Annotated in this window: 103 protein-coding genes, 1 pseudogene and 1 riboswitch (2 of these 105 only partly in view); of the genes and pseudogenes, 70 read left to right on the plus strand and 34 right to left on the minus strand. The window is 70.8% G+C overall.

Features of this window, described 5'->3' with window-relative positions; genetic code table 11:
* From ACIOEW_RS08470 to ACIOEW_RS08490, 5 genes are all read left to right on the plus strand, one after another.
* Positions 1-204 carry the end of a hypothetical protein gene (locus tag ACIOEW_RS08470; protein ID WP_362541873.1) on the plus strand. It extends 318 nt beyond the left edge of the window, so only the last 204 of its 522 coding nucleotides appear in the window; the start codon falls outside the window, past its left edge; its stop codon occupies positions 202-204.
* Positions 201-911: a hypothetical protein gene (locus ACIOEW_RS08475; protein WP_401962542.1), complete on the plus strand. Its 711-nt coding sequence runs from the start codon at positions 201-203 to the stop codon at positions 909-911. Before ACIOEW_RS08470 ends, ACIOEW_RS08475 begins: the two co-directional genes overlap by 4 nt.
* Before the next feature lie 122 nt (positions 912-1,033).
* Positions 1,034-1,531: a nuclear transport factor 2 family protein gene (locus ACIOEW_RS08480; protein WP_362542195.1), complete on the plus strand. Its 498-nt coding sequence runs from the start codon at positions 1,034-1,036 to the stop codon at positions 1,529-1,531.
* A gap of 60 nt (positions 1,532-1,591) precedes the next feature.
* Complete coding sequence (locus ACIOEW_RS08485) at positions 1,592-2,311, plus strand: hypothetical protein (protein WP_401962543.1); 720 nt, start codon at positions 1,592-1,594, stop codon at positions 2,309-2,311.
* Between the two features lie 22 nt (positions 2,312-2,333).
* Complete coding sequence (locus tag ACIOEW_RS08490; RefSeq protein WP_401962546.1) at positions 2,334-3,608, plus strand: lytic transglycosylase domain-containing protein; 1,275 nt, start codon at positions 2,334-2,336, stop codon at positions 3,606-3,608.
* 14 nt (positions 3,609-3,622) lie between these two features.
* Here the strand turns inward: ACIOEW_RS08490 and ACIOEW_RS08495 are convergent, their stop codons facing one another.
* The gene (locus tag ACIOEW_RS08495) at positions 3,623-4,687 is read right to left on the minus strand and encodes an ATP-dependent DNA ligase (RefSeq protein ID WP_401962548.1); all 1,065 of its coding nucleotides are present in this window, start codon (positions 4,685-4,687) and stop codon (positions 3,623-3,625) included.
* Positions 4,688-4,784: 97 nt separating this feature from the next.
* Here ACIOEW_RS08495 and ligD point away from each other — a divergent pair, with 97 nt between their 5' ends.
* Entirely contained in the window at positions 4,785-5,804 is a 1,020-nt protein-coding gene (gene ligD / locus ACIOEW_RS08500; protein WP_401962980.1) for a non-homologous end-joining DNA ligase, read from the plus strand.
* Positions 5,801-6,892, plus strand: coding sequence for an ABC transporter permease (locus ACIOEW_RS08505; RefSeq protein WP_401962551.1), 1,092 nt, complete (start codon positions 5,801-5,803; stop codon positions 6,890-6,892). Before ligD ends, ACIOEW_RS08505 begins: the two co-directional genes overlap by 4 nt.
* A gap of 15 nt (positions 6,893-6,907) precedes the next feature.
* On the opposite strand, the gene ACIOEW_RS08510 is transcribed toward ACIOEW_RS08505, so the two are convergent.
* Both ACIOEW_RS08510 and ACIOEW_RS08515 read right to left on the minus strand, forming a co-directional pair.
* A complete protein-coding gene (locus ACIOEW_RS08510; RefSeq protein WP_401962553.1) occupies positions 6,908-9,067 on the minus strand; it encodes an OmpL47-type beta-barrel domain-containing protein in 2,160 nt (719 codons plus the stop codon).
* A gap of 74 nt (positions 9,068-9,141) precedes the next feature.
* Positions 9,142-11,634 (minus strand): ThuA domain-containing protein, encoded by a 2,493-nt coding sequence (locus ACIOEW_RS08515; RefSeq protein ID WP_401962554.1) that lies wholly within the window; start codon positions 11,632-11,634, stop codon positions 9,142-9,144.
* 262 nt (positions 11,635-11,896) lie between these two features.
* Between ACIOEW_RS08515 and ACIOEW_RS08520 the strand changes: the two genes are divergently transcribed.
* Positions 11,897-12,910 (plus strand): multicopper oxidase domain-containing protein, encoded by a 1,014-nt coding sequence (locus ACIOEW_RS08520; RefSeq protein ID WP_401962556.1) that lies wholly within the window; start codon positions 11,897-11,899, stop codon positions 12,908-12,910.
* Here ACIOEW_RS08520 and ACIOEW_RS08525 read toward each other — a convergent pair.
* On the minus strand, positions 12,907-15,102 hold the full coding sequence (locus tag ACIOEW_RS08525) for a DEAD/DEAH box helicase (RefSeq protein ID WP_401962558.1): 2,196 nt from the start codon (positions 15,100-15,102) through the stop codon (positions 12,907-12,909). The genes ACIOEW_RS08520 and ACIOEW_RS08525 overlap by 4 nt on opposite strands.
* Positions 15,103-15,207: 105 nt before the next feature.
* Positions 15,208-15,990, minus strand: coding sequence for an IclR family transcriptional regulator (locus ACIOEW_RS08530; protein ID WP_401962560.1), 783 nt, complete (start codon positions 15,988-15,990; stop codon positions 15,208-15,210).
* Positions 15,991-16,183: 193 nt separating this feature from the next.
* Between ACIOEW_RS08530 and ACIOEW_RS08535 the strand changes: the two genes are divergently transcribed.
* The 9 genes from ACIOEW_RS08535 to ACIOEW_RS08575 all read left to right on the plus strand — a co-directional run bounded on the left by ACIOEW_RS08535 (position 16,184) and on the right by ACIOEW_RS08575 (position 23,393).
* Positions 16,184-16,294, plus strand: coding sequence for a putative leader peptide (locus ACIOEW_RS08535; protein WP_311309001.1), 111 nt, complete (start codon positions 16,184-16,186; stop codon positions 16,292-16,294).
* A gap of 141 nt (positions 16,295-16,435) precedes the next feature.
* On the plus strand, positions 16,436-17,461 hold the full coding sequence (locus ACIOEW_RS08540) for an ABC transporter substrate-binding protein (protein ID WP_401962564.1): 1,026 nt from the start codon (positions 16,436-16,438) through the stop codon (positions 17,459-17,461).
* Positions 17,461-18,483, plus strand: coding sequence for an NrtA/SsuA/CpmA family ABC transporter substrate-binding protein (locus tag ACIOEW_RS08545; protein WP_401962567.1), 1,023 nt, complete (start codon positions 17,461-17,463; stop codon positions 18,481-18,483). The genes ACIOEW_RS08540 and ACIOEW_RS08545 overlap by 1 nt, the downstream gene beginning before the upstream one ends.
* Entirely contained in the window at positions 18,480-19,364 is an 885-nt protein-coding gene (locus ACIOEW_RS08550; protein ID WP_401962570.1) for an ABC transporter permease, read from the plus strand. Before ACIOEW_RS08545 ends, ACIOEW_RS08550 begins: the two co-directional genes overlap by 4 nt.
* Entirely contained in the window at positions 19,361-20,116 is a 756-nt protein-coding gene (locus ACIOEW_RS08555; RefSeq protein ID WP_401962573.1) for an ABC transporter ATP-binding protein, read from the plus strand. Before ACIOEW_RS08550 ends, ACIOEW_RS08555 begins: the two co-directional genes overlap by 4 nt.
* Positions 20,117-21,004: an ABC transporter substrate-binding protein gene (locus tag ACIOEW_RS08560; protein WP_362541832.1), complete on the plus strand. Its 888-nt coding sequence runs from the start codon at positions 20,117-20,119 to the stop codon at positions 21,002-21,004.
* A gap of 4 nt (positions 21,005-21,008) precedes the next feature.
* A complete protein-coding gene (locus ACIOEW_RS08565) occupies positions 21,009-22,082 on the plus strand; it encodes an LLM class flavin-dependent oxidoreductase (RefSeq protein ID WP_401962576.1) in 1,074 nt (357 codons plus the stop codon).
* Positions 22,083-22,242: 160 nt separating this feature from the next.
* Positions 22,243-23,043: a VOC family protein gene (locus ACIOEW_RS08570; RefSeq protein ID WP_401962579.1), complete on the plus strand. Its 801-nt coding sequence runs from the start codon at positions 22,243-22,245 to the stop codon at positions 23,041-23,043.
* Between the two features lie 95 nt (positions 23,044-23,138).
* Complete coding sequence (locus ACIOEW_RS08575) at positions 23,139-23,393, plus strand: WhiB family transcriptional regulator (protein ID WP_362541825.1); 255 nt, start codon at positions 23,139-23,141, stop codon at positions 23,391-23,393.
* 183 nt (positions 23,394-23,576) lie between these two features.
* Here ACIOEW_RS08575 and ACIOEW_RS08580 read toward each other — a convergent pair whose 3' ends face one another.
* A complete protein-coding gene (locus ACIOEW_RS08580; RefSeq protein ID WP_401962583.1) occupies positions 23,577-24,494 on the minus strand; it encodes a chitosanase in 918 nt (305 codons plus the stop codon).
* A 63-nt stretch (positions 24,495-24,557) separates the two neighbouring features.
* Here ACIOEW_RS08580 and ACIOEW_RS08585 point away from each other — a divergent pair, with 63 nt between their 5' ends.
* Positions 24,558-27,914, plus strand: a complete 3,357-nt coding sequence (locus ACIOEW_RS08585; RefSeq protein WP_401962586.1) for a hypothetical protein — start codon at positions 24,558-24,560, stop codon at positions 27,912-27,914.
* 105 nt (positions 27,915-28,019) lie between these two features.
* Here the strand turns inward: ACIOEW_RS08585 and ACIOEW_RS08590 are convergent, their stop codons facing one another.
* From ACIOEW_RS08590 to ACIOEW_RS08600, 3 genes are all read right to left on the minus strand, one after another.
* Entirely contained in the window at positions 28,020-28,997 is a 978-nt protein-coding gene (locus ACIOEW_RS08590; RefSeq protein ID WP_362541816.1) for an acyl-ACP desaturase, read from the minus strand.
* A gap of 279 nt (positions 28,998-29,276) precedes the next feature.
* Complete coding sequence (locus ACIOEW_RS08595; protein ID WP_362541813.1) at positions 29,277-29,468, minus strand: hypothetical protein; 192 nt, start codon at positions 29,466-29,468, stop codon at positions 29,277-29,279.
* Positions 29,469-29,479: 11 nt separating this feature from the next.
* The gene (locus ACIOEW_RS08600) at positions 29,480-30,331 is read right to left on the minus strand and encodes a Scr1 family TA system antitoxin-like transcriptional regulator (protein ID WP_362541810.1); all 852 of its coding nucleotides are present in this window, start codon (positions 30,329-30,331) and stop codon (positions 29,480-29,482) included.
* A 167-nt stretch (positions 30,332-30,498) separates the two neighbouring features.
* Between ACIOEW_RS08600 and ACIOEW_RS08605 the strand changes: the two genes are divergently transcribed.
* Positions 30,499-30,960 (plus strand): ATP-binding protein, encoded by a 462-nt coding sequence (locus tag ACIOEW_RS08605; RefSeq protein WP_362541807.1) that lies wholly within the window; start codon positions 30,499-30,501, stop codon positions 30,958-30,960.
* Positions 30,961-30,998: 38 nt separating this feature from the next.
* Here ACIOEW_RS08605 and ACIOEW_RS08610 read toward each other — a convergent pair whose 3' ends face one another.
* Both ACIOEW_RS08610 and ACIOEW_RS08615 read right to left on the minus strand, forming a co-directional pair.
* On the minus strand, positions 30,999-32,630 hold the full coding sequence (locus ACIOEW_RS08610) for an ABC-F family ATP-binding cassette domain-containing protein (RefSeq protein WP_401962591.1): 1,632 nt from the start codon (positions 32,628-32,630) through the stop codon (positions 30,999-31,001).
* Between the two features lie 378 nt (positions 32,631-33,008).
* Complete coding sequence (locus ACIOEW_RS08615; protein ID WP_362541801.1) at positions 33,009-33,425, minus strand: SsgA family sporulation/cell division regulator; 417 nt, start codon at positions 33,423-33,425, stop codon at positions 33,009-33,011.
* 186 nt (positions 33,426-33,611) lie between these two features.
* Between ACIOEW_RS08615 and ACIOEW_RS08620 the strand changes: the two genes are divergently transcribed.
* From ACIOEW_RS08620 to mmpA, 3 genes are all read left to right on the plus strand, one after another.
* Positions 33,612-34,703, plus strand: a complete 1,092-nt coding sequence (locus ACIOEW_RS08620; protein WP_362541798.1) for an oxidoreductase — start codon at positions 33,612-33,614, stop codon at positions 34,701-34,703.
* Positions 34,704-34,729: 26 nt separating this feature from the next.
* Positions 34,730-35,407 (plus strand): endonuclease V, encoded by a 678-nt coding sequence (locus tag ACIOEW_RS08625; protein WP_362541795.1) that lies wholly within the window; start codon positions 34,730-34,732, stop codon positions 35,405-35,407.
* A gap of 81 nt (positions 35,408-35,488) precedes the next feature.
* Positions 35,489-35,632: a morphogenic membrane protein MmpA gene (gene mmpA, locus ACIOEW_RS08630; RefSeq protein ID WP_362541792.1), complete on the plus strand. Its 144-nt coding sequence runs from the start codon at positions 35,489-35,491 to the stop codon at positions 35,630-35,632.
* A gap of 21 nt (positions 35,633-35,653) precedes the next feature.
* Here the strand turns inward: mmpA and ACIOEW_RS08635 are convergent, their stop codons facing one another.
* Positions 35,654-36,844 (minus strand): saccharopine dehydrogenase NADP-binding domain-containing protein, encoded by a 1,191-nt coding sequence (locus ACIOEW_RS08635; RefSeq protein WP_362541789.1) that lies wholly within the window; start codon positions 36,842-36,844, stop codon positions 35,654-35,656.
* A 205-nt stretch (positions 36,845-37,049) separates the two neighbouring features.
* Between ACIOEW_RS08635 and ACIOEW_RS08640 the strand changes: the two genes are divergently transcribed.
* The 4 genes from ACIOEW_RS08640 to ACIOEW_RS08655 all read left to right on the plus strand — a co-directional run bounded on the left by ACIOEW_RS08640 (position 37,050) and on the right by ACIOEW_RS08655 (position 42,885).
* Positions 37,050-38,210 carry a CaiB/BaiF CoA transferase family protein gene (locus ACIOEW_RS08640; RefSeq protein WP_401962597.1) on the plus strand — a complete coding sequence of 387 codons (1,161 nt, stop codon included), beginning with the start codon at positions 37,050-37,052 and terminating at the stop codon, positions 38,208-38,210.
* Positions 38,210-39,352: an acyl-CoA dehydrogenase family protein gene (locus ACIOEW_RS08645; RefSeq protein WP_362541783.1), complete on the plus strand. Its 1,143-nt coding sequence runs from the start codon at positions 38,210-38,212 to the stop codon at positions 39,350-39,352. Before ACIOEW_RS08640 ends, ACIOEW_RS08645 begins: the two co-directional genes overlap by 1 nt.
* Before the next feature lie 115 nt (positions 39,353-39,467).
* The gene (locus ACIOEW_RS08650; protein WP_362541780.1) at positions 39,468-40,682 is read left to right on the plus strand and encodes an acetyl-CoA C-acetyltransferase; all 1,215 of its coding nucleotides are present in this window, start codon (positions 39,468-39,470) and stop codon (positions 40,680-40,682) included.
* A gap of 31 nt (positions 40,683-40,713) precedes the next feature.
* Complete coding sequence (locus tag ACIOEW_RS08655; protein ID WP_401962601.1) at positions 40,714-42,885, plus strand: 3-hydroxyacyl-CoA dehydrogenase NAD-binding domain-containing protein; 2,172 nt, start codon at positions 40,714-40,716, stop codon at positions 42,883-42,885.
* 56 nt (positions 42,886-42,941) lie between these two features.
* On the opposite strand, the gene ACIOEW_RS08660 is transcribed toward ACIOEW_RS08655, so the two are convergent.
* A complete protein-coding gene (locus tag ACIOEW_RS08660; protein ID WP_401962604.1) occupies positions 42,942-43,673 on the minus strand; it encodes a MerR family transcriptional regulator in 732 nt (243 codons plus the stop codon).
* 129 nt (positions 43,674-43,802) lie between these two features.
* On the opposite strand from ACIOEW_RS08660, the gene ACIOEW_RS08665 reads away from it, so the two are divergent.
* The 4 genes from ACIOEW_RS08665 (at position 43,803) to ACIOEW_RS08680 (ending at position 49,144) form a co-directional block, all read left to right on the plus strand.
* Positions 43,803-44,282 (plus strand): macro domain-containing protein, encoded by a 480-nt coding sequence (locus ACIOEW_RS08665; RefSeq protein WP_401962607.1) that lies wholly within the window; start codon positions 43,803-43,805, stop codon positions 44,280-44,282.
* A gap of 145 nt (positions 44,283-44,427) precedes the next feature.
* Positions 44,428-45,525, plus strand: coding sequence for a hypothetical protein (locus ACIOEW_RS08670; RefSeq protein WP_401962610.1), 1,098 nt, complete (start codon positions 44,428-44,430; stop codon positions 45,523-45,525).
* A gap of 133 nt (positions 45,526-45,658) precedes the next feature.
* Positions 45,659-48,364 carry a M4 family metallopeptidase gene (locus ACIOEW_RS08675; RefSeq protein ID WP_401962613.1) on the plus strand — a complete coding sequence of 902 codons (2,706 nt, stop codon included), beginning with the start codon at positions 45,659-45,661 and terminating at the stop codon, positions 48,362-48,364.
* Positions 48,365-48,511: 147 nt separating this feature from the next.
* Positions 48,512-49,144, plus strand: coding sequence for a TetR/AcrR family transcriptional regulator (locus tag ACIOEW_RS08680; protein WP_401962616.1), 633 nt, complete (start codon positions 48,512-48,514; stop codon positions 49,142-49,144).
* Here ACIOEW_RS08680 and ACIOEW_RS08685 read toward each other — a convergent pair.
* Entirely contained in the window at positions 49,062-50,036 is a 975-nt protein-coding gene (locus ACIOEW_RS08685; protein ID WP_401962618.1) for an oxygenase MpaB family protein, read from the minus strand. The two genes, ACIOEW_RS08680 and ACIOEW_RS08685, sit on opposite strands and share 83 nt — an antisense overlap.
* Before the next feature lie 340 nt (positions 50,037-50,376).
* Here ACIOEW_RS08685 and ACIOEW_RS08690 point away from each other — a divergent pair, with 340 nt between their 5' ends.
* Entirely contained in the window at positions 50,377-51,258 is an 882-nt protein-coding gene (locus ACIOEW_RS08690) for an oxygenase MpaB family protein (RefSeq protein ID WP_401962621.1), read from the plus strand.
* A 125-nt stretch (positions 51,259-51,383) separates the two neighbouring features.
* On the opposite strand, the gene ACIOEW_RS08695 is transcribed toward ACIOEW_RS08690, so the two are convergent.
* Positions 51,384-52,427: a LacI family DNA-binding transcriptional regulator gene (locus tag ACIOEW_RS08695; protein ID WP_401962624.1), complete on the minus strand. Its 1,044-nt coding sequence runs from the start codon at positions 52,425-52,427 to the stop codon at positions 51,384-51,386.
* A gap of 382 nt (positions 52,428-52,809) precedes the next feature.
* Here ACIOEW_RS08695 and ACIOEW_RS08700 point away from each other — a divergent pair, with 382 nt between their 5' ends.
* Both ACIOEW_RS08700 and ACIOEW_RS08705 read left to right on the plus strand, forming a co-directional pair.
* Entirely contained in the window at positions 52,810-54,165 is a 1,356-nt protein-coding gene (locus tag ACIOEW_RS08700) for a M14 family metallocarboxypeptidase (protein ID WP_401962626.1), read from the plus strand.
* 74 nt (positions 54,166-54,239) lie between these two features.
* A complete protein-coding gene (locus ACIOEW_RS08705) occupies positions 54,240-55,985 on the plus strand; it encodes a BCCT family transporter (RefSeq protein WP_362541749.1) in 1,746 nt (581 codons plus the stop codon).
* Positions 55,986-56,077: 92 nt separating this feature from the next.
* Here the strand turns inward: ACIOEW_RS08705 and ACIOEW_RS08710 are convergent.
* A pseudogene (locus ACIOEW_RS08710) lies at positions 56,078-56,264 on the minus strand (amino acid oxidase); the annotation flags it as partial.
* Between the two features lie 135 nt (positions 56,265-56,399).
* On the opposite strand from ACIOEW_RS08710, the gene ACIOEW_RS08715 reads away from it, so the two are divergent.
* Positions 56,400-58,037 carry an ABC-F family ATP-binding cassette domain-containing protein gene (locus ACIOEW_RS08715; protein ID WP_401962630.1) on the plus strand — a complete coding sequence of 546 codons (1,638 nt, stop codon included), beginning with the start codon at positions 56,400-56,402 and terminating at the stop codon, positions 58,035-58,037.
* Positions 58,038-58,312: 275 nt separating this feature from the next.
* On the opposite strand, the gene ACIOEW_RS08720 is transcribed toward ACIOEW_RS08715, so the two are convergent.
* Both ACIOEW_RS08720 and ACIOEW_RS08725 read right to left on the minus strand, forming a co-directional pair.
* A complete protein-coding gene (locus tag ACIOEW_RS08720; protein ID WP_401962633.1) occupies positions 58,313-60,778 on the minus strand; it encodes a Tex family protein in 2,466 nt (821 codons plus the stop codon).
* A 154-nt stretch (positions 60,779-60,932) separates the two neighbouring features.
* Positions 60,933-61,790: a hypothetical protein gene (locus ACIOEW_RS08725; RefSeq protein ID WP_401962636.1), complete on the minus strand. Its 858-nt coding sequence runs from the start codon at positions 61,788-61,790 to the stop codon at positions 60,933-60,935.
* A gap of 134 nt (positions 61,791-61,924) precedes the next feature.
* Here ACIOEW_RS08725 and ACIOEW_RS08730 point away from each other — a divergent pair, with 134 nt between their 5' ends.
* Both ACIOEW_RS08730 and ACIOEW_RS08735 read left to right on the plus strand, forming a co-directional pair.
* Complete coding sequence (locus ACIOEW_RS08730) at positions 61,925-62,917, plus strand: GlxA family transcriptional regulator (protein ID WP_401962639.1); 993 nt, start codon at positions 61,925-61,927, stop codon at positions 62,915-62,917.
* Positions 62,918-62,938: 21 nt separating this feature from the next.
* On the plus strand, positions 62,939-63,574 hold the full coding sequence (locus ACIOEW_RS08735; protein ID WP_362541734.1) for a DJ-1/PfpI family protein: 636 nt from the start codon (positions 62,939-62,941) through the stop codon (positions 63,572-63,574).
* Here the strand turns inward: ACIOEW_RS08735 and ACIOEW_RS08740 are convergent.
* A complete protein-coding gene (locus ACIOEW_RS08740; protein ID WP_401962642.1) occupies positions 63,561-64,343 on the minus strand; it encodes an enoyl-CoA hydratase/isomerase family protein in 783 nt (260 codons plus the stop codon). The two genes, ACIOEW_RS08735 and ACIOEW_RS08740, sit on opposite strands and share 14 nt — an antisense overlap.
* 80 nt (positions 64,344-64,423) lie before the next feature.
* Between ACIOEW_RS08740 and ACIOEW_RS08745 the strand changes: the two genes are divergently transcribed.
* Both ACIOEW_RS08745 and ACIOEW_RS08750 read left to right on the plus strand, forming a co-directional pair.
* Entirely contained in the window at positions 64,424-65,047 is a 624-nt protein-coding gene (locus ACIOEW_RS08745) for an HdeD family acid-resistance protein (RefSeq protein ID WP_401962644.1), read from the plus strand.
* Positions 65,048-65,181: 134 nt separating this feature from the next.
* Positions 65,182-65,637 (plus strand): ATP-binding protein, encoded by a 456-nt coding sequence (locus ACIOEW_RS08750; RefSeq protein ID WP_362541725.1) that lies wholly within the window; start codon positions 65,182-65,184, stop codon positions 65,635-65,637.
* A gap of 24 nt (positions 65,638-65,661) precedes the next feature.
* On the opposite strand, the gene idi is transcribed toward ACIOEW_RS08750, so the two are convergent.
* The 4 genes from idi to galE all read right to left on the minus strand — a co-directional run bounded on the left by idi (position 65,662) and on the right by galE (position 69,313).
* Positions 65,662-66,255, minus strand: a complete 594-nt coding sequence (gene idi, locus ACIOEW_RS08755) for an isopentenyl-diphosphate Delta-isomerase (protein ID WP_401962646.1) — start codon at positions 66,253-66,255, stop codon at positions 65,662-65,664.
* Between the two features lie 148 nt (positions 66,256-66,403).
* Entirely contained in the window at positions 66,404-66,991 is a 588-nt protein-coding gene (locus ACIOEW_RS08760) for a GNAT family N-acetyltransferase (RefSeq protein WP_401962648.1), read from the minus strand.
* Positions 66,992-67,220: 229 nt separating this feature from the next.
* Positions 67,221-68,162 carry a cation diffusion facilitator family transporter gene (locus tag ACIOEW_RS08765; protein WP_401962650.1) on the minus strand — a complete coding sequence of 314 codons (942 nt, stop codon included), beginning with the start codon at positions 68,160-68,162 and terminating at the stop codon, positions 67,221-67,223.
* A 167-nt stretch (positions 68,163-68,329) separates the two neighbouring features.
* Positions 68,330-69,313, minus strand: a complete 984-nt coding sequence (gene galE, locus ACIOEW_RS08770) for a UDP-glucose 4-epimerase GalE (protein ID WP_401962652.1) — start codon at positions 69,311-69,313, stop codon at positions 68,330-68,332.
* A gap of 348 nt (positions 69,314-69,661) precedes the next feature.
* Here galE and ACIOEW_RS08775 point away from each other — a divergent pair, with 348 nt between their 5' ends.
* From ACIOEW_RS08775 to ACIOEW_RS08860, 18 genes are all read left to right on the plus strand, one after another.
* Positions 69,662-71,464, plus strand: coding sequence for a DUF5941 domain-containing protein (locus tag ACIOEW_RS08775; RefSeq protein WP_401962654.1), 1,803 nt, complete (start codon positions 69,662-69,664; stop codon positions 71,462-71,464).
* Positions 71,461-72,198 (plus strand): sugar phosphate nucleotidyltransferase, encoded by a 738-nt coding sequence (locus ACIOEW_RS08780; RefSeq protein WP_401962656.1) that lies wholly within the window; start codon positions 71,461-71,463, stop codon positions 72,196-72,198. Before ACIOEW_RS08775 ends, ACIOEW_RS08780 begins: the two co-directional genes overlap by 4 nt.
* Positions 72,186-73,247 (plus strand): iron-containing alcohol dehydrogenase family protein, encoded by a 1,062-nt coding sequence (locus ACIOEW_RS08785; protein WP_362541708.1) that lies wholly within the window; start codon positions 72,186-72,188, stop codon positions 73,245-73,247. The genes ACIOEW_RS08780 and ACIOEW_RS08785 overlap by 13 nt, the downstream gene beginning before the upstream one ends.
* Entirely contained in the window at positions 73,225-74,004 is a 780-nt protein-coding gene (locus tag ACIOEW_RS08790; protein WP_326740249.1) for a CDP-alcohol phosphatidyltransferase family protein, read from the plus strand. Before ACIOEW_RS08785 ends, ACIOEW_RS08790 begins: the two co-directional genes overlap by 23 nt.
* Positions 74,005-74,012: 8 nt before the next feature.
* Entirely contained in the window at positions 74,013-74,885 is an 873-nt protein-coding gene (locus ACIOEW_RS08795) for a glycosyltransferase family 2 protein (RefSeq protein WP_362542189.1), read from the plus strand.
* Positions 74,886-74,991: 106 nt separating this feature from the next.
* Positions 74,992-75,921 (plus strand): ABC transporter permease, encoded by a 930-nt coding sequence (locus tag ACIOEW_RS08800; protein ID WP_362541706.1) that lies wholly within the window; start codon positions 74,992-74,994, stop codon positions 75,919-75,921.
* Complete coding sequence (locus tag ACIOEW_RS08805) at positions 75,914-76,699, plus strand: ABC transporter ATP-binding protein (protein WP_401962660.1); 786 nt, start codon at positions 75,914-75,916, stop codon at positions 76,697-76,699. Before ACIOEW_RS08800 ends, ACIOEW_RS08805 begins: the two co-directional genes overlap by 8 nt.
* A gap of 445 nt (positions 76,700-77,144) precedes the next feature.
* Entirely contained in the window at positions 77,145-78,065 is a 921-nt protein-coding gene (gene hpnC / locus ACIOEW_RS08810; RefSeq protein WP_401962662.1) for a squalene synthase HpnC, read from the plus strand.
* A 29-nt stretch (positions 78,066-78,094) separates the two neighbouring features.
* A complete protein-coding gene (gene hpnD, locus ACIOEW_RS08815) occupies positions 78,095-79,015 on the plus strand; it encodes a presqualene diphosphate synthase HpnD (RefSeq protein WP_362541700.1) in 921 nt (306 codons plus the stop codon).
* A 119-nt stretch (positions 79,016-79,134) separates the two neighbouring features.
* The gene (hpnE, locus tag ACIOEW_RS08820; RefSeq protein ID WP_401962665.1) at positions 79,135-80,523 is read left to right on the plus strand and encodes a hydroxysqualene dehydroxylase HpnE; all 1,389 of its coding nucleotides are present in this window, start codon (positions 79,135-79,137) and stop codon (positions 80,521-80,523) included.
* The gene (locus tag ACIOEW_RS08825) at positions 80,520-81,623 is read left to right on the plus strand and encodes a polyprenyl synthetase family protein (protein WP_401962668.1); all 1,104 of its coding nucleotides are present in this window, start codon (positions 80,520-80,522) and stop codon (positions 81,621-81,623) included. Before hpnE ends, ACIOEW_RS08825 begins: the two co-directional genes overlap by 4 nt.
* Positions 81,624-81,730: 107 nt before the next feature.
* Positions 81,731-83,734 carry a squalene--hopene cyclase gene (gene shc, locus ACIOEW_RS08830; protein WP_401962671.1) on the plus strand — a complete coding sequence of 668 codons (2,004 nt, stop codon included), beginning with the start codon at positions 81,731-81,733 and terminating at the stop codon, positions 83,732-83,734.
* Positions 83,734-84,393 carry a 1-hydroxy-2-methyl-2-butenyl 4-diphosphate reductase gene (locus tag ACIOEW_RS08835; RefSeq protein ID WP_401962674.1) on the plus strand — a complete coding sequence of 220 codons (660 nt, stop codon included), beginning with the start codon at positions 83,734-83,736 and terminating at the stop codon, positions 84,391-84,393. Before shc ends, ACIOEW_RS08835 begins: the two co-directional genes overlap by 1 nt.
* 5 nt (positions 84,394-84,398) lie before the next feature.
* On the plus strand, positions 84,399-85,418 hold the full coding sequence (gene hpnH / locus ACIOEW_RS08840) for an adenosyl-hopene transferase HpnH (protein ID WP_362541685.1): 1,020 nt from the start codon (positions 84,399-84,401) through the stop codon (positions 85,416-85,418).
* 208 nt (positions 85,419-85,626) lie between these two features.
* Positions 85,627-87,615: a 1-deoxy-D-xylulose-5-phosphate synthase gene (dxs, locus tag ACIOEW_RS08845; RefSeq protein WP_401962678.1), complete on the plus strand. Its 1,989-nt coding sequence runs from the start codon at positions 85,627-85,629 to the stop codon at positions 87,613-87,615.
* Complete coding sequence (locus ACIOEW_RS08850; protein WP_362541679.1) at positions 87,612-89,009, plus strand: aspartate aminotransferase family protein; 1,398 nt, start codon at positions 87,612-87,614, stop codon at positions 89,007-89,009. Before dxs ends, ACIOEW_RS08850 begins: the two co-directional genes overlap by 4 nt.
* 97 nt (positions 89,010-89,106) lie before the next feature.
* Positions 89,107-89,715: an XRE family transcriptional regulator gene (locus ACIOEW_RS08855; protein WP_362541676.1), complete on the plus strand. Its 609-nt coding sequence runs from the start codon at positions 89,107-89,109 to the stop codon at positions 89,713-89,715.
* 47 nt (positions 89,716-89,762) lie between these two features.
* The gene (locus tag ACIOEW_RS08860; RefSeq protein WP_350994250.1) at positions 89,763-89,939 is read left to right on the plus strand and encodes a DUF6126 family protein; all 177 of its coding nucleotides are present in this window, start codon (positions 89,763-89,765) and stop codon (positions 89,937-89,939) included.
* Between the two features lie 109 nt (positions 89,940-90,048).
* Here ACIOEW_RS08860 and ACIOEW_RS08865 read toward each other — a convergent pair whose 3' ends face one another.
* Positions 90,049-90,861 (minus strand): tyrosine-protein phosphatase, encoded by an 813-nt coding sequence (locus ACIOEW_RS08865; RefSeq protein WP_362541672.1) that lies wholly within the window; start codon positions 90,859-90,861, stop codon positions 90,049-90,051.
* Positions 90,862-91,337: 476 nt separating this feature from the next.
* Positions 91,338-91,490, plus strand: a riboswitch (cyclic di-AMP (ydaO/yuaA leader).
* Between the two features lie 5 nt (positions 91,491-91,495).
* On the opposite strand from ACIOEW_RS08865, the gene ACIOEW_RS08870 reads away from it, so the two are divergent.
* Both ACIOEW_RS08870 and ACIOEW_RS08875 read left to right on the plus strand, forming a co-directional pair.
* Entirely contained in the window at positions 91,496-92,443 is a 948-nt protein-coding gene (locus ACIOEW_RS08870; RefSeq protein WP_362541669.1) for a LysM peptidoglycan-binding domain-containing M23 family metallopeptidase, read from the plus strand.
* A 182-nt stretch (positions 92,444-92,625) separates the two neighbouring features.
* The gene (locus ACIOEW_RS08875) at positions 92,626-93,471 is read left to right on the plus strand and encodes an SGNH/GDSL hydrolase family protein (RefSeq protein ID WP_362541666.1); all 846 of its coding nucleotides are present in this window, start codon (positions 92,626-92,628) and stop codon (positions 93,469-93,471) included.
* 13 nt (positions 93,472-93,484) lie between these two features.
* Here ACIOEW_RS08875 and ACIOEW_RS08880 read toward each other — a convergent pair whose 3' ends face one another.
* The 6 genes from ACIOEW_RS08880 to ACIOEW_RS08905 are packed head-to-tail and all read right to left on the minus strand — an operon-like array spanning position 93,485 to position 99,661.
* Entirely contained in the window at positions 93,485-94,381 is an 897-nt protein-coding gene (locus ACIOEW_RS08880; protein ID WP_401962682.1) for an STM4011 family radical SAM protein, read from the minus strand.
* A 7-nt stretch (positions 94,382-94,388) separates the two neighbouring features.
* A complete protein-coding gene (locus ACIOEW_RS08885; protein ID WP_401962684.1) occupies positions 94,389-95,753 on the minus strand; it encodes an STM4012 family radical SAM protein in 1,365 nt (454 codons plus the stop codon).
* Positions 95,750-96,565 (minus strand): STM4013/SEN3800 family hydrolase, encoded by an 816-nt coding sequence (locus ACIOEW_RS08890; protein ID WP_362542187.1) that lies wholly within the window; start codon positions 96,563-96,565, stop codon positions 95,750-95,752. The genes ACIOEW_RS08885 and ACIOEW_RS08890 overlap by 4 nt, the downstream gene beginning before the upstream one ends.
* Positions 96,566-96,602: 37 nt before the next feature.
* Positions 96,603-97,745 (minus strand): STM4014 family protein, encoded by a 1,143-nt coding sequence (locus ACIOEW_RS08895; protein ID WP_401962687.1) that lies wholly within the window; start codon positions 97,743-97,745, stop codon positions 96,603-96,605.
* The gene (locus tag ACIOEW_RS08900; protein WP_401962689.1) at positions 97,726-98,700 is read right to left on the minus strand and encodes an STM4015 family protein; all 975 of its coding nucleotides are present in this window, start codon (positions 98,698-98,700) and stop codon (positions 97,726-97,728) included. The genes ACIOEW_RS08895 and ACIOEW_RS08900 overlap by 20 nt, the downstream gene beginning before the upstream one ends.
* 7 nt (positions 98,701-98,707) lie before the next feature.
* On the minus strand, positions 98,708-99,661 hold the full coding sequence (locus ACIOEW_RS08905) for an STM4015 family protein (protein WP_401962692.1): 954 nt from the start codon (positions 99,659-99,661) through the stop codon (positions 98,708-98,710).
* A gap of 175 nt (positions 99,662-99,836) precedes the next feature.
* Between ACIOEW_RS08905 and ACIOEW_RS08910 the strand changes: the two genes are divergently transcribed.
* Together ACIOEW_RS08910 and ACIOEW_RS08915 are read left to right on the plus strand one after the other, a co-directional pair.
* Positions 99,837-100,163, plus strand: coding sequence for a hypothetical protein (locus ACIOEW_RS08910; RefSeq protein ID WP_136330525.1), 327 nt, complete (start codon positions 99,837-99,839; stop codon positions 100,161-100,163).
* Between the two features lie 115 nt (positions 100,164-100,278).
* Positions 100,279-101,280 carry a DUF6745 domain-containing protein gene (locus ACIOEW_RS08915; RefSeq protein ID WP_401962696.1) on the plus strand — a complete coding sequence of 334 codons (1,002 nt, stop codon included), beginning with the start codon at positions 100,279-100,281 and terminating at the stop codon, positions 101,278-101,280.
* A 160-nt stretch (positions 101,281-101,440) separates the two neighbouring features.
* Here ACIOEW_RS08915 and ACIOEW_RS08920 read toward each other — a convergent pair whose 3' ends face one another.
* From ACIOEW_RS08920 to ACIOEW_RS08930, 3 genes are all read right to left on the minus strand, one after another.
* Complete coding sequence (locus ACIOEW_RS08920; protein WP_362542185.1) at positions 101,441-102,031, minus strand: TetR/AcrR family transcriptional regulator; 591 nt, start codon at positions 102,029-102,031, stop codon at positions 101,441-101,443.
* 333 nt (positions 102,032-102,364) lie between these two features.
* Positions 102,365-103,573: a Glu/Leu/Phe/Val dehydrogenase dimerization domain-containing protein gene (locus ACIOEW_RS08925; protein WP_401962699.1), complete on the minus strand. Its 1,209-nt coding sequence runs from the start codon at positions 103,571-103,573 to the stop codon at positions 102,365-102,367.
* Positions 103,574-103,735: 162 nt separating this feature from the next.
* Positions 103,736-104,326 carry a carboxymuconolactone decarboxylase family protein gene (locus tag ACIOEW_RS08930; RefSeq protein ID WP_401962702.1) on the minus strand — a complete coding sequence of 197 codons (591 nt, stop codon included), beginning with the start codon at positions 104,324-104,326 and terminating at the stop codon, positions 103,736-103,738.
* Positions 104,327-104,541: 215 nt separating this feature from the next.
* On the opposite strand from ACIOEW_RS08930, the gene ACIOEW_RS08935 reads away from it, so the two are divergent.
* The 10 genes from ACIOEW_RS08935 to ACIOEW_RS08980 all read left to right on the plus strand — a co-directional run bounded on the left by ACIOEW_RS08935 (position 104,542) and on the right by ACIOEW_RS08980 (position 114,173).
* Positions 104,542-104,982 carry a PPOX class F420-dependent oxidoreductase gene (locus ACIOEW_RS08935; protein ID WP_401962705.1) on the plus strand — a complete coding sequence of 147 codons (441 nt, stop codon included), beginning with the start codon at positions 104,542-104,544 and terminating at the stop codon, positions 104,980-104,982.
* Positions 104,983-105,081: 99 nt separating this feature from the next.
* A complete protein-coding gene (locus tag ACIOEW_RS08940) occupies positions 105,082-106,347 on the plus strand; it encodes an MBL fold metallo-hydrolase (RefSeq protein WP_401962708.1) in 1,266 nt (421 codons plus the stop codon).
* A gap of 363 nt (positions 106,348-106,710) precedes the next feature.
* On the plus strand, positions 106,711-107,736 hold the full coding sequence (locus ACIOEW_RS08945) for an ArsR/SmtB family transcription factor (protein WP_401962711.1): 1,026 nt from the start codon (positions 106,711-106,713) through the stop codon (positions 107,734-107,736).
* A 226-nt stretch (positions 107,737-107,962) separates the two neighbouring features.
* Entirely contained in the window at positions 107,963-108,676 is a 714-nt protein-coding gene (locus ACIOEW_RS08950) for a C39 family peptidase (RefSeq protein WP_362541631.1), read from the plus strand.
* On the plus strand, positions 108,673-109,668 hold the full coding sequence (locus tag ACIOEW_RS08955) for an alpha/beta hydrolase (RefSeq protein ID WP_401962714.1): 996 nt from the start codon (positions 108,673-108,675) through the stop codon (positions 109,666-109,668). The genes ACIOEW_RS08950 and ACIOEW_RS08955 overlap by 4 nt, the downstream gene beginning before the upstream one ends.
* Before the next feature lie 377 nt (positions 109,669-110,045).
* Entirely contained in the window at positions 110,046-111,992 is a 1,947-nt protein-coding gene (locus tag ACIOEW_RS08960; RefSeq protein ID WP_401962717.1) for an ATP-binding protein, read from the plus strand.
* 7 nt (positions 111,993-111,999) lie between these two features.
* A complete protein-coding gene (locus ACIOEW_RS08965; protein ID WP_350994283.1) occupies positions 112,000-112,434 on the plus strand; it encodes a roadblock/LC7 domain-containing protein in 435 nt (144 codons plus the stop codon).
* Positions 112,435-112,436: 2 nt separating this feature from the next.
* Positions 112,437-112,808, plus strand: coding sequence for a DUF742 domain-containing protein (locus tag ACIOEW_RS08970; protein WP_148017001.1), 372 nt, complete (start codon positions 112,437-112,439; stop codon positions 112,806-112,808).
* A 208-nt stretch (positions 112,809-113,016) separates the two neighbouring features.
* Positions 113,017-113,586, plus strand: coding sequence for an ATP/GTP-binding protein (locus tag ACIOEW_RS08975; RefSeq protein ID WP_362542183.1), 570 nt, complete (start codon positions 113,017-113,019; stop codon positions 113,584-113,586).
* Positions 113,583-114,173 (plus strand): GAF domain-containing protein, encoded by a 591-nt coding sequence (locus ACIOEW_RS08980; protein WP_401962721.1) that lies wholly within the window; start codon positions 113,583-113,585, stop codon positions 114,171-114,173. Before ACIOEW_RS08975 ends, ACIOEW_RS08980 begins: the two co-directional genes overlap by 4 nt.
* Positions 114,174-114,194: 21 nt before the next feature.
* Here ACIOEW_RS08980 and ACIOEW_RS08985 read toward each other — a convergent pair whose 3' ends face one another.
* Positions 114,195-114,299, minus strand: partial view of a DUF2264 domain-containing protein gene (locus ACIOEW_RS08985; protein ID WP_401962724.1) — the end only. The gene runs 1,833 nt beyond the window's last position; 105 of the gene's 1,938 nt are visible here — the last part of the coding sequence; the start codon falls outside the window, past its right edge; the stop codon is at positions 114,195-114,197.

A 114,299-nucleotide genomic window follows, 5' to 3' on the forward strand; every position in this document is an offset into this window, starting at 1 on the left:
GGAACGGTCACCGACGCGGCGCTCACCGCCCTCGACCAACGGACCGGCACCGCCGAGATGATCGCGACCGTGGACGTCGAGGTCACCCCGCGCACCGGCAAGGGCGGCACGGAGCGCAAGCGCTTCGAGGCCACCCTCGCCCGGACCGCGGGCGGCTGGAAGGTCAAGGCGCTCACGGCGATCGCGGTGGGGAGCGGCACATGAAGCGACAGGGAGGGGCGGCGGTCGTGACCACCGGCACGGATGTGGAAGAGGTCGGGGATCTCGACGCCACGGCAGCACAGGCGTCGGGGGACGAGCCTGCGGACGGCATTCCGGCGGGCGTCGCGCCCGCAGACGGTGAGCCGGCGGACGGTATTCCGGCAGATGGTGACCCGGGTCCCGGCGGGGACGAGCCGGATCCCGGTGCGGGCCGTCGGGTGCTGCGCGTCGTTGCCGGGGTGCTGATCGTCGCGTTGCTCGTCGCCGGCGGCGGACTCTTCGCCGCGGGGCGTCAGTTGCGCGACACCCCTGCCACCTCGAACAGGGCGCTGACCGACAGCGAGGCCACCACCCGCGTCGCGGGAGACGTCACCAACGCGCTCGGCAAGGTGTTCTCCTACAGCCCCGAGGCCACCGCCGTCACCAAGGAGTCCGCGAAGCAGCTCCTCGCCGGCAAGGCACTTCAGCAGTACGCGGCACTGTTCGGCCAGGTGGAGAAGCAGGCCGCCGACCAGAAGCTCACCCTCACCACCCATGTCGTTCGTGCCGGAGTGACCCGGCTGACCCACGACAGCGCCCATCTGCTCGTCTTCCTGGACCAGGTCTACGAACGCAAGGGCAAGGACGCCAGCAGAGCGGCCGCGCAGCTCTCCGTCACCGCCCAACTGCGGGACGACCGCTGGACGATCGTCGAGATCACCTCCCGGTAGCGGACCGGTACGGGCGCGGGCACGGAGCAGCGCACCACAGCACGGAACCACACAGCACGGAACAGACCGGCCGGCAGGGAGAGGCAGCGATGGCACGGGTACGGATGACGAGGAATCCGCTGGTGGCGGCAGCGATCGTGCTGTCGGTCGCGGCGGCAGGTGCCGCGGGCTGGGGCGGAGTGTCCTGGTACCAGGCGGCACACGACAACTCGGCGGCGTACGCCCAGGCCCGCGACGATGTGCTGGCCGCCGGTGAGCAGGCCGTCCAGAACATGAACACGCTCGATCACGAGCAGCTCGCCAAGGGGCTCGACACCTGGGAGGACTCCACCACGGGGGACCTGCATCAGCAACTCGTCGACGGACGCGACGGGTTCGTGAAGCAGATCCAAGGGGCGAAGACCGTCAGTACGGCCAAGGTGCTGTCCGGTGCGGTCACCGAGCTCGACGACCGGGCCGGGAAGGCGGGAGTGATGGTGGCGCTGCGGGTGACCGTGACCGCACCCAAGGGCAAGCCCGCGGTGAAGGAGAGCCGGATGCTGGGGCAGCTCACCCGCACGCCCGAGGGGTGGAAGCTCAGCGCCCTCGGTCAGGCGCCCGTCGGGAACACCGCCGGCTGAGAGGCCGCCCGACAGCCCCTGCCACCACCGACTCCACCCCGCACCGAGAGGACCCCGGACATGTCGACGACCCGTCACCTCGTCAACCGGCAGCGCCGCCTGGCCACCGTCGCCGCCGAACGCACCGCCGCGCCCGCCCCCGTACGCAAGCCCGCGGAGCCCGAGACCGTCGCGGACGAATCCGGCGCGGACGAATCCGTCGTCGACGAGGCGAAAGCACAGGAGGAGCCGGCGGCGAAGGAACCACGGCCCGGCCGGCCACCCCGTCTCCGGATCCGGCTGCCCGCCGTGCTGTGCGCCGCGACCGTCCTCCTCGGGGCCTTCGCCGCCTGGGCGTTCACCTCGGCCGCAAGCCTGGACGACGACCCGAGCCGGCAGAACACCGCGCTCACCGACATCAGCCGCACGAGCGAGGTGAAGGGGCAGATCACCGAGGCCGTCGGCGCGGTGTTCTCGTACAACTACGCCTCGCCCGCCAAGGCCGACGCCGCGGTGAAGAAGTTCCTGACGGGCAAGGCGGTCCAGCAGCACGAGGACATGCTCGCCGAGGTACGGGCGCAGGCACCCAAGCAGAAGCTCGTCCTCACCACGACCGTCACCGAGAGCGGAGTGGAGATGCTCGACGGCGACCGGGCCCGGCTGATCATCTTCGCCGATCAGAGCAACACCCGTACGGGCAAGGCGGAGGAGACCACATACGCGGCGGCCATGTTCGCCGTGGACGCTGTTCGCCGGGGCGGAGCCTGGCGGATATCCGCCATCGACACGTTCACCCGGTGACCCGGGGGAGAGGAGAGCACGCATGAGGTTCAACGGCACCATGCGCCGCGGCATCGGCGGCACGGCAGCAGCCGTCGCCGCGATGGCAGCGCTCACCGCGTCCCAGGCACCGGGACTCGTCGCGCACGAAGAGACGCGGAAACAGAAGACGGAGGCGGAGGAGGTCAATTGGTCGCAGGTACCCAACGACGACTCCTACCACACCGAACTCCCGCCCCTGAAGAGCCCCGAGCCCCCGAAGCCCGGCGTCAAGCGGAGCAGGGCAGCCGTCCAGTCGTGGGCTGAGGCGGGAATCCCGTCCACGGTGCTCGCCGCCTACCGCAGGGCGGAGAGCGCGCTGGGGCGCAGTGACCCGGGCTGCCGGCTGCCGTGGCAGTTACTGGCCGCGATCGGCAAGGTCGAGTCCGGACACGCGGGCGGCGGCCGGGTCGACGCCCACGGCACGACGCTCTCCCCGATCCTGGGGCCGGTGCTCAACGGTGCCGGGTTCGCGAACATCCCCGACACGGACGGCGGCGGATACGACGGGGACAAGACCTACGACCGGGCCGTCGGCCCCATGCAGTTCATCCCCTCGACCTGGGCGCACTGGGCGAGGGACGGCAACGGCGACGGCCGCAGCGACCCGAGCAACATCTACGACGCGTCCCTGGCCGCCGGGGCCTATCTCTGCGCCGGCACACGCGATCTGACGGTGCGCGCCGACCTCGACCGGGCGATCCTGAGCTACAACCACTCGGACACCTATCTGCGGACCGTGCTGTCCTGGCTGGCGTTCTACCGCAACGGCATCCATGTGGTGCCCGACGGCAAGGGCACGGTGCCCAGGAGCCCCGGTGCCGGCAGCCCGAACGAGCCCAAGCACCCCGTGGGCGGGCCGGGCACGGGCGGCAACGACGGCGGCGGCATCGAGGTCGGCCCGCAGCCCAGCCACTCCGCGAGTCCGACGGCTCCGGGAACCGAGGGCCCGGGCACGAGCCCCTCGCCGGGCGACACGGATTCCCCCGACCCCGGCGGCTCCACGGATCCGGGCACCACCCCCGACCCCACCGACACCGGCTCCACCAGCCCGGACCCGACGACGACTCCTGACCCCGGCACCACCCCCGACCCGACCACCACGCCGCCCGGTCCCGGGGAGCCGGGCTGCCCGACGGGCACCGCCTCGCCGGACCCGACCGACTCCGCCTCGCCGGACCCGACGGAAACCACGGGTACCGGGGAGACGCCTTCGCCCGGCCCGACGGACACCGGGGAGCCCTGCGCCACTGATCCGGCGCCGCCGGCCACCGGCTGATTCCGGCGGTTCGTTCAGCTGCCGTCCGACAGCACCTCGGCCAGGTCGTACCGCACCACCTCTTCCAGCTGCGCGTAAGTGCAGCCGGAAGGGGCGCGGTCCGGCCGCCACCTGCGGAACTGGGTCGTGTGCCGGAATCTGTCCCCCTCCATGTGGTCGTACGCCACCTCGCAGACCCGCTCCGGTCGCACCGGCACCCAGGACATGTCCTTCTTCCCCGACCAGCGGCTCGGTGCGCCGGGCATCCGGGCACCCTCGTGGGCCTCGGCGTCCGCCCAGGCCCCCCAGGGATGGCCGGCGACATCGGTCACCAGGGGTTCGAGCTCGGTGACCAGCTCGGCGCGGCGCTTCATCGGGAAGGCGGCGCAGACGCCGACGTGCTGAAGGGCGGCCCGCTCGTCGTACAGACCGAGCAGCAGTGATCCGACGACCGGACCGCTCTTGTGGAAGCGGTAGCCCGCCACCACGCAGTCGGCGGTGCGTTCGTGCTTGATCTTGTACATCGCGCGGGTGTCCGGCCGGTACGGCAGATCGAGCGGTTTGGCGACGACCCCGTCGAGGCCCGCACCCTCGTACCGTTCGAACCACTCCTGGGCCACGGCCGGATCCGTGGTCGAAGGAGCGATATGGACAGGGGCCGCGGCATCGGCGAGCGCGGCCTCCAGTACCGTGCGCCGGTCAGACTGCCGTGTGTCCAGGAGCGAGTCGTCGCCCAGCGCGAGGAGGTCGAACGCGACCAGACTCGCCGGAGTCTGCTCGGCCAGGAGCCGCACCCGGGAGTCGGCGGGGTGGATGCGCTCACTGAGCCGGTCGAAGTCCAGCCGCCCGTCGTACGCGATCACGATCTCGCCGTCGACGACACAGCGCGGCGGCAGATTCTCCCGGACCGCGGTGACCAGCTCGGGGAAGTAGCGGGTGAGAGGCTTGCCGGTGCGGCTGCCGATCACCACCTCGTCGCCGTCCCGGTGCACGATCGCCCGGAAGCCGTCCCACTTCGCCTCGTACTGCATCCCGGGCGGGATCCGTTTCACGGACTTCGCGAGCATCGGCTTCACGGGCGGCATCACCGGCAGGTCCATGCCCCGATTGTGGACCGCAAGGCGTCCGGAGTCCTCCGATATGCGGCATATGTGCGCCCCGCCTACCGTGGCCGACATGGCAGCAGCGGGCAAAGCGGTGGAGCTGGAAGCGGCGGGACGGGCCGTCCGGCTGTCCAATCCGGACAAGATCTACTTCCCGGAGAAGGGCTACACCAAGAGGGACGTGGCCGAGTACTTCCTGGCCGTGGGCCCCGGGATCATCCGTGCCCTGCGCAACCGGCCCACCACCCTCCAGCGGTTCGTGGACGGCGTCGAGGGTGAGTTCTTCTACCAGAAGCGGGCACCGAAGAACCTCCCCGAATGGATCCCCACCGCCGAGATCGCCTTCCCGAGCGGGCGTTCCGCCAGCGAGATCTGCCCCACCGAGGTGGCCGCCGTCATCTGGGCGGCCAACCTCGGGACCCTCACCTTTCACCCGTGGCCCGTCCGCGGCGGGGACACCGATCACCCCGACGAGCTGCGCATCGACCTGGACCCGCAGCCCGGAACCGACTACGCCGACGCGGTCCGGGCCGCCCTCGAACTGCGCTCCGTCCTGGAAGAGCACGGGCTGCGCGGCTGGCCCAAGACCTCCGGCGGCCGCGGCATCCACGTCTTCGTCCCCATCGAGGCGCGCTGGACGTTCACCGAGGTCCGGCGGGCGGCCATCGCGGTGGGGCGCGAGCTGGAGAGCCGGATGCCCGACCGGGTGACCACGGCCTGGTGGAAGGAGGAGCGCGGCGAGCGCATCTTCGTCGACTACAACCAGACCGCCCGCGACCGGACGATCGCCTCCGCCTACTCCGTACGCCCCCGCCCGCACGCCCCGGTGTCGGCGCCGCTGCGCTGGGAGGAGATCGAGGACGCCGAACCCCGCGACTTCGACATCCGGACGATGCCGGTGCGGTACGCGGAACAGGGTGATGTGCACGCGGACATGGACCAGGAGGCCTTCCGGCTCGACGCACTGCTGGAGCTTGCCGACCGGCACGAGAGCGACGGCGGCCCCGGTGACATGCCCTACCCGCCGGAGTACCCGAAGATGCCGGGCGAACCGAAGCGGGTGCAGCCCAGCCGTGCGCGTCACGACGAGGACGGCGACGGGGACGACGCATGAGCACATCAGGTCAGGAGCCCGAGGCGCACCCCGACGCACACCACGGGGCGCACAGCAGGCCGCTGACCAGGGGCGAGAAGTGGGCGGCGTACAAGGAGTCGCCCTACTTCCCGGCGACGGTCCTGGTGCTCATCCTCGCGGCCGCCGCCGGGCTCTTCGCCGGCTCCTACACGTACGCCATGGCCAATCCGACCCCCCACCGGATTCCGACCGCCGTGGTCAGCCAGCCGGACACGGCCCGCGGTAAGGAGTTCGTCGCCGCGATGGACAAGGCACTCGACGCCTCCCTCGTCATCCATGTCTACAAGACCCCGGCCGCGGCGCGTGAGGCGCTGGAGGAGCAGGAGGTCTTCACGATCGTGCGGTCCGGCAGCCGCGGGGTGGAGATCGACGTGGCCAGTGCCTCCGGCGCAGCTGTCGCCCAACTGCTCGCGGAATCCGCGGTGAAGGTGGGGGACACGCTCCGCCTCCCGGTCGCCGTCGCGGACGTCAAACCGCTCCAGAGGGGCGATCCCCGCGGGCTGGCGCTCTTCTACATCTCGCTCGCCGCCGTGATCATCGGCTTCGTCGGCTCCATCCAGCTGAGCGTGCACGCCAAGGGCCTGATCCCGCTGGAACGGATCGCGTTCACGGTTCTCTACTCGCTGCTGGGAGCCTTCTCCATCGCCGCGGTGGTGGACTGGCTGCTGGGCGCCGTCGATCTGCCCTTCGCCGAGTCCTGGCTGATCCTGGCGCTGACCATGTTCACCTCGGGCATGGTCTTCACCATGTTCAACACCATGATGGGGCGCTGGGCCATGATCCCGACCTGGGGCCTGATGGTGATTCTTGGAAACCCCTCCTCCGGCGGAGCCGTGTCCTGGCCGCTGCTGCCCTCGGTGCTCGGGCACATCGGACGCTGGCTGCCACCGGGCGCCTCCGTCAACGCACAGCACACCGCCGTGTATTACCAGGGCCATCAGAAGCTCTTTCCGTTCCTGGTGCTCGCGGTCTGGTGCCTGGTCTCCATCACGGTCTTCTGGGTGTGGCGCCACCGGCATCCGGGAGGCCGCGACCACATGCCCGAGCATGCGGCCGCTGCCACCTGATCCCGAACGGTTTCGCTACAGCTCCTTGATCCGGATGTCCCGGTAGGAGATCACGTCCGAGGTGCTGTGGACCTGGAGCCCGATGTAGCCGGAGGCGTACCGCCGGCCGTCGGTGCCCGGGTCGTCACCCCGCGGCGGCTCGAAGACCTGACCGCCGGTGTTGTCGAACTCGTTGAGCAGGACACCGTTGCGGTAGATCGAGTAGTGCTGGTCCACCACCCGGATCTCGTAGTCGTTCCAGGTGCCCTTGGGGGTGACCCCGGCACCGGCGAGACCCACCCGGTCGAACCCGTAGACGGAGCCCGTCTTGTACATGTCGCCGTCCGGCCGGTCGTTGACCTGGATCTCATGGCCGTACTTGATGGCGACCCACTCCGGATTCGGCTCCTCCGGATTGTCGTGGACGTTGGGGAAGCGTACGAACACCCCGCCGTTGGCGTTGCCCGTGCCGGGGGCGTCGTCCCGCCACTGGAGCTTCAGCGAGAAGTCCCCGTACTGGCGGCCCGGGAACCACAGCATGCCCATGCCGTCCACTGTGGTGGAGCTGGTGATCGCGCTGTCCGCCTCGTTGAGCGCGAACTGCCCGCCACCCACCTGCTGCCACTTGGCGAGCGAGGCGGCCGTGCCGTCGAAGAGCTTGCTGTAGCCCTCGTCCTGGCCCGGCTTGCCGATTCCCGACTGCTTGGCCGCCTTGTAGATCTTCTTGTGCTCTCGGGCGTCGATCACCCCGGCGGTCAGCAGCTTGTCGAGGACCTTGTCGACGTGCTTGAGGAACAGAGCGTGCGACGACCAGTCCTTCTCGTCCTCGATCAGCTCGTTGATCGTGCAGCGGTTACCAGTGATGCGGTTGGGGACCCCGGTGTCGACGGTGCCCACGATGACGGTGAGGCGTTCGTCGAACTCCGGGCAGTTCGGCGCCGGAACACCGCCGCTCTGCGCGACGGTGAACGACACCTGCGACGCTGCGGAGGTGTTGCCCGCCTTGTCCGTGGCCCGGTGGGCGACCGTGTGGTAGCCGATCCGGTCGACGATGACGGTGGCCGTGTAGGCGAGGTACGGGCCGCCGTCCAGGGAGTACTCGACCTTGTCCACCCCGCTGTCGGCGTCGGTCGCGGTGACCGTCACCTTGGCGCTGGTGAGGTAGGCGCCGTCCGAGTTCTTGTCGCCCTCGACCTTCGCGGACGTCTCGGGCGCCGTCGTGTCCTGCGTCGGAGGCTCGACGACGGTGAAGTCCACCGCCTTCTCCGCGGCCGCGTTGCCGGCCTTGTCGGTGGCGCGGTAGCGAACGTGCTGCGCCCCCACCTCGTGCACCATGACGGGACCGGCGTACGTCTGCCAGGCGCCGTCCGCCCCGAGGGCGTACTCGATGGTGTTGACGCCCGAACCGGTGTCGGACGCGGTGACGGTGACCGTCGCCATTCCCAGGTACTGCCCCTGGTCGTCCTTCTCCCCGGACACGGTCGCCGAGGTCTCGGGAGCGGTCGTGTCGTCCGTCGGCGGAGCGGCGACCGCGAACTCCGCCGTCTTCTCCGCGGCGGCGTTGCCCGCCTTGTCGGTGGCGCGGTACCGGATGACGTGTGTGCCGACCTCGTTCACGACGACCGGCACGGTGTACGGCTGCCAGGCACCGTCCGCCCCGACCGCGTACTCGACGGTGTCGACGCCCGAACCCGCGTCGGTGGCGGCGAGGGTGACGGTGGCCTGACCGACGTACGCGCCGTCGGCGTTCTTGTCGCCGTCGACCTTCGCCGAGGTCTCGGGCGCGGTGGTGTCCTCACCGCCGCCCCCGTCGGTGACGGTCAGGATGCCCTGCATCGTCTCGTGCCCCGGCATCGTGCAGTGGTAGAAGTACCGGCCGGGGGTGAGCGTGACCTCCGCGGTCTGCTTGCCGCCCTGGTCGTCACCCGGGTTGGCCAGCAGGTTCAGGGGGACGTCGTTGTTGAACTCCGGGTCCGACACGCTGAAGGTCAGCGTGTGCGGCATGCCGGTGGTGTTGCCGGTCGCCGCACTGTTCTCGAAGACGATGGTCGCCTTGCCGGCCACTGCCGTCTTCGGCGCGGAGAGGTAGTGGTCGATGGGATTGCCGGCCGTCCAGGTCAGCACCTGGTCGGCCGCCGCGTCCGCCGGGGCAGCCGTACGGCCGTATGCCGCCGTCGACGTCAGCCCCAGCACCATCAGGAACGATCCCAGTAGCGCGAGCCACAGCCTCGCGGGCCGCGACCGCCTTCGGAAGATGATCGAACGGTGTCTCACTGCACTGCCGCCTTCCTGGCCAGATCCTTGACGGCCGGGGTCGGTGCGCCGCCCTTGTACGTCACGCGCCACAGCGCGGACTTGGAGTCGGAGGTGAAGAAGCCGCGCCCGTAGTCCAGGACGTACAGCGAACCGTCCGGAGCGAACTTCCAGTCCATCAGGTTGCGGATGCCGTCGGCGCCCACCGGGATGATCTCCTTCAGCGACTCGGCGTGCGTGGGCAGACCGCCCTTGCCGACCGTCTTCGGGTCGGTGAGCACGGCGTGCCGCGGCTGGGTGTCGTCGTAGAAGTCACCGACGAACCACTTGCCGTCCCAGTACGAGGGCCACTTGTCGGCGCTGGTGCTCGCCGCGTCGTACCGGTAGACCGGCCCGTTCATCGTGGCCTGCCCGCCGCCCTTGAGCCAGGGAAGGAGCTCCTTCTGGTCCTCCACCTTGTAGCTCGGGATGCCGTTGTCGTCGCGCGGGTAGTCCACGCCACCGCCCTGCGGCGAGTACCAGATGGTGTTGGAGGTGATCGGCGGCAGCTTCACCAGACCGTCGTTGTTCGGCGACTCGTTCTTGGGGTGGTCGCAGTCGTACCAGCCGAGCGGCTTGCTCGGATCCGGCAGATTGCGGTCCCGGTAGGGCTGCTTGTTGCCCATGCAGTACGGCCAGCCGTGGTTGCCCGCCTGGGTGATCGCGGCGAACGTGTCGTACTTGGCCGGGCCCCAGGTGGTGCTCGGGGCGCCCGCGTCGGGGCCGACCCAGCCCGCGTACAGCGTGTCGGTCGACTTGTCGACGGAGATTCGGGCCGGGTTGCGCACACCCATCACATAGATCTCGCCGCGGGTCTTGCCGCCGCCCTCGTCCGGCTCCTTGCCGGTGAAGAGATTGCCCGCGGGCAGCGTGTAGGTGCCGTCGTCCTCGGGGTGGATCCGCAGGATCTTCCCGTTGAGGTTGTTCGTGTTGCCCGCGGTGCGGCGGGCGTCGGCGAACGAGACGCCCTTGTAGTTCGGCTGCGGGTTGTTGCCCGAGTAACCGTCACTGAAACCGGAGGAGTTGTTGTCGCCGGTCGCGATGTACAGGTTGCCCTTGGAGTCCCACGCCATGCCGCCGCCGGCGTGGCAGCAGCTGTGGATCTGGACCGGCCAGTGCAGCAGCACCTTCTCGGAGGAGAGGTCCAGCTTGTTCGTCGCCAGGTCGAGAGTGAAGCGGGAGACCTGACGGACCGCCATCTGCTTGTCGCGGTCGATCTTGTCGTGGGGTGTGTAGTGCAGGTACACCCAGCCGTTCTTCTCGAAGTCGGGGTCGAGCTCGATGCCGAGCAGACCCTCCTCGACCTTGATCAGCTCGTCGCCACCGCCCTTGTTGCCGAAGATCGTGAGTTCACCGGCGAGGGTGACCTTCTTCGTCCCGGGGTCGTAGACGTGGATCTGGCCCAGGCCCTTGCCGACGTTCGGATCGTTCCAGTCGGTGACGACCGGCACACTGCTGTCCGCACCGCCGCGGCCGATGTACAGGACACGCCCGTCGGGGGCGGTCACCAGGCCGTGCGGCTCGCCGATCTGGTCGTTCCTGCCGGGCTGGTTGGGCTGGGTCACCTTCTCCGCCGTGTAGTTGGAGGTGATCGTCGCCTTGCAGTCGGCCTGCGAGATCCGGGTCGTCCAGTCGAGTGCGCCGCGCAGGTGGTCCCGGAAGTCGGCCTCAGCGAAGCTGTCGACCGTACCGCCCATGGCGGTGTAGAAGGACCGGCCGCCGTCGTAGTCACGGCACCAGGAGACCGGGTGGTCCCAGCCGTTGGCGCTCGTCCCCGGCTTGTACGTGATCTCCCGGACGCGCGCCACGGTGTGCACGTCGCCGGACGGATTGTCCTTCCAGTTCAGCCACTTGTCCGGGCGCTTCCACTCCAGCGGCAGGTTCTTGGTCGCCGGGTGCTGCCGGTCACCGATCTCCACCGTCGCGCGCTGTACGGACGTGGGGCTGCCGGCCGCCGGACGCGCACCGACCAGGCCGGTGAACCAGTCCGAGTACGGCTCGGTGCGCGCCGCGTCATGGATACCGAGGAAGCCGCCCCCGGCCTCCATGTACGCCTCCAGGCCTGCCTCCTGCTCCGGGTCGAGGACGTCACCGCCACCCGTCAGGAAGACCACGGCGTTGTACTTGCCGAGCTTCTTGCCGTTGGTGAAGACGGCCGGGTCGTCGGACGCCACGGTCTTGAACCGGCCTGCCTCCGGCCCGGTGAGCCCGATCCTCTCGATCGCCGCGATTCCGGCGTCGACCGTGGGGGACTCCTCGGTGGCGGAGGCATGGAAGACGAGCACCTTGACGTCGGCGCCGCCGGGCGGCGACGGCAGGGACAACGTTGTCGCCAAGGACTCCGGCGCTCCGGGGTCCGGCCTGGCACTGGCGGCATTGCCGCCGAGCAGGGATGCGGTCATTACGCCGGCCGCCAGGGCCGCCGCAACACCGCGTCGCGATCTGGACCTGTGATGTGGTGTGCGCTGCATGTGGTCACCCACCCCTCTTTGGTCACTGCAACAGCGCATGAAGCTAGACCTCTTTTCGCGACTCGCCAATAGCTATGGCAGCAATGAAACGAACTTTGTCCTTAGTGTGGATAAACGAAGATCCCCGGGCTACGGTATGGCCCGTTCCGGAGACGGCCGTGCCCGCGGCCCGTCGGCCCGCGCGGTCTGCGTATCTCCGTGCCTCATGCCGTGGTTGTCTCGGCTTTCTCCGCAAGACCCGTCCAACAGTGGGGAGTTCGACATGGACCGCAGGAGCTTCAACCGGCGGATGCTGATGGGCGGCGGGGTGGTGGCGGCGACCGGCGTGACATCGTTGTCCCTCGGTGCGATCGAGGCCACCTCCGCGGAGAACCCGCCCCCGACAGCACCTGCGGGAGGGGTGGTGCGCCATCTCAAGCTGTACGCCGAGAAGTTGGCGGACGGCTCGATGGGGTACGGGTTCGAGAAGGGCAAGGCGTCGATTCCCGGACCGCTGATCGAGATCAACGAGGGCGACACCCTGCACATCGAGTTCGAGAACACGATGGACGTGGCGGCCAGCCTCCATGCGCACGGCGTCGACTACGACATCGCGAGCGACGGTACCCGGATGAACAAGAGCATCGTCGAACCGGGCGAGACCCGCACGTACACCTGGCGCACCCACGTCCCGGGCCGGCGCAAGGACGGCACCTGGCAGCCGGGCAGCGCGGGCTACTGGCACTACCACGACCACGTCGTCGGTACGGACCACGGCACGGGCGGGATCCGTAAGGGGCTCTACGGACCGGTGATCGTGCGGCGCAAGGGCGACATCCTGCCCGACAAGACCATCACGATCGTCTTCAACGACATGACGATCAACAACAAGCCCGCCGACAAGAGCCCGGACTTCGAGGCCACGGTGGGGGACCGGCTCGAAGTCGTCATGATCACGCATGGCGAGTACTACCACACGTTCCATATCCACGGTCACCGCTGGGCGGACAACCGTACGGGCCTGCTGACCGGACCCGACGACCCGAGCCGGGTCATCGACACGAAGATCGTCGGGCCTGCGGACTCCTTCGGCTTCCAGGTCATCGCGGGTGAACACGTGGGTGCCGGCGCCTGGATGTACCACTGCCATGTGCAGAGCCACTCCGACATGGGCATGGCCGGAATGCTGCTGGTCGCCAAGGCGGACGGGACCGTGCCGGGGCACGAGGGGCACACCATGGCGTCATCACCGGAGGCGAAGGAGACCGGGGGTACCTCGGCGCACGGCGGGCATTAACGCGCCGCGTCCGCCGCCGTGGCGAGGCGCTGCTGTTCCTCCTCGACGATGCGGCGGGCCAGCGACCCGTCCGACACGTCCACGGCGTCCGGCGTCGTCTCGGCGACGTCGCTGCGCCGTGCGTACGCGTCGAACAGCCGCTCCTTGCGGGCCAGGATGTCCAGCATCCGCTGGTCGACGCTGTCCGGCGCGAGGAGCCGGTGGACCTGGACCGTGCGTATCTGTCCCATCCGGTGCGCGCGGGCCACGGCCTGGTGCTCCATCGTCGGTTTGATCTGCGGCTCGCAGAGGATGACGACCGAGGCGGCCTGCATGTTCAGCCCGATCCCGCCCGCCTGGATCTGGCTGAGCAGTACCGCGTGACCGTCCGCCGCGGCGAAGCCGTCGATCAGCTGCTGCCGCCGGGCGGCCGGGACGCTTCCCGACAACGGTCCGAACACACCTTCCCCCAGGGTGTGGTGGACCGTTTCGAGCACCTCGCGGAAGGAGGAGAACACGACGACCTTCAAGCCGTTGTCCGCCGCTTCCCCGACCAGCTCGCGCAGCCGGTTCAGCTTCGCGGACGTGGCGGGGTGGGCATACGCTGCCCGGCGCATCCGCATGAAGTGCCCGGCGGACACCGCCTCGTGGTAGGCCCGCTGATCGGCCTCGCTGAACTCCTCCCACTCGTCGACCTGCACGAGTGCGGGGAGTTCGGTGAGCACGTCCTGCTGGTTGCGGCGCAGATAGGCGGGGGCGACGGCCCGGCGGAAGGCCTGCGAACCGGCGACGCCGTGCGTGGTGTTGACCGAGGGGGCCAGTTCGGGCTGGAGATGGCGGACGAGGCTGCGGAACTCCTCCACCCGGTTCTCCATCGGGGTGCCCGTCAGGAAGAGCACGTGCTCGGTCCCCGCCGACCAGCCGGACACCGCACGGGAGCGACGGGTGGCCGGATTCTTGACGTAATGGGCCTCGTCCACGACGAGCATGCCGGGCCGCACACCGCTGTCGCCCGCGAGGGGAAGGGTGTGCAGGGCGTCGAAGGTGGTCAGCGCGACCCCGCCGCTCTCGCGCCACTCGGCGAACGCGCCCTGCCGCTCAGGACCGTGCACCGGCAGGGCGCGCAGCGTGGAGCGGGCACGGATCTCCCGCGTCCAGTTGATCAGCACACTCGCGGGGCACACCACCAGGAAGTGCGTCTCCCCGCGTGCCGCGAGATGGGCCAGCGCGGCGATGGCCTGCACGGTCTTGCCGAGCCCCATCTCGTCGCCGAGGATCACCCGCTTCTGCGCGAGCGCGAAGCGCGCGCCGAAGGACTGGTAGCCGCGCAGTGAGACCCGCAGCCGGGCGTCGTCCAGCCGCAGTCCGCGCACCCGGTCGGCGATCCCGGACGGCAGGAAGCCCTCGGCCGCGTCCCGGTCCGGACCGGTGCCGGACATCTCCGCCAGCAAGCTGTAGTACTCCGCGGACCGCAGCTCGAAGTCGACCCAGGCCGCGACGTCGGACTCCGGGTCCCGCAGCAGATCGACCGACACCTGGCCGAACAGCAGAGGGAGTTCGCGCTCCACCGCGTCGGCGACGGCCGCCCACACGGAGACGACGGCCTCCAGTGCCTGTGCCCGGAGCCGGCGCCGGGCGAAGACCATTCGCAGCCGCCCCCGGGCCGGACCGGCCGCAGCCAGCAGCGGCTCCAGGCGGTCGGCCAGCCGGCGGGCCCCGTCCACGGCCCGCCGCACGTCCGGCCCGGCCTCGACCAGCCGGTACAACGCGGTGACCAGGGCGGTCGTGGCGTCGTCGGGGGTGTCCACATCTATCCGCAGGGCGACGGTGTCGCGCACCGCGTGTGCGATCTGGCCCGCCGCGGCCAGGGTCTGATCGGCCGTCTGCGCGCCCACGCCGGGAATCTGGCGGAGCTCGTAGCGGCTGGCCCCGTACACCTGCCCCACCGTCGTGAAGCCGGCCTGCTCGACGGCGCCGAGCCGCAGCCGGCCCTCGGTGACGTCCTTGAGCCGGGACACCGGGATGGCCGACAGCTCCTCGCGGACGAGGGCGTCGAGCAGCGGGTCCAGAGCCGTGCGCACGGCGCCGACAGCACAGGCGTGGTCCGCGAGGACCCCCCGCGCGGCGCCGAGCAGCCCGTCGGCCCGCGCCAGCAGCTCCCGGGCGGCACGCCCGGTCGGCGCCCCGCCCTCCGTGGAACCGGACTGAGTCATGTCGTTCCTTCTGTCCCCGCCGCGTTGCCGCCGCGCTTTCCGGATTCCGCCCGGAGCGACTCATATCGTCCCACGCGCGACTGACAGCGGGGTCCGGCGGAGGGCTCAGGGCGTGGGAGGCCGCCGCTCCGCCGGTGACAGCAGAAGCACCTCCAGGGCGCGTGCGCAGGACCGCGCCTGCACCAGGAACCAGTCGGTGCGCGTCTCGGTGATCACGGATGGGGTGGCTCGTACCGCCAGGGCGAAACGGGCGTGCCCGGCGCCGTCCAGCACCGGCACCGCCAGGGTCCGTACCCCGTGGGCCGACTCGCCGTCGTTGACGGCGTACGCGGCGGACCGCACCCGTGCCAGCTCCGCCTCCAGGGCCGCAGGTTCGACGATCGTCCGGTCGGTGAAGGCGGGCAGCGGGGGCAGCGAGGAGGGGCCGCCCTCGCCGGGCCGCGCCCAGGCCAGCAGCACCTTGCCCAGTGCGGTGGAGTGCAACGGCCGGCGCAGACCCACCTTGGGGGTCACCGAACCACCCGCGACGATCACCGCGTGCGGTCCGCTGCGCAGGGCCAGGTCGGCGGTGGCGCCCGTGCGATCGGCGAGATCGGCCAGCTCGGGGGCGGCCAGATGCAGACCGCGCTGATGGTAGGAGAGCCTGCCCAGTTCGGTCACGGCCGGGCCGAGCCGGTAGCGGGACGTCCGGGCGTCCTGCTCCAGGAACCCGGCACCGAGCAGGGTGCGGGCCAGCCGGTGGGCCGTGGACACCGACAGCGTGAGGCGGCGGGCCAGATCGGAGGCGCTCAGATCGGGGCCGTTGTCGTGGAAACAGTGCAGGACGTCCAGGGCGCGCTGTACCGCCTGGGCCCCGCCGGGAGCGCGTACTGCGGCCGCCTGGGTCATGTGGGTTCACTCTCCGCTCGTGGGGATGCGGGGTCCGACGTTGCCACATTGCGGGAGTCCCACCGGGTGGAAACTGCCTGGTGAAACACTGCGTTCATACGTAATCCCACATCATGGGAAGCGAGTTGTGGCCGGGCGTCGCCCCGTGGCAGGCTGCAGCCGTCACCACCGACGAGCTGAAGGGAGCAGTGCCATGGCCGGCCGCCGAACCGCGACCCCCGCCCACGCCGCTCCGGTCCCGCTCGCCCTCACGCTGCGCCGTCACATCGACCTGGCCCGCGTGTCAAGCGCCGCCTGTCGCTGACCCTCCCCGCACGTTCTCTTCACGCCTGACGCGTCGCTCCGACGCGTCACGGGCCCCTGCCGTACGTACCCCTCCCGGCTCCGGGACGTACGTGCCGCGCCCGCCGGCTCCCCCCGCTTCGCCGATCCTCGGGAAGACTCCATGACGCCTGCCGTCCTGCCCCGGACCCTCTGGTTCACCCGCTGTCCCGTACCCACCGCCACCGGCATCGCCGCCGACCGGCAGTGGCTCACCGACGAGTTCGCCACCGACGGCATTTCCGTGCGCTCCCTCCAGGACGCCTCCCCGGATGCCGACCGCGCCGCGCACTACACCCACGCCCTGCCCGGCCTTTTCCGGGAGGGCGGCAACGTCCCCGCCCTGTGGGCCCGTTCGCGGGGCGAGCACACCCGGCTGATCGGCCTCACCTGGATCGAGGAACGGCAGACCGTCCTGGTCGCACCGGGCTCCGGAATCCGGGGCGCCGAAGCACTGCGCGGGCTGCGGCTCGCCGTGCCGAAGCACGACATCGCCATCGACTTCTGGCGTGCCATGGCCCTGCGCGGCTTCGAGGGGGCGCTCGCCTCCGCCGGACTCGCCCTGGAGGACGCCTCACTCGTCGACGTACCCGCCGACGGGCACACCGGCCAGTGGGCGGCCGAACTGGCGGCGCTGCGCCGCGGCGACGTCGACGCCGTGTACGTGAAGGGTGCGCTGGCCGTCGAGGCGGCCCGCCGGGCCGGTGCCGAAGTGGCCGTCGAACTCGATGACCTGCCCGACCGCCGCTTCCGCGTCAACAACGGCACCCCGCGTCCCATCACCGTCCATCAGCAGCTCCTCGACGAGCACCCCGGCCTCGTCGACCGCTTCCTCGCGGTCCTGCTGAGGGCCGCCGACTGGGCCGCCGGGCAGCCCGACGAGGTGGCCCGCATCCTCGGCGCCGAGACCGGGGCGGGCGCCGACGGAGTCGCCGGCGCCTACCGCCCCGGCACCCACCTGACCCTCCACCCCGACCTGTCCGCCGAACGCCTCGGCCTGCTCGCCGCGCAGGAGGCCGGGCTGCGCGCCCACGGCTTCCTGCCCGAGCCCGTCGACGTCGCGGCCTGGGCCGACCCGGAGCCGCTGCGCCGCGCAGTCGCCCTGGCCCGCCGAACCTCCGCCCACCTGAGCCCAGAGGAACCCTCATAATGAATCTCCCCCGACCACTGCGTACGGCAGCCGTTCCGGCGCTGCTCACGATCTCCGCGCTCGTCGCCCTCACCGCCTGCGGCACGTCCGAGGCCGACAGCGCAGCGCAGGGCTCCGGCAGCAAGGCGACCGTGACCGTCCGCATCCCCGACCCCGGCAACTCCGGTGTGCTCGCCCTCGGCAAGAAGGACGGCAGCCTCGACAAGGCCCTGTCCAAGGCGGGTGCGAAGGTGCAGTGGACGGGCAGCGCAGGCCCGTTCGCCCCGGCCGCCCAGGCGATGAACGCGGACCAGCTGGACATCGCCACGGGGTCCATCACCTCCGGCATCACCTCGCTCGCCCAGCGGCCCGGCTTCAAGTTCTTCACCGCCGTCGACCCGGACGCCGCGGGGGAGGGCATCCTCGTCAGGAACGGCTCGGACATCGGGTCGGTGGCCGATCTCGTGGGCAAGAAGGTAGCCGTCAACCAGGGCGGCACCGGTGAGTACCTGCTGCTCAAGGCCCTCGCCAAGGCCGGCATCCCGGCGGACAAGGTCACCCGGGTCTATCTGCGGCCCGACCAGACCGCCGCGGTCTTCAACGCCGGCAAGGTCGACGCCTGGGCCGTATGGGCCACCTACGCGGTCGCCGAGATCGGCAGCGGCAAGGCGCACTTCGTCGCCGACGGCGCGGCGATCGGCTCGGACAACTACAGCCTCAACGCCGTACGGACGGAGTTCGCCGAGCAGCACCCGAAGGTCGTGAAGGCCCTCTACCAGTACCTCCACGAGGCCAGCGCCGAGGAGAAGCAGAACCCGGCCGCGTACCTCAACGTCTTCACGGACGTCGGCCCCACCGCCGTGACCGGAAAGGCCAAGGAGGTCCAGACGGGATTCACGGCGGAGGGCGGCACCGTCGACCCCATCGGCCCCGAGGACATCGCGCGCTTCAAGGACGTCGCCTCGTTCTACGCCGAGCAGAAGGTCACCAAGGCCGAGGTCGATGTCGCCGCGCACCTGCTCGACGTCGGGAAACTGGCATGAGCGACACGGCCGCCGCGGCGCCCGGACTCGTCCGGCCGAGCCCCGGCCCGGGCGACACCGCCGCCGCGCCCCCCGGACTCGTCCGGCCCCGCCCCCAGCTCCGCAGGGCCCGCAGCCGGGGCTACGCGCTCGGCGTGCGCACCATCGGTCCGGCCCTGCTGCTGGCCCTGTGGTGGGTGGCATCCGCCACCGGGCTCCTGACCCCCGACGTCCTGGCATCCCCCGGTGAAGTGCTCCGGGCCGTAGGCGAGTTGTGGGGCAACGGACAGCTGCCCGACGCACTCACCACCTCCCTCACCCGTTCCGGTCTCGGCCTCCTGATAGGCCTCGCCGCAGGGCTGACACTCGGCATCACCACCGGATTCACCCGCCTCGGCGACGAACTCCTCGACTCCTCGCTCCAGACCCTGCGCACCATCCCCTTCCTCTCCCTGGTACCGCTGTTCATGGTCTGGTTCGGGATCAACGAGACGGCGAAGATCCTCCTCATCGCCGTCGCCACCACCTTCCCGATGTACGTGTCGACATCGAGCGGAGTCCGCAACACCGACCCGAAACTCATCGAGGCCATGCGGAGCTTCGGCATGGGGCGCCTCGCCCTCGTACGCGAAGTCGTCCTGCCCGGCGCCCTGCCGTCCCTGCTCGCCGGGCTGCGCCTGTCGATGACACTCAGCGTCATCGCGCTCATCGCCGCCGAGGAGATCAACGCCACCGCCGGCATCGGCTATCTGATGTCCCAGGCGCAGAGCTACGCACGCACCGACATCCTCGCCGTCTGCATCCTCGTCTACGGGCTCCTCGGGCTGGCCGCCGACATCCTCGTGCGGCTGCTGGAACGCCTGCTGATGCCGTGGCGCACCCCTCAGGGAGTCACCCGATGACCGAGACGACATCCGCGCCCGCCGTAAGGGTGAGAGGGCTGCGCCGTGTCTTCGGGAACCGTGCAGTCCTCGACGACCTGCAACTGGATATCTCCCGGGGCGAGTTCGTCGCCCTGCTCGGGGCAAGTGGCAGCGGGAAGACGACTCTGCTGCGCATTCTCGGAGCCCTCGACGGTGCCGACGGGGGAGAGGTGCTCGTCCCCGAGGCGCGCACCATCGTGTTCCAGGAACCCCGGCTCGTCCCGTCGAAGAAGGTCCTCGCCAATGTCACGGTCGCGCTGCCGCGCAGCCGCTCCGCACACGGGCTCCGGGCCCTGGCCGAAGTCGGCCTCGAACGCCACTCCGAGGCCTGGCCGGCCACCCTCTCCGGCGGTGAGGCCCAGCGCGTCGCACTCGCTCGCGCCCTGGTCCGTGAACCCGAACTCCTGCTGCTCGACGAGCCGTTCGCCGCGCTCGACGCGCTGACCCGGCTGAAGATGCAGGACCTGGTCGGCGAGCTGTGCCGCAGGCACCGGCCCGCCGTCCTGCTGGTCACCCACGACGTCGACGAGGCCGTACGGCTCGCCGACCGAGTCGCGGTCCTGCGCGACGGCCGGCTCGTCACCGACGAGACCGTCGAGGTGGGCCGGCCGCGCGACCCCGGCGATCCCGCCTTCGCGGCCCTGCGCCGACGCCTCCTCGCCGACCTCGGCGTCGAGGCCCCCGCACCCTCTGTTCCCTCCCTCGTCCGTACCGAAGCAGGAGTGATCTGAATGACCATCACCATCGGTGTCCACAGCAGCAATCCGTCCCTCTACCACCTGTACCACCTCTCCCGCCTCGGCTTCGCCCAGGAGGAGCTGGCCCCGCTGGGTGAGAGCGTGGTCTTCCACCCGTACACCAACGGCGTGCGCACCGGAGAGCTCCTGACCCGGGGCGTCATCGACTTCGGCGGCACCGGCTCCACCCCGCCCGTCACCGCGCAGGCCACCGGTCACGACATCGTCTACACGGCCGTCTCCGCCCCGCGCCCCGAACACGGCGCTGTCCTCGTCCCCGAGGACAGCCCCGTCCGGACCGTCGCCGGCCTCAAGGGCTCGACCGTCCACCTGGCGATCGGCTCCTGGCAGACCCATCTGATCGCCAAGGCACTGGACGACGCCGGACTGTCCTACGCCGACGACATCACCGCCGTCCGCAGCAACGCCGACAGCGAGCAGCTGCTGCGCACCGGAGAGATCGCCGCCTGGGTTGCCCAGGGAGCCGAGCTGGCCGCCGCGCGGCGCACCGGCGGGCTGCGGACCCTGGTCCGTACCGGCGACGTCATCAGCGACCGTTCCGTCTTCTTCACCCGCCGAGACCTCGCCGAATCCCGGCCCGAGGTGGTCGAGGCACTGACCCGGGCGCTCGAGCGCGCCGACGAGTGGGCGGCGGCCCACCCCCGGCAGGCGGCCGAGATCGCCGCGGCGGACCTCGGCGGATCGGCCGACGACTGGGAGACCGCGCTCGCCTCGCTGCCCTGGACGATCGAGCCCGTCACCGACGCGTTCATCGCCGAGCAGCAGGAGGCTGCCGACATCTTCCACCGGACCGGATTCATCGACCGCCCGGTCACCGTGGCGCACGCCCGCGCCCGTACCGCTGCCGACAAGGCGGTATGACGACATGGCGACCGAAGTCCTCTGGTACATCATTCCGCGCGAAGGCGCCTACCCCTGGGAGCCCGAAGGCAGGCGCCCCGTCGATCTCGGATACCTGAGCCAGCTGGCCGGGACGGTCGAACGGCTCGGCTACAGCGGCGCGCTCCTGGCCACCGACCTCTACGACGTCTGGCCGCTCGGCAGTGCGCTGGCCGCGTCGACCAGCACCCGGTTCAAGCCCCTGCTCGCCGTCCACCCCGGACTCGTCTCGCCGACGCTGCTCGCCAAGATGGCGCTCAGCTTCGACACGCTCTTCGGGGGCCGGCTGCGCTTCAACGTGGTCAACGGTTCGACGAAGTCGCTCCAGGAGTACGGACTCCATGTGGAGCACGACGAGCGGTACGAGCTGAGCGCGGAGTACTGGTCGATCGTGAAGCGGCTGACAGCCGGCGAGGTCTTCGACCACAAGGGCCGCTTCTACGACCTGAAGAACGCCGGAGCCTCCTTCCGGGAGCTGAAGCCGGTCCAGGACGGGCACATCCCGCTCTGGTTCGGCGGCTCGTCCGACCCCGGCATCGAGATGGCGGCCGAGCACGTCGACGTCTTCCTGACCTGGGGGGAGCCGCCGCATCTGCTGAAGGAGAAGCTGGAGAAGGTCCGGGCGAGGGCCGCCGCGTACGGACGCACGATCAGAATCGGCCTTCGGCTGCATCTGATCGTCCGGGACACGGAGGAAGAGGCCTGGGCCGCCGCCGACCGGCTGCTCGACGTCACCAGCGACGCGACGTACGCCCGTCAGCTCGGCGACCGGGCGGGCGAGGACGGTGTGGGCTGGCAGCGACAGTTCCGCCAGCACGGTGGAAAGGTTCCCGCGCACGCCCGTGAGCTGGAGGTCCACCCCAACATGTGGCCGGGCATGAGCCTGTTCCGGCCGGGGCCCGGCACCGCGGTGGTGGGCTCGACCGCGCAGGTCGTCGAACGGCTCAAGGAGTTCGAGGACCTGGGGGTCGACACCTTCATCCTCTCCGGCAACCCGCTCCTGGAGGAGGCTTACCGGGTCGCGGAGACGGTGCTGCCGGCCCTGGGCGTCACACGCTGACACGCGGGGCGTTCTCCGGCCGGCTGCGCCCGGAGAACGCACGGACTGCGGGCGGCTTCCTTCGGGGAACGCACGGACTGCGGTTGTCGGTGCCCGGTGCAAGACTCGGAGAGTCAGGAATTCCTGCTGTCCGAGAACGGGACCACCGAAGGAGCGCACGATGCTCACCACCCGTTTTGTTGACGGAGCCCCCAACTGGATGGACCTGGGCACACCGGATCTCGAAGGGGCCACGGCCTTCTACACCGCTCTCCTCGGCTGGGACTACGAGGCCGGAGGCCCCGAGACCGGTGGCTACGGGATGTTCATGCTGAACGGGAAGACGGTCGGCGGCGCGATGACGGTCACCGAGGAGCAGGCGAAGACGTCCTGGTCGGTGTATTTCCAGTCGTCGGACGTCGACGCCACCGCGCAGGCAGTGGAGAAGGCCGGCGGGACGGTGGCGTTCACACCGATGGACGTCCTGGAGTACGGCCGGATGGGAGGGTTCACCGACCGGGCCGGTGCGTACTTCGGCGTCTGGCAGCCGAAGCAGAACCCGGGGCTCGGCGTAGTGGACGAACCGGGCAGCCTCTGCTGGGCCGAGCTGTACACCCCGGACGTGCCGGCCGCCGCGGCGTTCTACGACGCGGTCTTCGGCTGGGAGACCGTCCAGATGCCCTATCCGGGCGGCGGTGGCGCGTACACCGTCATCAGGACGGCGGGCGGCGGTGAGGAGACCTCCTTCGGCGGGCTCGTCCCGCTGGACGCCGTGCCCGTCAGGGCCGCCGCCGGGCCCCACTGGCTGCCGTACATCGAGGTCGACGACTGCGATGCCACGGTGGCGGCGGTCGAGCGACTGGGCGGCAAGCTGACGCTGGAACCGCTGGAGATGAAGGGTGTGGGCACCTTCGCCAACGTCGCCGATCCGTACGGTGCCGCGTTCGCCGTGATCAAGAGCGCGGAGACGCCCGCTGCCTGACAGCGCGGCGGCCTGGGGTTCGCGGGGAGCGGCTCTTCCTGCCGGTTGATGGATCGTTGATCAGTCGTTTATCGCGACAGGGCACTGTGTGGCGCATGCTGATCAACACCGCGACCGACCCCGCTCTCGCCTGGCAGGAGACAGCGCTGTGCGCCCAGACGGGGCCCGAGTTCTTCTTTCCCGCCCCCGGCAGCTCCACCCGTGAGGCCAAGCAGCTCTGCAACGCCTGCGAGGGACGACTGGCCTGCCTGGAGTACGCACTCGACAACGACGAGCGCTTCGGCGTATGGGGTGGTCTCTCCGAGAAGGAGCGCGACCGGCTCCGCAGAGTCGACCGCGACCAGGCGTGAACGTGCCCTCACCGTGTGACACTTCGGCCTTCCGTGCATCGGCCTGCGGGTCTCCGTGAATACTGCGGAACACGCGTCGACCACGAGAAGAAGCCGAGTTGAGCGCGTACGACCACATCGTCGTCGGAGCGGGTCGGCGGCCGTATCCGCCGGGGTCAGGACCGCCGGGTCAGGACTGCCGGGTCAGGACGGGATGCGGAACGTCTCGCCGTACATCTTCCAGGTCAGCGGCGGTTGCAGGGCCAGGTTCCCGTCCTCCAGGAACGCCCGCTGAGCGGTGTCGAGGCGTGAGGTGTCCTGCTGGTTCGTCTTCGACTTCATCACGGTCCGCGCCGCGTCCAGGAAGGCGTCCAGATAGGCGCTCTCGTCGCCGCCCTCCGTGACCGTGTCCGCCTCGGCCAGGGCTGCCTGCCGGATGCCGTAGAACGAGTCCGCCTCGGACCCGGGCCCCTGAAGCACCATGGCGTCGAAGTACATGTACTGGCCCAGGGCGCCGAGCCCGTCCAGTTTCGCCAGATGGACGGCCGGTTCGAAGTACTGCTTCAGCCGGACCAGGTCCTGAGCGGCTCGGAAGGCGGGGTCCTCGGCCGACTTCTTCCAGGCGGCTGTGAATCCGGGGTCCAGCCCCTCGTGCGATGCGGAGCCGTCGACCTGGCGCAGCGCCGGGACGAACGGAGCCAGCGGACTGTCCGGATGGTCCCCGGTGAACGACTCGACGAACGCGAGCATGTCGTGCGTACCGGAGCAGAATCCGACGATTCCGGCGCTGTACCCCGTGCCGTCGCCAGTGTCCTCGATCGTGCCGTACTGGCTGCGCCAGTCCAGGGTCGATCCCTCGGCGCTGGCCAGCAGCTTCCACGCGATCTCGCGCATCTTCGGCCCGGCCAGCCCCGGGGGCATCGCGGCGGCGCGTGCGTTGAGCTTCCGCCGTTCCTCGTCGTCCGCCGCGACGAACGGGTCCGCCTGTGCGGACGAGGCGACCGGCGCCTTCGCGGTGGGGGAGCTCGTGGGCAGCTCCGAGTCGCCGCCGCTGTTGAAGAGCAGGGGGACGACGATGGCTATCGGCGCACCGAACAGGACAACGCGGGTAACTGGTTTCACCGGCACAGAGTACGGTCCGCGCAGCCCGGGGGAGGGCTTGCCCCCGCACGGCACAATCGCCCCATGACCGATGCCCTGCTGAACGCCCTCGATCCCCTCCCGTACCCGCGGCGCATGCGTGAACTCGCCGCACGGGCGCGTGATGTGGCCGCTTCGGGACGGCTGCGTGCCGTTCTGGACGAACTCGACGGGGGCGATGCGTACGAGCGCGAAACCGCGGTCATCGCCGCGGCCGCGGGAGGGGACCGGGACTGGATCGCGGCGCACCTCGCCGACCGGGACCCCTTCGTGCAGGGGCATGCCCTGCGGGTCGCGTACAGCCTCGGCGTACCGGACGAGGCGTACGCGGACCTCCTCGACGACGTCCCGCGTACCGCACGCCGCCGCCTCCTGCGGGCCGTCGTGGCCGACGGGCGGGCCGACCTCGCCGACCGGCTGATCGACGAGGTTCGCGCGAAGTGGGGCGACACGGACGCCACCGTTCTGCTGCCGGGGTGCACGCCAGGGACCGCGGCCCGGCTGCTGCCCGAACTCCTGCACGCCGTAAGTGGCTGGGGCGGCCTCGGGCGCCGGCATCCGGGCCTCCTCCTCGATGCCTGCGAGCGGCACCTGGCGGCGCTGCCCGAGCCGCACCGCGCCGAGTGGTGGCACCGGTACGCCGCCGGCGTCGCCGCCACCGTCGGGCCCCTCCCCGAGCGGGTCCTCGACCTGCTCGAACGCTTCGCTCCGGCCACCCTGCCGTGGCCGCTGACCAGCCGCCTCGGGGCACTCGCCGCGGCCGGCCCCGACCGGCTCATCCGGCTCCTGATGCGCCCGGGGGCCCGGCCGGCGCTGCGAGGCGCCGCGCTGGGGCGAAGCGTCCTGTACCGGCTGGCCCGCACCGCGCCCGAAGGACTCGTGGTGGAGCTCGGCCGGGCCATGGCACCGGATTCCACGGCCCTCGCCCGCCTCCTTGCCGCCCTCCCGCCGGGCCGCCGCGCCGCCTTCTACACCTCGGTCACGGCCGGACGAGGAGAGGGGAACCGCATCTGCGTGGACACCGTGCTGCTCGACGCGCTGCCGCGCAGCGGCGTCGCCGACGAGGCGCGGCGCACGGCCCGGCTGGCGGCCGAACGCGGAGCGGACCGGAGCACCGTCCTGATCGCGGAGTCGTATCTGCCGGTCGCCGAGGTACGTGAGCGGCTGATCGCCGCCACCCGCGCGCCCCTGGCCGAGGACCGGGCGCAGGCCTGGTCGCTGCTCATCGGGAACGCCGGGCGTGCGGGGGACCCGGACAGCCTCGCGGACGTGCTCGCCGACATGGAGCGGCTCCGCAACGAACAGGACCCGGTCCGTTCGACAGCCCTCCACGCACTGGCGGCCGTCCCGGCCGGCCTCTTCACCGACGCAGCGGAACCCGCCCTGGACCGGATAGCCGCCGACGCCGTCGAGGCCCGGGACTCCTCGCACGCCACCCGGCACGCCCTGAGCACCCTCGCTCTGGCCCTGCTGCGCGAGCACGCCGCGACGGGGCAGCGCGCCCTCGTCAACTGGGCCCTGCGCACCCTGGTCCGGATCTCGGGGAACACCGGGGGAGCGGACCTCGGACGCCTCGACCGGACCCTGCGCCGCGGCCAGGAGTCCGACGTGTTCGAGGCGCTCCGGCCCTGGCTGGAGGCGGGTGCGGAGAAGGCCGACTACGGACTCGTGCTCGCGCTGGCCAGGGCGCTCGGCCGTCGCGCGGCCGGACTGCCCGAGTTGCAGGACCTCCTGTGGCAGGCCGTGCGCTTCGGGGAGAACAACACCGCGCGGACCGCGGTGGGGCTGTGGCTGGAGCCGGTCGCACACCGCAGTGAGCGTGTGGAGCGGCTCCTGGCCGCCGAACCCTCCGCCGGAGCCCTGCCCGAGGTGCTGCGCGTTCTCACCGGCTGCCGTACCGACCTCCTCGACCCGTATCTCGGAGATCCGCCGCCGTACGGCCGGTTCCTGACCCATGGCACACCGTGGACCGTGGAGCCGGGTGCCGGGGTCCGCCGCTGGGTGCCGCGCCAGCGGCGCGCCGCCCTGCGCGCCCTGGAGCGGGCCGCGCGGGACGAGAAGCTGCCGCTGTACACCCGTGCCGCCGCGATCGGGTCACTGGCCCGCATCCCCTCGACCGGCGCCGCGGCCGCGCTCGACTGGACAGGCTCCGAGGACGTCGTGCTCGCGGAGGCCGCCCTCACGGCACTGGGCAGGACGGACCGGGCGCCGGACGTGCTGGCGGCGCTGCTCGCCCACAGCGGGGGTGACCGCGCCAGGGTCGCCGTCTTCGCGGCCGGCCGCGCCTCGCAGGACGTCCGCCCCTCCGTGCTCGGGCCCCTGCTGCGCGAGCGGCTCGCACCGGGCACCGGCAAGGTGACGGCCCGCAAGGAGGCCGTACGGCTCGCCGCGACGCGGCTGCCCCGGCCACGGGCCGCTGCGCTGGTCGCCGAGGCGTACGGCCTGTCCGGCCAGCACCCCGACGTGCGGGCTGCCGCCGTGGCCTGCGGCACCGGGCTGCTAGGTGACGAGCGGATGTGGGACCTGCTCACGGACGCGGCAACCGGCACCGCGGTACTGCGCACCGCCGTACTGCGCGTGCGGCCCATGGACCTGCCCGCGCCGTACCGGCCCCGCTACGCAGGCCTGGTACGGGCGGTGTGCGAGACGGACGACGAGGAACTCGCGGCGTCGGCCCACGCCGTGGTGGCCCGCTGGACGCCGTGGGCGCCGGGCGCATGCGATGTGCTGATGGCCGCGGCGACGGATCTCGCCCGCCGCCGCTCCTGGCAGTCGGCAGCGGACGCGCTGGTGACCGCCGCACCCGCGACGCCTGAGGCGGCGCAGGCGCTCATGCGGGCGCTGCGTAGTCTCACCGACGCCGTGGCCATGGACGACGCGGGCAGCGAGCGGGACCGGGCGGGGCGGCAGCGGGTCGTCCACCTCGTGAACCGCCTCGCCGCATCGGCGGGGGCGCGCACCGACGACGCGCTGCGGCCCGTGCTGGGCGCTGCCGGGGAGCTGCTCGCCGGCCACCGGGACCACGTACCGCAGGCGGCGGAGCTCCTGGTGAGGGCCGTCGATCCGGATGCGGGGCCGGACACCCTGTACGCCGCCCTGGACCGGCTGGCCCGCCTGCACGACGGCCGTCCGGTGCTCGCCGCCCGGACGGCGGGTGTGCTCGGCACACGGATCGGGGTGCCGCACGGCGAGGAAGGCTGGGGAACGCTGCTCGCGCTCGTGGCGCGCCTTGCCGAGGACGGTGGTCCCGCACACGGCCACATGGCCGTGGAGCTCGCTGCGGCGGCCGGCCGGCGGACCGGCTGGAGCGGGCCGTGGCGTACCCAGCTGAGACTGCTGCGACGCCACCCGGACGCGGATGTGCGCGACGCGGCCTACGCGGAGGTGACAGTGCGCGAATGAGAGCAGCCCGGAGGGGAGTGCCGGGATGCGATCGTCGCGAACGTTGCGAACGGGGGGCGGGCCGAGGTGGCCCGCCCCCCCGCCGGGGTCGTGTCGCGCCGGCCGTCAGGCCTGGGCGGCGCGGGCTGCCACGCGCGCCTTGCGCGCGGCGAGCTTCGCGTCGAACTTCGACGCCTCGCTGTCCAGCCCGTTCATGTACAGACCGAGCTCCTCCTGGGCCTTGAGTCCGTCCGGGCCCAGGCCGTCGATGTCCAGCACCTTCAGGTAGCGCAGCACCGGCTGGATGACGTCGTCGTGGTGGATCCGCATGTTGTAGATCTCGCCGATCGCCATCTGCGCGGCGGCGCGCTCGAACCCGGGCATGCCGTGGCCGGGCATCCGGAAGTTCACGACGACGTCGCGCACGGACTGCATCGTCAGGTCCGGTGCGAGCTCGAAGGCTGCGCCGAGGAGGTTGCGGTAGAACACCATGTGCAGGTTCTCGTCGGTCGCGATCCGCGCCAGCATGCGGTCGCAGACGGGGTCGCCCGACTGGTGTCCGGTGTTGCGGTGCGATACCCGGGTCGCCAGCTCCTGGAACGCCACGTATGCCACGGAGTGCAGCATCGAGTGGCGGTTGTCGGACTCGAAGCCCTCCGCCATGTGCGCCATCCGGAACTGCTCCAGCTTGTCCGGGTCCACCGCGCGCGAGGTGAGCAGGTAGTCGCGCATCACGATGCCGTGGCGGCCCTCCTCGGCGGTCCAGCGGTGCACCCAGGTGCCCCAGGCTCCGTCGCGGCCGAAGAGCGAGGCGATCTCGTGGTGGTAGCTGGGGAGGTTGTCCTCGGTCAGCAGGTTCACGACCAGGGCGATCTTGCCGATGTCCGTGACCTTGGACTGCTCGGCCTCCCATGCCTGGCCGTCCTCGAAGACGCCGGGGAAGTTCCGGCCGTCGGAGAACGGAACGTACTCGTGGGGCATCCAGTCCTTGGCGACCTTGAGATGGCGGTTGAGCTCCTTCTCCACCACCTCTTCCAGCGCGTACAGCAGTTGGGCGTCGGTCCACGCCTGTGAACTGCCGAGGTGGGGAGAGGTGATCGTCACGGGGGGCTCCTGGGGACGGGAGAATTACCTACGGCTTCGTAGGTTACGAGACCGTAGGTTAAAGCGGCGGTAAGGCCTCCGCCAAGCCCGTCCGGGCGACAATCGCTCACTGGGCGTCATAAATGCAGGTCAGGCGTATATACAGAGGGTCAGGCAGGCGGGAATGAGTCGCGTGAAAGTCGAATAATCGGCCGGGCCGGGCCCCCGGTGGTGATGAGCTCTGAACAGTCGGCGTACTCGGAGCGCAGCGCACGAGGGGCACGGTCGGGACGGGCCGGATCAGAGCAGATGGTCAGCCGCGCCCGCCTTCACCGCGAAGATCAGCGCCTGCAGCGCCTCGATGGAGTCGCCGACGTAGGTCGCCGTGTCGGTCGTGGAGCCGATGTAGGCGCGGCCCTGGTCGTCGATTCCGAAACGGAAGCAGTTCGCACCCTCGCTGCAGAACGCTTCGTCCCAGCGGATTTCCTTCATGATCTCTCTCCTCAGAGGTCCTGGGCTATGCATCGGATGAAGTCGCGCGATTCCTCGACGGGCAGCGCGAGCGTGCGCAGGCGCTCCAACAGGCCTCGGTATCTGCGTAGTTGCATATCCGCGTCCAGCAGCATCGAACCGTGCGAGGAATCGAGCTGCACGGTATCGAGCTGCGGAACGGCTGCGCCGACATAGGTGAACGACTGTCCGGCTCCGGGGAAACCGCCTGCTGTGAACGGGATGGCCCTGACCGTGATCCGGTCGCGCTCGGACTGGTCGAGAATGTGTTCCAGCTGTGCCCTGGTGATCTTGGGGCCGCCGAACTGCATCCGCAGTGCGGCCTCGTGGACCACCGCTTCGTAGAGTGGCGGCCGGTCCCGTTCGAGCACTTCCTGGCGGCGCAGCCGCAGGGAGAGCCGGGCTATCAGATCGGGTCGGGGCAGTTGAGGGTCGGCGGTGTCGAAGACGGCCCGCGCGTGCTCCTCGGTCTGCAGCAGGCCGGGGATGTGCGTGGTGGTTGCGGTGACCAACTCCACTGCGTGGAACTCGAGTTCGGCGATATCCAGCAGGCTCGGCAGCAGTAGACCGCGTTGCTCCTCCCACCAGCCCCGGGCCCGCTCCTGGGCCATCTCGGCCAGCAGGTCTACGAGGCCGGTGTCCGGGCAGCCGTAGTTGAAGGCCAGGGTGCGGACCCGCTCGGCGCTGATGCCGAACCTGCCGGACTCGATGTTCGGGATGCGGGTGCGGTCGACCCCGAGCAGAGCCGCGGCCTGCTGTGCTGTCATTCCCGACTGCTCGCGCAGTTTGCGCAGTTCGTACCCGAGTCGTTGCTGCCGTGCGGTTGGGGTGCTTCTGGGCGGCAAGGTGCGTGTCCTCCGGGGGTGGGGGGTGTCGAAATGACCGGAACCACACAAGTAGTAGCACTGTGCTCCAGTCGTGCGCTACGGTCGGTAGTGCAAGTCTCACACGGGGCGACCATGCCCTTGTGTGTGATCGTCACCACACGTACGAGAAATGTGAGCAGCACTTGATGAAGGGCGCATTGCGTTGTCTCCCGGCCCTTGCACCCGCCGGGCCACAACCGCCGGCGGCGAGCAATCTCAGCTACTCGTTCGCTCTTCCGGGCGGCGCCTTCTGCGCGGGCCTCGCCCGCCGCGCCGTGGACGAACTGCTCACCCGGCACGGTCTCGCCGAACTCGCGGAGACGGCGGTCCTCGCCACCTCGGAACTGGTCGCGGCCGCCTACCGCTTCACCCCGGACCGGGAGATGCTCCTGCGGGTCCACTGGCAGTTCGACGCGCTGCGGATCACGCTCTACGACCAGCACCCGGCCCATGAATCGCCGGAGAAGTCCGAGAAGTGCCGTGAGCACCGCAGCGCCAGCATGTGGCTGCTGGCCGCCGCGGTGGACGCACACGGCGGGGACTGGGGGCTGGCCCCGGCGCTGACCGCGTCCGGCGGCTCCAAGACCTGGGCGTTACTCCACCGCTAGCCCCTCCCCGCAGACCCACTGCCCTGTGCCCCCGTATGTCACAGGCCGGTGCGCACCTCCTCGGCCGTCGTGTCCCGGAGACCGCCGTCGAGCAGCAGCCAGCGCGTGATGCCGATCGATTCGAGGAACGGTACGTCGTGGCTCGCCACGATCAGCGCTCCCTCGTACGAATCGAGTGCCGCCGTCAGCCGGTGCACGCTCGCCATGTCCAGGTTGTTCGTCGGCTCGTCCAGCATCAGCAGCTGAGGTGCCGGCTCCGCCAGCAGCAGCGCGGCCAGAGCCGCACGGAACCGCTCACCGCCCGACAGGGTCCCGGCAGGCCGGTCCGCCCGTGCGCCCCTGAACAGAAAATGTGCCAGTCGCGCCCTGATCCGGTTGTCCGTGGCATCCGGTGCGAACCGCGCCACGTTCTCCACCACGCTCAACCCGTCGTCCAGCACATCCAGCCGCTGCGGCAGAAAACGCATCGGCAACCGCACCGAAGCCTCGCCGGACACCGGTGACAGCTCGCCGGCCAGCGTACGCAACAGCGTGGTCTTGCCCGCACCGTTACGTCCGACCAGCGCGATGCGCTCCGGACCGCGCACCTCGAACGAACCCTGCACCCGTGCCCCGTATGCCAGTTCCAGACTGTTCAGCATCAGCACGCCCTGGCCCGGATGAACCTTGGTGTGCGGCAGTTCGACCCTGATCTCGGCGTCGTCCCGCACCGCTTCGACAGCGTCGTCGAGGCGCTCCTTCGCCTCGGCCAGCTTCTCCGCGTGCATGATCCGGTGCTTGCCCGCCGACTCCTGGGCGGCGCGCTTGCGGGCGCCCATGACGATCTTCGGTTCGCGTTTGCTCTCCTGCATCTTCTGTCCGTAACGCTTGCGCCGTGCCAGCTTGACCTGCGCCTCGGCGAGCTCGCGCTTCTGGCGGTGCACATCGGCCTCGGCGACCCGCACCATCCGCTCGGCGGCCTCCTGTTCCACGGCGAGCGCCTCCTCGTACGCCGAGAGGTTCCCGCCGTACCAGGTGACCGAGCCGTCCCGCAGATCGGCGATCTGGTCGACCCGCTCCAGGAGCTCCCGGTCGTGGCTGACGACGACGAGCACGCCGTTCCACGCGTCGACCGCCGCGTAGAGGCGCCGTCGTGCGTACAGATCCAGGTTGTTCGTCGGTTCGTCCAGCAGCAGCACCTCGGGCCGGGCCAGCAGCAGCGCCGCCAGGCGCAGCAGCACGCACTCACCGCCCGACATCTCGCCGATGGTGCGGTCGAGCCCGATGTGCCCGAGGCCGAGCTGGTCGAGCGTGGCGAGCGCCCGCTCCTCCACGTCCCAGTCGTCACCGACGGCGGCGAACCGCTCCTCGCCGACATCGCCCGCCTCGATGGCGTGCAGTGCCGCACGGGTTCCGGCGATGCCCAGGGCGGCGTCGACGCGCAGCGCGGTGTCCAGGACCAGGTTCTGCGGCAGGTAGCCGACCTCGCCCGCCGTCCTGATGTGGCCCTCGACAGGCGTGAGTTCACCGGCGATCAGCCGCAGCAGGGTCGACTTCCCCGAGCCGTTGAGCCCGATGAGTCCGGTGCGGCCGGGTCCCACGGTGAGATGGAAGTCGTCCAGGGCCGGGCTGCCGTCGGGCCATGCGAAGGACAGCGACGAGCAGGTGATGTGGGTCAGGGGGGTAGACATAAGGAATCTCCCGGTTGCGAGGAAGGGCAGGGGCAACGGGGCGAGACACCGGTCACTGGCCTTCCACGGAAGAATTTCCGGAAGTGGAGAGGGGAAGGCCCTGGTCGCGGAGGACGGCTCGAAGAGCTGAGGTCACACTCGGGCACGCGGACATGTGCAGACATGACACGACGCGCAACACGGTGTCTCAAGACCTCAGACGAGCAACGTCCTACTCCTATCGGCGACAACAAGGACATCAACGAAGGTACGGCGGGCCGCGGAACGGGGCAAGCGAATTAGTGCGTGTGCCCCGCGCGGGTGACCCCGGGGCCCCTGACTCGCGGCGGTGACCCCGACGGCCCCTGATCCGCGCGGGCGTCCCCCAAGGCCCCCGGTTCAGCAGGAACCGTCGAGCAGATCCGTCAGACTCCGGTCCAGGTCCAGGAAGCGGTACTCGTCCCCGGCGGGGACCAGTTCCTGCGCGCGCCGCAGGAAACGGCGCAGCTCAGCCGTGCGCACGTGCACCATGGCGATGCCTTCCGCGGCGTGGAACTCCAGCACCGTGCGGTCGTATCCGAAGGGCCTGACGCGTACGTCCCCGATCCCCGCCGGCGTGTCCATCCCCGCTGCCAGCAGCTCCCGGGAGAACTCCCAGGACACCTCGGTACCCTCCAGCGTCGCCGGCGCGGGGAACGCCATGCGTACGGCGAAGGGATCCGTGCGGTCGTAGCTCAGGACTGCGGGAAGCGTCTCCATCTGCGGGGCGGATGCGACCATGCGGGCCTTCACGGACTGTTCGATAACGGTGGACAAGACCTGCTCCCTCTCGCGACCGGATGAACGGTTCCCGGCACTCATACAGACGACGGAACGCGCCGATTCGTGCACCGGAGCATGGCGTGAGCTGCGTCACCGCACACCGCTGCCTGATCATCACGTGCCCATTTCCCGGCGATGCACCCTGGACGGGGAGTGGCCCGTGGGTTAGCTTCCAGCGCCATGAGGGCCTTGGGGAAGACGCGACGACTGATGTCACTGGGACTGTGCGGGGCGGCCCTGGCGGCCGCGCTGGCCGCACCCGCGGCCCACGCGGCACCCGGCGAACGGCACGGACCGGCCTGGACGCCCACCGACACCGGGACGGACGCCCGCTTCCGCGGTCTCGCGGCCGTCAGCAGCCGCACGGCGTGGCTCGCGGGCTCCAACGGCACCGTGCTGCGCACCACGGACGGCGGCCGGCACTGGCGCGACGTCTCGCCTCCCGGTGCGGCCGACGCGGGGCTGGAGTTCCGCGACATCGAGGCCTTCGACGCCCGGCGGGCGGTGGCCCTGGCCATCGGCGACGGCGAGGCCTCCCGGGTACTGCGTACGGACGACGGCGGGGCCACCTGGACCGAGTCCTTCCGCAACACCGACGCACGCGCCTTCTACGACTGCCTCACGTTCTTCGACAGCCGCCACGGCCTCGCCATGAGCGACCCCGTGGACGGGCGGTTCCGGATCCTGTCCACCGCCGACGGCGGCCGCAGCTGGAACGTGCTGCCCAGCGCCGGCATGCCGCAGGCCCAGGCGGGCGAGACGGGGTTCGCGGCCAGTGGGCAGTGCCTGGTCAGCGCCGGTCCGAAGGACGTCTGGCTGGCCACGGGCGGGGCGGCCACCGCCCGGGTCCTGCACTCGGGCGACCGCGGGCTGACCTGGACAGCGACCGCATCGCCGGTTCCGGCCGGGGACCCCGCCCGGGGTGTGTTCGGCCTCGCCTTCCGGGACCGCACCCACGGCATCGCGGTCGGCGGCGACTACCGCGCCGACCAGCTGTCGCCCCGAGCCGCGGCCGTCACCTCCGACGGCGGCCGCGGCTGGCGGCCGTCCCAGTCGCCGCCGGCCGCCTACCGCTCGGGCGTCGCCTGGCTGCCGCACAGCCGGTCGGCCGCACTGGCGGTCGGTCCGACCGGCACCGACCTCACCACGGACGGCGGACGCACCTGGCGCACGGTCGGCACCGGGTCGTACGACACGGTCGACTGCACCGCGGACGGGAGCTGCTGGGCAGCCGGAGAGAAGGGGCGGGCCGCACGCGCGGCCGTCCGCTGAAGCCGCGCCCTAAGCTGACCGGCATCATGACAACACTTCGGATGCCCGCCGACGAGGCCGAGGCCCGCGCTCTCCAGGACACTCTGCGCGCCCGGGTGGTGCTCGACGAGCCCGGGCCGCCGCCGGGCACCGGCCGGGTGACGGGCGTCGACGTCGCCTACGACGACGAGCGTGACGTCGTCGTGGCGGCGGCCGTCGTGCTCGACGCGGCCACGCTGGAGGTGGTGGCCGAGTCCACCGCCGTCGGGCAGGTGACTTTCCCGTACGTCCCGGGACTCCTCGCCTTCCGCGAGATCCCCACCGTGCTGGCCGCCCTGGAGTCCCTGCCCGTCGACCCGGGTCTCGTCGTCTGCGACGGCTACGGACGGGCTCACCCGCGCCGTTTCGGCCTCGCCAGCCATCTGGGCGTGCTCACCGGGCTCCCCGTCATCGGCGTCGCGAAGAACCCGTTCACCTTCTCGTACGAACAGCCCGGGCCCCACCGCGGCGACCGGTCGCCGCTGCTCGACGGGGGCGAGGAAGTGGGGCAGGCGCTGCGCACCCAGGACGGCACCAAACCGGTGTACGTCTCGGTAGGACACCGCACCGGCCTGGACAACGCCTGCGCGCACACGCTGTCGTTGGCCCGGGACTTCCGTCAGCCGGAGACGACCCGCCGGGCCGACGCGCTGTGCAGGCGGGTGCTCCGCGAGGCCACCGTCTGAGGGCCGGTGCGGGCACGGTGCCGGGGCGTCTGAGTATCCGTACGGATAGCGCCCGCCGATCATGGTCGGCACTCTGGACACATGAACGCATCTCGCTCAAATGCCCGAACCGCCCCTCTTCACCCCGCTCAGCGCCGTGTGGCGCTGGGCATGCTGACCGGGGGTGCGGTCGGCCTCGTCTGGGCCGGGGCGATGCTCTACACCCTGGCCTCCTGGATCTTCTAGGCGGCGTCCGCCGGTGGCGTGTCAGCGCACGGCCGCCACCCGGAAGCGCAGACCGGCCCCGCGCAGCCGTTCGAGCAGCGCGTCGCCCATCGCGACGGCCGTGGTGACCTGACCCGATGTCGGGGGAAGCTCGTCCAGCGCCAGGCTCAGTGCCGACTCCGCCAGCATCTTCGCCGTCTCGTCGTAGCCCGGATCGCCGCCCGACACCTCGGTGAAGACCCGGCGGCCGCCGCCCTCGCCGACGAACCGGACCGTGAACCAGCTCCGACGGCGGCGCTCCTGGTCCGGGCCGGACCCGGGCTCGTAGCGGTCCATCAGCCAGTTCCGTACGGCCGGCAGCTGCGCCGCGCCGAGCAGGGCGCCCAGTGCCGCCGTGCCGCCAAGGGCCACCGGCAGGTGCTTGACCGAGGCGAAGTGCCGGTAGCGGAAGTCGGGGCCGTAGCGGGGGAGTGCGCGGGCCGAGCGCTCCACGATCTGAGCGTCGAGCGTCGGCAACGGAAGGGCCCAGGTGCCGGTCTCCGTGCTGAAGTGCGGCCCGCCGAGCGGGGCGCGGGCGCGGCGGGCGACCAGCCGCGGCTCGTGCAGCCGGCGTTCCTTGGCGGCGCGCAGCATCTGCGGCCCGCGGCCCATGGCCGTGAGCGCGGAGGCGAACGTACCGCCCGAGAAAACGGCGTTGGAGCGGACGAATCCGTCGATGCGGAGCGGGACGTCCTCCGGCAGCTGCCGGACCGTGAAGTACACACCGAGATCGTGCGGTACGGAGTCGAAACCGCAGGCGTGCACGATCCGTGCGCCGGTCTCGCGCGCCCGGGCATCGTGCTCCAGATACATCCGGTCGGCGAACTCCGGCTCGCCCGAGAGGTCCGTGTAGTCCGTGCCTGCCTCGGCGCAGGCCGCGACCAGCTTCTCTCCGTACCAGACGTACGGGCCCACGGTCGTGGCCACCACATGAGTGGACTCGGCCAGTGCGCGCAGCGTGTCCGCGTCGTCGGCATCGGCGTGCAGCAGCGGTATGTCCGCGCAGTGCGGATGCAGCGCGGTGAGGCGGTTGCGCAGCTGTTCCAGTTTGGCGCGGTTGCGGCCGGCCAGGGCCCAGCGGCAGCCGTCCGGGGCATGGGCCGCCAGATACTCGGCGGTGAGCACACCCACGAAACCGGTGGCGCCGAAGAGGACTACGTCATAGGGGCGTGGTGCCCCGGTCTGCCTGTTCACGAGTGCCTCCGCAGGGGCCGGCGCCGATGTAGCAGGCAGAGGGTAGCCGAGGCGGCCGTGGCGCTGTGTGGCCGGGGAGGCTTCATGAGGGAGGATCCCAGGGAGAACAACTAAGCGCTTGCTCGCCCCAAGGGGTTGTGCGGAGCGCGGTGCGTTCTTAGCATCATCGATGTTACATCGGTTGTGTCACACCGCTGGGGGCTCGATGGCAACGACAGTGAACGGCTCGCACGGTCCGCGCGGCCCGCTGGCCGGGGTGCGCGTGGTCGAACTGGCAGGCATCGGGCCCGGCCCGTTCGCCGCGATGCTCCTGGCCGACCTGGGCGCCGACGTGGTCCGGGTCGACCGGCCCGGGGGCGCCGGCCTCGGCATCGACCCGGCCCGCGACCTCACCAACCGCAACAAGCGCTCCGTCCTCGTCGATCTCAAGGCCTCATCCGGTCCGGGCACCGTCCTGGACCTGGTCGAGCGCGCCGACGTCCTGATCGAGGGGTACCGGCCGGGCGTCGCCGAACGCCTGGGAGTGGGCCCGGACGTCTGCCTGGCCCGCAATCCGCAGCTCGTCTACGGACGCATGACCGGCTGGGGCCAGGACGGTCCCCTCGCCGAGCGGGCCGGACACGACATCGCGTACATCGCCGTCACCGGTGCTCTCTCCATGATCGGCAAGCCGGGGGAGCCGCCCACCGTCCCGGCCAACCTGCTCGGCGACTACGCGGGCGGCTCGCTCTATCTCGTCGTCGGTGTCCTCGCCGCCCTCCAGCACGCCCGGACCCCCGGTGGCACCGGACAGGTCGTCGACGCGGCGATCGTCGACGGCACCGCGCACCTGACCATGATGATCCACGGCATGCTGCAGGCAGGCGGCTGGCAGGACCGACGCGGCTCCAACCTCCTGGACGGTGGCTGCCCCTTCTACGGCTCGTACGAGACCGCGGACGGCGAGTACATGGCGGTCGGCCCGCTCGAGAAGCGGTTCTACGCGGAGTTCACCGAGCTCCTCGGCATGGGGGACACGGCCCCCGACCGGGGCGACATCGCCCGCTGGGACGAGTTGCGCAGCGTCGTCGCCGCCCGGTTCCGCACCCGTACCCGCACCGAGTGGACCGAGGTCTTCGACGGCTCGGACGCCTGTGTGGCACCGGTCCTCTCCCTGCGCGAGGCACCGCACCACCCGCACCTCGTCGCCCGCTCCACCTTCGTCGAACACGGCGCACTCACCCAGCCCGCGCCCGCGCCCAGGTTCTCGGCCACGCCCTCCTCGGTGCACAGCGGACCGGCGCGGCCGGGTGCGGACACCGAAGCCGTCGCCGCCGACTGGGGCGTACCGGCCCTGCGGACCACCCGGAAGGACACGACCGACTGATGCAGCGGCAGATCTTCACCGATGAGCACGACGCGTTCCGCGAGACCGTCCGCACCTTCCTGACGAAGGAGGTCCTCCCGCACTACGAACAGTGGGAGAAGGACGGCATCGTCTCGCGCCGGGCCTGGCTCGCCGCCGGACGGCAGGGGCTGCTCGGCCTCGCCGTACCCGAGGAGTACGGGGGCGGCGGGAACACCGACTTCCGCTACAGCGCGGTCCTCGCCGAGGAGTTCACCCGGGCGGGCGCCCCCGGTCTCGCGCTCGGGCTGCACAACGACATCATCGGCCCCTACCTGACCGGCCTCGCCACCGAGGAGCAGAAGCGGCGCTGGCTGCCCGGCTTCTGCAGCGGCGAGATCATCACCGCCATCGCGATGACCGAACCGGGCGCGGGGTCCGACCTCCAGGGCATCCGCACCACCGCCGAGGACCAGGGCGACCACTGGCTGCTCAACGGCTCGAAGACGTTCATCTCCAACGGCATCCTCGCCGACCTGGTGGTCGTCGTCGCGAAGACGACCCCCGAGGGCGGAGCCAAGGGGCTCTCGCTCATCGTCGTCGAGCGCGGTGCCGAGGGCTTCGAACGGGGCCGCAACCTGGACAAGATCGGCCAGAAGTCCCAGGACACCGCCGAGCTGTTCTTCAACGACGTGCGTGTCCCCAAGGAGAACCTCCTCGGTGAGCTCGACGGCGCCTTCATCCACCTGATGACCAATCTCGCCCAGGAGCGGATGGGCATAGCCGTCGCCGGGATCGCCGCCGCCGAACACCTCCTGGAGATCACCACCACGTACGTCAAGGAGCGCGAGGCCTTCGGGCGGCCGCTGTCCAAGCTTCAGCACATCCGCTTCGAGATCGCGGAAATGGCCACCGAGTGCGCCGTCACCCGGGCCTTCCTCGACCGGTGCATCGTCGACCACTCGGAAGGGACGCTCGACGCCGTGCACGCCTCCATGGCGAAGTGGTGGGCGACCGAACTGCAGAAGCGCGTCGCCGACCGCTGCCTCCAACTGCACGGCGGATACGGCTACATGGCGGAGTTCCCGGTGGCCAGGGCGTTCGTCGACGGTCGCATCCAGACCATCTACGGCGGAACGACCGAGATCATGAAGGAGATCATCGGCCGCTCGCTGCTCGCCTGACCCCGCACGCCTGCCCCCGCCGGCCGGCCTGTTCCGCCCGGCTCGCTTGCCCGGCCTGTGTGCCCGACCTGTTTGCCCGGCCCTGTTGCGCCACCACCCTCGAAAGGCAGCTGTCTTGAGTACCGAAGCATTCGTCTACGACGCGATCCGCACCCCGCGCGGCCGCGGCAAGGCCAACGGGGCCCTGCACGGCACCAAGCCGATCGACCTCGTCGTCGGCCTGATCCACGAGCTCCGCGGCCGCTTCCCTGGTCTTGACCCGGCTGCCATCGACGACATCGTCCTCGGCGTGGTCAGCCCGCTCGGCGACCAGGGGTCCGACATCGCGCGCGTCGCCGCGATCGCGGCCGGCCTTCCCGACACCGTCGCCGGCGTTCAGGAGAACCGCTTCTGCGCATCGGGCCTGGAGGCCGTCAACCTGGCAGCCGCCAAGGTCCGTTCGGGCTGGGAGGACCTCATCCTCGCGGGCGGCGTCGAGTCGATGTCCCGCGTCCCGATGGGCTCCGACGGCGGCGCCTGGGCGATGGACCCGATGACGAACTACGAGACCGGGTTCGCACCGCAGGGCATCGGCGCCGACCTCATCGCGACCATCGAGGGCTTCTCGCGCCGCGACGTCGACGAGTTCGCCGCACTGTCGCAGGAGCGGGCCGCCGAGGCGTGGAAGGACAACCGCTTCGCGCGGTCCGTCGTCCCCGTCAAGGACCGCAACGGCCTCGTCGTCCTCGACCACGACGAGCACATGCGCCCCGGTACCACCGCCGACTCCCTCGCCTCACTGAAGCCGTCGTTCGCGGCGATCGGCGAGATGGGCGGCTTCGACGCGGTGGCGCTCCAGAAGTACCACTGGGTGGAGAAGATCGACCACGTCCACCACGCGGGCAACTCCTCCGGCATCGTCGACGGAGCCGCCCTCGTCGCGATCGGCTCGAAGGAGATCGGCGAGCGTTACGGACTCACCCCGCGCGCCCGGATCGTCTCCGCCGCAGTCTCCGGCTCCGAGCCCACCATCATGCTCACCGGCCCTGCGCCCGCCACCCGGAAGGCGCTCGCCAAGGCGGGGCTGACCATCGACGACATCGACCTCGTCGAGATCAACGAGGCCTTCGCCGGCGTCGTCCTGCGCTTCGCCCGCGACATGGGGCTCTCCCTGGACAAGATCAACGTCAACGGCGGCGCCATCGCGCTCGGCCACCCGCTCGGCGCCACCGGCGCGATGATCCTCGGCACGCTCATCGACGAACTGGAGCGCCGGGACAAGCGCTACGGCCTCGCCACCCTCTGCGTGGGCGGCGGCATGGGCATCGCCACCGTCATCGAGCGTCTCTGACCGTTCCCCTTCCTACGGAGAAGACAAGCAAATGACCGAGAGCACGACCATTCGCTGGGAACAGGACGAGACCGGCGTCGTCACCCTCGTACTCGACGACCCCAACCAGTCCGCCAACACGATGAACCAGGCCTTCAGGGACTCCATCGCGGCCGTCGCCGACCGCGCCGAGGCCGAGAAGGACACCATCCGCGGCATCATCTACACCTCCGCCAAGAAGACCTTCTTCGCCGGCGGCGACCTCAAGGACATGATCAAGGTCGGCCCCGAGAACGCCCAGCAGGCGTTCGACACCGGCACCGCGATCAAGAGGTCGCTGCGCCGCATCGAGACCCTCGGCAAGCCCGTCGTCGCCGCCATCAACGGCGCGGCCCTCGGCGGCGGTTACGAGATCGCCCTCGCCTCCCACCACCGCGTCGCCCTCGACGCCCCGGGCTCCCGCATCGGCCTGCCCGAGGTCACCCTCGGCCTGCTGCCCGCCGGCGGCGGCGTCACCCGCACCGTACGGCTCATGGGCATCGCCGACGCGCTGCTCAAGGTCCTCCTACAGGGCACTCAGTACACCCCGCGGCGGGCCCTGGAGAACGGCCTGGTCCACGAGGTCGCAGCCACCCCCGAGGAGATGCTCGACAAGGCCAGGGCCTTCATCGACGCGAACCCCGAGTCCCAGCAGCCCTGGGACGTCAAGGGCTACCGGATCCCCGGCGGCACCCCGTCGAACCCCAAGTTCGCCGCCAACCTGCCGGCCTTCCCGTCCAACCTGAAGAAGCAGCTCGCCGGCGCCCCCATGCCCGCACCGCGCAACATCCTGGCCGCCGCCGTCGAGGGCTCGCAGGTCGACTTCGAGACCGCGCTGACCATCGAGGCCCGGTACTTCACCGAGCTGGTCACCGGCCAGGTCTCGAAGAACATGATCCAGGCGTTCTTCTTCGACCTCCAGGCCGTCAACTCCGGTGCCAGCCGCCCCAAGGGCATCGAGGAGCGCCCGGTCCGCAAGGTCGCCGTCCTCGGCGCCGGGATGATGGGCGCGGGCATCGCCTACTCCTGCGCCCGGGCCGGTATCGACGTCGTTCTCAAGGACGTCTCCACGGAGGCCGCCGCCAAGGGCAAGGCGTACAGCGAGAAGCTGCTCGCCAAGGCGCTCTCCCGGGGCCGTACGACCGAGGCCGAGCGGGACGAGCTGCTGGCCCGCATCACTCCGACCGGTGACCCGGCCGACCTCGCGGGCTGCGACGCCGTCATCGAGGCCGTCTTCGAGGACACCGCGCTCAAGCACAAGGTGTTCCAGGAGATCCAGGACATCATCGAGCCCGACGCCCTGCTCTGCTCCAACACCTCGACGCTGCCCATCACGGCGCTGGCCGAAGGGGTCGAGCGCCCCGTCGACTTCATCGGGCTGCACTTCTTCTCGCCCGTCGACAAGATGCCGCTCGTCGAGATCATCAAGGGCGAGAAGACCGGCGACGAGGCCCTGGCCCGCGCCTTCGACCTGGTCCGCCGGATCAAGAAGACGCCGATCGTCGTCAACGATTCGCGTGGCTTCTTCACCTCGCGCGTCATCGGCCAGTTCATCAACGAGGGCGTCGCCATGGTCGGCGAGGGCGTCGAGCCCGCCTCCGTCGAGCAGGCCGCGGCCCAGGCCGGCTACCCGGCCAAGGTGCTGTCCCTGATGGACGAGTTGACGCTGACCCTGCCCCGCAAGATCCGCAACGAGACCCGTAAGGCCGTCGAGGAGGCGGGCGGTACCTGGGCCGGGCACCCCGCGGACGCGGTCATCGACCGGATGGTCGACGAGTTCGGCCGCCCCGGCCGCAGCGGCGGTGCGGGCTTCTACGAGTACGACGAGAACGGGAAGCGCACGCGTCTGTGGCCCGGCCTGCGTGAGCACTTCACGAAGGCGGACGCGGATGTCCCGTTCACCGACATGCAGGAACGGATGCTCTTCTCCGAGGCCCTGGACAGCGTTCGCTGCCTGGAGGAGAACGTCCTGATCACCGTCGCCGACGCCAACATCGGCTCCATCATGGGCATCGGCTTCCCCGCGTGGACCGGTGGCGTGCTCCAGTACATCAACGGGTACGAGGGCGGCCTGCCCGGATTCGTCGCCCGCGCCCGGGAGCTCGCCGAGCGGTACGGCGACCGCTTCCTGCCGCCCGCCCTGCTCGTGGAGAAGGCGGAGAAGGGCGAGACCTTCCACGACTGACGCCGACACCGCCAGGCCCGCACCCGACCTCGCGTGGGTGCGGGCCCGCCGGGGCGCTACTCGGCAGCGAAAGCGGCCCGCAACTCCTCCCTGAGTGAACGCTGGAAGGCGGTCACCAGAGCCTGCAGCACGATCGGCTGCATGTCCGCCGACAGCGACTTCATCGCTTTGAGGTGCTCCGGGTCCGCCTCCCGTTCCCGGTACGGATTCCAGACCTCGTCCCGGAACAGCCGGGTCAGCTCATGCGCGACAGAGCGGGTGTGCTCCAGCAGGACCGTGCGGGCGGCGAGAATCGTCTCGTGCGCGATGGGCACTTCGAGCAGCTCCACGCCGAGCCGCAACAGGCCCGGATCCAGCCGGAACACGCCGTCTCCAGGATCGGACCGCTCCAGCACACCCATCGCCGCCAGCCGGTCGATGTCCTGCTGGGACAGCGGCCGCCCCGCGCGCCGCTCCAGTTCCGCGCGGGTCGCGTCCTCTGCCGAATCGGGCGCCCACGAGGCCACCAGGGCCCGGTGGATCGCGAGGTCGTGGGCGCTCAGATCGGGCGGCAGCTGTTCCAGATAGCGTTCGATCGCGGCGAGCGTCATGCCCTGGTGCTGGAGCTCCTCGATCAGCGCCAGCCGGGAGAGGTGCTCGTGCCCGTAGTGCCCGACCCGGCGCGGCCCGATGACCGGCGGCGGCAGCAGTCCACGGGTGCTGTAGAAACGCACCGTGCGCACGGTCACCCCGGCGCGCGCCGCCAGTTCGTCGACGGTGAGCTTCGGCTCCTCGCCCTCGGTCGCCATGTCTGCTCCTCGTGTCCGCCTGCGGGTGGGCCGCTGTGCGCGGGCGCATCACTCCGGTGCAACAGTATTGCTGTCTCACCAGTGATGTGAAAGAGCCCGGCTGTCAGTGGGCGCACTTAGCCTGACGTCATGTCCGAGATCACTCACATACGGGGCGACGCGACCGCTCCCCATGGCAAGGGCGTCAAGATGATCGTCCATGTCTGCAACGACCTCGGCGGCTGGGGCAAGGGGTTCGTCCTGGCTCTCTCGCGCCGCTGGCCCGAACCCGAAGCGGCCTACCGCCGATGGCACCGGGAACGCGCGGGCAACGACTTCGGCCTCGGCGCCGTGCAGTTCGTGCAGGTGAGCCCGTACGTCTGGGTGGCGAACACCGTGGGCCAGCGGGGGATGCGAACGGGGAGCAACGGGGTCCCGGTGCGGTACGAGGCGATCGACACGGCATTGACGGCGGTGGCCGACCGGGCCCTTGAGCTGGGGGCCTCGGTCCATATGCCGCGGATCGGCTGCGGGCTGGCGGGCGGCAAGTGGTCCCGGATCGAGCCGCTGATCGAGAAGCGACTGGCAGCCCGGGACATTCCGGTGACCGTGTACGACTTCGGTCAGTAAGGCCCGTACGGCCATACCCGGGCCGGGCATGCGACCGGAGGGAGCGGGTCTGCGCATTGTCCACGCCTCCTGCAAGGCGGGCGCTGCGGGAAGCCGCCGGATAGCCTGACCGCCGTCAACGGGGCGGCAGGAACGGGAGAATCCAGTGGCGGGTGCCGAGGCGGGGCGCGGAGCGGCCGGTCATCACGAAGGAACGCGGCCGGGCGACCCGGTGGACGCGTCACTGCTGACGTTGCTCGGGCTGGGGCCCGACGAGGACGCGGTCTACCGTCTGCTCGTGGACCGCCCGGAGAGTGAACCGGGCACCCTTTCCGGGCAGTTGGGCGGTCTGGCGGTGGAGGGCGTCCTCGACTCGCTCGTCGAACGCGGGCTCGCCAGCGCCGACCGGCAGGATTCCGACGGTACGCTCCGCTACCGGGCCGCCCCGCCCGTGCTCGCGCTCGGGCCACTCCTCGAGTCCCGGCGGTCCGCCCTGCACCGGGTCGAGTCGCTCGTGGGGGACCTTTCCGAACGTCACCGTTCCGCGCAGATGTACGGGGCCGGGGCTCCGGTGGAGGTGCTGTCCGGTCCGGCGGCGGTCCGACGACGTCTGGTGACCATGCAGCGTCAGGCCAGGAGCGAGGTGTGCACCTTTGTGCCGGCCAGGCACATGCCCGCCCTGCTCAGCTTCGAGGACAACCACGAAGAGGCGGACTCCGAGATGATGCGCCGGGGGGTCACCGTGCGCAGCGTCGTCGAACGCGCGTGGCTGGAGCATCCGGCAACCGCGGCCGTGGTGGGTTCGTGCGTCGCCCAGGGGCAGCACATCTCCGTCACGGACCGGCTGCCGACCAAACTCGTCATCGTGGACCGCCGCATCGCCCTGCTGCCCCTGGACCCGGAGCGCGAGAGCGAGCCGGTCGCGCTCGTCGTCCATCGGACCGGTCTTCTGACGGCCCTGGTCGCGCTCTTCGAGGCGTACTTCGAGAAGGGGCGGCTGCTGACCCCGCTCAGTGCGAACGAGGACGCCGAGTCCCCGGTCGCGGCGATCGACCGGCAGATAGTGGCCCTTCTCCACGTCGGCCTGACCGACGCCGCCATCGCCCGTCAGCTCGGGATGGGCCATCGCACCGTGCAGCGCCGGCTGCACGCGCTGATGGACGAGGTGGGCGCGGCGACGCGATTCCAGCTCGGCTGGTACGCGGCCCGGGCCGGATGGCTGCCCGAAACATCGGACAACTCGGTCGCACAGGCGCATTCCTGAGGCGTAATTACGCCGCGGCGCTTTCGCGCCAGCACTATCGCTTGTTCACACCAGCCCCCCATGGCGAAGATCAGCACGTCAACGCCCGAGACGCTCCGACGGCTCAGGCGCAGGTGTGCGATGGGGAGGTCCTGTGAGACGAACGAGCGTGTTGCGGATACTGGCGACCGGGGTGGTCGCCGCCGCCACCGGTGCGGCGCTGCTGGCCGCGCCGGCCTGGGCGGACGACACCGCCACGGCGCCCGCCGCGGCGCCCGCCACGGACCCGGTAGGTGTCGCCCCCGCGATGACCCAGGGCCTGGACACCGCCGCCCGGCAGGGCACCCCGGCCGAGGCGGCCCGGGCCCACCTGAAGGCTCACCAGGACACGTACAAGGTCCCGGTCTCCGACCTGAGCACGGTGAAGACCACCAAGGACGGCAAGCAGTCCTCGGTGCGCTTCCAGCAGAAGCACGACGGTGTCCCGGTGTTCGGCGCCGAGTACGCGGTACAGACGCAGGCGGCCGACGGCGGCCAGCAGATCACCTCCGCCACCGGCACGCTCTACACCGACCTCACGGTCTCCACCACGCCCACGGTGAGCGAAGCCACCGCGAAGCAGCGGATGTTCACGCTCGACGGCCGCCTGTCCGGTGTACAGGGCGCGAAGACCGAGGCACACGGCCTGTCCGTGCTCCCCGACGCCCAGGGCGGCAGGCTCGCCTGGCACTTCACCGTCACCGGCGGCAAGGCGAACGGCAGCCCGGTGCGCCAGGAGGTGTACGTCGACGCCCGCGTGGGCGGCATCGCACTCTCGTACAACAACATCGACGCCGCTGACGCGTCGCCCGCGGAGGGGACGGGCGTACGCGCCGACGGCGGCGAGGCGAAGCTGAACGTCAACAAGGAGGCGGACGGCTCGTACACGCTCGTCGACTCGACGCGCGCCATGTACGCGCAGACCGGCGGCCAGATCCGTACGTACGACGCGCAGCGCAAGGACTACACCCTCGTCGCCGGCGGTCCGGTCACCGAGGACATTCCGCTGGGCACGTCGGCGAGCGACCGGTTCGACGGCGCGAACACGACGTCGGGCGCGGTGGACGCGCACCTGAACGCCGCGAAGGTCTACGAGTACTACAAGGACCAGATCGGCCGCGACGGCGTCGACGGCAAGGGCGGCACGATCTACTCCGTCGTCAACGTCGCCTCGAACGGCAAGGACTACGCCAACGCCTTCTGGGACGGCTCCAAGATGGTCTACGGCCACATGAGCGGCGTACCGCTGTCCGTCGGCCTGGACGTCGTCGGCCACGAGATGACGCACGGAGTCACCGAGCACTCCGCCGGTCTCGTCTACCTCAACCAGTCGGGCGCGCTCAACGAGGCGATATCCGACTACTTCGGCAACGCCATGGAGACCGCCGACAAGGGCATCGCCATGAGCGAACCCACGTCCGGCCTCATCGGTGAGTACCTCTGCAACGGCACCAAGCCGCTGGCGGAGTGCGCCCTGCGCGACCTGAACGACGGCCGCAACGCGCAGACGGACTACGACCCCATCACGCTCGACTTCGACAACGGCGGAGTGCACCACAACTCCACCATCGTCGGCGGCGCACTGTGGGACATGCGCAAGAACCTCGACAGCAAGCTCGCCGACCAGATCGTCTACCGGTCCGCGCAGAACTACCTCACCCCGCTGTCCGGCTTCACCGACATGCGCAACGCGGTCCTCCTCTCCGCGAAGTCCCTGCACGTCTCCGCGCAGGACCTCGCCGTGATCACCAAGGCCTTCGACGACCACGGCATCGAGAACGGCTGGGAGCAGAAGGGCGGCACGCACGACGGCACCACCATCGGCGCAGGCGTCCTGCCCGCCTACGAGGTTTACGGCGGGTCCATCGACGAGCAGGCCGCGCAGATCAACGGGGACGTCTACGCGATCAGTCACGGCGACGCCATCGCCTGGGACCAGGGCAGCGCCGCCTTCGGGATCACCGTGGGCCGCTTCGACAAGAAGCCGAAGCACGAGTTGGCACAGAAGGACGCCTACCTGCTCGACCCGTCCCTGGACGACGACCGCATAGCCTTCACCCGCATCGCCGCCGACGGCATCGGCATCTACGGGTCCGGTGACAAGGGCCAGGGCGCGATCAAGAAGCTGGTCGACAGCGCGGACGCGGACGAGACCGAGCCGGTGACCGACAACGGCGCGCTCGCCTACATCAGCACCACCGCCGACGGCGAGCAGGACGTCATGCTCCGTACGCCAGACGGCAGCACGGTCAACGTGACCCCCGAGGCCGGAACCAAGGCGGCCCGCCTTGCGATGAAGCACGGCCGGATCGCCTGGGCCGGCGGCGACGGCACGTGGGTGTACGTCTACGACATCGCGAAGGGCACCACGCAGACCAAGCGGATCACAGGCTTCCTCCTCGACCGGGTCTCGGACATCCAGATCACCTCGGAGCGTGTGTTCTGGCGTGAGGCCGGTGGTTTCCTGATCCCGAGCACGAAGTTCGTGTCGGCGCCGCTGGAGGATCTGTCCACGGCGGCGAAGCTGACCTACCCGAAGAGCACGTACGTCGCCCAGTTCTCGGTCAACGACGAGTACTTCGCGTACTCCACGTACGACGTCTGGGGCGCACTCGGCGCCTGGAACGGACCCGGCAAGGTGCAGGTCGCCAAGACCGCCGACGTGGTCGCCGGACTCAACCAGTTCAGCCGCGTCTCCTGCTCCTCCGGCGCCCAGCTGGCACCGTCCCTCGGTGACGGCCAGCGCATCGCCTGGCTGGACACGAGCGCCGCGGACACCGACGTGGTGACCCGCGAGACGTTCGCCGGGACCTGCGAGTAGTCCCGGCCGACACCGCACCACCAGCAGGGCGCCCGCCGGACTCCGGCGGGCGCCCTGCCCGTGCTGTTACAGGAATACGGTGTGGGTCACTCTGTATCGACTCCGCCTTCTATGGTGGGGTGGAACCGGTGGAACGGGGGAGGGCCCATGAGGGCACGGAGCACCGACGAGACACGGCTGGCCGTGGCGCTCCGCGCGACGCCGCCCTCCGATGCGCTGAGCGAGCAGATCCTGGACGCCGCGCGCGAGCAGTTCATGACCTTCGGGCTGCGCCGCTCCACCGTCGACGACGTCGCCAAGCGCGCCAGGGTCTCGCGGGTGACCGTGTACCGGCGGATCGGCAACAAGGACAGCCTCGTCTCCGCCTGTCTGCTGCGCGAGTACCACCGCTTCCTGGTGGAGGTGGACGATGCGGTGGCCGCGCTGCCGACGACGGAGGACCGGCTCGTCGAGGGCTTCGTCGCGGTTCTCCGGCACATCCGCGAGCATCCGCTCATCGGTGGTCTGCTGAGGCTGGAGCCCGAGACGATGCTGCCGTTCCTGACGCTGGAGAGCGCGCCGGCCTTCCTCGCCATCCGCGCGTACCTGGCCGACCGGCTGCGCGAGGCCCGGCGCGCGGAAGGGCGGCCGTCGACGGACCCGACCCCGGTCGCCGAACTGATGGTGCGGATCACCGTCTCCTTCCTCCTCAATCCCGTCAGCTGTTTCGAGCTCGACGACGACGATCAGGTGAGGAAGTTCGCCCACTGCTATCTGGTGCCGCTGCTGTCGGCCGGCTAGGGCCGTCGGCGGCTCCCTCCGTCTCGTCGGGCAAGGGTTCCAGGGGGCGGTTGCGGGCCCAGTGCGGCCCGAGGTCGTCGAGCCGCCAGCCGAAGGGGTACGAACGGGGCTGCGGGCGCGAGGGGAACCGGCGCGGCCGGGCCGGCAGCCGGCGTACGCACCGCGCACGCAGGCGCAGGGCGGCCGAAGCGGAGGCCTGCGCCCACCTCGGCTGCGGCCGGAAGCCCAGCGCCGTCAGCAGCGGCTCGTCGAGCAGTGCGAGCGAGAATCTCGCCACCAGGGGCCGTAACGGACGCGGATACCAGCTGGCCATGACGCGGAAGGAGGCATTCGCGACCCGCCGGTTGGCCGGGTCGTACGCGAACATCCGCTCCTCGTAGGAGTCGAGGAGCCGCTCGAACCCCTCGTACGTGTCGGGGGCGTCCTCGATTCCCATGACCGCCGCCGTCTTGCGGCCCGCCTCCACCAGCGCCTGGACCTCCTGGGCGCACAGGGGGCGCCAGCCGAACCGGTCGATCCAGCGCTTCGGCCCCACGACCGTGGTCGCCAGCACGTAGAGGAAGTCGTCGTTCGGGATGCTGTACTTCCCGTGGATCCGGTTCAGATGACGCGCGGCCGCCCGTCCGCGCTCCGAGTCGAAGCCCTCGGCGGCCATCTCGTACCCGATCAGCACCGTGTCGTCGTACCGCTTCTGCCCGGCCCGTTCGAACTCCTGGGTCCGGTCGAGGAGCACGGAGATCCGGGGGACGCCGTAGTCCCGGAGGAAGGCGACGCTCACCCCCTGGCGGTAGTCCCAGGGGAACTCGTACTGGGAGATCAGCAGAAGGATCTCGGCGTAGTCGCGCGCCGGATCCATCCGGCGTATCTCGTGCAGGCGGCTGTATCGGCCCATGATGCGCTCTCCTGTCCGCGTGCCGACTCCCTGCGGGACCGCTGTTGCGGGTTGTCGCTGCCTGACGGATCAACTCACCTGTGCTGCAAGGAATATGAGGGACCATCCGGTCAGGGAGTCAAAGTTACAAATACTATCGACTTGTTTCACGAGTCCCGTCAACACTGCCGCCGACATCGCCGCCGGGGCCGTCGACGACCGTGCCTGGGACCAGCCTGCGACAGGTCCGCGGCAGGCTGGTCGGGAGCCGGGTGCGCACGACTCGCGATGCGCTCGCATACTGGATCACGCAGGGGGCCGGGCGCCGATCCGTGTGCCCGTCGACCGTCGGGAGCACCGAATGAACAGCGAGACAGCCAGGGGCGCCGATCCCGTACCGCCGCCGCCCGGCGGAGTGCTGTGGAGCCTGTCCGGTGACGTCCGGGCCCTGCTGATGCTGCCGGCGGCCCTCACCCTTCAGGTCGCCCACCCCGCGGTAGGTGCGGGCGTCGACGAACACTCCGTCTTCCGTACGGACCCCTGGGGGCGCGGGGAACGTTCCCTGAGTTCGCTCCAACTCTGGGTGTACGGGGGTGAGGAGGCCGCCGAGGAGGGGCGCAGGCTCCGCCGGCTGCACCGCACCATCCAGGGCACCGACACCCGCGGCCGTCCGTACCACGCACTGTCACCGGAGAACTACGCATGGGTGCACGCGACCGGCTTCCCGGTGTACCGGCACGGGGCTCAGTACCTCATCCGCCCGCTCGGCCGGGAGCAGGAGCGGGCGCTGTACCGGGAGTGGCTCCAGGTGGGCCGGGTGCTCGGGATCCACGACCGGGACATGCCGCAGACGATCGAGGAGTTCTGGCCCTACTACCGCGGCATGCTCGCCGACGAGATCGAACGGACCGTCGTCGTCGAGGAGCTCGTCGCCACCGGCACCCCGGTGCCGCCCCCGGACCGGGGCCCCCTGGTGCTCCGGCTGCTGCTGCGGGTCCTGTGGCCGGTGCTGCTGCCGCCGCTGGCCCGGTTCCGCAGCTTCATCACCGTCGGGCTCATGCCGCCGGACGCGCGCGAGGCGCTCGGCCTGGAGTGGACGGACGCGCAGGAGCGCAGGCTGCGGCGGTTCTGCGCCGTGGTGCGGGTGGTGGTGCCGGTGCTGCCGGAACGGCTGCGGTATCTGCCGCGAGCCCGGCGCGCACGGGCGGCCCACCGGGAAGCGCGGCGGCGCGGAGCCCGCTGACCACGCTCACCGGCGATCGTGCGGCGCCGTTGCGCGAGGCGTCACCGTGCGGCGCCGTCACGTCGAGGCGTCACTGAGCGGCGCCGTCACGTCGAGGCGTCACCGTGTGTGCGCCGATCCGGTGATCACGCCGAGGCGCGCCGGATCAGCTCGGTCGGCGTGATCACCGAATCGGCACCGGTGGTTCCGTCGTCGAGCCGTTCCATCAGGAGCCGGACCATCAACCTGCCCATGCCCACCACATCCTGACGGACCGTCGTCAGAGGAGGATCGGTGGCTTCGGCGACCGATTCCATGTCGTCGAACCCGACCAGGGCCACGTCCTGCGGTACCCGGCGGCCGTGTTCGCGCAGTACCCGCAGGGCGCCCGAGGCCATCAGGTCGTTGGCGGCGAAGACGGCGTCCAGGTCCGGCCGTCGCTCCAGCAACTGTGCCATCGCTTGGGCGCCGCCCTCGGCGGTGAAGTCACCGTCCACGACCAGGGCGGGATCGCCGTCGGGCAGCACGTCGGCGTAGCCGTCGATCCGGTCGAGCGCCGATGTCTGGTCGCGTGGGCCCGCGATGTGCGCGATGTTCCGGCGGCCGAGCGACACCAGGCGGCGGACGGCCTCGCGGGCGCCGCCACGGTTGTCGCAGTCCACGTAGGGGACCGCGAGTTCGGAGGCTGCGCCCGGCCGTCCCGGGCGGCCGCCGTAGACGGTCGGCACCCGGAACTTCCGGATGACCGCGGGCAGCTCGTCGTCGGTGTGCAGCGAGAAGGCGAGCACCCCGTCGACATGGCCGCCGGCCAGATAGCGGGTGACCCGCTCGAAGTCCCCGCTGCCCTCCACCAGGAGCAGGACCAGCTGGGCGTCGTACACGCTGAGTTCACGACTGATGCCGCGGATGTGCTGGGAGAAGAAGGGGTCGGAGAAGATCCGGACCTCGGGTTCGTCGATGATCACGGCGACCGCCCCGTTGCGCCGGGTCACCAGGGTCCGCGCGGCGTGGTTCGGTATGTAGCCGAGCTCCTCGACCGCCTTGCGGACCTGGTCCACGAGCGGCTGCCGCACCCCCGCACCGCCGTTCACCACCCGGGAGGCGGTCGCCCGGGAGACTCCGGCACGGGCCGCCACCGCCTCCAGCGTGGGACGCGCTTCGTGAGGGGCATCGGGGGTCGGACCGGGCAAGAGACGCTCCTCGGAGGCACGGAATGAGGCAGCGAGCGGCCGGGCCCGGCCACTCAGCGCGAACCTCGTCAGCCTAAGGGCTGTCACCGCCTGCCCGCGGCCGGGCATCATCGCGGCCGCGGCCGCGTGGCCGGGTACTCCGGCGGACCCCGCGGATGTGCCGGACACGGAACCCCGAGCAGGAGTCCGCCGAGGTCTGTCGCGCGGGCCCCGTCCGAGGTACCTTCCGCCCATGCCGATACGTGTGCCGGGCGCCCGCCGCGGTACGTCCGCGGCTCCGTCCGCAGGCGGTCCGAGGGGTGCGGGAGGCAGCGGCCGATGACGCCCCGCCCGGCGAACGGCTCCGGCCGATGACGCCCCGTTCGGACAAAGGTTCCAACCGGTGACGCCTCCCTTCGGCGAGCGGCCACGGCCGACGACCGCCCCCGGGCCGCGCGCTTCCGGCAGCCGCTCCGGCCGCCACCGCGTACGCAGCCTCGCCCTGGCGGCCGTCGCCGCCGCACTCGCCGTCCCACTGGTCACCGCGCCCTCCGACGCGGCGCACGCCTTGCCCCGTACGGGCTTCGAGGCCACCGACGGGGCCCGGTGGACCGGTGCGGAAGAGGAGAGGTCGCTGCTCGACGCCGTCGACCGCCACAGCGACCGGGTCTCCGTGGACCGGATCGGCACGACGCGACAGGGGCGACCCCTGCGCCTCGTCCGGATCGGCGGCGGCCGTACCCCGGCGCTCACCGTGCTGCTGGTGTGCAGCCAGCACGGCGACGAACCCGCGGGCCGCGAGGCGTGCCTGACGGCGATCCGCGACCTCGCGTACGCCACGGACCGGGCGACCCGCGCCTTTCTCTCCCGTACCGAGATCCTCGTCCTGCCCACCGCCAACCCCGACGGCCTGTCCGCCGGCACCCGCGGCAACGCCGACGGTCTGGACATCAACCGCGATCACCTGGCACTGCGGACCGCCGAGGCCCGCGCCCTCGCCGCGGTCATCAGGGACCGCGCGCCCGATGTGATCGAGGACCTCCACGAGTACGGTGCGACCCCGCCCTACTACGACAAGGACCTCTACGTCCTCTGGCCCCGGACCCTCAACGCCGACGACCGGGTGCACGACGAATCCGAGCGCCTGGCCGAACGCCACGTACGCCCGGCCGCCCTGGACGCCGGATTCAGCAGCGGCCGCTACGGCATATGGACCGACCCCGTGACCGACAGCCCGCTCAAACAGGCCGCGGGCGACGGACAGGAGCGCATCCTGCGCAACGCGGCGGCCGTCAAGCACGCGATCGGTCTTCTCGTCGAATCCCGCGCGGACGCGCTCTCCGAGGCCGAAAGGGCCGATCCGGCGCTGGGGCAACGCCGCCGCGTACAGTCCCAACGTGCGGCACTCAAGGCCGTGTTCGCCTACGCCGACGAGGAGCGCGACCGCATCCGCGCCGCCACCGCCCGGTCGCGCGCGGCCGGGTTCGCCGACCGTGGGCCGGTGTATCTCGGGGGAGCGGACAACGAGACGGCGGAGCCCGGTGAGATCCTCGCCGACCCGCCCTGCGGCTACCGGCTCACGGCGGACCAATACGCCGACGTGCGGGACGAACTGGCCCTGCACGGCGTGACGTCCCGGCCCGACGGCGGCGGTGTGTACGTGCCCCTGCGGCAGCCGGCCCGGAAGATGATCCCGCTCCTCCTGGACCGGCGGGCCACATATCACCTCACAAACGGTCAACCCGATACCGCTTGTTGATCCCGGGAGATGCACACCGTGTGTGGTAATGCCTACGGAGAGCGAAATTCCAGCTTCCGTGAAAGGTGCCATTCGTGTCGCAGGACGATCAGAGAACGGGCGACAGGGGGGATCTGTCGGTGACGGCGGATCTGCCCGGCGATCCGACCCAGGGCCGGCGCCCCACGACCGACCGGGTGGTGTTCGGCGTCACCGCGGCCCTTACGCTCGCCTTCGTGGTCTGGGGGGCCACCGCCACCGACTCCCTGGAGGACGTGTCCGACACGTTGCTCAACGGTCTCCTCCACAACGGTGGTTGGGCCTTCATGCTGGCCGCCTCCGGGTTCGTGGTCTTCGCCCTCTGGCTCGCCATCAGCCGGTACGGAAAGATCACCCTCGGCCAGGAGGGCGAGGAGCCGGAATTCAGGACCGTGTCCTGGGTCGCGATGATGTTCAGCGCCGGTATGGGCATCGGTCTGATGTTCTACGGGGTCAGCGAGCCCCTGGCGCACTTCACCGACCCGCCGCCCGGCACCCACCCCGCGGACGCCGCCGAGGCCCTGCAGACGGCGATGGCCACCACCCTCTTCCACTGGACGCTGCACCCCTGGGCGATCTACGCGGTCGTCGGGCTGGCCATCGCGTACAGCACCTTCCGGCGGCGCAGGCGGCAGACGATCAGCGCGGTCTTCGAACCGCTCATCGGCGCCCGCCACGCCCACGGCGGTTTCGGCCGCCTGATCGACATCCTCGCCATCTTCGCCACGCTCTTCGGCTCGGCCGCCTCGCTGGGCCTGGGCGCTCTCCAGATCGGCAGCGGATTCCAGGAGCTGAACTGGCAGGAGAAGACGGGCACCGGGTTGCTGGTCCTGATCATCGCCGTGCTGACCGTCGCCTTCGTCGCCTCGGCGATCTCCGGCGTGGAGAAGGGCATTCAATGGCTGTCCAACATCAACATGGTGCTCGCCCTGATCCTCGCCGTCTTCGTGTTCATCGCGGGCCCCACGATCATCGTGCTGGATCTGCTGCCCACCTCGCTCGGCGCCTATCTCGGTGATCTGCCGCAGCTCATCGGACGTACCGAGGCGACCGGCGAGGGCAAAGTGGCCACGTGGCTGGGCAGCTGGACCGTCTTCTACTGGGCCTGGTGGATCTCCTGGACGCCCTTCGTCGGTATGTTCATCGCCCGGATCAGCCGGGGCCGGACGATCCGCCAGTTCATCGGAGGCGTCATCCTGGTGCCCAGCACCGTGAGCCTGGTCTGGTTCGCGATCTTCGGCGGAACCGCGATCAAGCTTCAGGAGGCGGGCAGGCTCAGCGGGGCGGACACCCCGGAGGCCCAGCTCTTCGGCGTACTGGACCAGTTCCCGATCGCCACCGTGATGAGCGTGCTGGTGATGGTTCTGGTCGGCATCTTCTTCGTCTCGGGCGCGGACGCCGCCTCCATCGTGATGGGCACCCTCTCCCAGAAGGGCATCCTCGAACCGGCCAAGTGGGTCGTCATCTTCTGGGGCGTCGTCACCGGCGCCGTGGCGGCGATCATGCTGCTCATCGGGAACGGCAAGGGCAATGCGCTGGAGGGTCTGCAGAACCTGACCATTCTGGTGGCCGCGCCCTTCACCATCGTGATGATCGGCATGTGCGTGGCGCTGATGCGGGACCTGCGCGAGGATCCGCTCATCGTGCGCCGCGAGTTCGGCGTGGAAGCCGTCGAGTCCGCGGTCATCGAGGGGCACGCCAAGTACGACGGCGACTTCGAGATCCGGATCGGCCCCGGCGGCAGTCAGGTCACCACGGAGCGCCACGACAAGCCCGGCGACTCGACGCCCGCGGGCGACTGATCCGTGTCACGCGTGGCATACGGCGGCTCAGTCCGGTGGCTCGACGTCCGCGGGCGACTGATCCGTGTCCTGCGCGGCACACCGGCGGCTCGGCCCACCGGCTGGGCCGCCACCTCCGCCGCCCCCGGGGCCACCGTCACGGCAGCGGCCCCGTGCCCGTATGTGGTGCATCAGGCGCCCGCCTCCGGGCACTGACTCGGCCTCGATCCGCACCCCTGCGTCCCGGGCCGGCAGCAGTCCCACCCGGTGCCCGATGACCCGAGCCCGGGCGGTCTCCGGGAGCGGAACCGGGCGTTCAGGTCCGGCACCCGCCCAGCGGGCCCCCCGGAGCCGGGCCGGGGCACCCCCTGAGCACGCCAGGACCGGCCTGGCCGTTCAGGGAGGTCCTGGCGGCCGATTAGGATCGGGACCCTGATGACTGCCACTCTCGTCGCCAAGGACCTCGCCGCCGGACACGGCGACCGCACTCTCTTCGCCGAGCTCGACCTCGTGGTCGCGCCCGGTGACGTGATCGGTCTCGTCGGAGTCAACGGCGCCGGTAAATCGTCGCTGCTCCGGCTGCTCGCCGGTCTCGACCAGCCGGAGGAGGGCGAGCTGCGGCTCTCCCCGCCCACCGCCACGGTCGGCCACCTGCCGCAGGAGCCGGAGCGCCGCCCCGACGAGACCGTGCGCGAGTTCCTGGCCCGCCGCACGGGCGTCGCCGACGCCCAGGCCACGATGGACACCGCCACGCAGGCCCTCGTCGACGGGGCGCCCGGATCCGATGACGCGTACTCCGAGTCGCTGGAGCGCTGGCTCGCTCTGGGTGGCGCAGACCTGGACGAGCGGGCCGAGGAGGTCGCCGCGGACCTGGGCCTCACCGTCGGACTCGACCTGCCGATGACCGCACTCTCCGGCGGCCAGGCCGCCCGCGCCGGGCTTGCCTCGCTCCTGCTCTCCCGCTATGACATCTTCCTGCTCGACGAGCCCACCAATGACCTCGACCTGGACGGTCTGGAACGGCTGGAGCGGTACGTCTCCGGGCTGCGCGCCGGCACGGTCGTCATCAGCCACGACCGCGAGTTCCTGATGCGCACGGTCACCAAGGTCCTTGAGCTCGACCTCGCCCAGCAGCAGATCAACCTGTACGGCGGCGGCTACGCGGCCTACCTGGAGGAGCGCGAGCGGGCCCGCAGGCACGCCCGCGAGGAGTTCGAGGAGTACGCGGACAAGCGCTCGTCGCTCGAAGGCCGCGCCCTGATGCAGCGCTCCTGGATGGACAAGGGCGTCAGGAACGCCCGCCGCAAGGCCGGCGACTCGGACAAGATGGCCCGCAAGTTCCGCAGTGAGTCGAGCGAGAAGCAGGCTGCGAAGGCCCGGCAGACCCAGCGCATGATCGAACGCCTCGATGTCGTGGACGAGCCGCGCAAGGAGTGGGAGCTGCGGATGGAGATCGCCTCCGCTCCCCGTTCCGGCTCCGTCGTGGCCACCTTGCGCGAGGCTGAGGTCGTCCTCGGTGACTTCGCGTTCGGACCGGCCTCGCTCCAGATCGACTGGGCGGACCGGGTCGCCATCACCGGCGCCAACGGAGCGGGCAAGTCGACTCTCCTCGCAGCCCTTCTGGGCCGCCTCCCGCTGGACTCGGGGCACGCGAGCCTGGGCTCGGGCGTGGTCGTCGGCGAGGTCGACCAGGCACGGAAGCTTTTCCACGGCTCGGAATCCCTCCTGGAGGCGTTCTGCGCGGCCGTCCCCGACACGGAACCCGCCGAGGTCCGTACGCTGCTCGCCAAGTTCGGCCTGCGCGCCGACCATGTGATGCGCCCCGCGACCACGCTCTCCCCGGGCGAACGGACCCGGGCGGCGCTCGCCCTCCTCCAGGGCCGCGGCGTCAACCTCCTGGTGCTGGACGAGCCCACGAACCACCTGGACCTGCCGGCGATCGAACAGCTGGAGTCCGCGCTCGACTCCTACACGGGGACACTGCTCCTGGTCACGCACGACCGCCGGATGCTGGAGGCGGTACGCACTACGCGCCGCGTCGAGGTGGTGGCGGGCCGGCTTACGGAGAGCTGAAACCGGGGCGGCTCGGCCCCTCCGGTGTTCCCGGGCGCGGCCCTTCGGTGCGCCTGCCAGCCGCTCCCAGCGTCCTCCCAGTGCCTCCCTGGGAGGACGCTCAGCGCTTCCCGGCGCACCTCTCAGAGCTCCCCGCGTACCTCAACAGCCCCTCCGGCGTTTGAGGAGCGGGGTCCGGGGCGGAGCCCCGGTTACGGGAAGGGGCGGGGAGGGGAACAGGCCCGCCGCAGGCGTCCCGCTCCGCATCCCCACCCCCGGCCCCACCCCGCCAGGCGCTACCGCTTCTTGCCGCCCTGCTTGGGATCCAGCAGCCCCGCTCGCCGCAGCGCGTCGGCCATCGCCCCGTTCGCCGGCGCCGCGGCCGGAGCCTGACGAGCGCCGCCGCCACCGTTGCCGCCGCCACCGCGCCGGTCACGCCCCTGGCCGCCGGCCTGACCGCCACCCGCGCCCGATCCGCCAGGGCCCGGGCCCTGGCCCTGCCGCTGCCGCGGCGGACGCCCGCCGCGCTCACCGGCCGAGCCGCGTTCGCCACTGGCTCCGGCCGCGGAACCGGCCCCGGAACCGGCACCCGCCTCGTCGTCCAGCCGCAGGGTCAACGAGATCCGCTTCCGCGGGATGTCGACCTCCATCACCTTCACCCTGACGATGTCCCCCGGCTTCACGACATCGCGGGGGTCCTTCACGAACGTCCTCGACATCGCCGAGACATGCACCAGGCCGTCCTGATGCACCCCGACGTCCACGAACGCGCCGAACGCCGCGACGTTCGTCACGACGCCTTCCAGCACCATTCCGGAGGCCAGGTCGCCGATCTTCTCGACGCCCTCCTTGAAGGTGGCCGTCTTGAAGGCCGGACGCGGGTCGCGCCCCGGCTTCTCCAGCTCCCTGATGATGTCGGTGACGGTCGGCAGCCCGAACTTCTCGTCCACGAAGTCGTCGGCCCGGATGGACCGCAGCACGGCCGTGTTGCCGACCAGTGAGGCGACGTCACTCCCCGTCCGCTTCACCATCGCACGGACCACCGGGTACGCCTCCGGGTGCACGCTGGACGCGTCCAGCGGGTCGTCACCCCGGATCCGCAGGAAGCCCGCGCACTGCTCGTACGCCTTCGGGCCCAGCCGGGCCACGTCCTTGAGGCCCTTGCGGGAGCGGAACGGGCCGTTGGCGTCGCGGTGCGCCACGATGTTCTCCGCGAGCCCCGAGCCGATGCCGGAGACCCGTGAAAGCAGCCGTGCCGAAGCGGTGTTGACGTCGACACCGACCCCGTTCACACAGTCCTCGACGACCGCGTCCAGCGACCTCGACAGCTTCACCTCGGACAGGTCGTGCTGGTACTGCCCGACCCCGATGGACTTCGGGTCGATCTTCACCAGTTCCGCGAGCGGGTCCTGGAGGCGGCGGGCGATGGACACGGCGCCGCGCAACGAGACGTCCATGTCCGGGAGTTCCTGAGAGGCGAAGGCGGAGGCCGAGTACACGGACGCGCCGGCCTCCGACACCATCACCTTGGTGAGCTTCAACTCCGGGTGCTTGTCGCACAGTTCACCGGCGAGCTTGTCCGTCTCGCGCGACGCCGTGCCGTTGCCGATCGCGATCAGGTCGACGTCGTGCGCCTTCGCCAGCTGCTCCAGCTTGACGAGCGACTGGTCCCACTTGTTGGCCGGGACGTGCGGGTAGATGACATCGGTCGCGACGACCTTGCCGGTCGCGTCGACGACGGCGACCTTCACTCCCGTACGGAAGCCGGGGTCGAGCCCCAGCGTGGCCCGCGTCCCGGCCGGCGCGGCGAGCAGCAGATCGCGCAGGTTGGACGCGAAGACGCGTACCGCCTCGTCCTCCGCCGCGGTGCGCAGCCGCAGCCGCAGATCGATCCCGAGGTGGACGAGAATCCGGGTGCGCCAGGCCCAGCGCACGGTGTCGCCCAGCCACTTGTCGCCGGGGCGCCCGCGGTCGTTCACCCCGAAGCGGCGGGCCACCATGTTCTCGTAACCGGACGGGCCGGGCGTCTCGGACGGCTCCTCCGGCTCCAGGACCAGGTCGAGGACATCCTCCTTCTCGCCCCGGAGCATCGCCAGCACCCGGTGCGAGGGCAGCGCGGTGAACGGCTCGGTGAAGTCGAAGTAGTCCGCGAACTTGGCGCCGGCCTCCTCCTTGCCGTCCCGCACCCTGGCCGTCAGCCGCCCGCGCGACCACATCCGCTCCCGCAGGTCACCGATCAGGTCGGCGTCCTCCGAGAAGCGCTCGGTGAGGATGGCGCGGGCCCCCTCCAGGGCCGCAGCGGCGTCCGCGACCCCCTTGTCCGCGTCGACGAAGGCCGCGGCCGCGGCGAGCGGGTCCGTCGACGGGTCGTCGAGCAGCCCGGAGGCGAGCGGTTCCAGACCGGCCTCCCGGGCGATCTGGGCCTTGGTCCGCCGCTTCGGCTTGAACGGCAGATAGATGTCCTCAAGGCGCGCCTTCGTGTCGGCCGCCCGGATCTGCGCCTCCAGCGCCTCGTCGAGCTTGCCCTGCTCCCGTACGGATTCGAGGATCGCCGCACGGCGCTCCTCCAGCTCCCGCAGATAGCGCAACCGCTCCTCGAGCGTGCGCAGCTGCGCATCGTCGAGCATCTCGGTCGCTTCCTTGCGGTAGCGCGCGATGAACGGCACGGTCGATCCGCCGTCGAGCAGCTCGACGGCCGCCTTCACCTGTCGCTCGCGTACGCCGAGCTCCTCGGCGATCCTGCCTTCGATGGACGTCGTCACGGTTCTACCGACTCGCCTTCTCCTGCTGGCTGTGCTGGTCGGGCCCGGGGCCGGCCGTGCGGGCCGGCCCGGAGCCACTCGTCTGCATTGTGCCGGGTGGCCGGGCGCCGTGTCGCCCGACCACCCCAGTTACCGGCCGCCGGTTTCCGGCAGGTCAGCCGGTCGCATCCGACGGGAACGCACCGGCGGCCAGCGCCGTGCCGAGGAATCCGCGGCCCAGCTCGGTCAGCCGGGCCACCCCTGCCCCGCCGAGGTGCTCGTACGGGGCCACGTCCATCCGGTCCGTCGCCTCCTCGATCCCGGCCCGCAGCGCGGTGCCGTCCTCCGTCAACTCACCCTCGGCGGTGAGCAGTCCGCGCTCGCGCAGCCGCTCGGACGCTGCCTCCCAGTCGGTGCGCCGCCAGCCGCGGGTGGCCAGGATCCAGCGTGGTGCCATGCCCTTGCCGGTGGCGGTGTGGCTGACGAGCGCCTCCAGCGGGTCGAGGCCGGCGGCGAGCAGCGTGACGAGGTGCGCGTCGCCGCGGTGCTCGCGCAGCAGGGTCGCGGCGTGCCAGTAGGCCAGGTGCGGCTCCTCCGGCACCGGAAGATCGGCGTGCGCCGCGTAGAGCGGCCGGGCGTGTCGTGTGCAGCCCTCCGTGGCGCGCAGGGCCAGCTGCGCGGCCTCGGCCAGCTCGGGTGAGGCGATGGCCTCCTCGCCGAGCAGCCGGCGCAGCGTCGAGTCGGCGGCACGCAGCCGCGCCGCAAGGACCGCCTCGGGGGAGGCGATGTCCCAGACGGCGGGCACGTGCCTGGCCACGAGCTCGTGGTTGAAGTTGTAGAACGTGGCGGTGACCGTACCCGGACCGGCCGCGCCCAGAGCGGCCGCGCGCGCGGCGAAGTAGGCGGCGGAAGGGTCGTCGATCCCGATCCCGCCGAGCTCCTCACCGAGGTCGGGGGAGAAGTAGAGCGCGGAGTGCAGCGGGTTGAGGGCGTTGTGACAGCGGCGGCCGGCGCGGGGCGGGAGAGTACTCATATCTTCACGTTACCGACTGGTCGGTACGGCCCGGAAGGCCGGGTGGCCCGTGACATGCGCCGCATCCGGGCATGGCAGGAAAGGTGGGGATCTCGTCATTGCGGCCAGCCGCGGGGCCGCCCAGGATGGCTGACATGAAGCAGCGATCCGTACTCGTCGTCCTCTTCGACGGGCTCCAGAGCCTCGATGTGACCGGCCCCCTGGAGGTCTTCGCCGGCGCCTCGCGGTTCCCGGAGGTCTCGTACGAGCTGCGCACCGCCTCCCTGAACGGCGCGCCGGTGCGTTCGTCCTGCGGTCTGACGCTGGTCCCCGACTGCAGCCTCGCCGACGCCGGAACGCCCCACACGCTTCTCGTCCCCGGCGGCCAGGGCACCAGGGACCCCGACCCCGCCCTCGTCGACTGGCTGCGCGTACACGGCCCGTCTCCCGAACGGCTCGTCTCCGTCTGCACCGGCGCCCTGCTCCTCGCCGCGGCCGGACAGCTGGACGGGCACCGGGTGACCACTCACTGGAACGTATGCGACCACCTGGCCCGCACCCACCCGGCCGTCGAGGTCGATCCCGAGCCGATCTTCGTACGTGACGGCCGTCTCGCCACCTCCGCCGGGGTCACCGCGGGCATCGACCTCGCGCTCGCCCTCGTCGAGGAGGACCACGGCCGGGACGTGGCACTCACGGTGGCCCGGCACCTGGTGGTCTTTCTGCGCAGACCCGGGAACCAGTCCCAGTTCAGTGCCCAGCTCACCGCCCAGACGGCCCGTCGCGAGCCTCTGCGCGAGGTCCAGCACTGGATCACCGAACACCCGGGCGAGGACCTCTCCGTGGACGCCCTCGCCGCCCGCGCCCGGCTCTCCCCGCGTCACTTCGCCCGCGCGTTCCAGACCGAGACCGGGATGACGCCCGGCCGGTACGTCGACCGCGTCCGCCTCGAACAGGCCCGCCGGCTCCTGGAGGACACCACCGACGGCGTCGCGGGGATCTCGCGCGCCAGCGGATACGGCACGCCCGAGGCGATGCGCCGGGCGTTCGTCAAGGCCCTGGGCGTGGCACCCGCCGAATACCGGCGGCGCTTCAGCTCCCACCCGGCGGGCGAGGCCCCCGACATCACCGAGCACCTCACTCACTGACCGAAAGGCAGGCAGTCACCCATGCAGATCGCCATCCTCCTCTTCGACCGCTTCACGGCGCTGGACGCCGTCGGACCGTACGAGATCCTGTCCCGCGCGCCCGGTGCCGAGACCGTCTTCGTAGCCGAGTCGGCCGGTGCGGTCCGCAACGACAGCGGCAGCCTGACGCTGGTCGCCGACCGGGCACTGGACGAAGTCCCGGCCCCCGACCTGGTGATCGTCCCCGGTGGCCCGGGGCAGAGCGCTCAGATGGACAACGAGACTCTGCTCGGCTGGCTGCGCCGGGCCGACGCGACCAGCACGTGGACGACCTCCGTCTGCACCGGTTCGCTGCTGCTCGCGGCCGCCGGGCTCCTGGACGGGCGGCGCGCCACGTCGCACTGGCTGGCCCTCGAACAGCTGAAGGAGTACGGCGCCGAACCGACCGGCGAACGCGTGGTCACCGACGGCAAGTACGTCACCGCCGCAGGCGTCTCGTCGGGCATCGACATGGGTCTCACCCTGCTCGGCCGGATCGCCGGTGACGAGTACGCCCAGGCCGTGCAGCTGCTCACGGAGTACGACCCGCAGCCGCCGTACGACGCGGGATCTCCCGCGAAGGCCCCGGCCGCGCTCGTTGAGGAGTGGCGCGGGAAGAGCCGCTTCATCCTTCAGTAGCAGAAGCGCCCTGTTCCTCGTCCGGCCAGCTGAAGCGCGGCGAACGTCGCTCCAGGAATGCGGCGACACCCTCCGCGGTGTCGCCGCTGCGGCGTGCCTGTTCCGCCCAGTGGGCGTCCCGGTCCACACGCCCTGCGGCGAACTCCTTGGCTGCCGCCTGGGTCAGCCGGGAACGGGACAGCAGGGTCCTCACGTAGGCGTCCACCCGCTTGCCCAGCTCACCGACGGGCAGCACCTCGTCCACGAGACCTGTACGCAGTGCCCGGTCCGTTCCGATGAGTTCGCCGGAGAACAGCAGGTGCTTGGCCGTCGCGGGGCCGGTCAGCGCGACCAGTCGGCGGGTCGACGACGCGGCGTAGACGACCCCGAGCCTGGCCGGAGTGATGCCGAACGACGCGCCCTCCTCCGCGAACCGCAGATCACAGGCGGCCGCCAGCTGGCTGCCCCCGCCCACGCAGAAACCGCGCACCGCGGCGAGCGTCGGGCGGGGGAAGGCGGCCAGTGCCTCCTCGGCGGCCACGGCGAGTCCCTGCGGGGCGCCCGAGGGGTCGCGGAGCGAGGAGATGTCCGCGCCCGCGCAGAAGGTGTCACCGGCGCCGGTCAGCACCAGGGCGCGCACCGACGGGTCGGCGGCCAGCCCTTGGAGCAGCACGGGCAGGGACTGCCACATCGTGGTCGTCATCGCGTTGCGCTTGGCGGGGTTGCTGATGACGACGGTGGCGACGCCGTCCGCGACGGTGTGCTCCAGCCGGGGTTCCGTTCGGTCCATACGCCGGATGCTATCCATGCCGTTCGAACCTATGATCAAGAAGGGGTCGCGAAGCAGGCACGCACCCCGAGGAGCTTCTGGTGGCCGATCCCGTGAAAGAGGGCAGAAAGCTCAACCGCAGTTTCAGCGGTCTGGCCCTGCTCGGTATTCTGCTCGTCGTCGCCGGCCTGGTCGGTCTCGTGTACACGGGCGTCGCGACGCTCACCTCGATGATCCTCTTCGGCTGGCTGCTGCTGATCGGCGGCCTGGTCGGGCTGCTCCACGCGATCCAGTCGCGCGGCACCAGCTACTTCTGGCTGGGCGTGGTCGTCGCGGCGCTGAACATCGCCGCCGGAGTCGTCGTCATCCGTCACCCCCACGGCACAGCCGAGGCGCTGACCATGTTCGCCGCGCTGCTCTTCCTGACGGGCGGCGTGTTCCGCCTCGTGGGCAGCGTCGTGGTGCGGGGGCCGCAGTTCGGCTGGACGCTGCTGCAGGGCGCGTTCGGGCTGCTGCTCGGGCTGCTGGTCCTCTTCGACTGGCCGCACAGCAGCCTCTACGTACTCGGATGCTTCTTCTCGCTCGCCCTGCTCTTCGACGGGCTCGGGCTCATCGCGGTCGGTGTCGGGGGCCGCCGGATCGTGTCGATGGTCTCGGATCAGATGGCGCCCGGCAACGACATGGGCGGGCTGTCGGAGGAAGGTCAGAAGCGGTCAGAAAGCTGACGTACCCGCACCGATTCGGTCAAGTTCCGTCGATTGGGGTCGACTTCTGTTCAGTGGTACGGACCGAACCGACTACGCCCCGCACCCTGTACTCGACGTGCAGTCACCACCGAGTGGAGAGCGGGTACCGGACAATGGAGAGCCGCGGGAGTGTCCCCGCCCGGCCCGTGTCGTACGAGGGGGTCTGGCGGTTCACCGCCCCGGCCACGGACGTCTCCGTACCCCAGGCCCGGCACGCCGTACGCGATCTGCTGGAACGCCAGGGCGTCCCTCTCGACGACGACATCGCCCAGGGTCTGCTGCTCATCGTCTCCGAGCTGGCGACCAACGCCGTGAAGCATGCCGCGCTGCTCTCGCCGGAGCTCGCGGTCGAGGTCGCCGTGGGCGCCGACTGGATCAGGGTGTCCGTCGAGGACAACCACCCCTACCGGCCGACGGCGCTGGAGACGGACTACGCCCAGACCGGCGGGCGAGGCCTGCTGCTGGTCCGTGAGATCACCCGGGAAGCGGGCGGGACCTGCGACGTGGAGCACACCGCAGGCGGCGGAAAGGTCATCTGGGCGGCGCTGCCGCTCAGTGTGCGCCTGTGACCCCTCCGCGCCGGCGGTCCGCGCCTACCAGCCGGCGGCTGGTCCGGTCAGCTCCCGGATCGCGGGACGGGCGGCGTCCAGCACGGTCATGAACCAGGCGGAGAAGGGGGCCTGGGCATGCCGCTCGGTCAGCTCCCCGGCCGTCACGAACACCGTCTCGCCCACCTCTTCCGGATCCGGGCGCAACTGCTCCTGGGCCATGCCCACGAAGAGGTGGTTGAACTCCTGCTCGACCAGACCCGACGCGGGATCCGGGTGGTTGTAACGCACCGTGCCCGCCTCGGCCAGCAGCGAGGGCGAGATGCCCAGCTCCTCGTAGGTCCGCCGGGCGGCGGCGGCGAAGGGCGCCTCGCCCGGATAGGGGTGGCCGCAGCAGGTGTTGGACCAGACACCGGGGGAGTGGTACTTGCCGAGTGCGCGGCGCTGGAGCAGTAGCCGGCCCTGCTCGTCGAAGAGGAACACGGAGAACGCCCGGTGCAGTTGGCCGGGTGCCTGGTGGGCGGCGAGCTTCTCCGCCGTGCCGATGGTGGTGCCGTTCTCGTCGACCAGTTCGAGCATGATCGCTTCTGCTGCGCCGTTCGACGAGCTGTTCGCCGCGGTGGCTGGTGTGGTCGGCATACCCATCCTTCGCTATGGTCCCGGCCCCGTGCGCCGGTCCCGTCGAGTCTGCTCAAGTCTGCCGTACAAAAGCGGCTTGTCCGCACTTCAGGTCCTGGCATGTCCGGCCCCACGGCACCGCCCGGGCGCGGCGGGGCCGGACGGTGCATCAGACCCCGAACGCGGCCGGATACTCAATCGTGCCCTGCGGAACCGGCACGGAATCATCGAGGACCAGGGCCATCATCGCCTCGTCCGGCACCTCGAAGCCCGCCCGGATTCCGTACCGCGACGCGGGCACGAAACCGAACCTCGGGTAGTACTCGGGATGGCCGAGGACCAGGACCAGTGGCTCCCCGCGCCGTCGTGCGGCATCGAGCAGGGCCCGCACCACGGCCTGCCCGGCGCCCTTGCGCTGACAGGCCGGGACGGCGGCCACCGGGGCCAGCGCCAGTGCCGGTACGCCCTCGACCAGGCAGCGGGTCAGCAGGGCGCAGGCGGCGAGGGAGCCGTCGGCGGCCTCGGCGACGTACGACAGTCCGGGCAGCCAGGCCGACGGGTCCTCGCGCAGGGCGTCGACCAGATCGGCCTCCGCCTCCGTCGGGAACGCGGCGGAATTGACCGCGTGCACGGCGGCGGTGTCGGCGGCTGTCTCGGGGCGGACCGTCCAGCGGTCGACGGGGCCCGGATGCTCCGGACCGTGGTCGGACGGAGAGGGAGCCGCGATGTCATCGGGGGAGTGCTTGTCGTCGGTCAACGTGGGAAACCCTTGAGTGAGCGGGCTCCGGCCGACGGGCCGACTCGGTACGAGCCGGGGTGTCAGCCGAGAGACCTGGAGTGGGAGCGGGGCCGGTGGGTGCGCCGAGCGGGCGCCTTCGCGGCGGTCATCAGCCCCAGCTCCTCTCTCGTACACGGGATTTCTCGCGGCCGGAGGTTCGTACACCGCTCCGGAAACCCTACACCTCGGGCTCGTCCGGCCTCCCGGGTCAGTGGCAGAGCCTCGCCTCGTGCTCGGCGTGGCCGCTCGGCTCCAGCTGGAACGTGCAGTGCTCGACGTCGAAGTGGTCGCCGAGGCAGCCCTGCAGTTCGTGGAGGAGCTTCTCGTGCCCGATCGAGTCGAGGAACTCCTGGTGCACCACCACGTGGGCGGAGAGCACCGGCATCCCCGAGGTGATCGTCCAGGCGTGCAGGTCGTGGACGTCCAGCACCCCGGGCAGGGCCGTGATGTGGTCGCGCACCTCGTCCATGTCGACCCCCGGGGGCGCCGACTCCAGCAGCACGTTCAATGTCTCGCGGAGCAGCTTCACCGTGCGCGGGACGATCATGAGACCGATGACCAGCGAGGCGACCGGGTCCGCGGCCTGCCAGCCGGTCGCCAGGATGATCCCCGCCGAGACCAGCACGGTGACCGAGCCCAGGGCGTCCGCGAGCACCTCCAGGTAGGCGCCGCGCACATTGAGGCTGTCCTTCTGCCCGCGCACGAGCAACGACAGCGACACCATGTTCGCGACCAGGCCGACCAGGGCGAAGGCGATCGTCAGCCCACCCCGCGTATCGGCCGGGGTGATGAAACGCTCCACCGCCTCGTAGAGCAGATAGCCGCCCACCCCCAGCAGCAGGACACAGTTGGCCAGCGCCGCGAGGATCTCGGCACGGGCGTAGCCGAAGGTCCGGTTGGGCCCGGCCGGCTTGTTGGCGAAATGGATGGCCAGCAGCGCCATGCCCAGCCCCAGGGCGTCGGTAGCCATGTGGGCCGCGTCGGCGATCAGTGCGAGGGAGCCCGACAGGGCACCTCCGACGACCTCCATGACCGCCACGGCGAGCGTGATGCCCAGCGCGATCCTCAGCCGGCCCTTGTACGCGGCGGCTGCCGTGCCGGTGGGCGCGGGCCCTCCGTGCGCATGTCCGTGATCGTGCCCTGCCCCCATGGGGACGCCTCCCGGTCGTCTGCGGGCCCGGACGTGAGCGGCCCGGACACTGTCAGTGAACTACGGGCGGGGGGTATCGGGCAACACGGCACTGAACACCGTTGTCAAATGCTCTGACCTGCGGAAATGGTCGCAGGTCAGAGCGGTGGAGCCACCCGTCCGGCCAGCTAGGACGCGGGGGTCTCGGGATGGTGCAGCAGCCAGCCCTGCCAGGCCGACCCGACCATCTCCCGCACTCCGCGCCGAGCCGTCCAGCCCAGCTCGCCGGACATCCGTTCGCACGAGGCGACCGCTTGCGCAGCGTCCCCGGCCCGGCGCGGCTCGATCTCCGGCTTCAGCTCATGGCCGGTGATCTCCGCGACCAGATCGGCGAGCTCGCGCACGGAGACGCCCTCGCCTCGGCCGATGTTCACGGTCAGGTCCCCGGGACCGTCCTGCGAGGCCAGCCGCCGGGCAACGGCCAGGTGCGCGTCGGCCAGGTCGGCCACGTGGATGTAGTCGCGGATGCAGGTGCCGTCGGGTGTGGGGTAGTCGTCACCGAAGATCCGCGGAGCCTCGCCGCGCGTCAGCCGGTCGAAGAACATCGGGATCACGTTGAAGACGCCCGTGTCCGACAGGTGCGGCTCGGCGGCGCCCGCCACGTTGAAGTAGCGCAGGCAGCCCGTGGACAGTCCGTGCGCCTGCCCGGCCGCCCGCACCAGCCACTCGCCGGCGAGCTTGGTCTCACCGTACGGATTGATCGGGAGGCAGGGAGCTTCCTCGGTGATGAACTCCACGTCCGGAACGCCGTAGACCGCGGCCGACGACGAGAACAGGAAGCGCCGCACCCCGGCGGCCACGACGGCCTCCAGGAGGACGGTCAGCCCGCCGATGTTCTCCCGGTAGTACAAGAGCGGCTTCTCGACGGATTCGCCGACCTGCTTCCTCGCCGCGAGGTGGACCACACCGGTCACCTCGTGCTCCGCGAGCACCCGGTCGAGCAGCGCGCGGTCGGTCGCCGAGCCCCGGATCAGTGGGACGTCGTCAGGCAACCGGTCCGGGTTGCCCGCCGAGAGGTCGTCGACCACGACCACCCGCTCCCCGGCGCTCCTCATCGCCCGCACCACGTGTGCCCCGATGTATCCAGCTCCGCCTGTGATCAGCCATGTCATGCCGGTCAGACTAAGGCCGGCCGGCACATGGGGGCAGCGGTGCGTGTCCGACCCCGCGCCGCCGCCCTCATGCGGCGGCCGGTACGGGACCGACCGGCGAAGGGTTGTCGCGCACCCGCGTTTTGTCAGGCGAGGCGGCGATCGACGATGATGATCGCGGACGGGCCCGCATGATGCCGGTCCACGCGGAACGGAGCCCGAACGGGCAGTGAAATCCTGCTTCCGTTCATCCGATAGCCTCTGCCGACATGCCGCCGGCCGCATTCAGGGCCGCACTGTCGCGCGCCGACCCGTGTCAGCACCAAGGAGTGAGTTCGTCTGTCGACCGCCATTCTCACAGGTGCTCCGGTGCCCGGATCGTCGCTCCAGGATGATCTGAGGTCACTGGGTTTCGACGTACAGATCGCTGCCGATGTCACCGAGGCGGTGCGGTTGCTGTCCGCGGTTCCGGCCGAGAGCCGCGTCGCCCTCGTCGATCCCCGATTCGTCGGCCACGTTCACGCCCTGCGGCTCGGGCTGACCGACCCCCGCTTCCCGGCCGCCGCCCTGCCCGGTGCGCTCACCGCGCAGCCGGAGGCGCGCCCCGCCCTGGTCCGCGCCCTGCGCACCACCACCACGGCGGTCGGCGCGGGCGTCCCGGCCGGGCCGCCCGGCAGTACCGCCGTGGTCACCGACCGCACCGTGCCGGGGCGGCTCGCAGCCACCATGGACGCCGAGGGCACCGTGGTCCAGCGCCCGGAGCTCGGCTCGCTCGTCGCAGCCGTGCCGGCGGACGACGCCGCCCGCGCCACCGCGCAGTCCGGCGTCGCCGCCGTCGACGACGAGGCGGTCCGGCTGCGCAGCGCCGTGAAGGCCCGCGACGGCTTCTTCACCACGTACTGCATCAGCCCGTACTCGCGCTACATCGCCCGCTGGTGTGCGCGCCGCGGGTTCACCCCGAACCAGGTCACCACCGCGTCCCTGCTGACCGCACTGGTCGCGGCGGCCTGCGCGGCCACCGGCACCCGCGGCGGATACGTCGCCGCCGGGCTGCTGCTCCTCTTCTCCTTCGTGCTGGACTGCACCGACGGGCAGCTCGCCCGCTACTCGCTGCAGTACTCGACGATGGGCGCGTGGCTGGACGCCACTTTCGACCGGGCCAAGGAGTACGCCTACTACGCGGGCCTCGCACTCGGCGCCGCCCGCGGCGGTGACGACGTGTGGGCGCTGGCCCTAGGCGCGATGGTGCTCCAGTCCTGCCGCCACGTCATCGACTTCTCGTTCACGGAGGCGAACCACGACGCGATCGCGAACGCCAGCCCCACGGCCGCCCTCTCGGACAAGCTCGACAGCGTCGGCTGGACTCACTGGGTGCGCCGCATAATCGTGCTTCCGATCGGTGAGCGCTGGGCGATGATCGCCGTACTGACGGCGCTGACCACCCCGCGGATCGTCTTCTACGCCCTGCTCGTCGGCTGCGCCTTCGCGGCCTGCTACACCACCGCCGGCCGGCTGCTGCGCTCCCTGACCCGCAGGGCCCGCCGCACCGACCGCGCCGTCCAGGCCCTCGCAGATCTTGCCGACTCCGGCCCGATCGCCCAGCTCGTGGCGGCCCGCGGCCCCCGGATCCCCGGCGCCTGGAGCGCCCCCGTGGTGGCGGTCGTCGGTACCGGCGCGCTGATCGCCGCCGCACTGCAGCAGCCCTTCGGCAGTCGGCAGATGGTCGCCGCCGCCGTGTTCTACGCGATCTGCTCCGGCATGGCGGTGGCTCGCCCCCTCAAGGGCGCACTCGACTGGCTCGTACCCCCCGTCTTCCGCGCGGCGGAGTACTGCACGATGCTCATCCTGGCCGCCCGAAGCGACATCGACGGTGCGCTTCCCGCAGCCTTCGGCCTCGTTTCGGCGGTCGCCTACCATCACTACGACACGGTGTACCGCATTCGAGGCGGCACCGGCGCCCCGCCCCAGTGGCTGGTGCGCACGATCGGCGGGCACGAGGGCCGGACCCTGGTGGTGGCCGTACTCGCAGCCGTGCTCACGGGGGCATCCGGCTTCACCGTGGCTCTCACCGCCCTCGCGGTGGCCATCGCGCTGGTCGTGCTGGTGGAGTCCATCCGGTTCTGGGTGTCCTCCAAGGCGCCCGCCGTTCACGACGAAGGAGAACCCGCATGATCGGCCTCGTACTGGCAGCCGGCGCAGGACGGCGCCTTCGCCCCTACACCGACACGCTCCCCAAGGCCCTCGTGCCGGTGGACGGCGAGAAGACGGTCCTCGACATCACGCTGGCCAACTTCGCCGAGATCGGTCTCACCGAGGTCGCGATCGTCGTCGGCTACCGCAAGGAGGCCGTCTACGACCGCAAGGCGGAGCTGGAGGCGAAGTACGGCCTCACGCTCACCCTCGTGGACAACGACAAGGCCGAGGAGTGGAACAACGCCTACTCCCTGTGGTGCGCCCGCGAGGTCCTCAAGCGCGGTGTGATCCTCGCCAACGGCGACACCGTCCACCCGGTCTCCGTCGAGCGGACCCTGCTGGACGCGCGCGGCAACGGCCGGAAGATCATCCTCGCCCTCGACACGGTGAAGAACCTCGCCGACGAGGAGATGAAGGTCATCACGGACGGCGACAAGGGTGTCCGGCGCATCACGAAGTTGATGGACCCGGCCGCCGCCACCGGCGAGTACATCGGCGTCACCCTCATCGAGGCCGAGGCCGCCGAGGAACTCGCCGACGCACTCAGGACGACGTTCGAACGTGACCCGGACCTCTACTACGAGGACGGCTACCAGGAGCTCGTCAACCGGGGCTTCACCGTCGACGTGGCGCCCATCGGCGAGGTGACCTGGGTCGAGATCGACAACCACGACGACCTCGCCAGGGGCAGGGAGATCGCGTGCCGGTACTGACCCGACTCATCCCGTCCCCGGTCTTCGTCGACATCAGCCGGGGCGCCATGGACGACCTGGCCGGTCTCCTCGTCGACCAGCGGATCTCCGCGTCCGGCAGGCTCGCGATCGCCATCAGCGGCGGCTCCGGGCAGGCGCTGCGCGAGAAGCTCGCCCCGGCTCTGCCGGGCGCGGACTGGTACTGCGTCGCCGGTGGCGACATCGATTCCGCGGTGAAGCTGGCCGACGAGATCAAGGGCAAGCGCTACGACGCCGTGGTCGGCCTCGGCGGCGGAAAGATCATCGACGTGGCGAAGTACGCCGCGGCCCGGGTCGGCCTGCCGCTGGTCTCGGTCGCCACGAACCTCGCCCATGACGGTCTCTGCTCGCCCGTCGCGACCCTGGACAACGACAACGGCCGGGGATCCTACGGCGTCCCGATGCCGATCGCCATGGTCATCGACCTCGCGGTGATCCGCGAGGCCCCGGACCGTTTCGTGCGCTCCGGCGTCGGCGACGCGATCTCGAACATCTCTGCGATCGCCGACTGGGAGCTGTCGCACGAGGTCAACAACGAGCAGATCGACGGACTGGCCGCCGCCATGGCCCGTACCGCCGGAGAAGCCGTCCTGCGGCACCCCGGCACGGTCGCCGACGACGAGTTCCTCACGGTCCTCGCCGAGTCGCTGGTGCTCTCCGGCATCGCCATCTCGATCAGCGGGGACACCCGCCCGTCGTCCGGCGCCTGCCACGAGATCAGCCACGCCTTCGACCTGCTCTTCCCCAAGCGCGCTGCCAGCCACGGCGAGCAGGTCGGCCTCGGCGCGGCCTTCGCCATGCATCTGCGGGGCGCCCGTGAGGAGTCCAGGCTCTTCGCCGACGTGCTCCGCCGGCACGGTCTGCCGGTCCTGCCCGAGCAGATCGGCTTCACGGCCGACGAGTTCGTGCAGGCCGTCGACTATGCGCCGCAGACCCGCCCGGGACGCTTCACGGTCCTGGAGCACCTCAACCTGTCCACCGACCAGATCAGGGACGCGTACGCCGACTATGCCAAGACCATCAGTAGCTGAACTCCGTCCCGTCGTTCACCCCCCGGGCGTCAAGGACCGGCGCAGCGGCGAACACTGGGCGGGCCGGATATACATGCGCGAGGTCTCGCTGCGTGTGGACCGGTACCTGGTGAACACCAAGGTGACTCCCAACCAGCTGACGTACCTGATGACCATCGCCGGTGTGCTCGCCGCTCCGGCCCTGCTCGTCCCGGGCATCCCCGGCGCGCTGCTCGGCGTCCTCATGGTCCAGCTCTACCTGCTGCTGGACTGCGTCGACGGCGAGCTCGCCCGCTGGAAGAAGCAGTTCTCCCTGGGCGGGGTCTATCTGGACAGGGTCGGCGCCTACCTCTGTGACGCCGCCGTGCTGGTCGGCTTCGGCCTGCGCGCCGCGGACCTGTGGGGCACCGGGCGGATCGACTGGCTGTGGGCCTTCCTGGGCACGCTTGCCGCGCTGGGCGCCATCCTGATCAAGGCCGAGACCGACCTGGTCGGGGTCGCACGCCACCAGGGCGGGCTGCCGCCGGTCAAGGAGGCCGCCTCCGAGCCGCGCTCGTCCGGCATGGCGTTTGCCCGCCGGGCCGCCGGTGCGCTCAAGTTCCACCGGCTGATCCTGTGCGTCGAGGCGTCGCTGGTCATCCTGGTCGCGGCCGTTCTCGACGCGGTCCGGGACGACCTGTTCTTCAGCCGTCTCGCGGTCGCGGTGCTGGCCGGCATCGCCCTGCTGCAGACCCTCCTCCATCTCGTGTCGGTCCTGGCATCGAGCAGGCTGAAGTGAGCACCCCCATGAAACTCGGCGCGGTCATCATCACGATGGGCAACCGCCCGGTCGAGCTGCGCGCCCTGCTCGATTCGGTCGCCGCGCAGGAAGGCGACCGGATCGAGGTGGTCGTCGTCGGCAACGGCTCCGCCGTCCCGGACGTACCCGCGGGAGTGCGGACCGTCGAGCTGCCCGAGAATCTGGGCATCCCCGGCGGCCGCAACGTGGGCATCGAGGCCTTCGGACCCTCCGGCGCCGATGTCGACGCCCTGCTCTTCCTCGACGACGACGGGCATCTGCCGCGCACCGACACTGCCGAGCTGTGCCGGCAGGCGTTCGAGGCCGATCCGAGGCTCGGCATCATCAGCTTCCGGATCGCCGACCCCGACACCGGCGAAACCCAGCGCCGTCATGTGCCGCGGCTGCGCGCCGCCGACCCGATGCGGTCCTCGCGGGTGACGACCTTCCTCGGCGGTGCCAACGCCGTACGCACCAGGGTCATCGCCGAGGTCGGTCCGCTGCCGGGCGACTTCTTCTACGCGCACGAGGAGACCGACCTCGCCTGGCGGGCGCTGGACGCCGGCTGGCAGATCGACTACCGCGCGGACATGGTCCTCAACCACCCCACGACCGCTCCGTCCCGGCATGCCGTCTACCACCGCATGGTGGCCCGGAACCGGGTCTGGCTGGCCCGGCGTAATCTGCCCGCGCCCCTGGTTCCCGTGTATCTCGGCGTGTGGCTGCTGCTGACCCTGCTCCGCAAGCCTTCGGGCCCGGCGCTGAAGGCATGGTTCGGCGGCTTCCGCGAGGGCTGGTCGACACCCTGCGGACCGCGCCGTCCGATGAAGTGGCGTACGGTGTGGCGGCTGACCAGACTCGGCCGCCCCCCGGTGATCTGAGAGTTCGCCTCTGGGAGCATGAGGCGTATGTTTTCTTGTCGGGACCTGTCCGCCCTGAGCCGCGCCCGCGACTGGCTGCGCGTTTTGAACACGAGAGTTTCATCTGGTGAGTGACACAACCCATGACGGTGCTGTTGCGTTGAGCACCCCGCCATCGGTCGACGACGGCCTGAGCCCTGCCGAACTGGCCGCGAAGTACGGTCTGACGGTCAGCGGCGCCCGGCCCGGGCTCTTCGAGTACATGCGCCAGCTCCGCGGGCGACGCCACTTCATCATGGCGTTCTCCCGGGCCAAGCTGACCGCCCAGTACAGCCAGGCCAAGCTGGGTCAATTGTGGCAGGTGGCCACCCCGCTCCTGAACGCCGCGGTGTACTTCCTCATCTTCGGCCTGATCCTCGGCACGAAGAAGGGGATGGCGCAGGAGGTCTTCATTCCGTTCCTGGTGACCGGGGTCTTCGTCTTCACGTTCACCCAGAGCTCGGTGATGGCCGGGGTCCGCGCCATCTCCGGCAACCTCGGCCTGGTGCGGGCGCTGCACTTCCCGCGCGCCTCGCTGCCCATCTCGTTCTCGCTGCAGCAGCTCCAGCAGCTGATGTACTCGATGATCGTGCTGGTCGCCGTCACCGTGGGATTCGGCAGCTATCCGAGGCTGTCCTGGCTGCTGGTGATTCCCGCGCTGGTCCTGCAGTTCTTCTTCAACACCGGACTGGCACTGAGCATGGCGCGGCTCGGGGCCAAGACGCCCGACCTGGCCCAGCTGATGCCGTTCGTGATGCGGACCTGGATGTACGCCTCCGGCGTCATGTTCTCGATCCCGGTGATGCTGGCCGACAAGCCGGCCTGGATCGGTGACGTGCTGCAGTACAACCCGGCGGCCATCTACATGGACCTGGTCCGGTTCGCCCTGATCGACGGTTACGGCTCCGAGAACCTGCCGGCGCACGTCTGGGTGGTGGGTCTCGCCTGGGCGCTCGTGGTGGGCGCCGGAGGCTTTGTGTACTTCTGGAAGGCAGAGGAGCGGTACGGCCGTGGCTGAGGACAAAACCGCGGGGCGCATCCCCACTGTGATCGCCGACGATGTGCACATCGTGTACCGCGTCAACGGCGGCGGCGGTGGCAAGGGCGGCGCCACCGCGGCGCTGAGCCGGATACTGCGCCGCGGCAAGGGCGAGGAGCGCGGGATCCGCAAGGTGCACGCCGTACGCGGCGTCTCCTTCACCTCCTACCGGGGCGAGGCCATCGGCCTCATCGGGACGAACGGCTCCGGCAAGTCCACCCTGCTGCGGGCCATCGCCGGACTGCTGCCGACCGAACACGGCAAGGTGTACACGGACGGACAGCCTTCGCTGCTGGGCGTGAACGCGGCGCTGATGAGCGACCTGACGGGCGAGCGCAACGTCGTGCTCGGCGGGCTCGCGATGGGGATGAGCCGCGAGGAGATCCGCGAACGCTACGACAGCATCGTCGAATTCTCCGGCATCAACGAGAAGGGCGACTTCATCACCCTGCCGATGCGGACGTACTCCTCCGGTATGGCCGCCCGGCTGCGTTTCTCCATCGCCGCCGCCAAGAACCATGACGTCCTCATGATCGACGAGGCGCTGGCGACCGGTGACCGCAAGTTCCAGATCCGCTCCGAGGCGCGTATCCGGGAGCTCCGCAAGGAGGCCGGCACCGTCTTCCTGGTCAGTCACAGCAACAAGTCGATCAGGGACACCTGTGACCGGGTGCTGTGGCTGGAAAAGGGCGAACTGCTGATGGACGGCCCGACCGACGAGGTCCTCAAGGCGTACGAGCGCGAGACCGGTAAGTAGGGCGTCGCCGCCGTCGCATACCGCAGCGGCCTCTGCCGGGGCTTTCCGGCAGAGGCCGCTGCGCTGCTTCCGGATCGTGCACCCATCCCGGGCCTCCACGGCTCGTCGTACGGAGCCCCGCAAGATCTCCTCCCGCCGGATGACGTCAATTTCCTTGCGCGAGGGGAAAGTTGACAGCGAATAGCTCGCAGGTGCCGCGCGCCCCGCACCCCGGCGTATGGATGAGCGTTGTACAACGTAAGCTGTACCGGTGCTGATTCGTAGCAAGTGGGGCGATACCGCCTGGGTGGACGGCCCGTAGCCGTCCTCCGCACTGGGGATAGCGGGCGGCGTGTCCGGAATGGGATGTTTTGGGTCGGCAGTGTAGAACGGGAGATGTGACGGCTATGACGGAAGATCTCCAGCTCCGAGGTGCTCACGCCGTCCCCGCGCAGGGCGGTACGCAGTGACCCGTACCCGGCAGGCGCGGCTTGATTCCGCCGTACCCGGAACCCTTGACAAGGCCGCCGACGAGAACTTTCCGGTGGCCCCCTTCTTCCTGCCACGAGCCTGGCGCGACGACTTGATGGCCGTCTACGGCTTCGCCCGGCTCGTCGACGACATCGGTGACGGCGACCTCGCCCCCGGCGGCGCCGACGCACGGCACCTCGGTCTCGACCCGGCCGAGGGCGAGGACCGGCTCGCGATGCTGGACGCGCTCGAAACCGACCTGCGAAGGATCTTCGCCGCCACCGGTGAGACCCCGCACCACCCGCTCCTGCAGGCGCTGCGCCCCACCGTGCGCCGCCGCGCCCTCACCCCCGAACCCTTCCTCGGCCTCATCGAGGCCAACCGGCAGGACCAGAAAATCCGTCGATACGGGACGTACGAGGAGCTCCTCGCCTACTGCGAGCTCTCCGCCAACCCCGTCGGCCTCCTGGTCCTCCAGCTCACCGGAACCGCGAGTCCCGAGCGCGTCCGCCGCTCCGACGCCGTCTGCACCGCGCTGCAGATCGTCGAGCATCTCCAGGACGTCACCGAGGACCTCGGCCGTGACCGGATCTATCTGCCGGCCGACGACATGGACAGGTTCCATGTCACCGAATCCGACCTGGCGGCCCCCTCCGGGGGCGCAGCGGTACGGGCACTGATCGCGTACGAAGCCGAACGCGCCGGGAATCTGCTGAATGAAGGCACCCCTCTGGTGGGTAGCGTCCACGGCAGGCTCAAGCTGCTTCTCGCCGGATTCGTGGGAGGGGGGCGTGCCGCCCTCACCGCGATCGCGGCCGCCGGGTTCGACGTACTGCCCGGACCCCCCAAACCCACCAAGCCCAGCCTGCTGCGCGAGGTGGGAGTTGTTTTGCGAAGAGCGCGTAGAGAGGGGTGAGCCGGACCGTGGAGGGACAGACGACGTACATGTCGGCACCGGTACAGGCCGCATACAGTTACTGCGAGGCGGTCACCGGACAGCAGGCGCGTAACTTCGCGTACGGCATCAGGCTGCTGCCCGTCGAGAAGCGGCAGGCCATGTCGGCCCTGTACGCCTTCTCCCGACGGGTCGACGACATCGGTGACGGCGAACTCGAGCCGGAGACCAAGCGTGTCCGCCTGGAGGGCACCCGTGCGGTGCTGGACCGGATCCGCGACGGAGCGGTCGACGAGGACGACACCGACCCGGTGGCCGTCGCGCTCGCCGATGCCGCCCGCCGGTTCCCGCTGCCGCTCGAAGGGCTCGACGAGCTGATCGACGGCGTGCTGATGGATGTGCGCGGCGCGACCTACGAGACGTGGGACGACCTCAAGATCTACTGCAGGTGTGTCGCGGGCGCCATCGGCCGCCTCAGCCTGGGCGTCTTCGGTACGGAGCCCGGCGCCCCGGGCGTCGAGCGCGCGGCCGAGTACGCCGACACGCTCGGCCTCGCGCTCCAGCTGACGAACATCCTGCGCGACGTGCGCGAGGACGCGGGCAACGGGCGTACCTACCTGCCCGCCGACGACCTCGCCAAGTTCGGCTGTTCCGCGGGCTTCCACCGGGCCACTCCGCCGCCCGGCTCCGACTTCGCCGGGCTGGTCCACTTCGAGGTCCGGCGTGCCCGGGCCCTGTTCGCCGAGGGCTACCGGCTGCTGCCGATGCTCGACCGGCGCAGCGGTGCCTGTGTGGCGGCCATGGCCGGCATCTACCGTCGGCTCCTCGACCGGATCGAGCGCGACCCCGAGGCGGTGCTGCGCGGCCGGGTCTCGCTCCCGGGCCACGAGAAGGCGTACGTGGCGGTGCGCGGCCTGTCGGGTCTCGACGCGCGCCACATTTCGCGCCGCACGGCCAGGGGGCGTGTCTGAATGCGTCACACGGACATCTCGCGCACCATGTACATCATGGATGATCACTCCGCACGACGGGCAACCCACTGCCACGCGGATGCGTCCCTGACGGAGAAGACCTGGCGAGAGGGGGACGCATGACGGACGACGCGATGCGTTCCTCCCGCGCGGTCGTGATCGGCGGCGGGCTCGCCGGCATCACCTCGGCCCTGCGCCTGGCCGATGCCGGACTTGACGTGACCCTGCTGGAAGGGCGGCCCCGGCTCGGCGGCCTCGCCTTCTCCTTCCGGCGCGGCGAGCTGACGGTCGACAACGGCCAGCACGTCTATCTGCGCTGCTGCACCGCCTACCGCTGGTTCCTCGACCGGGTCGAGGGCACGCGTCTGGCCCCGCTGCAAAACCGTTTGGACGTGCCGGTTCTCGATGTGGGACGGCCCTCGGGGCCCCGGCTCGGACGGCTGCGCCGCAACGGCCTGCCGGTTCCGTTCCACCTCGCCGCCGGACTTGCCGCCTACCCGCACCTCTCGCTCGTCGAGCGCGCGAGCGTCGGGCGGGCCGCGCTGGCGCTCGGCCGGCTGGATCCGGACGACCCGGCGCTCGACGACATCGACTTCGGCAGCTGGCTCGCCCGGCACGGCCAGTCGCCCCGCACGGTCGAGGCCCTGTGGGACCTGGTCGGCGTGGCCACGCTCAACGCCACCGCACCGAACTCCTCGCTCGCGCTCGCCGCGAAGGTCTTCAAGACCGGGCTCCTCTCCGAGCCCGGCGCCGCCGACATCGGCTGGGCCTCCGTACCGCTCGGGGACGTACACGACACGCTCAGCCGCAAGGCCCTGGACTCCGCCGGTGTCCGCACCGAACTGCGGACGAAGGCCGGGGCGCTCACCCGCACCGACGACGGTCGCTGGGTGGTCGACACGGGAGCCGAGCGGATCGAGGCGGACACCGTCGTGCTGGCCGTACCGCAGCGCGAGACCCACGACCTGCTGCCCGAGGGTGCGCTCGACGAACCGGAGCGGCTGCTGGAGATCGGCACCTCGCCGATCCTCAACGTGCACGTGGTCTACGACCGCAAGGTGCTCAGGCAGCCGTTCTTCACGGCTCTCGGCTCGCCGGTCCAGTGGGTCTTCGACCGGACAGAGGCCTCCGGCCTCAAGGGACCCGGCCAGTACCTCGCGGTTTCCCAGTCCGCGGCCGACGAGGAGATCGACCTGCCCGTCGCCGAGCTCCGCGCGCGCTACCTGCCCGAGCTGGAGCGGCTCCTGCCCGCCGCCCGCGGGGCCGGCATCAGGGACTTCTTCGTCACCCGGGAGCGTACGGCGACCTTCGCGCCCGCTCCCGGCGTCGGCCGGCTGCGACCGGGGACACGCACTCGCGCCCCCGGCCTCTTCCTGGCCGGCGCATGGACGGCCACCGGCTGGCCCGCCACGATGGAGGGCGCCGTCCGTAGCGGTGCCGGCGCCGCGGACGCCGCACTCCTGGCGCTCGGCCGCCCCCACGAACATCCGCTGCAGGAGGCGGCATGAGCAGTACCACCGGAACAAGAGGAGAGTCAGTGACCCCGGCGAATCCGGCTTCCGACACCGTGGCGCACACCACGGACGTCACCGCGCTTCTGGAGCGCGGACGGGCCCTTTCCACGCCGGTGCTCCGGGCCGCCGTTGACCGGCTCGCACCGCCCATGGACACCGTGGCCGCCTATCACTTCGGCTGGATCGACGCCCAGGGCAGGCCCTCCGACGGCGACGGCGGCAAGGCCGTCCGCCCGGCGCTGGCCCTGCTGTCCGCGGAGGCGGCCGGCGCCGCCGCCGAGGCCGGCATCCCCGGCGCCGTGGCCGTCGAGCTCGTCCACAACTTCTCGCTGCTGCACGACGACCTGATGGACGGCGACGAGCAGCGGCGCCACCGGGACACGGTGTGGAAGGTGCACGGCCCCGCCCAGGCGATCCTGGTCGGCGACGCGCTGTTCGCCCTGGCCAACGAGATCCTGCTGGAGCTCGGCACCGTCGAGGCGGGCCGCGCGGCCCGGCGGCTTACCTCGGCCACCCGCAAGCTCATCGACGGGCAGGCCCAGGACATCTCCTACGAGCACCGTGAGCGGGTCACCGTCGAGGAGTGCCTGGAGATGGAGGGCAACAAGACGGGCGCCCTGCTCGCATGCGCCTGCTCCATCGGCGCGGTGCTCGGCGGCGCCGACGACCGGACCGCCGACGTCCTGGAGGCGTACGGCTACCACCTCGGCCTCGCCTTCCAGGCGGTCGACGACCTGCTGGGGATCTGGGGCGACCCGGACTCCACCGGCAAGCAGACTTGGAGCGATCTGCGCCAGCGCAAGAAGTCCCTGCCGGTCGTCGCCGCGCTCGCGGCGGGCGGGCCGGCCTCGGAGCGCCTGGGCGAGCTGCTCGCCGCCGACGCGAAGAGCAGCGACTTCGACAGCTTCTCCGAAGAGGAGTTCGCCGCCCGTGCGGCACTCATCGAGGAGGCGGGCGGCCGGGAGTGGACCGCCCAGGAGGCCCGTCGTCAGCATGCGGTCGCCATCGAGGCGCTGCATGGTGTGGACATGCCCGAAACCGTGCGGGCGCAGCTCACGGCGCTCGCGGACTTCGTCGTCGTACGAAAGAGATGATGACCATCCCCTCAATATGACTCGCAGTCGCCGGCCGGTGTCCGTCACGGGCACCGGCCGACGGAGACCCCAGCACAGCAGAGGACCAACTGCACGAAGGGGAAGCCATGACAGCGACGACCGACGGAAGCACCGGGGCTGTGGACCCCAGCGCAGCCTCGGCCAGTAAACCGACAACCGAATCAACCATCGCCGCGGACGACGTACTCGCCGCCGCGCGGCGGGCCGCGGAACGCTCTGTGGAGCACCTCCTCGGCAGGCAGGACGAGCAGGGCTGGTGGAAGGGCGACCTCGCCACCAACGTCACCATGGACGCCGAGGATCTCCTGCTCCGGCAGTTCCTCGGTATTCAGGATCCCGCCACGGTCCAGGCGGCCGGCCGCTTCATCCGCGGCGAACAGCTAGGTGACGGCACCTGGGCCACCTTCCACGGCGGCCCCGGGGATCTCTCCGCCACCATCGAGGCGTACGTGGCACTGCGTCTGGCCGGGGACCGGCCGGACGAACCGCACATGGCCCGCGCCGCGGGGTGGGTCAGGGAACAGGGCGGGATCGCGGCGAGCCGCGTGTTCACCCGGATCTGGCTGGCCCTCTTCGGCTGGTGGAAATGGGACGACCTGCCGGAACTCCCGCCCGAGCTGATGTTCTTCCCCAAGTGGGTCCCGCTCAACATCTACGACTTCGGCTGCTGGGCCCGCCAGACCATTGTGCCCCTCACCGTCGTCTCCGCGAAGCGGCCGGTACGGCCCGCCCCCTTCGCCCTGGACGAGCTGCACACCGATCCCGGCGAACCGAACCCGCCCCGCCGCCCCGCCCCGGCCGCCAGCTGGGACGGCGTCTTCCAGCGCCTCGACAAGGCGCTGCACCTCTATCACCGGATCGCCCCGCGCAGACTGCGCAAGCTCGCCATGAACGCGGCCGCCCGCTGGATCATCGAACGCCAGGAGAACGACGGCTGCTGGGGCGGCATCCAGCCGCCCGCCGTGTACTCCGTCATCGCACTGCACCTGCTCGGCTACGACCTCGACCACCCCGTGATGCGGGCCGGGCTCGAGTCGCTCGACCGTTTCGCGGTCTGGCGCGAGGACGGCGCCCGCATGATCGAGGCCTGTCAGTCCCCGGTCTGGGACACCTGCCTCGCCACCATCGCGCTCGCCGACGCCGGGGTCGGCGCCGACCACCCGGCGCTGGTGAAGGCGGCGGACTGGATGCTCGGCGAGGAGATCGCGCGACCCGGTGACTGGTCCGTGCGCAGGCCTCAACTTGCCCCGGGCGGATGGGCGTTCGAGTTCCACAACGACAACTACCCCGATATCGACGACACCGCGGAGGTGGTCCTCGCGCTGCGCCGGGTCCGCCACCCGGACCAGGCACGGGTCGAGGCCGCCATCGAGCGCGGGGTGCGATGGAACGTCGGCATGCAGTCCCGCAACGGCGCCTGGGGGGCCTTCGACGCCGACAACACCAGTGCGTTCCCCAACCGGCTGCCGTTCTGCGACTTCGGTGAGGTCATCGACCCGCCGTCCGCCGACGTCACCGGGCACGTGGTGGAGATGCTCGCCATCGAGGGCCACTCCCGACATCCCGCGACCCGGCGGGGAATCGAGTGGCTGCTCGCCGAACAGGAGGCGGCCGGCGGCTGGTTCGGCCGCTGGGGCGTCAACTACGTTTACGGGACCGGGTCGGTGGTGCCCGCCCTGGTCGCCGCCGGGCTGCCCGCCTCGCACCCCTCCATCCGGCGCGCGGTCGGCTGGCTGGAATCCGTCCAGAACGACGACGGTGGCTGGGGCGAGGACCTGCGCTCGTACAAAGAGGACAAGTGGATCGGCCACGGAGCCTCGACGGCGTCCCAGACGGGCTGGGCCCTGCTCGCACTGCTCGCCGCCGGACGACGGGACACCGTGGCCGTCACCCGCGGCATCGCCTGGCTGGCCGAGACCCAGCAGGCCGACGGCTCCTGGGACGAGCCGTACTTCACCGGGACCGGCTTCCCGTGGGACTTCTCCATCAACTACCACCTCTACCGGCAGGTCTTCCCGCTCACCGCACTCGGACGGTACGTGCACGGCGACCCGTTCGCGGGCCGCACGGCGGTCCGCGAGGGGGCCTGATGGGCGATGCCCCGGGGCCGGCCGGCCCCACCGCTCCGCTGCTCATCGCCTGCGCGCTGGGCATCGAGCACCTGGCCCTGCGCACCGGCAGGGCCAGGGCGGGCCTCGCACCGGGCCCGGTGACCGTACTGCGTACGGGCATGGGGCCGAAGGCGGCCGAAACGGCCGTGGCGAGGGCGCTCGGCGAGGGCCGGGCGCTCGGTGCCGCGGTCATCGCCTCAGGGTTCTGCGCCGGGCTCGTACCCGGCATGCACCCCGGGGACCTGGTGGTGGCCGACGAGACCCGGACGGCCGGGCAGTCGGTCGCCTGCACCGGCACGGAACTGCTCGCCGACGCACTCGCCAGGGTCGTACCCGGACGTACTGTCCACACCGGTCCGCTGACCGGCTCCGATCATGTCGTCCGAGGACATGAGCGGGCCGCGCTGCGGGCCACCGGAGCGATCGCGGTGGACATGGAGTCCGCCGCGACCCTGCGCATCGCCCTGCGGTCCGGACCACGCCCGGTTGCGGCCGTACGGGTGGTCGTGGACGCTCCGGAGCATGAGCTCGTCCGCATCGGCACGGTCCGCGGTGGAATATCGGCATTCCGCGTTCTCCGTGCCGTCCTGCCGGCTTTCTATGAATGGCACCGATCTCTGCTGCTCCCCAGGAGGTGAGCTAGATGGCCATGCCGCTCCGTCAGTCCATCAAGGTTGCGACGTACCTCATTGAACAGAAGCTCCGAAAGCGGGAAAAGTTCCCGCTCATTGTCGAGCTGGAGCCGTTGTTCGCCTGCAACCTCGCCTGCGAGGGCTGCGGGAAGATCCAGCACCCGGCCGGAGTCCTCAAGCAACGCATGCCGGTGGCCCAGGCCGTCGGCGCCGTGCTCGAGTCGGGCGCCCCGATGGTTTCCATCGCGGGCGGCGAGCCGCTGATGCATCCGCAGATCGACGAAATCGTCCGGCAACTCGTGGCGAAGAAGAAGTACGTCTTCCTCTGCACCAACGCGATGCTGATGCGCAAGAAGCTCGAGAAATTCACCCCCTCGCCCTACTTCGCGTTCGCCGTCCACATCGACGGCCTGCGCGAACGTCACGACGAATCGGTCGCCAAGGAAGGGGTGTTCGACGAAGCGGTGGCCGCGATGAAGGAGGCCAAGCGGCGCGGCTTCCGGGTCACGACCAACTCCACCTTCTTCAACACCGACACACCCCAGACCATCATCGAGGTCCTCAACTTCCTCAACGACGACCTGAAGGTCGACGAGATGATGATCTCGCCCGCCTACGCCTACGAGAAGGCACCCGACCAGGAGCACTTCCTGGGCGTCGAGCAGACCCGTGAGCTGTTCAAGAAGACCTTCGCGGGCGGCAACCGGGCCAGGTGGCGGCTCAACCACTCGCCGCTCTTCCTGGACTTCCTGGAGGGCAAGGCAGATTTCCCGTGCACCGCGTGGGCCATCCCCAACTACTCGCTCTTCGGCTGGCAGCGACCCTGCTACCTGATGAGCGACGGGTACGTGCCGACGTACCGGGAGCTCATCGAGGAGACCGACTGGGACAAGTACGGCCGCGGCAAGGACCCGCGCTGCGCCAACTGCATGGCGCACTGCGGCTACGAGCCCACCGCCGTACTCGCCACCATGGGTTCGCTCAAGGAATCCCTGCGTGCCGCACGGGAGACCATCGGCGGGAACCGGTGACGTGACGAACGCCGGAGACCCAGTCGCACTGGGTCTCCCCGGGCTGCCGGCCCGGCCGCTCGCGATGCGCCGCCCCTCGCGGCGCATCGCGGCCGGGCCGGCAGCCGTCGGCGGGTGAAAGCCCGCCGAGCGCATGGACGAAGTGGGGGCACCAACGGGTCCCCACCTCACCGTGAGCCGCTGACAGGACCAGAGAGGGGGCCCGGGCATGACGCTGTTGCAGTCCATCCGGGGGCCGCACGATCTCAAGGCGCTGAACGAACCACAGCTCGGTGAACTCGCCGAGGACATCAGGAAGTTCCTCGTCCAGGCGGTGGCCAGGACCGGTGGCCATCTGGGTCCCAATCTCGGGGTGGTGGAGCTCTCCATCGCCCTGCACCGGGTTTTCGACTCGCCCGTGGACCGGATTCTGTGGGACACCGGCCATCAGAGCTACGTACACAAGCTACTCACAGGGCGGCAGGACTTCTCCAAACTGCGTGCCAGGGGCGGCCTCTCGGGCTACCCCTCGCGCGCCGAGTCCGAGCACGATGTCATCGAGAACTCGCACGCCTCCACAGTGCTCGGCTGGGCCGACGGCCTCGCCAAGGCCAACGAGGTCCGCGGCCGCTCCGACCACGTCGTCGCGGTCATCGGTGACGGCGCACTCACCGGTGGCATGGCCTGGGAGGCGCTGAACAACATCGCCGCGGGGGACCGCCCCCTGATCATCGTCGTCAACGACAACGAGCGCTCCTACGCCCCGACCATCGGCGGCCTCGCCGACCACCTCGCGACGCTGCGCACCACCGACGGCTACGAACGCTTCCTGTCCTGGGGCAAAGGCGTCCTGCAGCAGACACCTGTCATCGGGCAGCCGCTGTACGAGTCACTGCACGGGGCCAAGAAGGGGTTCAAGGACACCTTCGCCCCGCAGGGCATGTTCGAGGACCTCGGCCTGAAGTACATCGGCCCGGTCGACGGCCACGACACCGCCGCCGTCGAGTCCGCGCTCCACCGCGCGAAACGCTTCCACGGCCCCGTCCTCGTGCACTGCCTCACCGAGAAGGGCCGCGGCTATCCTCCCGCGCTCCGGGACGAGGCCGACCGCTTCCACACCGTCGGCGCGATGGACCCGCTGACCTGCGCCCCGCTGGCTCCCGAGGCCGGACCGTCCTGGACGTCCGTGTTCGGCGACGAGATCGCCGCGATCGGCGCGGAGCGTCCGGACGTCGTGGCCATCACAGCCGCCATGCTGCACCCCGTGGGGCTGACGAAGTTCGCCGAGGCGTTTCCCGGCCGGGTCTGGGACGTGGGGATCGCCGAACAGCATGCGACGGTCTCGGCGGCCGGGCTGGCGACCGGCGGGCTGCACCCGGTCGTCGCCGTGTACGCCACCTTCCTCAACCGGGCCTTCGATCAGCTGCTGATGGATGTCGCCCTGCACAGGTGCGGGGTGACGTTCGTTCTCGACCGGGCCGGGGTCACCGGACCCGACGGCGCCTCTCACAACGGCATGTGGGACATGTCCCTGCTGCAGGTCGTACCGGGTCTGCGGATCGCGGCACCGCGCGACGCGGAACGGCTGCGGGCCGAACTGCGCGAGGCCGTCGACGTCGACGACGCACCGACCCTGATCCGGTTCCCGAAGGAGTCGGTGGGGGAGCCGGTCCCCGCGATCGGCACGATCGGCGGCATGGATGTCCTGCACCGCGCCGAGGACGCCGACGTGCTGCTGGTCGCGGTCGGCGTGATGGCCCCCGTCTGCCTGCAGGCCGCCGATCTGCTGAAGGGCGGCCGGATCCGCTGCACCGTGGTCGACCCCCGCTGGGTCAAGCCGGTCGACGAGCAGCTTGCGCCACTCGCCGCGAAGCACCGGCTCGTCGCCGTGGTCGAGGACAACAGCCGGGCCGGAGGCGTCGGCTCGGCCGTCGGACAGGCGCTGAGGGATGCCGGGGTCGACGTACCGCTGCGGACGTTCGGCATTCCCGATCAGTTCCTCGCCCACGGGAAGCGGGCCGAGGTGCTGGCAGACATCGGGCTCACACCGGTCGAGATCGCGGGCCGGATCAGCGCCACGCTGGCCGTCCGGGGCGCGGGCACGGACGCCGGTACGGGCACGGGTACGGGGCACAACGTTCACGTCCGGGGCGCGGACGCGGGCACGGACATCGGGCCCGACGTCCCGGGCAACGGGCAGAAGGAGAGCGGGGCATGAAGGACGACGGGCCCAAGGGCTTCGATCTGGCGCGGCTCCTCGCGGAGCGCGGCGCCGAACGCTACGAGCTGCACACGAAGTACCTCAACCACCAGCTCCCGCGCATGCTGCACACCATCGGCTTCGACAAGGTCTACGAACGGGCCGAGGGCGCGCACTTCTGGGACGCGGAGGGCAACGACTACCTGGACATGCTCGCCGGATTCGGGGTGATGGGGCTCGGCCGGCACCACCCCGTCGTACGCAAGGCGCTGCACGACGTCCTGGATGCCTCGCTCGCCGATCTCACCCGGTTCGACTGCCAGCCGCTGCCGGGCCTGCTGGCCGAGAAGCTGCTCACCCACAGCCCGCACCTGGACCGGGTGTTCTTCGGGAACAGCGGTACGGAGGCCGTGGAGACGGCCCTCAAATTCGCCCGGTACGCCACCGGGAAGCCGAGGATCCTGTACTGCACGCACGCCTTCCACGGGCTGACCACCGGCTCGCTCTCGGTCAACGGCGAGGCCGGCTTCCGGGACGGCTTCGCCCCGCTGCTGCCCGACACCGCCATCGCGCTCGGCGACCTCGACGCTCTGCGCCGTGAGCTCAGGCGCGGCGATGTGGCCGGACTCGTCGTCGAACCGATCCAGGGCAAGGGGGTGCACGCCTCGCCGCCCGGTTTCCTGCGTGAGGCCCAGGAGCTGCTGCACAAGCACAAGGCCCTGCTCATCGCGGACGAGGTACAGACCGGCCTGGGCAGGACCGGGGACTTCTACGCGTACCAGCACGAGGAAGGCGTGGAACCCGACCTGGTCTGCGTCGCGAAGGCGCTCTCCGGCGGCTATGTGCCCGTAGGGGCGACCCTCGGGAAGGACTGGATCTTCAAACGCGTCTACTCCTCGATGGACCGGGTCCTGGTCCACTCCGCGAGCTTCGGCTCCAACGCCCAGGCGATGGCGGCCGGGCTCGCGGTCCTCGCGGTGATGGAGGACGAGGAGACGGTCGCGCACGCGCGCCGCACGGGTGATCTGCTGCGCGAACGGCTGGCCGCGCTGGTCGGGCGGTACGAGCTGCTGCACGAGGTGCGCGGGCGCGGGCTGATGATCGGCATCGAGTTCGGCCGGCCGAGCTCGCTCAAGCTGCGCAGCCGCTGGACGATGCTGCAGGCGGCCCGCAAGGGGCTCTTCGCACAGATGGTCGTCGTGCCGTTGCTCCAGAAGCACCGGATCCTGACCCAGGTCTCCGGAGACCATCTCGAAGTGATCAAGCTGATTCCGCCGCTGGTGATCGACGACGCGGACGTGGACCGTTTCGTGAGTGCCTTCACGGCCGTGATGGACGACGCGCACAGCGGCGGCGGGCTGATGTGGGACTTCGGGCGGACCCTCGTGAAGCAGGCCGTCGCCAACCGCTGATCAGCGGGAGATCCGTCGGCCGGTCCGGGTGGCGGCGGGCTTTTGCCTCGGAGGCAAGAAATTTGCCTCCGAGGAAAGTTCCTGGCCCAATGGAAGCATGAATCCTCCAGAAGGAGGGGTGGCCGACGAGTTGCCCGGGGTCGCGCCGCGCCTGCGCGACCTGCGCCGCAGTCGTGGTCTCACCCTGGAGACAGCCGCCCAGCGGGCCGGGCTCTCGCCCGCCCACCTGTCCCGGCTCGAAACGGGCCGGCGCCAGCCCTCACTGCCCATGCTGCTCGGACTTGCCAGGATCTACGGTACGACGGTCTCCGAGCTGCTGGGCGAGATCCCCCCGGAACGTGACGCGATCGTCCGCGGCCGCAGGTTCGAGGGAGCCGAGGCCGACGGCTGGATGTACCAGCAGGCCGGCGGTCCCGGCCGGGCGATGCAGGCACTGCGTGTCCGGGTCCCGCACGGTGCCCAGGGCGACCTGGTGCGCGTCCATCCCGGCGAGGAGTGGCTGTACGTCCTGGCCGGGCATCTCAGGGTGACCCTCGGGGAAACGGTCCACGACCTCGCCCCCGGGGACAGCGCGCACTTCGACTCGCTCACCCCGCACCGGATCGCGGCCCTGGACCGCGATGGCGCCGAGCTGCTGTTCGTCCACACCCTGCTGCAGAGCCCCGCCGCCGAGCTGTGTCTCGGCAGCGGGATCCACCGTCGCTGAGGCACCGCCCCCGCCACCGGCACGCCGATGGCCAGAGAGGACTTGTCATGTCCGATTCCGAGAACTTCGACCCGCTCGGCCCGGGGCGGCCCAAGAACTACGACCCGCAGGAGAAGAAGTTGCCTCGCGGGCTCGTCATCAGGCTCTTCGCCTATCTGGTGGCAGGGCATGTCATCGCGGGCTTCCTCTACCTGCTGTTCGCCGTGGGGATGCACAACCAGTAGCCGTGGGGGTGCGCAACCGGTGGCAGTGGGGATGCGCCACGTAGCGGTGGGCGTGAGCCACCGGCAGTCGCGGGGGTGCGCCACGTAGCGGCGGGCGCCGCCCGGCCGGTCAGGCCTCGTCGAGCAGGCGCTCGCGCAGCCGCTCGCGGGTCTGCGGGGTGATCTTCAGGCCGTCGGCGAGGTACCGGTCGGTGCTGCCCCAGGTCTCGTCGATGGTGGTGAAGGCCGCGGCGAGGTAGTCGGGGTGGGCGCCGAAGAGCGGATTGAGCAGCTCCATCACCTCGGCGGACATTCCGGTGGGAGAGGTGTCGCTGCGGCGGACCTTGTAGCGGCGGTGCGCGTCGTTGGACTTGAGGTAGTCGGACTCGATGGCATCGCGCTCGACACCGACGGCGAGCAGGGACACCGCGATCGAGAGGCCCGCACGGTCCTTGCCCGCGGCGCAGTGCATCAGCGCGGGCACGCTGTCCTCGGCGAGGGCGTGCAGTACCCGGCTGTGCTCGGCCGTGCGGTCCAGGATGATCCGGCGGTACGAGGCGATCATGCGGTGGGACCCCTTGCCGTCGGCCAGGATCGATCGCAGTTCGTCGATGTTGCCGTCGCGCACCATCCGCCAGAACTCCGTGCCGTCCGCCGGGTCGGTGAGCGGGATGCTCACATTGCGCACACCCGGCAGCTCGATGTCGAGGCCGTCCAGCTTGTGGTCGGCGTCGTTGCGGAAGTCGAAGACGGTGTGCAGGCCGAGACCGGAGAGGAACGTGGCGTCCTCGGCCGTGGCGTGTGCCAGGTGACCGCTGCGGTAGAGCCGCCCGTACCGCACCCGGCGGCCGTCCGAGGTGGGCAGCCCGCCCACGTCGCGGAAGTTGCGGACACCCGCCAGCTCGGGCTCCGTCGACGGGGTCTGCGGCAGCTGCTGCGTCACGGTCACTCCTGGAGGCTCTGCCGCCGGCGCGTGTCGCCTGCGGGTCCACTCTCGTGACGATACGACATTGATTCCTCGGGCAATCATCTTGGTCGCGCCCCTGTTCCGGGGCCGCGCGACGGTCCACGGGCCCGGCTGGGAGGGGCCGGGGTGCGCGGCTCTCCGATCGAGGTACGGCCGATGAGCGAGGCATGTCCGTATTGAGGCTTTTGATGGAACATGCCCTGTTTGTGCGGGAGATGGTCACCCTCTCGTGAGCGGGATCATATCCGTGACGGTGTGTGGCTGCGCGGCCGTGGGGTATTCCGGACGCCGCGCGGAAAGCCAAGATCCGTAATCCACGGAGTGTGACCGGAATTCCGTGTCGAATTTCCGGAGCGGAATCCGAAGTGGAACCCGTGGCTTGTTTCTGTCGTCCCGGCTCGCTTACGTTCACTGTCAATCCGGACGGACCGCCTAATCCTGCCGCCGCCCGGAATTCGCACCCACTCACCGCGTGGCAGGAGCGGGGGAACCAGGTAAGCCGCCGACCGGGAAACCGGCCGGCTCGGGGTGAAGTCGCGCCAGCCGCGACCGGACATCTCCAGTCCGAACCCGACAGCTCACCTCGTAGGCGCCGGAGAGGAAAACCTTCATGCCCATATCGGGTAAGCACCGCCGTCCCAAGTCCAGCACCATCGCCCGTGGCGTCGTCGCCGCGAGCGCCGGTGGAGCCGTCATCGCTCTTCCGCTGCTCGGCGCCACCGGTGCCCACGCCGCGGAGCAGACCGCTCCCGCCACCTCGAAGTCGGCCGCCGCGCACGCCACCCCGGCCAAGCCGGTCGCGAAGAAGCAGGCCGGCACCACGTCCTACTCCGTGGTCTCCGGCGACTACCTGTCGAAGATCGCCGCCGAGCACAAGCTCAAGGGTGGCTGGGAGAAGCTGTACCAGGACAACCGCAAGGTCGTCGGCGACGACCCGAGCCTGATCTTCCCGGGCATGAAGCTGACGCTCGGCGGCAAGTCCACGAGCCAGGCCTCCACCACCTCCACGGGCTCCACCACCCCGTCGAAGGCCGCGCCCAAGGCTCCGGTCAAGACCGAGACGAAGGCCGCCACGGCCTCCAACTCCTCCTCTTCCTCCTCCGACGCCTCGTCGTCCGAGGAGACCTCGGCCCCGGCGACCCAGAGCAACGACTCCGGTTACGTCCACCCGGTTCCGGGCAACCACACCACCGCCTACCGCGCCTCCGGTGCCAACTGGTCCAGCGGCAGCCACACCGGCATCGACTTCCCCGTGTCCACCGGCACGAGCGTGAAGGCGATCACCTCCGGCACCGTCGTCACGGCCGGCTGGGGCGGCGCGTACGGCAACGAGGTCGTCATCAAGCACGCCGACGGCCACTACTCGCAGTACGGCCACATGTCCTCGCTCTCCGTCTCGGCGGGCCAGACCGTGACCGCGGGCCAGCAGGTCGGCCTGTCCGGCTCCACCGGCAACGCCACCGGCCCGCACCTCCACTTCGAGGTCCGCACGGGCCCCGCGTACGGCTCGGACATCGACCCGATCGCGTACCTGGCTTCGCACGGGATCAACGTCTGATCCAGCAACACCGGTCCGGTGACCCGGACCTGAGCAATGCATAGAGGGACGGTGCGCGGCGGCGCACCGTCCCTCTGCTTATTCCCTCTTTACTAAAAACTGACCGGGTGGTCTATCTCACCACCCGTCAACCCCATAATACGGTCGCGTAGGTCACATTCGGCGGTGCAGGATATGCCCTTGTGGCAGACGATTCGAACAACATCCAGCAGGGCGTCATCAACCGACAGGGCGCCATCGGGTCGTACGCGGCGATTGGCGACAGCTTCACCGAGGGAGTCGGTGACCCCGGCCCGGACGGAACCTTCGTCGGCTGGGCGGACCGGTTCGCGGTACTCCTCGCGGACCAGCTCCCGGACCCCGAAGCGGCGGCGGGCATCGCAGGCCCCGCACACGGGAACTTCAGATACGCCAATCTCGCCGTACGAGGACGCCTCCTCGACCAGATAGTCGAGGAGCAGGTGCCGCGCGCAAGGGAACTCGCCCCCGATCTGGTGAGCTTCTGCGCCGGCGGCAACGACATCATCCGGCCGGGCACCGACCCCGACGACGTGGCCGAGCGCTTCGAGCGTGCGGTCGCCGAGCTGACCCGGTCGGTCGGCACCGTCATGGTCACCACCGGCTTCGACACGCGCGACGTTCCCGTGCTGCGCCATCTGCGCGGCAAGATCGCCACCTACACCGCCCATGTGCGGTCCATCGCCGACCGCTACGACTGCCCGGTGCTCGACCTCTGGTCCCTGCGTTCGGTGCAGGACCGCCGGGCCTGGGACAACGACCGGCTGCACCTGTCGCCCGAGGGGCACACCAGGGTCGCGCTGCGCGCCGCCCAGGTCCTCGGCCTCGATGTGCCCGCCGACCCCGACCAGGAATGGCCGCCGCAGGCACAGCGCGGAACGCTCGAAGTACGGCGCGACGACATCCACTGGGCACGCGAGTACCTGGTGCCGTGGATCGGGCGCCGACTGCGCGGCGAGTCCTCGGGAGACCACGTGGAGGCCAAGCGGCCCGACCTGCTGCCGCTCTGAGAGTCCGCTGTCCTCAGTCGCCCCGGGCTCCCGGAGTACCGGCCGTGGCGGCCGAGGCCGGCGGCGCCGGTATGCGCTCCAGCACCCCGCCGGCGAAGACGTCGTACAGCGGCAGCGTCTCCAGATGCACATAGCCGATGTGGCAGTCGCAGAGGGCGAGCGGGCAGGCCCGAGGCCCCAGCGCCGTGCGGTAGCTGCCGTCGTAGAGATTGCCGAGCTCGGCGCGGACGAAATGGCAGCGGCGCACCGTACCCTCACCGTCCACCGAGATCACCGACTCACCGGTCCGGCAGGGCAGACCTGCCGAACGGTGCGGATGGCGGCTGTACGGGAACAGCGGATCGATCGCCGTCCACCGGTCCGCCTCCTCGTCCGTGTAGGTCTGCCCCTCGGCGGCGTTGACCCAGAGGTAGACCTCATCGGGCAGGGCCGCCCGCAGCCGCCGCGCCTCGTCGAGATGACCCTCCAGCCCGACGACACCCACGCTGTGGCGGATCCCCAGGGACGCCAGCTCCCCGCACCGGCCGAGAAACCGCTCGTACGGTGTCTGGCCCGGGTGGTACGTGCACCAGAGCGCGATCTTCTCGCGGCCCGCGGTGCCCGCTGAGGCCAGCCACTGCGTACGGCCGCTGAGGTTCGTCTGGATCGCGACCCGGCGAATGTGCGGCAGCCGGGCCAGCTCGACCACCGCCCGGCGGTACCAGGAACGCACCAGCCCCTCGCCCCACGGGGTGAAGAGCACCGAGATCCGGTCGCCGGTCTGCGCCGCCGCCCACGCGGTGAAGCGCTCCAGCGCGGCCCGGTCGGCCCGCAGCTGCTCCCGGCTGTCGCGCCGCTTGGCGAACGGACAGTACGGGCAGTCGTAGTCGCATGACGCGAGAGGGCCGCGGTAGAGAATCGTCAGGTCCATACGGGGCTCACTTCAGCTCGTACGCGGCCATCGCGGCCCGTACGGCAGGGGAGAAGAGGTCGGGGCCCAGGGCGTCCGAGTGGGCGAGCCCCTCGGGCGACAGGCGCAGCAGGCCGGCGGCGACCCCGTCCCGGTCGAGCCAGCCCCGGGCCTCGAACCGGGCGAGCTCCTCGGGAAAGTCCTCGTCCGGGTCCGTGCCGAAGCGCTCGCGGTACTCGGACACACGCAGGCCCTCGGCCTGCAGGACGGACTGCAGGAGATGGCGGCGGCGCGCCTCGTCCCCGTCGGTGAACCGGCCCACCTCGGCGTGCGAGAAGTCCTCGGTGGCCGTGTAACCGTCGATGATCGCCCGCACCTCGCGCATCTCCACCGCGTAGTCGAAGGAGTAGTGCAGCCGGGAGGTGTACGAACGGGCGCCGCAGCCCAGACCGATCATGCCGTCGGTCTGGCAGGCGTAGTCGTCGGAGCCGTCGGTCCGCGGGGCGTCGGCGCGGCGGAACATCCGCATCGACACCTGCTCGTAGCCGTGGGCGAGGAGATGATCGCGGCCGGCCCGGTACAGCCGCAGCCGCTGCTCGTCCCAGGCCGCGTCCACCGAGGCCTCCTCGGCGGCCCCGAGCCTGCCCAGGCCGGTCAGCGGACGGACGTAGAGCGGGTAGAGGTACAGCTCCTCCGGGCGCCACCGGAGCGCGGCGTCCAGTGAGGTGCGCCAGCTCCGTTCGGTCTGGCCGTCGATGCCGTAGATCAGGTCGATGTTGAGGACCGGGATGCGGGTGTCCCTGATCAGGCCGAGGGCCGTCTCGACGTCGGCGCGCCGCTGCGGACGGACCGCCGCACGGGCCTCGGCCTCGACGAAGCTCTGTACGCCGATGCTGATCCTGGTCGTCCCCCGGTCGGCGAGGACCGCCAGCCGGTCGGCCGTTGCGGTCGACGGGGACGTCTCGACGGACAGCGGCACGGAGCGCAGGCCGGCGCCCATGCGCTTCTCCGCGATGTCGCACAGGCGCTCCAGCTCGCCGGCGGTCAGGAAGGTGGGCGTCCCACCGCCGAACGCGGCGGCGGCGAAGCGCACCGGTTCCCCGTCGCCCAGCGCGTCCCGTACGGCGGTCGCCTGCCGGTCCAGCGCATCGAGATAGCGGGTGGTGAGCTCGTCGGGCGCACCGATCCGGGTGAAGAGGTTGCAGAAGCCGCAGCGGACCTCGCAGAAGGGTATGTGGAGGTACAGCGAGAGCGCGTCCTTGCTCTCGCCCGCCCACAGGTCTCTCAGCGCGGGCCGCCCGCCGGGGCGCCCGGAGAGCCTCTCGTACGCCGTCTTGTGCGGATAGGCGTAGACGTAACTCTGGTATGGGCGAGTGGTGTGCGGACTGGTCATCGTGCGGTGGCCCCCGGTTCCAGGAAGAAATGCGCGTACGGAACGGTCCAGACGGACTCGTGGCCGAGCCGGTGACCGGTGTAGCCGTCGTCGCCGTACGCCGTGCCATGGTCGGAGCAGACGACGGCGAAGGCCCGGCGGCGGCTGCTCGCGGCGGCGAAGAGCCGTCCGATGTGGGCGTCCACGTACTCCAGCGCGGCCGCATGGGTGGCGCGGCTGTCGCCCGCGTCCCGGGTGGCGCCCGGCCGGTGGAACCAGTTCGGCTGATGGAGGGCCGACACATTGACGAAGAGGAACAGCCGCCGACTGTCCGGGAGCTCCCGGACGACCTGCTCGGCGCGGGCCACCTGCGCCTCGAACGAGGTGGGCGACGCCACGCCGAACTCCGGCTCCCAGTGCGCCTCCTGGAACATCCCGGGCAGCACCGAGCCGAGCGGCGCCTGCCGGTTGAAGAACCCCACTCCGCCGATGCACACCGTGCGGTATCCCGCCCCGGCGAGAGCGGAGACCAGGTCGGGTGCGTCGAAGACGAAGGTGCGCTCCGCCGTGGTCTCACTGCCGGCGAACCGTGCGGCGAACAGCCGGGGATGCGGCCCGGGGGTGGCCGGGGTGGGCAGGAACCCCGCGAAGATCGCCTGGTGCGAGGCGTAGGTGAAGCTCCCCGGGGCGTGCCGCTTCTCCCAGACGCCACCCGGCAGATGCCGGGCCAGGTTCGGGATGCGCCCGGCGGCGGCGAGCTCCGCCGCGACGTCGTACCGCAGGGTGTCCAGGGTGACGAGCAGCAGATCGTGGGTGCCCACGACCTCGCTCATGTCGGGGCCGACGGCGTCCGTGACACCGGAGGGCGATTCAGGATGTTGCGCTGACACGGTGGTTCCTTGCTCGGTTCAGTACGGCGGCGACCTGCGCCGCATAGGTGTCCAGGCCCTCGGCGCCGCTGCCCGGCAGGCCGGTCAGCCGCGGCAGCAGATCGCCGAAGGCGTTGACCTCGCCCACGGCGAAGCGCCGCCAGCCGGTGGCGGGCAGCAGGTCGACGCCCACGCACAGCGTGCCCGGGAAGACGGCGGCCGCCCTCTCGCACACGGCCAGAGCCTCGGTCCAGCTGCCGCCCGCCGCCTCGACGGCGGCCCGCACCTCGTCGAGATCGCCGCGCGCACCGCCGAGGTGAAGGTTGGTCATGGGGGAGCGGCTGGTGCGGACGACGGCGTGAGTCGCGCGGCCGTCGACCACCACGACCCGCAGATCCGCGACCCGGCCCCGCTGAGAGGCCTTGGGGACCCAGCGCTCGATGTGCAGACCGTCGGGTGCGAGTGCGTCGACGATTGCCGCCACCTCGCGTTCCGTCGTGCAGCGCCGCACCCTGAGCGAGTTGAAGAGCCGGCCGGCCGGGTCGCGCTCGACCGAGGTGACGGCCCGGATCCGGCCGGGGCCGGCCGTCTCCACGGCCATCACCCCGGAGGCGGAGGAACCGTGCGCGGGTTTCACGAACACGCGCGGCATGCGGTGGTCCGCCATCAGCTCACGCACATCGGCCCAGTCCTGGACAGGTCGCGCACCCGGTCCCGATGTCGGCGAAGCGGGGACGGGAACGCCCGCGGCATCCAGGACACCGTGGCACAGACGCTTGTCGAACAGCACCGCGATGTCGCCGGGGCTGTCCAGCAGGAGCGCACCGGCGGCCGTCGCCGCCCGCGTCACGCCCCGGACGGCGGTGGTGAACCGCGCGTACCAGAGGGCCGAGCCCTCCACCCTGGTCGGGTCGTCGACCCCGCGCAGCATCCGTTCGACCTCGGCGTCCTCGCCGGGCGAGTCGATGCGGACCGTCTCCCCGGGCAGGAAGGCCGCCTCACCTCTCAGCACGTCGATCCAGGACACCGTGCGGGCCGGCGGCAGCCCGGCGGCGCGCACGGCGTCCTGGAAGAGGCCGACCCGGCGGCTGCCGGGATTGCCGACGACCGCCAGGCGCGGCGCGCTACTCGCTGACCGCGACATAACGGGGCTCTTCGTCCTCGGGATCCCAGTGGTCCGCCTCGTCGAGATCGACGTGGACGCCCTCGCGGGCACACAGCTCCCGGACCCGGGACATCACCGGTTCGGTGAGGTAGTGGTGGTGCAGATCGAGCGAGGTCAGATGGGTGAGCGGCTGACCGTTGAGAAGGGCCATGGCACCCGTGTCACTGAGCGTGCCCATGGAGAGCGAGAGCGACTCCAGTTGCGCGACGACCGGAGCGGACGCGATCGCCGCGGCGATCTCGTCCTGGATCTCGCTGTTCTGCAGGCCGAGATGGCGCAGCCGGGGAAAGCCGCTGCCGGAGAGGACGGGTCTCATGTCCTCCACGGTGGCGTCGCCGCCGTACCAGGTGGCGCCGAACCACAGCTCCAGCCGCTCCAGGGCGGGCAGTTCGCAGGCGCCGACCGCTCGGACGACATGGCCGGGCAGCCCCCCGGACTCGAACCTCAGCGACTTCAGGGCCGGATGCCGCAGCGGACGCAGCTGAAGCTTCTCCGCCTCGGGGACGGCATCCCCGCCGCCGCGCACCACCAACTCCTCAAGGCGCGGGAACGCCTCGACCAGTTCGGTGATGTCCGACATCTCCAGCCAGGACACCTCGCACTCCTCGCCGACGACATCGGCGAGGAACAGCGCGCGCAGCGCCGGGAGGCGTCCGGCGTCGGAGACGATCAGTTCCGCCACAGGAGCGAAGGAGGTGTAGTCGTCCGGCCACCAGGGTCCGATCAGCAGAGCACGGACTGCTGCGGGGTCGACCGTGTCCAGGAAGTGCTTCCAGATCCCCGGGAACGCGGGTCCCTCCCAGGCGCAGTCCAGCCGCCAGGCCACGGAGCCGGCCTCGGGCAACGCCGCCGGGGTCGAGCCCTCCTCAGCAGGGGGCGGCAGGGTGAAGACGGGCAGGCCGTGGAAGGTCTCGGGGTGCTCGATATCCGTCATCGCGCCATCACTCCGACACCGTGACGTACCGGCCCGCAGCCCCGCGGTCGCCCCATGGCTCGCAGCGGTCCGACAGATCCACCCGCACGCCGTGCGGCTCCAGGGCCTCCGTGACCCGGCGCTCCATCGGCTCGGTGAGGAAGTGGTGGTGCAGATCGAGGACGTCGAGATGCGTCAGCGGCTGGCCCTCCAGCAGCGCCGCGGCCCCCTCGTCACCGAGGGTGCCGCAGGACAGATCCAGGGTGCGCAGCCGGGCCACGAGCGGGGCCGAGGCGACGGCGGCCGCGATCTCGTTCTCCACCTCGCTGTTGCGCAGACCGAGGTGGTGCAGGGCAGGGAAGCGCGTCCCCGACAGCAGCGGCGCGAGATCCGCCACGTCGGTGTCGCCTCCGTAGGCGGAGACACCCAGCCAGAGGTCGAGCCGCTCCAGCGCGGGCAGTTCACTGTCCAGCACCCCACGCACCACCTGCACCGGCAGTCCGCCGGTCTCGATGGTGAGAGAACGCAGCCGCTCGTGCTTCGTGGCGGGGAAGACGAGCTCGGAACCGCCGCGTACCCCGAGCTCCACCAGCGCGGGAAAAGCGCTGAGCAGCGCGGTGACATCACTCTGCTCGATCCAGGAGATCTCCGCCTCCTCCATCGTCAGATCGCCGACGAACACCGCTTCCAGCGATGTCAGCCGCTCGGCGGCGGCGATCACGAGCCCGATCGGATACGACGACTTCTCCTCGTACGACTCGCCCCACTGCCCGATGATCAGCGCGCGGACACCGGCCGCGTCCACCTCGTCCAGGAACGCGGCGAACTCCTGCTCCCAGGTGCGGTCCTCGTCCTCGTACGGCTCGACGAAGACGCGCCAGGCCGCCGCGCCGGCGGCCGGCCGGGAGCCGGCGTTCGTCCCGGACCGGAAGTCGACGGCCGGCAGGCCGAGCAGCTCGTGCAGGTGGTCCACATCGGACATGGCCCTGATCTCCTGATGACGGCAACGGATTGATGTGCGCAAGGTCTATCAAGGCCCACTGACAACGGGGCGACCGGGCCCCCGCCGACGGTGCTCACCGGCCGGTTGTCAGACCCCCGCCGTAGCGTTTTCCATGTGGCCGGCACAGCAGGTGCCGCACCGAGGGGAGACGTCTGTGTACCGGCAGGGCGATGTACTGATCATGGCGCTGGAGGAGTCCGCGGTGCCCGCGAACCTCCTGGAGGCACCGGGCGAACTGCGCGACGGACGCGGCCGGCTGGTCCTCGCGCTCGGCGAGGTCACCGGACATGCGCACGCCGTGCCGGGGCCGGGACGGCTGATCCGGGAGGGCGGAGTGTTCGGCCCGATGCTGCTCCATCTGCCCGACGGCGGACGCGTGGTGCACGAGGAGCACGCGGTGATCTCGTTGCCGAAGGGCTGGTTCCGGGTCGTGCGCCAGCGCGAGTACGCGCCGGGGGCGGTCCGCATCGTCGCGGACTGAGGAACCGGAAACATCCGGAAGCGTATGAGCGTCCGGAAACGTATGGGCATCCGAAGCATCCGAAGCATTCGGAGCACAGGACACAGGGACACAGGAACAGGGGACGGGGAGAACGATGCAGTACGTGGACTCATGGCGGGCCGTGGCGGCGGCGACCGGCGCGGCGGACCGGACGGCGGCCGAGGAAGGGGTACGGCTGGCCTACCGCAGCGCGGGTCTTGCCGAGCCGGAGGAGTTCGTCTGGGCCGACTCGCCCAGGGCCGCCGTCGAGGCGGTGGAGAAACTGACCGATCCCGGGCGCTCGGTCCGTGACGACGTGCGGACCCGTCCCTGGGCGGAGGAACGGCGCCGGATGTACGACGAGTTGGGTCCGGCCGGCTGGTCCGCGCTGTGGTCCGCCACCGGCGCTCAGCTCTGGGAGACCACGTCGGCGCTCGCCGACCGCATACGGGCCGGCGTGGTGGCGGATCTCGCCGTGCAGCCCGAGGACGAGTCGGATGTCCGGCTGGTGCTGCTCGACGCCGTCCTGGGCCAGCACGACGCGGCCTGGCTCGCCGCCTTCGACGGCCGGGGCGAGCGGCTCGCCGGACTCGCGGCCGTCGCGAGGAACGCGGGCTGGTGGTGGCCCTACGAGCGCACCGTGGTGATGACCGAACGCCCCGAGACGCTGCACCGGGACGAGGCGGGCCGGCTGGACAGCGGTGACGGCCCCGCGCTTGCCTACCGCGACGGCTTCGCCCTGTACGCCTGGCGCGGCATGCCCGTCCCCGCCGCATTCCTCGCGGAACTGGGGGCGCTGACACCCGAGCGGATCCGTGCCGAGGACAACGCGGAACTGCGCCGCGTGATGCTGGAGTTCTACGGATACGACCGCTATCTCACCGAGTCCGGCGCCGAACCGCTGCACCGGGACGAGACGGGCGTTCTCTGGCGGATCGCGCTCGACGGCGACGAGGACGTGGTCATGGTGGAGGTGGTCAACTCCACTCCGGAGACGGACGGGACACATCGGACGTACTGGCTCCGAGTGCCGCCGCGGACCAGGACCGCGCGGGAGGGCGTCGCCTGGACGTTCGGACTCCAGGGCGAAACCTACGCGCCGGTGCGTCAGACCTGACCGGCACCCAGGCGGCGGGCAGACAGGGGCGGGCGGCGGGCAGACAGGGACGGGCGGCGGGCCGGGCCGCCAAGCCGTCGAACCTGCCACGCCGTCACGCCGTCGAACCTGCCACGCCGTCACGCCGTCGAACCTGCCACGCCGTCACGCCGTCATGCCGTCAGGCGGTCAGGGCCTCGTGGTCGATGCCCAGTTCACGGGCGAGCGCCTCCTCGGTCCACTCCAGCATCGTGGCCCGGGACAGCGGACCCGCGTACGACGTCATCTGCACCGCCAGACCATCCAGGAGCGCTGTCAGCCGCCAGGCCACGGACATCGGGTCGTCGCAGTGGAACTCGCCCGCTGCCGCGCCCTCTTCGATGACCTCGGCCAGCTCCGCCTTCCACTGCTGGTCGAGATCGCCCGCGACATTGCGCAGCGCCGGGTCGCGGAGGGAGGCCGCCCAGCCCTCGATCCACAGCCGCCACCCCTTGGCCTGGCCCGTCGGCGCGTACCACCGTACGGCCGCGCGCAGTCGGCGGACCGCGGTGGTGCGCCGGCTCAGCAGCTTGCGCAGTTGAGCCAGATCGGCTTCGGCGGCGTGCGCGAAGGCGGCGGCGACCAGCTTCTCCTTGGTGGAGAAGTGGTAGAGCACGAGGGCGTTGCTCACGTTGAGCACGGACGCCACATCGGCGATCCGCACCGCCGCGACACCCCGTACCTCGATCTGCTCGACGGCAGCACGCAGTAGCTCCTCGCGTCGCTCCGCCACACCCAACCGCACTCTTGCCACAGCGTCACCCTAACCAATGCATGCTCCGGCGCAGGCCGGGGGCGGGACCGGAACCGGCCCGCCCCTTGGTCTCTCCCGCTCATCCACTGCTGTCCGGCGCGATCAGCACCACATGTCCGCGCATCCCGATTTGGAGGCGTCGGAGTCTTCACCGGCTGCGCCGGCCGCGCAGCGCCGGCGCCTTTCGTTCGGATCAGGCTGGATCTGGCTGGATCTGGCTGGATACGGGTGGATCAGGGTGCGGCGCCAGGGCCCACGAGCCCAGCGTGATCCACGCGGGAGACCATGGGCCACGGGGCCCCGGACCTGAGGTCAGCGGTACCAGCCGAAGCGGTCGGCCATCACCGGCAGCCGGTCGGCGACGACGGCGTGCGCCGCCGCGCGCGGAGTGCAGCCGTCCGCCGCGGCGCGGGCCAGTACGAGCTCGATGAGAGCGCGCATCGCGCGCCGGATGTGCGCGAAGGCCTCGTCCGCGTCGGCGCCGATGTCACCGAACAGAGTCCACCACCACCATGCGTTGGTGCCGGAGTTGACGACGACATCGGGCAGCACCGTGATCCCGCGTGCGGTGAGCAGTGCCTCCGCGTCGGGCAGGACCGGCATGTTGGCCGCCTCGACCACCCAACGAGCCGTGATCCGGGCCTGGTTCGTCAGGTCGACGGCGTAGGAGACGGCCGCGGGCACGAGGACGTCCGCGTCCTGCGTCAGCCAGGCGTCGGCGGGCAGCTCCCGATCGGTGGCGCGCAGCACGCCGCGGTCCACCGTGCCGTAGGCGTCGCGGGCGGCCAGGAGCGCCTCGACGTCGAGACCGGCCGGATTCGCGATCGTGCCCTTGATGTCGGCGACGGCGACCACCCGCAGGCCGGCCCGGGACAGGAACCGCGCGGTCGCCCCGCCCATGGTGCCGAGCCCCTGGAGCGAGACCCGCGCGTCGCCGTACGCGATGCCGGCCCCGTCCAGCGCGGCGAGCGCGGACTCGGCGACTCCGCAGCCACCGGCCAGCTCGTCCAGGCCGATGCCGTCCACCTCGACGGCAAAGGCGTCGGCCAGCCGCCGGCGCGCCGCGGTCTCGTCGTCGAGCAGCGGGTAGACGGCCTGGACGGTGGAGACGAGCCCGGCCTCCACGGCGGCACGGTCGACCAGGTCCTGGGTGAGCCCGAGGTCCTCGCCGGTCGTCCAGATGTTCTCCACGTACGGACGCATCGCCCGCAGATAGCGCACCAGGATGCCGTAAGCCGCCGGGTCGCGGGGGTCGCAGTCGATGCCGCCCTTCGCGCCGCCGAGAGGTATGTAGCGCGCACCGGACCGCTCCGCATCGAAGTGGAGCGCTTCCTTCATGGTCATGCCGCGGGCCAGTCCGGCCACCTCGTCCAGCGTGCAGCCCGCCCGCATGCGCAGCCCGCCACTGGACACCCCACGCACCAGCCGGTCCACGACGAGGTGCCCGTGGCGGCCCGTGACGTGGTCCGTCCAGGTCAGCGAGATCAACGGGGCGGGCGGGGACACGGGAGGTGTCGTCATCGGGGTACTCCTCGGTCACGGCGATCGGGGCGGGCCCGTGGCGGTGCCATGGATACCGGGGGAGCGGACCCGCCGCCCCCGATGCCGGCCAACGATCATTTACTGAATCGCCAGTCAGTATCGGGATGGTGGGGGCGCACTGTCAATGCGGCCTGCGCGGCATCACCGGTCGGTGGCCGAAGCGCGCTGTCCGGACGCGCCAGGCGGCTGCAGCTCGCACCGGTCCTTGAAGCCCTGGCTGGTGAGACCGAGGGCGGAATTCGACCGCGACCGCATGTTCTCCACCGCGATCACCGTCGTCAGCTCGACCAGCGCCCTCTCGCCGAGCGAACCGAGCAGCCGTTCCACCATCTCGTCCTCCACCTGCGGCGGAGTGACGGTCATGGCCTCCGCGTAGGCCAGCACATCGCGCTCCAGCGGGGAATAGACGTCGCTGTCGCGCCAGGCCGGGATCTCGCTGAGCTTGCGCGGGTCCATACCCTGGCTGTGGTTCACCCAGTACCCGAAGTCCATGCACCAGCCGCACCCGATGGTGGCCGCGGACGCCATCACCGCCAGCGCCTTGAGCTGCGGGTCCAGCCGCTTCCAGCGGCCCACGGAGAGCTCCAGCCGGGAACAGGCCCACAGCACCCCGGTGTGGTGGGCGCCGGCGCGCAGGGGATCGACGACCTTTCCGTACACGCGGTTCGAGTACCACGAGACGGCGCGGAACAGGAGGCTGCGGGGAGGGTCGAGCGAGATGCGGGCGGTCATGACCGGTCTCCTTGGGTGCGGCTCGGTGCCGGCGGGGGCGGTGGGGGCGCCGCCGTCGGGCTGCTGACACGGGTCCGACGGGCGGGGGCCGCAGGATGTGACATCGGCTCCGTGGAGCTGTCGGGGCCGGCGGATGGTGGCTGGATCCGGACGTATGCGGAACGAGCCCTCACCGGATGCGGAATCCTGCGGGCGGACCGGACGTTGGATTCGGCATGACGGGATTCGATGCGCACCAGCAGGGGCTGCTACGGCTGGTCGCCGAGGAGGACGGCGGTGTGCTGGTCACGCTCAGGCAGGACGGCAGACCGCAGCTCTCCAATGTGAACCACTTCTACTACCCCGACGAGCGCATCGTCCGCGTCTCGGTCACCGAGGGCCGGGCGAAGACCCGGAACCTGCTGCGGGACCCGCGTGCGAGCTACCACGTGACCAGTCAGGACCGCTGGGCCTGGACGGTCGTGGACGGCACGGCCGAGCTCACGCCGGTGGCCGCCGACCCCGACGACGCCACCGTGGCGGAACTGATCACCCTCTACCGCGACGTCCACGGCGAGCACCCCGACTGGGACGACTACCGCAAGGCCATGATCAGGGACCGCCGGATCGTCCTGCGGCTCCACGTCGAGCACGTGTACGGACAGCAGCGTGGCTGAACGGGTCCTTCCGGAGCGCCATCCCGTTGGGTGCTCTGCTCTCGCACAGTCGTCCCCCCTGTCCATAATGAGACGATACCGACTCCCTCAGGAGATCTTGTGACCGGCGCTGACTCCACACTCCCGCTCCGCACCAGGCTGCGTGCGCTGCGTCCCGCCGCCTTCGGGGCCGACCCGGGCGGCGTCCGTATGGAGCGCATCCGTCGTTCCCCCAACTTCGCCGACGGGATCTTCCAGAACCCGGTGGGGGCGCGGACCAGACCGTCCGGGTCCGCCCTGGAGTTCGCGAAGGTGTACTTCCGCAAGGAGGAGCGGGTACTCAGGACGCCGACCGGGACCGTGCCCGTGCACGCCACGACCCTCGCCGATCTCGCCGAGCCCCCCGCCTCCGGTCTCCGGCTCACCTGGATGGGGCATTCCAGCGTGCTCGCCGAGATCGACGGACGGCGGGTGCTCTTCGACCCGGTCTGGGGCGAGCGCTGCTCGCCTTTCGCCTTCGCCGGTCCCAAGCGCGTGCACCCCGCACCGCTGCCGCTCGGCGCCCTCGGCCCGGTCGACGTCGTGGTGATCTCGCACGACCACTACGACCACCTCGACCTCCCGACCATCCGCTCCCTCGCGGACACGGCCACGGTCTTCGCGGTGCCGCTCGGCGTCGGTGCGCACCTGGAGCGCTGGGGTGTGCCCCTGGACCGGATCCACGAGCTCGACTGGAACGAGTCCACGACCGTCGCCGGAATCAGCCTGACCGCGACGCCGGCCCGGCACTTCTGCGGCCGTGGTCTGCGCAACCAGCAGCACACGCTCTGGGCCTCCTGGGCCGTCGCGGGGCCCGAGCACCGGATCTACCACAGCGGTGACACCGGCTATTTCCCCGGCTTCAAGGAGATCGGCGCCGAGCACGGCCCCTTCGACGCCACCATGATCCAGATCGGTGCGTACAGCCAGTACTGGCCGAAGGACCAGACGGACAGCAAGCCGGAACCCGGCGCCTGGCCGGACATCCACATGAGCCCCGACGAGGGGGTCCAGGCCCATCTCGACCTCCAGGGCGACGACCCGTCGGCCGGCGTCATGCTGCCGATCCACTGGGGCACGTTCAACCTCGCCCTGCATCCGTGGGCCGAACCCGCCGAATGGTCCATGCGCGCCACGCAGTTCGCCGGCGTGACGATGGCGGCCCCGCGACCGGGCCAGCCGTTCGAACCCGCCGATCCGCCCGCCGTCGAGCCCTGGTGGCGTGGTGTGGCCGCCGAGCCGGCACCTGGCTGGGGCAACTGGCCCCCCGTGCACGTACAGCTTCCCGGCGGGGCCAAGGCCGCTGCCACCCCCGACCGCGACCGGGACCGGGCGGCCCAGGCGTGACGGGCGCGTCGCCGCCCCGGTGACCGCGGCCCCGGGCGGGTGCACCGGGGCGGCGGTCACGGTGGCGTGCGGAACGGCTCGGTGAGTCACCGGGGCGGCGGTCACGGTGAGGTCCCCAAACGGCTCGGTGAGCACCGGGGTGGTGGTCACAGTGAGGTCCGAGCGGCCCTGTGCGTCACGGGGGCGGCGGTCACGGTGAGGTCCGAGCGGCCCGGTGCGTCACCGAGGTGGTGGTCACAGTGACGTCCCGACGGCTCGGTGCGTCACCGGGGCGGCCCGCGCAGTGACGTTCGAACGGGGTGGGAGGGCGGTCGAACGGCGGTACGCTGCGCCCGGAGGAGCTTACGTCCCGGGGGAGCGGCCATGCTGCGGGTGTATTTCACGTCCGAGGATCTGGCGCGGGTCAGGGTGGCTCCCGGCCCGGACTTCCTCTGGGAGATCAGCAACAGCGTGCAGACCCTGCAACGGCGCGACGGCGAAAGGGTTTTCGGTGCATGGCGCCGCTGGGTGCGACCGCGACTCTCCGACAGTCCCAGGCTGCTTTCGTCGTTACTGCCCCCGCGTGGCTACTCGCCCGACTTCCTCACCCCCACGTCCGGTGACCGCGCCACGCTGCAGGGAGCCCTCGACACCCTGATGAGCACCCCGCGGCCACGGCTGCGGACCGACCTGACCCACCTGGCGTCCTCGCTCCAACTGCCGGGTTGGGTCCGTTCGTTGGCGGGTGGGGACACCGATACCCTGCGGCGTCTGGGTGGAGCCCTGGGTACGTACCAGCGCGAAGCGCTCGCACCGTACTGGCAGCGCGTCCACGCTCATGTCGACGCCGACCGCGCCGTCCGGCTGCACAGTCTGCTCGACGGGGGAACCGAGGGCCTGCTGGCCGGGCTCGGACCGCAGTTCCGCTGGCGTCCGCCCGTCCTGGAAGTGACGTATCCCGTCGATCAGCACCTGCGTCTGCGCGGCCGGGGGCTCGTACTTCAGCCGTCGTTCTTCTGCTGGCCGACGCCGATCACGCTGGCCGACGGGGACCTGCCGCCCGTTCTCGTCTATCCGATCCACCACACGGCGGACTGGGCCGGACCGGCCCCTGCCGCCGCCCCGGGGTCCCGTTCCGTGGACGGCTCCGGGCCTCTGGGGCCCCTGCTCGGGCACACCCGCGCGGGCATTCTGCGTGCCACACGCACCGGATGCTCCACCGTCGAGGCGGCCCGGCTCCTGGACGTGACCCACCCCGCCGTCAGCCAGCACCTGAACGTGCTGCGTGCGGCGGGACTGGTGGCCACGGTGCGCAAGTCCGGACGCTCCTTCCATGTCGCGACCGCCGAAGGCAGGGCCCTGCTGGCCGCGGAGGAGCGGGCCCGCCGGTCGCCGGAGCGCGGAGTGTGAAGTCCGGAGCGTGACGACCGCTGAAACATGACGGTCATCCGCTGAAGCACGACGGGCGTGCACTGAAGCATGACGGGCATTCAAGTGCCGCCGTAAGTCTGAACTTTCGTCGCTTGCGCCCTTCGCGTGGCAGCGGCGACGCTGATTCCCGCTGTCCCGCACAGCTGAGCGGTTCCCGAATCCGTTTCTGCCCGCAAGGCCACCCCCACCCTCCTCAGGAGCCTTCATGCGCAAGAGACTTGTCTCCTCCGCGATCGCCGTCGCCGCTGTCGGAGCTCTGCTCCAGCCCACCCTGGCCCAGGCGTCACCCGTACCGCACACCCCGTCCGTGTCCGTGCTCGCGCACGGCTCGAAGGCCGGAACGGCAGTCGTGAGCGGACACAACCAGCCGGGCACCCGGCTGGACGTGGCCGCCGGACGTACACAGAGCGCGCACTGGCTGCAGATCGACTACCAGGTCCAGGAGACCGGCTACTGGTGCGGCCCGGCCGCCACCCGCATCGCGCTCTCCGCCCGGATGGCCCCGCCCAGCCAGGGGGACCTGGCCTGGCAGCTCGGCACCACCCAGAACGGCACCGACCACATCGGCCAGGTCACGAGCGTGCTCAACTCGAACCTCGGCGGTGGCTGGTACGAGACCAAGGAGATGCCGAACGACCCGCCCACCCAGGCCCAGCGGGACCTGCTGTGGTACGACATCGTCTTCGACATCGACCGCAACTACCCGCTGGTGGCCAATATCGTTGCCCCGCCCGGCAATCAGCCCCCCGGCTATCCGTCGGACCAGACGATCTACCACTACTTCACCGTCTTCGGCTACGACGAGGTGGACCGCACCGTACTCATAGCCGACCCCGCCTCCTTCAGCGGCAACCAGATCTACTGGATCTCCTTCGACCAGCTCGCCACGCTGATCCCGCCGAAGGGCTACTCGGCATGAGCGCGAACGAGAGCCGCCCCACCCGCAGGAGCGTCATCAGGGCCGCCGGCGGGCTCTCCGCGGCGATGGCGCTGGGCGCCGGGAGTCTCCTCGCCACGGCAACGCCGGCCAGTGCCGCGGGGGACGGCTTCGGGCTGCGCATCGTGGACCGCAACGAGAGCGATCCCCGCATGCGCTACTTCCGGTTCGCGACGGACGCGATCGGCTGGAACCCGGGAGTGAACGTCCTGCTCCCCGACGGCTACCACACCAGTGGCCGGCGCTACCCGGTGCTCTACCTGCTGCACGGGGGCGGCACTGACCAGGACTTCATCACGTTCGACCGTGCGGGCATCCGGGCCTGGACGGCGGGCAGGCCGGTCATCGTCGTGATGCCCGACGGCGGCCACGCGGGCTGGTACTCCAACCCGGTCAGCTCCAACGCCGGTCCCCGGAACTGGGAGACCTTCCACATCGCTCAACTGCTGCCCTGGATCGACGCGAACTTCCGTACGTACGCCGAGTACGACGGCCGGGCCGTCGCCGGATTCTCGATGGGCGGCTTCGGCGCGCTGAAGTACGCGGCCAAGTACTACGGCCACTTCGCCTCGGTGAGTGCCCACTCCGGTCCGGCCAGTCTGCGCCGTGACGCGGGCCTGGTCGGCCACTGGGCCAACGCCTCCTCCGCGGCGGTGGAACTGGCCGGCGGCACGGTCTACGGCGTACCGCTGTGGGACCAGGCCAGGGTCAGTGCCGACAATCCGGTCGAGCGGATCGAGAGCTACCGGAACAAGCGGGTCTTCCTGGTCGCGGGTACCAGCCCCGACCCGGTCAACTGGTTCGACCAGGTCAACGAGAACCAAGTACTCGCCGGACAGCGTGAGTTCCGCGCACTTCTCGGCGGCGCCGGCATCCCGCACGAATGGCACGAGGAGCCCGGCGGACACGTCTTCCGCGACTACATGTTCCAGCGCGACCTCGACGGGATCATCGCCCGGCTCCGCAAGGCGTAGCGGGCCGCACCCCCCAACGAGCCCCCTCGGCGGCGGTCGAGGGGGCTTGCCGCGTTCGCGGGCACGGCACCCCGCGGTGCTGCCGCGGCGTCTTCCGGCTGTCGGCGGTACCGCCGATCGGGTGTCGGATCGCCGGGTACTCGCCAGGAGAAATCGGTCGCTCGTACGAGACGTCATACCAGAGCGGGACGGATGGCGGGCAAGTTCCACAACTGCCCGTCGCACCCTCGCACGGGGCGACTACCGTGTGTGCCCGGTGATCAACGGTGGGCTCATCTTTTCCGAGCCTGCCCGGCCGATGACCCGAGAATGACCGACCACCGTAGGTGTCACCACATGAATGCCGATTCCTGGTGCCCCACGTACCGAGGACGCTGATGTCTCAACTTCGCGCACCCGACGCGCGACCGGAACGACGAGAGGGCGGGCGGCACGGCCGACCGGGTCCCCGTTCCCACTCGGCCGCGGCCAGGCCGCGCACTGCCCGGACGTCTCCCGAGGCGCGTATACGCCCCCAACTCCTGCGCACCGCAGTCCTGCCTGCCGCCGCCGTCGCACTCGCCGGCGCCGCGGCCGTCATCTACACCGCCCGCGCCGGCGGTGTCCGTCCGTCCACGGAGCTCTGGACGGCGCTCGGCGCCGCGGGCGGGCTGGCGGTCGTCGCGATGGTGGCCGCCTTCCTGGCCGCCAACCGGGTCGCGACCACCGTCCTCGGCCGCTGCCTGGCCCTGCGCCGGGCCAGCGCACAGGGCCAGGCCGACCTGCAACGGGTGGTGGAACAGCTCCGCAACGGCGAACCCGTGCCCGCGCGGCGTCCCTCGCAGCCCGTCGCCCCCGGCAGTGACGGCTTCGAGCTGCTCGCGCAGGAGCTCGGGCGCCAGCAGGAGGGAGCCGTGGCCGCCGTCGTCCAGGCGTCCCGGCTGACCGAGCACACCGGCGAGGACCAGAAGGTGGAGGTCTTCGTCAATCTCGCCCGCCGGCTGCAGTCGCTCGTGCACCGCGAGATCCAGCTGCTCGACGAGCTGGAGCACCAGGTCGAGGACCCCGATCTGCTCAAGGGGCTCTTCCAAGTCGACCACCTGGCCACGCGCATCCGCCGGCACGCCGAGAACCTCGCCGTCCTCGGCGGTGCCGTCTCGCGGCGGCAGTGGAGCAACCCGGTCACCATGACGGAGGTGCTGCGCTCGGCGATCGCCGAGGTCGAGCAGTACCCGCGGGTGAAGCTCGTACCCCCGATCGACGGCACACTCCGCGGGCACGCGGTGGCCGACGTGATCCACCTGCTGGCCGAACTGGTGGAGAACGCCACCGTGTTCTCCGCCCCGCAGACCCAGGTCCTGCTCCGCGCCCAGCGCGTCACCGCGGGTCTCGCCCTGGAGGTGGAGGACCGGGGGCTCGGCATGCCGGGCGACGAGCAGAAGCGGATGAACGCCCTGCTGGCCGACCCCGACCAGGTCAATGTCGCCCGTCTGCTCCAGGACGGCCGGATCGGCCTCTTCGTGGTGGCGTCCCTGGCCCGCAGGCACGGCATCGCCGTGCGGCTCCAGAGCAACATCTACGGCGGCACCCAGGCCGTGCTCGTCCTCCCGCAGTCCTTGCTCGGCGCCGACGACGGGTCCGGCGAGGCCACCGGAGCACCGGCCCCGCCCCTCGGCCCCGTGCACCGTCCGCCGCCCCCGGACGACACCGCGGGGCGCCGCAACCAGGCCGCCGCCCCGGCCCCCGAACCGCAGCGTCGCGCCTACGTACCGAAGCAGCAGCAGCTGAGGCTGCACCAGACACCGCAGCAGACGCCGCACCAGGGCGAGGGCCCCCCGCTTCCGCTGCGTGCCGAACGCCTCGACCGGCCCACCCCCGCGGCTCCCCTTTCCGGCATGCGTTCCACGGACGACGAGGTCCCCGCACTGCCTCCGGAAGCCGGGGTCGTGCGCGGAACGATGGGCAGGCCCCAGCTCCCCCGGCGGGCCAATCAGGAACACCTGGTCCCGCAGCTCAGGGAGGCTCCCGCACCGCGCACCGAGGAGGAGCCGACCCTGCACGACCCGGGTCTGGTGGCGGCCTTCCGGCGCGGCATCGACCTCGCCGAGGCACGTGAGGAGTCCGAGGCGCAGGACGCACCGGACGCCGACTCAGGATTCGAGACGTCCCCGGACGCCGACGGGCCCGGAGGCGAGCGGACCGGCCGGGGAGCTCCGGCACCGGTCCGGGCACCGCTGGAACCGCTCCCGGTCCGCGGTGCCGCTCCCGTGGAACTCCTCCGGGCCGGCTCGCACCACAGCGATCAAGACCCACTCGAAGCGCACGTGAACACCACCAAGGAGTAGATGCACCATGGCGACCGATATGCCGTCCGGTCAGGTCTCGGACCTCGACTGGCTGCTGAGCGGGCTGGTACAGCGCGTGCCGTACACGCGCAGCGCGGTCCTGCTCTCCGCCGACGGGCTGGTGAAATCCCTCCACGGCATGGACGCCGACAGCGCCGACCACATGGCCGCGCTGGCTGCCGGCCTGTACTCGCTCGGCCGCAGTGCCGGGGCCCGGTTCGGGGACAACGGAGAGGTCCGCCAGGTGGTGGTGGAGCTCGACTCGACGCTCCTGTTCGTCGCCACCGCCGGCTCCGGCACCTGTCTGGCCGTGCTCGCCGGGAGGAACGCCGACGCCGCCGTGCTGGGCTACGAGATGACGATGCTGGTCAAGAGCGTCCGGCCCTATCTGATGACCCCGACGAGACAAGCGGCCGGGGTGCCGGGCGCCACGGGGCTGTGACCGTGCCGGCCACGCAGGACGGGCCGTTGCTCGACGATGCGGCAGGCCGCCTCATCCGCCCCTACACCGTGAGCAACGGCCGCACCCGTCCTACGACCGTGCTCGATCTGCTCTCCCTGGTGATGGCCACCGGGACCGTCCCGCAGACCCACCTCGGACCCGAGCATTCCGTGGCGCTCGGGCTGTGCGGCGGTCCCACCTCGGTGGCCGAGATCGCCGCACACCTGCGGCTGCCGGCGGTCGTCACCAAGGTCCTGCTCTCGGACCTCGTCGACTGCGGCGCGGTCACCGCGCACCCGCCGGCCTTCCATGACATGCCCACCGACCGATCCCTGCTGGAGGCAGTGCTCGATGGCTTACGACGACAGCTCTGACGGCTTCAACGGCTCCGACCCGTACGCGGGGACCGCAAGCCCCGGACACGTCGGATACGCGGACGCCCCGGGCGGCGGGTACCCGTCCCCGCCGGGCGGAACGGCGCACGGGGACGGGTTCGGCGCGTCCGGACACGAGGAGGTCCCCGGCGCGTCCGGATACGGGGAGGCCCCCGGCAGCTCAGAGGGATTCCCCGTCGCGCTCAAGGTGTTGGTGGCGGGCGGTTTCGGCGTCGGCAAGACGACGTTCGTCGGCGCGGTCAGCGAGATCGCGCCCCTCAGTACGGAGGAGCTGCTGACCCAGGTCAGTGTGGCGACGGACAGCCTCGAAGGCATCGAGTCCAAGACCTCCACCACGGTGGCGATGGACTTCGGCCGCATCACGCTGGACGAGCAGCATGTGCTCTATCTGTTCGGCACGCCCGGACAGGAGCGCTTCTGGTTCATGTGGGACGAACTCTCCCAGGGCGCCCTCGGAGCGGTCGTGATCGCCGACACCCGGAGGCTGGAGGAGTGCTTCGCGGCCGTCGACTTCTTCGAACGGCGCGGGATCGGATTCATCGTCGCGGTCAACGAGTTCGACGGCGCGTACCGATACGGCCCGGAGGAGGTGCGGGCGGCCCTCGACCTCGCGCCGGCGGTCCCGGTCGTCATCTGCGACGCACGCATCGCGAGTTCAGGCACCGGCGCGCTGGTCACCCTGGTCCAGCACCTCATCAACGCCACCGCCGAAGCCGCCCCGCTGACCGGCTACGGAAGCTACGGGGCCCGTACGTGACGACCCCGAACGCCCTCGGACGGCTGCTGCTGACGCCCGTCGACGGCGACGCCCGGGTCCGGACCCAGCGGCTGCGCAGCCTCGGCCTGGGCGAGCGGTCCGATGTCTCGTTCGACAACTTCGACGCCTTCGCCGACCGGGTGGCCGAAGTGACCGAGGTGCCCTTCTCGATGGTCAACTTCATCGACGGGAATCGCCAGTTCTTCGCCGGGCTGCACACCCCGGCGGGCACCTGGAAGGGCTCAGACCTGGGGGCCGCGGCGGCCGGAAGCGGCCGCAGGGGCCGGTATGTGGCCATCGATCACGGCTTCTGCCCGCACGTCGTCGTCCGGCGGAAGGCGCTGGTCCTGGAGGACGTGTGCGACTACCCGCGCTTCGCCGGAAATCCGGTCGTCGACGACATAGGTATCCGCTCCTACCTCGGAGCGCCCCTCATCGACCGTACGGGCATCGCCCTGGGTGCCGTCTGCGCCGTCGACATCGTGCCCCGCCCGTGGGGGCGGGCGGGGCTCGACACGATCAAGTCCCTGGCGCAGGAGCTCGTCGGGCACATCCACCAGCGGGAGGAGAACACCCTCGGGCTCTGAACGCCCGACAACAGGCCGCGGTCAGGCCTCGACCGTGCGGCCGTCCAGGAAGGTGAGCACGACCGAGTCACCGTCCACCCGCACGCGCACGGCCGTGCGCAGCGCCTCGGGATGAACGCTGTCGCG

This window comes from Streptomyces sp. NPDC087901 (genome assembly GCF_044742205.1).
GTDB lineage: Bacteria > Actinomycetota > Actinomycetes > Streptomycetales > Streptomycetaceae > Streptomyces.

Bases quoted from the DNA above. Each gene is read 5' to 3' on its own strand.
- ACIOEW_RS08510 (WP_401962553.1), bottom strand. From the start codon at position 9,067: ATGGTGCTGGGGCTGACGTCGACGGCGGCATACGGCCGTACGGCTGCC.
- ACIOEW_RS08505 (WP_401962551.1), top strand. From the start codon at position 5,801: ATGAGCACATCAGGTCAGGAGCCCGAGGCGCACCCCGACGCACACCAC.
- ACIOEW_RS08890 (WP_362542187.1), bottom strand. From the start codon at position 96,565: ATGAGCGAGGTCGTGGGCACCCACGATCTGCTGCTCGTCACCCTGGAC.
- ACIOEW_RS08485 (WP_401962543.1), top strand. From the start codon at position 1,592: ATGTCGACGACCCGTCACCTCGTCAACCGGCAGCGCCGCCTGGCCACC.
- ACIOEW_RS08660 (WP_401962604.1), bottom strand. From the start codon at position 43,673: ATGGCGACCGAGGGCGAGGAGCCGAAGCTCACCGTCGACGAACTGGCG.
- ACIOEW_RS08925 (WP_401962699.1), bottom strand. From the start codon at position 103,573: ATGACGACACCTCCCGTGTCCCCGCCCGCCCCGTTGATCTCGCTGACC.
- ACIOEW_RS08640 (WP_401962597.1), top strand. From the start codon at position 37,050: ATGGCAACGACAGTGAACGGCTCGCACGGTCCGCGCGGCCCGCTGGCC.
- ACIOEW_RS08945 (WP_401962711.1), top strand. From the start codon at position 106,711: ATGCTGCGGGTGTATTTCACGTCCGAGGATCTGGCGCGGGTCAGGGTG.
- ACIOEW_RS08960 (WP_401962717.1), top strand. From the start codon at position 110,046: ATGTCTCAACTTCGCGCACCCGACGCGCGACCGGAACGACGAGAGGGC.
- ACIOEW_RS08560 (WP_362541832.1), top strand. From the start codon at position 20,117: ATGACCATCACCATCGGTGTCCACAGCAGCAATCCGTCCCTCTACCAC.
- ACIOEW_RS08870 (WP_362541669.1), top strand. From the start codon at position 91,496: ATGCCCATATCGGGTAAGCACCGCCGTCCCAAGTCCAGCACCATCGCC.
- ACIOEW_RS08475 (WP_401962542.1), top strand. From the start codon at position 201: ATGAAGCGACAGGGAGGGGCGGCGGTCGTGACCACCGGCACGGATGTG.
- ACIOEW_RS08685 (WP_401962618.1), bottom strand. From the start codon at position 50,036: ATGGGCCGATACAGCCGCCTGCACGAGATACGCCGGATGGATCCGGCG.
- ACIOEW_RS08540 (WP_401962564.1), top strand. From the start codon at position 16,436: ATGACGCCTGCCGTCCTGCCCCGGACCCTCTGGTTCACCCGCTGTCCC.
- ACIOEW_RS08965 (WP_350994283.1), top strand. From the start codon at position 112,000: ATGGCGACCGATATGCCGTCCGGTCAGGTCTCGGACCTCGACTGGCTG.
- ACIOEW_RS08885 (WP_401962684.1), bottom strand. From the start codon at position 95,753: ATGACCAGTCCGCACACCACTCGCCCATACCAGAGTTACGTCTACGCC.
- ACIOEW_RS08725 (WP_401962636.1), bottom strand. From the start codon at position 61,790: ATGAGTACTCTCCCGCCCCGCGCCGGCCGCCGCTGTCACAACGCCCTC.
- ACIOEW_RS08855 (WP_362541676.1), top strand. From the start codon at position 89,107: ATGAATCCTCCAGAAGGAGGGGTGGCCGACGAGTTGCCCGGGGTCGCG.
- ACIOEW_RS08530 (WP_401962560.1), bottom strand. From the start codon at position 15,990: ATGACCCAGGCGGCCGCAGTACGCGCTCCCGGCGGGGCCCAGGCGGTA.
- mmpA (WP_362541792.1), top strand. From the start codon at position 35,489: ATGAACGCATCTCGCTCAAATGCCCGAACCGCCCCTCTTCACCCCGCT.
- ACIOEW_RS08895 (WP_401962687.1), bottom strand. From the start codon at position 97,745: ATGTCGCGGTCAGCGAGTAGCGCGCCGCGCCTGGCGGTCGTCGGCAAT.
- ACIOEW_RS08730 (WP_401962639.1), top strand. From the start codon at position 61,925: ATGAAGCAGCGATCCGTACTCGTCGTCCTCTTCGACGGGCTCCAGAGC.
- ACIOEW_RS08690 (WP_401962621.1), top strand. From the start codon at position 50,377: ATGAACAGCGAGACAGCCAGGGGCGCCGATCCCGTACCGCCGCCGCCC.
- ACIOEW_RS08625 (WP_362541795.1), top strand. From the start codon at position 34,730: ATGACAACACTTCGGATGCCCGCCGACGAGGCCGAGGCCCGCGCTCTC.
- ACIOEW_RS08525 (WP_401962558.1), bottom strand. From the start codon at position 15,102: ATGACTCAGTCCGGTTCCACGGAGGGCGGGGCGCCGACCGGGCGTGCC.
- shc (WP_401962671.1), top strand. From the start codon at position 81,731: ATGACAGCGACGACCGACGGAAGCACCGGGGCTGTGGACCCCAGCGCA.
- ACIOEW_RS08520 (WP_401962556.1), top strand. From the start codon at position 11,897: ATGGACCGCAGGAGCTTCAACCGGCGGATGCTGATGGGCGGCGGGGTG.
- ACIOEW_RS08545 (WP_401962567.1), top strand. From the start codon at position 17,461: ATGAATCTCCCCCGACCACTGCGTACGGCAGCCGTTCCGGCGCTGCTC.
- hpnE (WP_401962665.1), top strand. From the start codon at position 79,135: ATGACGGACGACGCGATGCGTTCCTCCCGCGCGGTCGTGATCGGCGGC.
- ACIOEW_RS08535 (WP_311309001.1), top strand. From the start codon at position 16,184: ATGGCCGGCCGCCGAACCGCGACCCCCGCCCACGCCGCTCCGGTCCCG.
- ACIOEW_RS08735 (WP_362541734.1), top strand. From the start codon at position 62,939: ATGCAGATCGCCATCCTCCTCTTCGACCGCTTCACGGCGCTGGACGCC.
- ACIOEW_RS08880 (WP_401962682.1), bottom strand. From the start codon at position 94,381: ATGGACCTGACGATTCTCTACCGCGGCCCTCTCGCGTCATGCGACTAC.
- hpnD (WP_362541700.1), top strand. From the start codon at position 78,095: ATGTCGGCACCGGTACAGGCCGCATACAGTTACTGCGAGGCGGTCACC.
- ACIOEW_RS08900 (WP_401962689.1), bottom strand. From the start codon at position 98,700: ATGACGGATATCGAGCACCCCGAGACCTTCCACGGCCTGCCCGTCTTC.
- ACIOEW_RS08715 (WP_401962630.1), top strand. From the start codon at position 56,400: ATGACTGCCACTCTCGTCGCCAAGGACCTCGCCGCCGGACACGGCGAC.
- ACIOEW_RS08790 (WP_326740249.1), top strand. From the start codon at position 73,225: ATGCCAAGACCATCAGTAGCTGAACTCCGTCCCGTCGTTCACCCCCCG.
- ACIOEW_RS08495 (WP_401962548.1), bottom strand. From the start codon at position 4,687: ATGGACCTGCCGGTGATGCCGCCCGTGAAGCCGATGCTCGCGAAGTCC.
- ACIOEW_RS08950 (WP_362541631.1), top strand. From the start codon at position 107,963: ATGCGCAAGAGACTTGTCTCCTCCGCGATCGCCGTCGCCGCTGTCGGA.
- ACIOEW_RS08515 (WP_401962554.1), bottom strand. From the start codon at position 11,634: ATGCAGCGCACACCACATCACAGGTCCAGATCGCGACGCGGTGTTGCG.
- ACIOEW_RS08620 (WP_362541798.1), top strand. From the start codon at position 33,612: ATGAGGGCCTTGGGGAAGACGCGACGACTGATGTCACTGGGACTGTGC.
- dxs (WP_401962678.1), top strand. From the start codon at position 85,627: ATGACGCTGTTGCAGTCCATCCGGGGGCCGCACGATCTCAAGGCGCTG.
- ACIOEW_RS08915 (WP_401962696.1), top strand. From the start codon at position 100,279: ATGCAGTACGTGGACTCATGGCGGGCCGTGGCGGCGGCGACCGGCGCG.
- ACIOEW_RS08550 (WP_401962570.1), top strand. From the start codon at position 18,480: ATGAGCGACACGGCCGCCGCGGCGCCCGGACTCGTCCGGCCGAGCCCC.
- ACIOEW_RS08490 (WP_401962546.1), top strand. From the start codon at position 2,334: ATGAGGTTCAACGGCACCATGCGCCGCGGCATCGGCGGCACGGCAGCA.
- ACIOEW_RS08750 (WP_362541725.1), top strand. From the start codon at position 65,182: ATGGAGAGCCGCGGGAGTGTCCCCGCCCGGCCCGTGTCGTACGAGGGG.
- ACIOEW_RS08565 (WP_401962576.1), top strand. From the start codon at position 21,009: ATGGCGACCGAAGTCCTCTGGTACATCATTCCGCGCGAAGGCGCCTAC.
- hpnH (WP_362541685.1), top strand. From the start codon at position 84,399: ATGGCCATGCCGCTCCGTCAGTCCATCAAGGTTGCGACGTACCTCATT.
- ACIOEW_RS08825 (WP_401962668.1), top strand. From the start codon at position 80,520: ATGAGCAGTACCACCGGAACAAGAGGAGAGTCAGTGACCCCGGCGAAT.
- ACIOEW_RS08665 (WP_401962607.1), top strand. From the start codon at position 43,803: ATGTCCGAGATCACTCACATACGGGGCGACGCGACCGCTCCCCATGGC.
- ACIOEW_RS08780 (WP_401962656.1), top strand. From the start codon at position 71,461: ATGATCGGCCTCGTACTGGCAGCCGGCGCAGGACGGCGCCTTCGCCCC.
- ACIOEW_RS08905 (WP_401962692.1), bottom strand. From the start codon at position 99,661: ATGTCCGATGTGGACCACCTGCACGAGCTGCTCGGCCTGCCGGCCGTC.
- ACIOEW_RS08555 (WP_401962573.1), top strand. From the start codon at position 19,361: ATGACCGAGACGACATCCGCGCCCGCCGTAAGGGTGAGAGGGCTGCGC.
- ACIOEW_RS08930 (WP_401962702.1), bottom strand. From the start codon at position 104,326: ATGACCGCCCGCATCTCGCTCGACCCTCCCCGCAGCCTCCTGTTCCGC.
- galE (WP_401962652.1), bottom strand. From the start codon at position 69,313: ATGACATGGCTGATCACAGGCGGAGCTGGATACATCGGGGCACACGTG.
- ACIOEW_RS08835 (WP_401962674.1), top strand. From the start codon at position 83,734: ATGGGCGATGCCCCGGGGCCGGCCGGCCCCACCGCTCCGCTGCTCATC.
- ACIOEW_RS08680 (WP_401962616.1), top strand. From the start codon at position 48,512: ATGAGGGCACGGAGCACCGACGAGACACGGCTGGCCGTGGCGCTCCGC.
- idi (WP_401962646.1), bottom strand. From the start codon at position 66,255: ATGCCGACCACACCAGCCACCGCGGCGAACAGCTCGTCGAACGGCGCA.
- ACIOEW_RS08610 (WP_401962591.1), bottom strand. From the start codon at position 32,630: ATGTCTACCCCCCTGACCCACATCACCTGCTCGTCGCTGTCCTTCGCA.
- ACIOEW_RS08850 (WP_362541679.1), top strand. From the start codon at position 87,612: ATGAAGGACGACGGGCCCAAGGGCTTCGATCTGGCGCGGCTCCTCGCG.
- ACIOEW_RS08860 (WP_350994250.1), top strand. From the start codon at position 89,763: ATGTCCGATTCCGAGAACTTCGACCCGCTCGGCCCGGGGCGGCCCAAG.
- ACIOEW_RS08740 (WP_401962642.1), bottom strand. From the start codon at position 64,343: ATGGACCGAACGGAACCCCGGCTGGAGCACACCGTCGCGGACGGCGTC.
- ACIOEW_RS08935 (WP_401962705.1), top strand. From the start codon at position 104,542: ATGACGGGATTCGATGCGCACCAGCAGGGGCTGCTACGGCTGGTCGCC.
- ACIOEW_RS08575 (WP_362541825.1), top strand. From the start codon at position 23,139: ATGCTGATCAACACCGCGACCGACCCCGCTCTCGCCTGGCAGGAGACA.
- ACIOEW_RS08595 (WP_362541813.1), bottom strand. From the start codon at position 29,468: ATGAAGGAAATCCGCTGGGACGAAGCGTTCTGCAGCGAGGGTGCGAAC.
- ACIOEW_RS08765 (WP_401962650.1), bottom strand. From the start codon at position 68,162: ATGGGGGCAGGGCACGATCACGGACATGCGCACGGAGGGCCCGCGCCC.
- ACIOEW_RS08645 (WP_362541783.1), top strand. From the start codon at position 38,210: ATGCAGCGGCAGATCTTCACCGATGAGCACGACGCGTTCCGCGAGACC.
- ACIOEW_RS08585 (WP_401962586.1), top strand. From the start codon at position 24,558: ATGACCGATGCCCTGCTGAACGCCCTCGATCCCCTCCCGTACCCGCGG.
- ACIOEW_RS08955 (WP_401962714.1), top strand. From the start codon at position 108,673: ATGAGCGCGAACGAGAGCCGCCCCACCCGCAGGAGCGTCATCAGGGCC.
- ACIOEW_RS08570 (WP_401962579.1), top strand. From the start codon at position 22,243: ATGCTCACCACCCGTTTTGTTGACGGAGCCCCCAACTGGATGGACCTG.
- ACIOEW_RS08795 (WP_362542189.1), top strand. From the start codon at position 74,013: ATGAAACTCGGCGCGGTCATCATCACGATGGGCAACCGCCCGGTCGAG.
- ACIOEW_RS08605 (WP_362541807.1), top strand. From the start codon at position 30,499: ATGAAGGGCGCATTGCGTTGTCTCCCGGCCCTTGCACCCGCCGGGCCA.
- ACIOEW_RS08655 (WP_401962601.1), top strand. From the start codon at position 40,714: ATGACCGAGAGCACGACCATTCGCTGGGAACAGGACGAGACCGGCGTC.